Source organism: Montanilutibacter psychrotolerans (assembly GCF_003719825.1).
Taxonomy (GTDB): domain Bacteria; phylum Pseudomonadota; class Gammaproteobacteria; order Xanthomonadales; family Xanthomonadaceae; genus Montanilutibacter; species Montanilutibacter psychrotolerans.
Map to the genome: position 1 here is coordinate 56,432 of NZ_RIBS01000006.1, position 113,061 is coordinate 169,492.

Sequence of the window (113,061 nt, forward strand, 5' to 3'; positions counted from 1 at the left end):
CGGTGCTGGCGCCGTAGCCGCCGCCTTCGACGACCACCGCCAGCGCGATGGTCGGGGCCTCGGCCGGGGCAAAGCCGACGAACAGCGCGCGATGGCGCTGATGCAACGGCAGCTGGCGCGGGTTGAGGCTGACGTTGCCGCGCCGGCTGACCACCTGCGCGGTGCCGGTCTTGCCGGCGATGTGGTACGGGATACCCATGCCGATCTGGCGCGCGGTGCCGCCGGGACCGTGCACCGTCATCACCATGCCCTCGCGGACCACCGTCAGGTTGCCCGGGCTGTCGCTGATGTGACGTGGCGCCGGCTGCACCGTCGGCACCCAGGGCGTGCCAAATCCCTCGCGACGCTCGCGCACCAGGTGCGGGCGGCGCAACAGCCCGCCGTCGGCGATCGCCGCGGTGCCCTGCGCCAGCTGCAGCGGGGTGACGCGCCAGAATCCCTGGCCGATGCTGGTGATCACCGTGTCGCCCGGATACCACGGCCCCTGGGTGCGTGCGTTGGCTGCCTTCCACGCCGGTGACGGCAGGATGCCGCCGATCTCGCCCATCAGGTCGATGCCGGTCGGCTTGCCGAAGCCGTACGTGGCCAGGTAGCGATCGAGCAGGTCGATGCCCATGTCCAGCGACAGCTTGTAGTAATAGGTGTTGACCGAGTCGGCGATGGACTTGCGCGCGTCGGTCCAGCCGTGGCCGCCGCCGTGGGAGTCCCGGTAGCCGCGCCGGTGCCCGGGCAGGCGGAATTCACCGGTCGACAGCACACGGTCTTCGGGCCGGCGCTTGCCGCTGTCCATGCCGGCCAGCGCGAGCAACGGCTTGAGCGTCGAACCGGGCGCCACGCCGCCAAGCACCACGCGGTTGAACTGCGGCCGTGAGGGATTCTCGTTGAGCGCGCGGTAGTCGGCGCTGGAGATGCCGTTGACGAACAGGTTGCCGTCGTACGACGGCAGGCTGACCATCGCCAGCACCTCGCCGGTGCGCGGGTCCAGCGCAACCGCCGAACCCTCCAGCTCGCCAAACGCGGTCACCATGGCCTGCTGCAGGTCGGCGTCGAGACTGAGGCGCAAGTCCGCGCCCGGCGCGGCCGGCACGCGCCCCACCTGTCCCATCGAGCGGCCCTCGACGTTGGTTTCGATCTTCTCGTAGCCGATGCGCCCGCGCAGCGCCTGCTCGTAGTAGCGCTCCAGTCCCGTCTTGCCGACGTGGGTCAGCGCGGAATTGCCTTCACCCAGCGTCACCAGGTCCTTGGTGTCGACACGCCCGACGTAACCGACCACGTGAGTGAACAGGTCACCGTACGGGTAGCGGCGGTTGAGGTAGGACACCAGCTCGACGCCGGGGTAGCGCCAGCGATCGACCGCAAACCGCGCGGCTTCTTCTTCGGTGACGCGCAGCTTCAGGGTGATCGGCTTGAACGCACGCGAGGCCCGGCGCGTCTCCTGGAAACGCGCGATGTCCTCCGGCGACAGCGCCACCAGGCCCGCCAGCTGCGGCAGCCACTTGGCCGGGTCGCCGGCTTCCTGCGGGGTCACGTCGAGCCGGTAGGCCGGCACGTTGTCGGCCAGGATCCGGCCTTTGCGGTCGTAGATCAGGCCGCGCCCGGGCACGACCGGCAGCAGCTTGATGCGGTTGGCCTCCGAGCGTGTCGCATAGTCCTCGTGCTGCAGCACCTGCAGCCCGAAGTACCACAGCGACAGACCGACCAGCGCCAGCACCACGCCGGCGAAGGCGATCGCCGAGCGCCAGCGGAACTGCTCGGCTTCGGCGCCCGCGTTCTTGAGCACGCGCGGGCTGCGCCCGGACCACGAGCGCATGTCAGCGCCTCCGCCAGTTGCCCAGACGCAACGCGTCCAGCAACAGGAACACCAGTGGCCACAGCAGCATGCCGATCACCGGCGCCAGCCAGGCGGCGGCGGCGAGTTGCGGAACGCCGATCGCGACATGGATCGCCGCGGTCACGATGCGGTCGTTGAGCAGCAGGCCACCGATCGCCAGCGCTTGCTGCGACAGCGGGAAGAAGCGCAGGCGCGCCCGGAAGCGCTGCAGGATGAAGGCCATCACCACCAGCCGCAGGGCCTGTTCGCCGAACACGCCGGCAAACGTGATGTCGGCCAGCAGCCCGATGCAGAAGGCAAATCCGAGTCCGGCGCGTTCGGGCGCCTCGATGACCCAGTACGCCACCACCAGCGCCAGCCAGTACGGGCGCAGCGCCTGCAGGGTCGGCGGCAATGGCACCAGGCCCAGCAGCAATGCCATCAGGAGGCTGGCTGGCAGCACCCAGCTCGCGCGTTGGCGGCTCATCGGCTTGGCTCCGCCGCGGGGGGCGTGGTCGGTGGCGTGGTGCGTGGTTCGGACGAATTCGTGGCCGGAGGCGGCGCTTCGTCGGCACGCGAGCGCCGGGCCGCCGCGGGCCGCCGCGTCGACGCGGCAGTGCCGGTTGTGTTCGATGCGGTCTTGCCGGTCGCGGGCGAAGTCGCCGCCTGCCCGGAGGCTGGCGCGGCGTGCGTCGCCGGCACGGGAACCGCCACCGGGGGAGTCTGTGGCGCGCTGCGCAGCAACAGCACGTCACGGCCGCGATCGAACTGCGCGGCCGGGCGCACGTCACCGACCAGGAAGGCGCGGCTCTCGTCGGGCCGCAGCGCGGTCACCGTTCCGACCGGAAAGCCCGGCGGGAAGCGGCCGCCCAGGCCCGAGGTCACCAGCACGTCGCCGACCTTGACGTCGCTGGACAGCGGCACGCTTTCCAGTGCCAGGCTGTCGCTGCGACCGCGTCCGTACGCGACCAGGCGCACGCCGTTGCGCACCACCGCCACTGGCACGGCGTGCGCGGGGTCGGTCAGCAGCAGCACGGTGGCATGGGTGGGCTGCACCTGGATGACCTGGCCGACCAGGCCACCGGCGTCGATCACGCTCTGCCCGGCCAGCACGCCATTGCGCCGGCCGGCGTCGAGCACCAGGCGCTGGCTGGTCGGGTCCAGATCGATGTCCAGGATCGGGGCGAGTTGCGCGTCCAGGCGACCGCGCTGGGCCGCGTCCAGCAGGCCGCGCAGACGGGCGTTGTCGGACGCGACGGTCTGCAGCCGCGCCATGCGGGCCTGGTTGACCAGCGCCTCGGTGCGCAGCCGTCGGTTTTCCTCGGTGAGTTGCGCCATCGTGCCGGCGTCTTCGTAGAGCTTGCCCGCCACGCGCCCCGGCCAGCCGGCCACGGTCCACAGCGGCTGCACCAGCAGGCTGGCCTGCTGACGGGTCCGATTGACCCATCCCCCTCGATGGTCGAGCACGATCAGCACCACTGCGAACGCCAGGTACGCCATCAGCCGTAGCGTGTCGGCGACTTCACCGCTGCGGGCAGGCATGGAGGGACCGGCGTAGGAAGGCACGGAGGTGGCAGGCTCGGGCTGGGACTTCGGGCGGAACACAGCGCAGCGGGTGGCGGCTAGGCCGCCCGTCAGCAGGCGAGTCGGTGGCCGGGCCACCTGCAAGCGGGGGGCAACAACCAACGGCCTCCGTGCCTGCCCTCGCATCCTGCGACGACCGCCCACATGCAGCCCGCGCTGCGGGCGACTTACAGGCCGCGAACGCGGCCCAATGACGGGCCACGACGTGGCCGATCACTTATTCCGGTGCGAAGAACTCGTTGCCGTGCATGTCCACCAGCTCGAGCGCACGACCACCACCACGCGCGACGCAGGTCAGCGGATCGTCGGCGACCTGCACGTGCAGGCCGGTCTCCTCGCTGATCAGACGGTCGAGATCCTTGAGCAGCGCACCACCACCGGTCAGCACGATGCCGCGCTCGGCAACGTCGGCGCACAGCTCCGGCGGGGTCTGCTCGAGGGCCAGGCGGATCGCGGTCACGATGCCCGCCAGCGGTTCGCGCAGCGCGTCGAGGACTTCGTTGGCGTGCAGGCTGATCTGCTTGGGCACGCCTTCGGCGAGGTTGCGACCGGACACTTCGATCGAGCGCGGCTCGGTCTGCGGGTAGGCGCAACCGATCTCGAGCTTGATGCGCTCGGCGGTGGTCTCGCCGATCAGGGTGCCGTAGGCGCGGCGCACGTAACCGATGATGGACTCGTCGAAACGGTCGCCGCCGATGCGGACCGAGGCCGAGTAGACGATGCCGTTGAGCGCGATCACCGCCACCTCGGTGGTGCCGCCGCCCACGTCGACGACCATCGAGCCGCGCGCCTCGGTCACCGGCATGCCGGCACCGATCGCCGCCGCCATCGGCTCCTCGATCATGTAGACCTCGCGCGCGCCGGCCTCGATGGCCGACTCCTTGATCGCGCGGCGCTCCACCTGGGTCGAGCCGCAGGGCACGCAGACCAGCACGCGCGGGCTCGGGCGCAGGAAGCGCGACTTGTGGACCTTGCGGATGAAATGCTTGAGCATTTCCTCGGTGTAGGTGAAGTCGGCGATGACGCCGTCCTTCATCGGCCGGATCGTGGTGATGTTGCCGGGGGTTCGGCCGAGCATCTGCTTGGCCTCCGCACCGACCGCCGCGACCGACCGCGTACCGCCGACCAGGCGGTCCTGGCGCACCGCCACGACCGAAGGTTCGTTGAGCACGATCCCCTGTCCGCGCACGTAGATCAGCGTATTGGCCGTGCCCAGGTCAATGGACAGGTCGTTGGAGAACATGCCGCGAAACTTCTTGAACATCGGGGGAAAGGCCGTCAAATGTGGGCGCGAAGCGGGTTCGCTAGCCTAACAACGCCCCCCACCCCGGGCAAGGAATAATCCCGTGAAGACCGCGTCCCCGCTGGCCGCGGGCGTGTTCAGCCGCTACCCTACCCGCCGCGCGGCCGGTCGGCCGCCCAATTCACAGGGTGAAAGCTGATGTCTGCGTTGATCTGCGGCTCGCTGGCCTACGACACCATCATGGTGTTTCCGGACCAGTTCAAGAACCACATCCTCCCGGACAAGGTCCACATCCTGAATGTTTCCTTTCTGGTACCTCGGATGCGCCGCGAGTTTGGCGGCTGCGCCGGCAACATCGCCTACAACCTGAAGCTGCTGGGCGGCGAGCCGATCCCGATGGCGACGGTCGGCCAGGACTTCGGCCCGTACCGCGACTGGTTCGCCGAGCTGGGCATCCCGCTGGACCGCATCAAGGTGATCGACGAGCTGTTCACGCCGCAGGCGTTCATCACCACCGACCACGACAACAACCAGATCACCGCGTTCCATCCGGGCGCGATGATGCGTTCGTTCGAGAACCACGTGCGCGACGTTCCTGGCGTAACGTTCGGCATCGTCAGCCCCGATGGCCGCGAGGGCATGCTGCAGAACGCGGAAGAGTTCGCCGCGGCCGCCATCCCGTTCATCTTCGATCCCGGCCAGGCCATGCCGTTGTTCAACGGTGCCGAGCTGCGCGCCTTCATCGAGCAGGCCGACTACGTCACCGTCAACGACTACGAATCCAACCTGCTGCAGGAACGCACCGGCTGGAGCGAATCGGATATCGCCGGCAAGGTGAAGGCCTATATCGTCACGCGCGGCCCGCACGGCGCGATGATCCACGCCGACGGCAAGGTGCACGACATCCCGCCGGCGCACGAGCGCCGCGTGACCGATCCGACCGGTTGCGGCGATGCGTTCCGCGCCGGACTCATCTTCGGCATCGAGAAGGGCTACGACTGGCTCACCATCGGCCGCATCGGCAACCTGATGGGCGCGCTCAAGGTCGAGCACCCGGGCACCCAGAACCAGCGCTTCGACTACGAAGAATTCGCGGAGCAGTTCCGCCAGCAGTTCGGCTACGCACTCTGACCCAAGCGGTCGCGTGCACGCACCGACCCGAGACCCCGCCACTGGCGGGGTCTTTTCGTTTGCGGCGCGTCCGTCGCGGCAGGTGTGGCCCGCCGCGCCCGGCTCACATCACGTGCGCCAGCCACAGCAGCTCGGGCTCGGCGAGTTGCTCGAACTGGGCATACGGCATGCGCAGCGCATCGGTGTGCGAGCCGGCGTTGAAGGCGATCTCGTCCTGGTGCGCCAGGCGCGAGTCCACGTACACCGGCATGCCATAGAGGTGGCCGAACGGTGGCATCGCGCCGGGCTCGCAATCGGGGAACGCGTCCTTGAACTCGGACTCGCCGGCGAGCTCCACCAGCGGGCCGCCCAGCGCACGCGACAGGCGGGTGAGGTCGACGCGATAGGTCGCCGGCATCACCATCATCGCCAGGTTTCCGTCGACCTTGATCATCACGGTCTTGGCGAAATGTTCGCGCGCGACGTGCATCGCCGCGGCGGTCTGTTCGGCGGTGACGGTGCGGTCGTGCGACTGCGTGGCGTACGGCGCGTGGCGTTCGTCGAGAAAGTTGTGCAGGCGTGGAGAAAGCATGTTTCGCCTCCCGCGTGCGCGGGGCCTGCCTCCGTGCGGCACCGCCACAGGTGGATCGGACCGTGACACGACGCGTCCCGCATCGCGCCTGCGGGCCGGTGCGCATCGCCGCGCGGCCCTCGATGCGAATCTACGCCCGATCCGCTATCGGCGTGTGATGCCGCCCCTGCTCAGCGCCGGCACGGCGCGCGCGACCAGTCCGCGCGGTCGCCTTCGAACACGTTGAGATCGACGGGGCCGTCGATGCCATCGACCCGACCGCGGTTGTGGAACTGCCACAGGCACCAGGGAGCCGATGCGTCGGGGCCCCGCAGTATCGCGCGTCGCCACAGCGCGCGCGGCGGCAGCGCGCGCCCGTACCGCGCAAGGAACTCGGGCGTGACGTAGAGCAATGCCGGCCGGCCGTACACCGCTTCCACGGCGCGCAGGTAGGCGTCGAGCTCGCGCCGCATCGCGCGGTCATCCGGCACGCGCCCGCAGTTTCCGCCGAACTCCAGATCGACCGCCGGCGGCAACGCATCAGCCGCGCGCGGCACGACGGCAATGAAGTTGCGCGCCTGCTCGGCACCACTTCGGCAGAACGTGAAGAAGTGGTAGGCACCCACGCGCACGCCGGCCGCACGGGCCTGTCGCCAGTTGTCGATGAAGTGGCGATCGCGGTGGTCGCCGCCCTCGCTGGCCTTGAGGTAGGCGAAGGCGACATCGTCGGCGGCCACGCGCGCCCAGTCGATGGCGCCCTGGTGGTGCGAGACGTCGATGCCGCGCACCGGATAACGCGCTCGATCGGGCTGCCAGTGACGGAACCACCACAGCGCCACACCGGCGACCAGCAGCGCGGTCGCGGCCAGCCACGCCGCGTACCGCAGCCAGGCGCGTGGTCGACTGCGTCGTATCGGGTTGCCGGGATTTGCCGAGCGCCGACTGGCCGTCGTCACGGGGCCGCGCACGCGACGCACGATGCGCGCGGTCGCGACGACGCGCGGATCCGCGTGGGCGAGTCGCCGCCCATCAGTACACCCATCCGTAACCCCGGCGGAATGCCAGCCGCGATCACTTCCACGCCGGCAGTTTCGAGCGGTTCAACCCCGCCACCTCGAACACCGCGGTGCGGGTGCCGCCGGCCTTGACCGGAAACGTCACCGTGATGGTCTTTGCGCCGTCGGTCATACGCCACAACGCGCGCTCGTCCTCGATGAACATCGCGATCGCCTCGTCGGTGTCCGGACGACTGCCGGCCATCGTCTTCACCGGCAGCTCGTCGACCTGCACCTTCAGGCGGCAGCCGCGGTAGCAGTCGAAATCGCCCGCTTCCAGCACCAGATAACTGCTGCGGCCCCAATCGGGGTGGTCGCGGAAGATCAGCCGCACCGGCTTTGCGCCGCGGCCGTCGGTGTCGACATTGGCCTTGGCGTAGATGGCCGCGGAGAGCTGCTCGCCGCCCTTGACCGGCTTGCGGTCGTAGGACCACAGCGCCGTGGTGCGTCGCGTTTCGGCCGCCTCGGTGGCCTTGGCGCGAACTTCCTCGTGCAACGGTCGGATGCGCTGGGCGGCGTCGCTGTCGGGGTGTTCGGCCATCAGCACGTCGCCGTGCGCGCGCGCCAGTTCCCAGTTCTGGGCCGCGTACTGCGCGTCGAATGCCTTGGCCATCTCGGCCGCGGCCTGTTCCTGCCGGGCCTTCTGCGCCGCGGCGGCAACCTGTGGATCCGGCGCGGGCTGGCAGGCCGACAGCGCGATCGCAAACGTGGCAGCCAGCGCGGCCAACAACGGCAACGTCGTGGGAGAACGGGTCATCGAGAGGTTCCTTGTTCGATCAGGTCTTGCACGGCCCCGGCGACCGCGTCGGGGCGTTCCATCAACGACATGTGGCCGCAGCCTTCCAGCAGAACCCGGCGCGCCTGCGGCATGCGCTGCCAGTACAGGCCCATCGCACTGGCATCGATCACCGCGTCCTGGCGGCACCACAGCAGCAGCGCCGGCTGGCGGATCCTGCCGGCCTCGTCGCCGGGCAGGAAGCGCTCGTTGCCACGACCGATGCGATCGAGCACGGACTGCTCGAACGCGACGTCGGCACGTCGCCGCGCGATGTAGGCACCGTCGGCGGGCCACGGGATCCACGGCTTCGCCGCGGGGTCCTGGAAGAGGATGTCGAGGTAGCGCTGCAACGTGGCCGGGTCGGTGACCTCGAACGGGTTGCGCCCGGCCAGCACCTGCGTGCCGAAGCGGTTGTCGGCGAAACGCACGCCGGAGGCATTCAGCAGCCCGACGCGGTCGACGAGATCGGGGCGCCGCGCGGCCACCAGTGCCGCGATTCCGCCGCCCATCGAATGGCCAAGCAGCACGCGCTCGGTCCTTGCGCCCTTTCCACCCGCCGCAGGCACAGCAACCTCGATGAAGTCGGCGACGCGGGCGGCCTGGGCGGCGTAGCCGTAGTCGGCGCCGGGCCGGCGTTCGCTGGCGCCCCAGCCGGGCAGGTCAGGTATCAGCACGCGGTAGCGCCCATGCAGGCGGTGCGCCAGCGGATACCAGTTCTCCTTGCTGCCGGTAAAACCGTGCACCATCACCAGCACCGGCGCGTCGGCGGGTGCGTCGTTGCTGTAGGCGTAGGTCCAGCGGTGGTCACCCACCTGGATGCTGGCCTGTGACAATCCGACGGCCACGCGCTGGCGATGGAAGTCCACGCGCACCAGCACGTCGGGATCGCGCCACACCGTCACGCCGATCACCACGCCGGCCAACAACAACGCGGCCGCCACGAGGGCGGCCGCACGGGTCAGGCGACGAACACGAGACGACGCGACGCCCATGGCCGCGCTATCCGGCTGTCGCCGTCGCGGGCGGACGGCGCTGCCGCGCCGCGGCATCCGTGAGCAGGTCACGGACACCACGAGCATCACGCCGGCCGGCCGCGATCATCGTCACGGCGCCGGCTTGGTCCCGCCGGCCTTGGCCTTGGCGATGACCGCCTCGACCGTTCCGGTGGTGATCGGGTGGTAGCCCGGGCGTGCCTTGGCGAAAGTGTCCTCGGCCAGCTTCAGGCCTTCCGGGGTTTTCACCAGTTCCTCGTAGGTCGGCATGATGAGCTTGCGACGGCCGATCTTCTGCAGGAATGCGGCGATCGCGGCGTTGGCCGGCGTGTAGCCACTGCGCACGGTCAGCGGGTACCAGCGCTGGGCGATTTCGCCGTTCGGCGTGCCGGTGAACTTGTAGGCCGCATCCAACGCCGTCAGCTGCGTGGTTTCCAGCCGCTCGGGCAAGCCACCGACGAAATGCACCCATTCCTGGGTGGTCCAGCCGCTGGTCAGCGTGGCCGCCGGCAACGTGCCCGCGTCCAGCCAGGCCTTGCGCGCGGCATCCACCGCATCGAAGCGCGGCGACACGGTCTTGGGCGCGAAATCGGGGATGCCCGGCTCGTAGACCCACTGCTCGACCTGCGCGAGCGTGACCTTGCCCGGGTGCTTGTCCAGCAGGTTGGCCTTGAGGTAGTCGACGAACTTCGCGGTCGGGATGCTCTGGAACGCGAAGTGGTCGAAGTAGCCCTTCAGGAACGGATCGAACACCTCGCGCCCATAGCTCTGCTCGAGGAACTGCAGCAGCCACGCGCCCTTGGTGTAGACCGTGGCAGTGCTGGAATCGTCCGGGTCCTTCAGCACGCCCGGCTTGAGCGCCATGACCTGCATGGCCGCGGGGATCTCCGCGTACTCGGCCGCCAACTCGTTGCGACCGATCACGTTTTCCATGTCGGCGCGTTCCTTGCCGTACAGGTCCTCGATGATGCGATTCTCGACGTAGCTGGTGAACCCTTCGTTGAGCCACGCGTCCTTGGCGCTGGAGAAGGTGACCAGGTTGCCCGACCAGCTGTGTGCCAGCTCATGGGCGACCAGCGACACCAGCGACTTGTCGCCCACGATCACCGTCGGGGTGGCGAAGGTCAGGCGCGGGTTCTCCATGCCGCCGTACGGGAACGACGGCGGCAGCACCAGGATGTCGTAGCGGCCCCAGCGGTACGGGCCGTACAGCTTCTCGGTGGCCTGCATCATCTTTTCGGCGTCGGAGAACTCGGTGGCGGCCTTGCCGGCCATCGACGGCTCCGCCCACACGCCACTGCGTTCGCTGATCGGCTGGAACACCAGGTCGCCGGCCGCGATCGCGAGCAGGTACGAGGGGATCGGCTGCGGCATCTTGAACTCGTAGTCGCCGTCGCGCGCCGCCTTCGGGTCGTTGTCGGCGCTCATCAGCACCATCGCGTCCTTTGGCGAGGTCACCTTCGCGGTGTAGGTGAAGCGCACCCGCGGGGTGTCCTGCAGCGGCACCCACGAACGGGCGTGGATCTGCTGCGACTGGCTGAACATGAAGGGCGTCTTCTTGCCCTCGGTCATCGCCGGCGTCAGCCACTGCAGGCCCGACGCGGACGGCGACGTGCGGTAGGTGATGCGCACGCGCGGGTTGCGCTGCGGAACCTCGACCACCAGCTTGCTGCCAAGCAACGGGTCGGCTTCGGCGAGCGAGAACTTGAGGTCTTCCCAGATGCCGTCGCTGCGTTCGCCGACGACCTTCTCGATGGTCAGGTCACGGCTGTCGAGCACCAGCTGACTTGCCTTCGGGTCGAGCCAGTCCAGGCTCAACGTGGCGCTGCCGGACAGCTCCTTCTTGTCGAAGTCGACGTTGAGCCACAGCGCGAGGTCCTTGGTACGGACCTTGTCGGGCTCGGCGTAGGAGTGTTCGTCGGTCTCGGCAACGGCCTTCACTGCGGCGGGCTCCGTGGCTGCGGGTTTGCCGGCATCGCCCGTGGCGGTCGGTGGCGTGGCCTCTTTCGAGCAGCCCGCGACAAGCGCGGTGGCCAGGCACAGGGTCAGGATCGAAGGACGCGAGAACGGAAAACGCATGGCAGGCCCACAGCGGCGGATGATCGGCCGAGTTTAGCGCCCTTCACGCCAGCAGCGCGTGGGGAGGAGTGACGAACGCGCTGCCGCAGCACCCTCGCCTGCGGCCCGTCACTCGTGCCCCGCCATCAGGCCTTGTAGCCGGTGTGGATGGCCACGATGCCACCCGACAGGTTGCGGTAATCGCAGCGCGCGAAGCCGGCGTCGGCCATCATCGCCTTCAAGGGTTCCTGAGTCGGGTGCTTGCGGATGCTCTCGGCCAGGTACTGGTAACTGTCGGAGTCGCCGGCGAACAGCTTGCCCAACCGGGGCAGGACCTTGAACGAATGGAAATCGTAGATCGGCTTGAACCAGTCGGCCTTCACTTCCGAGAACTCCAGCACGCGCGCCTGTCCGCCCACCTTCAGCACGCGCTGCATCTCGCGCAGCGCGGCGTCCTTGTCGGTGACATTGCGCAGGCCGAACGCGATGGTGACCAGGTCGAAGCTGGCATCGGGGAACGGCAGCTTCTCGGCATTCATCTGCACGTACTCGAAGCCGGCGACCTTGCCCATGTCGGTCATGCGGTCGCGCCCGACGCGCAGCATCGCGCCGTTGATGTCGCCCAGCACGATGCTGCCGGTTTCGCCCACGCGATCGCGCAACAGCAGGGCGATGTCGCCGGTGCCGCCGGCAAGGTCCAGCACGCGGTCGCCGCGGCGGACCTGCGCGGTGGCCACGAAGTAGCGCTTCCAGACGCGATGGACGCCCATGCTCATGAGGTCGTTCATCAGGTCGTACTTGCTGGCCACCGAGGAGAACACCTCGGCCACGAGCTTCTGCTTGTCGCCGGTGGGGACGTCGCGGAAGCCGAAGTGGGTGGTGCCAGACTTGCCGTCGGCCGCGCCGTCGTCGTTGGGGGTGTGCTGGGTCATGGCGGCGATTATCGCACCGGCACCGGCACCGGTGGGCCGGCGGCAGGCACGAGGTAACTTGCGGCACCGGCGCGCAGCAGCGGTCGCAGGTCGGCAAACGGCACGGCCATGTGCGGTCCAAGGCAGACCCCCATGGCGTGGCCGACGCCGGAAACGGCGAACACCAGCCGGTCGGGCGCCGCGAAATGCAAGGCCAGGTACTGCGGCCACACCGTCGTGCAGTCAAGGTCGTCGCCATCGTCCTGGGCGACGCCCCGGTTGCCCAACGGGGGATCGCGGTAGGCGGAGTGGTTCCGGGCCCCCTCGATGAACGCCACCAGTGGCGCGCTTTCGGTGGGGTAGCCGTGCTCGCCTTCGACGTAGGCATCCAGGATGCGGTTGAAGTCGAGGTAGCCGCCGCGCACCAGGTCGAGCGTGTACGGCTCGTAGTGGTTGTTGGGATGCGCACCGCCGCAGTAGGTGCTGCCGGATTCGATCACGCTCAGCAGCGCGGTCGACAGGAACGCCACGGTGATCGATTCCGAATCGAAATCGCCCAGCGATCCCGCAGCCGAACCGTCGAACGTGTAGGCCGTCGAACGGCAGGCCAGCGCCTCCAGGCTCATGTGCCAATGGCGTTGTTCGAGCAAGCGGTTGGTGCTGGCGAGGATCCGCGGATCCGGGTGCCGGGTCAGCCGCGGGTAGGCGAACTTCGTGCGCGGATCGACCACCATCCGGAAACCCACCGGACCGAGCACGACCTCGTCATCGGCGCGCATCGGCCGGCCATCGAATTTCAGGAACTCATACGGCGCGCTGGCCATCGCGATATCGGCCTGTGACGACACGCCGCTGCTGGCCCCCTGCACGATGGCCAGCGTCACCGCCTCGCTCGCATCGGGCGCGAGCGCCTGCGGGTCGTAGCGGGCAACGCGGCGCAGGTCGAATGCGCGCCGCCGGCCGCTGTCCATGTCGCGCCACTGGCCACGGTAGTGGCCATCGACGATGCGGCCGTTCCAGGTCGCCGCCGGATTGTCGATGCGGATATCGGCATCGTCGGACTGCGATGCCCACTGCGGTGGCGCGTCATCGCGCGCGGCCAGCAGTCGCGGTTCGGCCAAGGCGTCAAGGCTGCCGGCCAGCGGGATGTCGACGCCGTGGGCCGGGTAGAAGTAGCGACCACGGTATCGCCCGGGCGCGGTGACCTGCAGCTCCATCACCACCTCGCCCGCGCCGTCGAGGCGACCGCGAAACACCTCGCGCCCGGTTGCCGACGCGCTCGCACTTGCCGCCAGGGACACCGCCAGCGCCAGTGCCCATCCCCACCACGTTTCCATCGCAGATTTCCTGATGCCGATACCGATGCCGGCCCGCGAAATCTTAGCCGGTCGCCACCGGGCGGTCGTGTCGCCATGAGCCGGCACAACGCACGCACTCCGACCGCACGGTTCGACCCGGTCTCCGCGTGCCCTGCCCTGCGCGTGCGGCGGGCTGTGCCCGGCATATGATGGCCACAGCTGGGCCAATGGAAGCGCCCTTCGCCCGGGTCGCGCGCGTCGATCGATCCACCGCAACCGGGCGATGTCCGCCGATGGCCCCCTGCAGTCCGGACGACGGCAAGGAGCAAGCAGCATGGTTCGTGCAGGCATTTTCATCGGCGTCGACCGCACCGGCACCTTGCGCGAGCTCAAGGACGCCGCTGCCGGCGCGAAGCGCATGCAGCAATGGGCCATCGGCAAGGGTCTGATCGCCGAAGACCAGGCCATCCTGATCAGCGATGCGGATGGCGGCAAGGTCACCCCGGACCAGATCTTCGACGCGATCGCCAGCATCGTCGACGGTGCCGGCGCTGACCAGTTGCTCCTCTACTTCGCCGGGCACGGCGTCAACATCAATCGCAGCGAGCACTGGCTGCTGTCGGACGCGCCGCGCAATCCCAACGCGGCCGTCAACGTCAGCGGCAGCGTGGAGTTGGCGCGCTACTGCGGGATCGGCCACGTCGCGATCTTCTCCGATGCGTGCCGCGTAGCGCCCGAGGGCATCCAGGCGCAGAACGTGCGCGGCCAGGACGTGTTCCCGAACAACGGTGGTGGAGATCGCGCCAAGCCCGTCGACCAGTTCTTCGCCTGCCTGCTGGGAAAGACGGCGGCGGAAATCAAGGACCCGCAAGCGGCCGCCGACAACTTCACCGCGCTGTACACGCAGGAGTTGATCGCGGCGCTGAGCGGCGACCGGCCGAACCTGCTGGACGCCTCGACGACGCCCGGCGAATCCGCGCGATTCGTTCGCCCCCGCGCCCTGGAGGCGCACCTGGAGCAGGCCATCCCGCAACTGGTGCTGGCACGCGGCCTGGCCGCCAAGGTCAACCAGAATCCCGACGCGATCATCACCTCCGACGGCCTGTGGCTCGCCCGCCTCGAGCAGGCGGTGCCGCCACCGCGCATGGGCGGTGGCGGCCGGCCGCGCGATGACCAGCCGACCTCGGCCGGCGCCGAACCGGTCGACGGCGACGCCAACGTGAACGACCCCACGACTCCGGACGATGTCCCCCCGACGGCGCCCGCGGCACCCGCCGCCCCCCCCGTCAGCCTGCGCGGGTTTTCGCGCTCGCTGTACCGTTCGGCCATCGCCGGCGATCACGGTGACCTGGGACGCCAGCTGCAGACAGCGTCGAGTGCGCCGCAGACCGGGGCCGGACAGCTGGCGCGTTCGGTGGAAACCATCGCCGCGCCGTTCGGTCCGGACCATTTCGAATCGCAGTGCGGCATCAAGTTGCGCGGCGCGCGCATCGCCGAAGTCGTCGCGCCACGCGCGAGCATCGATCGGTTCAGCGACAGCAACGACATCCTGCGCATCAGTGGCATCGACGGACCGGCGGCGAGCGTGCTGCTGCGCTTCGAAGGCGGGTACGGCACGGTCGTGCCGGTGCTGCCCGGTTTCATCGCCGCGCTTACCGTCGACGATGGCGAGCTGGTCGACGTCACCTACGAGCCATCGACCAACAGCGCGCGCTGGAGCGACTACAGCCAGCGCCTGCAGGAATTGCGCGCGCTACGCGCCGTGGCGGCGTCGGCGTCGCAGTTCGGGCGATTCCGGATCGACGGAAACGACGCCGAAAAGACCGCGCAGCAGATGCAGTACATGAAGAGCCTGGATCCCACGCTGGCCATCTACGCGGCCTACGCGTATCACAACCTGCAGGCCGTCGATCGCATTGGCCACATGTCGCAATGGCTGCAGGGCGACCTCGGCGCGACGTTCTTCGATCTGGTCCTGCTGTCGCGCCAGCTGATCGACCGGGCCGTCGCGCCCGACGACAGGATCGTTCCGTTCACGCCGCTGTTGTCGCAGGGCTGGGCACTGCTGCGCGCCAACCGCGTGAAGCTCCATCCCCGGCTCGAGGGAATCGAGCGCACGGTCCGCGAGTCGCTCTGGTCGCTGTACGACGACAAGGGGCTGGACCTGCTCGCCAGCGCAATGCAGACCAGGGAGGTCAGGTGATGAGACAGCTCGTGTTCGTGCACGGTCGTGCACAGGAAAACAAGGATTCGGTGGCGCTCAAGGCAGAGTGGATCGAGGCCTGGGAGGAGGGGTTGGCCAAGAGCGGGCTCACCCTGCCGATCGCCGAACACGATGTGCGCTTTCCGTATTACGGCGACACGCTCTTCGACCTGGCCGGCGGCACCTCGGCCGACCAGGCCGCGCAGATCATCGTGCGCGGCACCGAAACCGACGACGACGAGAAGCGGTTCGTCCGCGCGGTGATCGCGCAGATCCAGGAGAAGGTCGGCATCACCGATGCGCAACTCATTGCAATTGGCGGCGAGGAAGTCGTGCAGCGCGGACCGCTCAACTGGGAATGGCTGCAGACCTTCCTCAAGGCCGTCGATCGACACGTCCCGCACGGCAGCGGATCCAGCATCGCGCTGTTCACCCACGACGTGTACCAGTACCTCAAGAACACCGCGATCCGCGGGACCATCGACAACGGTGTCGCCGCCGCGATCAAGCCAGGCGTGGAGACGGTGGTGGTGTCGCATTCGCTGGGAACGGTGGTGGCCTACAACCTGCTGCGGCAGCTGGGCCAGGCGCGCGGTTGGAATATTCCCCTGTTCGTCACCCTGGGATCGCCGCTGGCGGTCACCGAGATCCGCAACACGCTCAAGCCCATCGCGCAGCCCACCTGCGTGCCGCGCTGGATCAATGCCATGGACAACCGCGACGTGGTGGCGCTGTACCCGCTCGACACCAGGCACTTTGCGATCAATCCGCCGGGTTTCGTCATCGAGAACCGGACCGACATCCGCAACCGGACGCGCAACCGCCACGGCATCGCCGGCTATCTGGACGATCCCTGGGTGGCCGCGCAGATCCACGCGGCGTTGACGGCCTGACGCCGCGCTGCGACGCGCACGTTGCCAAGGTGCTGCCAACCGGGAGCGGTGCGACCGCCCCTCCCGGCTGTGCCGGTACGCCTCGCCCGGCGACGCAACTGGCATGCTTGCGCCATGAGCGATGCCACCCCCACCCAACTGCGCTGGCAGGCGCGGCGTTTCCGCGAACTCGACCTGGACACCCTCTACGCACTGCTGAAGCTGCGATCGGAGGTGTTCGTGGTCGAGCAGCAATGCGCCTACCTCGATCCGGACGGCAAGGACCGCCACCCCGACGCGATCCACCTGTTCGGCATCGCCGACGACGGCGACGTCGCCGCCTACCTGCGCATCCTGCCGGCCGGCCTGAGCTATCCGCAGGCCAGCTTCGGACGCGTCCTGACCGCGCCGGCCTGGCGCGGAAAGAGGCTCGGCGACGCGATGCTGTGCGAGGCGCTGGCGGTGATCGAACGCGAGTGGCCCGGTGCCGACATCCAGATCGGCGCACAGGCGCACCTGCAGCGCTATTACGGCAAGTTCGGCTTCCTGCCATCGTCGGCGCCGTACGACGAAGACGGCATCCCCCACATCGACATGTTGCGCCGCGGCGATGCGCCTGCGGTCCCCGCGCACGCGTCGCCCTCCCCGGACAAGGACCCCGCATGATCAGCACTCCCGACTACCGCGCCCTGCTCGCCATCGCCGTCGCCGAAGCCCGCCAGGGGCTGGCCGAAGGCGGCATCCCGATCGGCGCGGCGCTGTACCACCAGGACGGGCGGATGCTCGGTTGCGGCCACAACCGCCGGGTGCAGGAAGGCGACCCGTCCGTGCACGGCGAAACCGATGCGTTTCGCAAGGCCGGCCGCCAACGCCGCTATCGCGACACCATCATGGTCACCACGCTCGCGCCGTGCTGGTACTGCAGCGGGCTGGTGCGCCAGTTCAACATCGGCACGGTGGTGGTGGGTGAGTCGGTGAACTTCGGCGGCGGTCTGGATTGGCTGCGCGAGAGCGGGGTCAACGTGATCGACCTCGCCGACGGCGAGTGCATCGAGATGCTCGGCGGCTGGATCGCCGCCAACCCGGAGATCTGGAACGAGGACATCGGCGAGGACTGAGTGCCCACGCAGGCGCGCCGGTACGCGCGCGCCCGTCGCGTGCGGGTCACTCGTCGGCCAGCTCGGCCCGCAGGCGATGCAGGCGCTGCAGCCGGGCGCGATTACGGTACGCACGCCAGCACGCCCAGCCAGCGTAACCGACCACCATGATCACGGCGCTGGTCAGCGCGCCGGCGTGCCGGTGCAGTTCGACCATCTGCTGGCGGGCGTCCGCTTCCGGCGTCGCCAGGTCCCACCACGCCATCGCGACCACGCCCAGCAGCATCACCGTCGACAGCCACGCGCTGACGCGCCGGTAACGCGTCCAGGTGTCGGCACGCGCGATCTCGAGTTCGACCTGTGCCGATGCGGTGAGCCCGCTGTCGCTCACCTGACGGCAGCGGATCCATAACGACCAACCCTGGAACGCCACCACGAACACGATCAGGCCCGCCGACAACGGCGTCGGGATGGCGGCCTTCGTCGGGTGCAGGAAGCTCCATGCGCACAGCGCGATCGCGATCACGGTCCAGCCCAGCTCCATCAGCATCGCGCGGCGCAGCCGGCGACGGCTGCGCGAGACCTCGTCGCGCAACGCGTCCAGATCGACGCCCGCGACCTGCTGCTCGCGCCAGTCCTCGCCCAACGCCGCCCAATCGGCGGCGGCATCGTGGTGGTCGTCCGCGGCATCGCGCGGCGGATCGCGGTGGTCGTTGTCGAACGGGCTCATGCCGGCGCTCCCATCTGTTCCCGCAGTTGCCGCCGGGCGCGGCTCAGTCGTTGCGCGATGGTGTTCTCCTCCAGCCCGAGGGCCTCGCCGATTTCGCGTTGCGAGAACCCTTCCAGGGCAAGCACAACCGCCTGGCGGTGGCCGAGCGGCAACTGCCGCACCGCATCAAGTAGCCCCTGCCTGCGTTGTTCCGCCTCGACATGGCGCAAGGGGTCGGCGACCGGGTCGGCGTGCTCTTCGTCGAGCTCATCCCCCACCGGTCGCTGCCGGGCCAGGAAATCGATCGCGCGGTTGTGCGCCACACGCGCCACGAACGTGCGCAGCGAGGCTTCGCCGCGCCACGTCGGTAGCGCCTTCCACAGCGCCAGGCTGATCTCCTGAAGCAGGTCGTCGCGGCGCGCGGTATCGCGCTCGTAGCTTCCCGCGATTCGCGCGAGCATCGACCCGTGCTCGCGCAGCACGGCCTCGATGGTGGTTTGACCACGATCGTCACCCACGAACCGGGCATCGGACGCCGACCCAACAGGTACCGCCCCGAGGACGTGGACGACGAAGAACATCAGGCTCATGCGGGCTTCATCACCATCAGCCAGAAGATCGCCAGCACGCCAAAGAAGCCCGGCCAACCCAGCGCGATCCACCAGCGCATCGTGCGGTGGTACGCCGGCGGCAACGGCGCGCAGGCATCGGCGGCAGCCTGCGCCAGCCTGCGCGCGCGCACCTGCAGCCACAGCACCGGCAACCAGCACGCGCCGACCACGAAGAACAGCAGCAGCGCCCACCGCACCCAGAACACCGAATACGGAATGCCCGACGCCTGCACCAGCCACAACCCGCTGAGCAGTTGCACGACCACCGCCGGCGCGGTGAAACAGGCATCAGCAAGCACCAGCGTGCGCGCGGTGGCGGCAATGTCGCGCGCGTCGCCCCGCAGATGGGCGACGAACATGTAGAACGCGATACCCAGCCCGGTGCCGAACAGCAGGGTCGACGACAGGATGTGCAGCCATTTCACCCACAGGTACGCCATGCCACCCCCCGCTTCCCGGCCGCAATTGTGACCGGTTCAGCCGCGGCGTTCGACCAGCACCCACAACACCGCCAATGCCGGCAGCAACGCCAGGTTCTTGGCCAGGCCACCCAACGGGTCCAGCCATTGCGCCGACAGGCCGAGCCCGAACCCCAGCGTGTAGCCCAGGACGCTCAGCAGCATCAGGGTCACCGCCCAGCGTGGCCGCCACGACGTGCACAGCCACAGCGCAAGAACCAGGTCGAGGCTGGCCGTCGCTCGCGCCATCACCACTGGCGCGAACCCGGCGAGCGCGCTGCCCTCGACCATCTGCTCGATGGTCTCCGGCGGCGTGATCCAGCCAACCAGTGCCGACAGCAGCCACAACGCGACGACGCCACCACGCAACAACGGACCCAGCACGTATAGGTGCGCGTGCCAGCGGTCTTGCACCTGCGCCGGGCGTTGCGCCAGCGCCTCGTGCAGCGTGCGAGGAACAACGCCGAAGTCATCGCGAAGACGCGCCAGCGCACCGTCGCCGGTGACGCAGCCGCGTTGCAGCAGGCGCCAGGTGGTCTGACCCACGGGGCCCGCGCCCAGCCACTGGCCCAGCCTGGCCTGCAGACCGACCACGCGCTCCGGGATGTGCCACTCGCGGTGCCCGCGATGGCCGAACCAGCGCCGCCAGTGCCACTGGTAGTCACGCAGGCTCATGCGCTGAGGGCCGCCAACCTCGTACATGCCGCGCGCGTCGCCGACGAGCGCCTGCGCGACCAGCTCGCCGATGTCTTCGGCCGCGATCGGGTCGAGCGGCCATCGGCCGTTGCCCGGCAATGGCAACGCCCACGGCAGCGCCGCCATCGCCCGCATCAGGCTGCTGCCGCCAAACGAACCCGCCGCCGAGTACACCAGTGAGGGACGCAGCACCACCGCGTGCAATGGCAATGCCAGCAACGCGTCGTCGAACCGGTGCTTGGACGCGATGAAGGCGGCGTCGGCGGGATCGCCAAGCGCCGACACCTGCACGTAGCGCGAAACGCCGGTTGCTACGCACGCCTGGGCCAACGCGAGCGGCGCGTCGACATGGATCGCCGCGAAGGTGTCGCGACCGCGCTCGCGCAGGATGCCGGCCACATTGACCACCGCGTGCACGCCGGCAAGCGCCTCGCGCCATGCCGCCGGATCGGTCATACCCGCAAGATCACCGTGGCATTCGTCCTGCCCGTGCATCGCGCCGCGCTGACGGACCAGCCGGCGAACCCGCCAGCCGTGCGCGCGCAGCGCGGCGACAACGAAGGCGCCGATGAAACCGTTGCCGCCGAGCACCAATGCGGTGCGCTGCATATCCGAGCTCATCGTCCCGGCGCCTGCCCCACGGCCAACTGTCGCCCGTCGCTCGCGATGGCCCGGTAGCAGGTCGCGACGGCGCGCGCGGTCACAGGATGTAGCGGCTCAGGTCGGGATCCTGCACCAACTCGCCCAGGTGCATGTCGACGTAGGCCCTGTCGATGGTGATGCTGTCACCGTCGCGGTCCGGGGCTTCGAAGCTCAGCGTGTCGAGCAACCGTTCGAGCACGGTGTGCAGGCGGCGCGCGCCGATGTTTTCCTGTCGATCGTTGACCTGCGCGGCGATCTCGGCGAGGCGGTCGACCGCGTCGGCGGCGAACGCCAGTTCGACGCCCTCGGTCTTCAGCAGCTCGATGTACTGGGTGATCAGCGCCGCCTTGGGCTCGGTCAGGATGCGCACGAAATCGTCCTTGCTGAGCGCGCCCAGTTCGACCCGGATCGGGAAACGGCCCTGCAGTTCGGGGATCAGGTCGCTGGGCTTGGCCAGGTGGAACGCGCCCGACGCGATGAACAGGATGTGGTCGGTCTTGACCGAGCCGTACTTGGTGCTGACCGTCGAGCCCTCCACCAGCGGCAGCAGGTCGCGCTGCACGCCTTCGCGCGACACATCGCCCCCGCCCACGTTCTCGCCGCGCTTGGCGACCTTGTCGATCTCGTCGATGAACACGATGCCGTGCTGCTCGCAGGCCTCGATCGCCGCTTCGCGGACGTCCTCTTCGTTGACCAGCTTGCCGGCCTCTTCCTCGACCAGCTGCGACCGTGCGGCGCGGATGGACAAGGTCTTCTTGTGGGTCTTGGCACCGGCCACCTGCGAGAACATCTGCCGCAGCTGCTGCCCCATTTCTTCCATGCCCGGCGGCGCCATGATGTCGACGCCGACGTTGACCGCGGTTTCGATCTCGATCTCGCGTTCGTCCAGCGCGCCGCTACGCAGCTGCCTGCGCAGCTTGTTGCGCGTCTCGTTGGCTTCGGCCGAATTGTGCTGCGCGGACGGCTCGTCCTTGATGTCCTCGGGGTTGAAGCCGAACACCGGACCGGTCTGGCGGCGCGGCAGCAGTGCGTCGAGGATGCGGTCTTCCGCGCGGTCCTCGGCCTGGGTGCGCACGCGCGCCTTGGCCTGCTCGCGATACAGCTTGACTGCGGTGTCGGCGAGGTCGCGGACGATCTGCTCGACGTCCTTGCCCACGTAGCCGACCTCGGTGAAGCGCGTGGCCTCGACCTTGACGAACGGCGCGTTGGCCAGCGTTGCCAGTCGGCGTGCGATCTCGGTCTTGCCGACACCGGTCGGGCCGATCATCAGGATGTTCTTGGGCATGACCTCGTTGCGCAGCTCGTCGTCCAACTGCATGCGGCGCCAGCGGTTGCGCAGGGCGATCGCGACCGCGCGCTTGGCCGCGTGCTGGCCGACGATGTGGCGGTCGAGCTCCTGCACGATCTCGCGCGGGGTCATGGTGGCGTGGCTGGTGTCGGGCTTGGTCATGGCGGAGTGGGTTCGCAGAAGGGGGGAGCGAAGGGATCGGCGCAATGCGGCGCCTGCCGCGGGTGGTCGGGCGATCGGGGGACGTCGCGCGGGAGGTCGGGCATCGACGGGGGAGCGGTGGGCAACCGGATGCGCCGCATCCGCTGCCACGCGCGCGCTCGACCGCGCGGTGCTACAGCTCCTCGACGACGACGTTGCGGTTGGTGTAGATGCACACGTCGCCGGCGATGTTGATCGCCTCGGTGGCGATGGTGCGTGCGTCGAGCTGGGTGTGCGCCATCAATGCGCGTGCGGCCGACAGCGCGTACATGCCGCCCGAGCCGATCGCCACGATGCCGTCCTCGGGCTCGATGACGTCACCGGTGCCGCTGATCACCAGCGAGGTTTCGCGATCGGCCACCGCCAGCAACGCCTCGAGCTTTCCGAAGCGGCGCTCGGTCCGCCAGTCCTTGGCCATCTCGACCGCGGCGCGGGTCAGCTGGCCGTGTTTCTCGAGCTTGGCCTCGAACAGCTCGAACAGCGTGAACGCGTCGGCTGCGGCACCGGCGAATCCGGCCAGCACCTGGCCGTCGCGGCCCAGCCGGCGCACCTTGCGCGCGTTGGACTTCATGACCGTGTGGCCAAGCGTCACCTGGCCGTCGCCGGCCACCGCGACGCGGCCGTCGCGACGCACCGATACGATGGTGGTTGCGTGGAAAACGGTGGGGTTCTTGCTCGGGTCCATGCGACCTCCGGGGTTCGAAATCCATGGATGGGGGCGCGACCACGCGGCGCAAGGGTGACCTTCGTCGGGGTTCACCGGCGGGCAACGTCGGGAGCCAATGCCGGGCCCGGCTGTGCGCGGCAAGCGGTGCCGGTTGCGGCGGCGTTACGACTTGCGCCTGGCGCGCGGATGGGCGGCGTCGTAGACGCGGGCCAGGTGCTGGAAATCCAGGTGGGTGTAGATCTGCGTGGTGGCGATGTCGGCGTGGCCGAGCAGTTCCTGCACGCCGCGCAGGTCGCCAGAGGATTCGAGGATGTGGCTGGCGAACGAGTGCCGCAGCAGGTGCGGGTGCACCCGCTTGAACAGGCCCTGGCGCTGCGCGAGCGTGCGCATGCGCAGCTGGATGGCGCGCGGCGTGATCGGCCCGCCGCCGCGCCCGGGGAACACCGGCAGCGCGTTGTCCGCGCCGGTGGACGCGCGAAACTCGGCCAGTGCCGCGCGTGCGTGCGAACCCAGCGGCACGCTGCGCTGCTTGCCTCCCTTGCCCAGCACCGTGACGAGGCCGTCGGCCAGGTCCAGGTCACGCCAGCGCAACGCGCACAGCTCGCTCAGGCGCACCCCGGAGGAATAGAACAACTCCAGCAGCGCGCGGTCGCGCAACCCCAGCGGCACATCGGTGGGAACCTCGACCAGCACCTTGGCCTCGTCCGGATCCAGCACCTGGGGCAGCTTGCGCGGCGCCTTCGGTGCGCGGATGGCCGCGGCCGGACTGGCGGCGACCCGGCCCATCTTGAGCAGCCAGGCGTACAGGCTGCGGCACGCCGACAGCCGTCGCTGCAGGCTCTTTGGCGACAACCCGCGGCGGTGCTCGGCGGCGATGAAGCCGCGCAGCTGCTCGGCGTGCAGCGCCAGCAGGTCGATGCCTTGCGCTGACGTCCACTCGGACAGCGCGGTGAGATCGCGGCGGTACGCGTCGAGCGTGTGCGCCGAGGCGCGCCGCTCGACGGCAAGGTGGGCCAGGAAATCCTCGATCGACGGCGGGATCACGCAATCACTCCCGGCTCAGGCCCGGATGTCGCCGGGCCGCTTCAGTGCCATCGTGCGCTCAGCGCGCATACCTGGCCAGCGCCGTCACCAGCGACTCGCCGATCATGCGCAGGAACAACGTGCCCATCCCCGGGAAGAAGCGATTGCCGTCGCGGCTGCCGATCGCCACCAGGCCCAGGCCGGGCAATGGCAGCAACGCGCTCGACTGCACGTCGGGCGCGTGCATGCCGTAGAGCAATTCGTGCTTGTCGGCGTTCAACCTGCCACACAGCGGCTCGCCGTCGACGAGGCAATCGCGGAAGGCCTGCAGGCGCGCATCGGCGGGGTCGATGATCTGCAGCCAGTCCGCATCGGCCAGGCCCGAGATCGGCGCGAACAGCACGACGCGCACCAGCTCGCCATTGAAGTCCTCGGCCAGGCTGGCCGCGAACGCGCGCACGGTGTCGGCGGCGGTGTTCTGGCGCATCAGCGCCAACGTCAGCTGGTGGATCCGCACCGACAGCCGCTCGTTCTCCTGGGCGTTGCCGAACAGGTCGTGCAGGCGGCGGTTGAGCTCGCGGTTTTTTTCTCGCAGCACTTCCAGCTGGTAGCTGGCAAGCGATGCTGCCGAGCCCTCGTCGCGCGGCACCACCAGCGTCATCGCCAGGTCCGGGAACTGCTGCAGGAAGCGCGGCGTGCGCCGCAACCAGGCGGCGACCTCGTGCGCACCCAGCGCGTCGGTTTTGTCGATCATGCCTGCCACTCTCCTTCAAAGACGAATGCCGCCGGCCCCGCCATCGCCACCTGGGCGTCGTCGCTGGGCCAGGAAATGCGCAGCTCGCCGCCCGGCAGGGCGACGGCCACCGCGCGATCAACCAGCCCGCGCCGGATCAGCACCGCAGCCGCCGCGCACGCACCGCTGCCGCAGGCCAGGGTTTCGCCGACGCCGCGTTCGTACACGCGCAGGCGGATGCGCCCACGCGACTGGATCTGCGCGAAACCGACGTTGACCGATTGCGGAAACGCGGCGTGCGACTGGAGACGTGCACCCAGCCCGACGACATCGGCGCTGTCGACGTCGTCGACGAGCACCAACGCGTGCGGATTGCCCATCGACACCGCACCGAATGCGACTGGACCGATGCCGTCCAGATCGAGCGTGTAGTCCGGCTGCGCCGTGTCGAAACCGTGCAGCGGGATGCGCCCGGGAACGAACTCCGGTACGCCCATCGCGACTTCGTAACGGCCATCGGCCAATCGCGTCACGGCGTGTGCGCCCACCGGGCTGTCCAGGACGAACGCGCCGTCGTCCGACGCGCCCTCCACCGCCGCGCCGTCGCGCACCAGCCAGGCGGCGACACAGCGCGCGCCGTTGCCACATTGCTGCGACGACGAACCGTCGGCATTCCAGATGCGGTAGCTGGCCACCGCACCGTGGCTGCGCGGGGCTTCGATGGTCAGGATCTGATCGCAGCCGACACCGAGGTGGCGGTCGGCCAGTGCCCGGCACAGCGCGGCATCGGGCGGAGCGACACCGCCGCGCAGGTCGAGCACGACGAAGTCGTTGCCTGCGCCGTGCATCTTGCTGAACGTCATCGGGGACATCGCCAGCCCGGCTGCCGCCGTGGTGCGGCGCGCCGGTTCAGTCATCCGCGCCGTCGTCCGCGGGCGGATCGACGTCGATGGGTGCGTCGGTGGCCGGCTCGTCCGTGGCAGGCTCGGCAACCGGAGCGCCGGGCGCGGGCGCCACCAACGGCGCGTCCGAGGGCGTGCCGGCCTCGACCGGGACTTCGCCGGCGCGGGTCGGGGCGCTCTCGGGCGGCGGCGGCTCGGTGGCCAGCATCAACGGGCCCTTGTTGCCGCAGGCGGCCAGCGCCAGCGACAACGCGATCATCAGCAATGCAGTGCGGGTCTTCATGCGCCGAAGTGTAGCCCGCGACGGCGGCCCTTCGCGACGCTCATCGCCCCGCGTTGGCCGGCCGCTCAGGCCGCGCCCACAGCCAGATCGCCACCAGCGTCATGATCGTGGTGCCGATGGCCGCCATCCACAGGCGTGGCGCGGTCAGGAACATCACCACCGCGCAGGCCGCCATCATCGTCGTGGCCAGCCATTTGGCCCGTCGGCTGACCGCACCGTGCGCCTGCCAGTCGCGCAGCATCGGACCGAACACGCGGTGCGCCATCAGCCAGTCGTGCAGGCGCCGCGAGCCGCGCGCGGCGGCGAATCCCGACAGCAGCACGAACGGCACGGTCGGCAGGCCCGGCACCACGATGCCGATGATGCCCAGGCCCAGGCTTGCGTAGGCCAGCAGCCACCAGGCCCATCGCAGGCGACTCGGGCGGGGTGGACGGGAAACGTCGGAAGGAGGCGCCATGCTGCGCAGTATGTCGTGGACGCCGATCGTGGGTGATCGCCCGGCGGGCGCGTGCCTGGCACGCAACCCGCCGATGCGTTGGCTTACTCGGCCGCGGGCGCCATGCCGGCAGCAGGTGTCACGCCGAGCTGATCGAGCGTGAACGCGTACATCTCGGCCAGCTCGCGGTAGCGGCGGAAGCGGCCCGACTTGCCGCCGTGGCCGGCCTCCATGTTGGTGCGGAACAGGACCGGGCGGCTGGAGGTGTTGAGGTCACGCAGGCGCGCGACGTACTTGGCCGGCTCGAAGTACTGCACCTGCGAATCCCACAGGCCGGTGCCCACGAACATCGCCGGATAATCCTGCGCGCGCAGGTTGTCGTACGGCGAGTAGGTCAGCATGTAGTCGTAGTACTTCTTTTCCTCCGGATTGCCCCACTCGTCGTACTCGTTGGTGGTCAGCGGGATGCTGGCATCGAGCATCGTGGTGACCACGTCGACGAACGGCACCTGCGACAGCACCACGCGGTACTTCTCGGGCGCCATGTTGCTGACCGCGCCCATCAGCAGTCCGCCGGCGCTGCCGCCGTACGCGGCAACGCGATCCTTGGCCGCGTAGCCCTGCTGCACCAGGTAGTCGGTGACGTCGATGAAGTCGGTGAAGGTGTTCTTCTTGTGCAGCAGCTTGCCGTCCTCGTACCAGCTGCGGCCCATCTCCTGGCCACCGCGGATGTGTGCGATGGCATAGACCATGCCGCGATCGAGCAGGCTCACCACTGGCAGGTTGAAGCCTGGGTCCATCGACGAGCCGTAGCTGCCGTACGCGTACTGCAGCAACGCGGCCTTGCCGTTCTTCTCGAAGCCCCGCTTGTAGACGATCGACACCGGCACACGGGTGCCGTCGCGCGCGGTCGCCCAGAGGCGTTCGGTCACGTACTGCGTGGTGTCGTAGCCGATCACCGGCTGCTGCTTGAGCAGGCGACGCTCGCCGGTGCGGGTGTCGAGCTCGTAGGTGGTGGCCGGGGTGGTCAACGAGGTGTAGCTGTAGCGCAGCCACTCGCTGTCGGGTTCGGAGTTGGTCTCCAGGCCCATGCTGTAGGCCGGCTCATCGGCCTTGACGTACTCGCTGGACGGGCTGGCCTGGCCCGGCGTGCCGCGCAGCAGGCTCAGGCGCTCCAGGCCGCCGGAACGTTCGCCGACCGCGGTGAAGCCGTCGAACAGCTCGAAGCCGTCGATGAAAACGTCGTCGCGGTGGCCGATCCACTCCTGCCACTGCTCGCGCGAGGTCGCATCGCTGGGTGCGGTCATCAGCTTGAAGTTGCGCGCGCCGCCGGCGTTGGTACGGATGACCCAACGGCCGTCGAGGTGGTCGGCGTCGTACTCGACATCGCGCTCGCGCGGCGCCAGCACGGTGAACTCGCCCGGGTTGGCGGCCGGCGTGCAACGCACCTCCGACGACACCGTGCTCTCGACGCCGATGCACACGAAGCGGTCGTCGCGCGTGCGCTCGATGCCCATGTAGAAGCTGTCGTCGTGCTCTTCGTAGACCAGCACGTCGTCGCTGGTGGGCGTGCCCAGGACGTGCTTCTTCACGCGCACGGTCAGCAGCGTCTCGGGGTCGTTCTCGACGTAGAACACGGTGCGGTTGTCGTCGGCCCAGACCAGGTTCGGCGACACGCCTTCGATGCGGTCGGCGTACACCTCGCCGGTGGCGATGTCCTTGAAACGCACGGTGTACTGGCGACGACCGACATCATCCTCGGCCCAGGCCAGCACGCGGTTGTCCTGGGTCACGGCCCAGTCGCCGACACTGAAGTAATCCTTGCCGGCGGCCATCGCATTGATGTCGAGCATCACCTGCTCGGCCGACTCCATGCTGCCCTCGCGGCGTGCGTAGATCGGGTAGTCCTGCCCGGTCTCGAAGCGCGAGTAGTACCACCAGCCGCGCTCGCGGTACGGCACCGAGCTGTCGTCCTGCTTGATGCGGCCGACGATCTCGTCGTACACGCGGTCCTCGAGCGGCTTGAGCGGCGCCATCTTCGCGTCGACGAAGGCGTTCTCTGCCTCGAGGTAGGCCAGCATCTCGGGGTTCTTGCGGGTGTCGTCGCGCAGCCAGTAGTACTCGTCGTTGCGATGCGCACCATGCGGCGCGCGGACCACATGCGGCTTCTTCGCAGCATCGGGCGGCGTGGCGGTGACGGCATCGGCGGCCGTGGCGGGGATCTGGCTGGAAAGGGTCATCAGGACGGCGGCAAGCAGGAGGGATGGCTTCATGAGTGGGGTCCGGCGGCACGTTGCACAACGGGCGGGGCATGGAATGTCTCACGCCGGCAGGGGATTCGGAATCCGGCGGCCTGCAGGGCGTCCGGCGACGCCTGGCGCGCGCAGTCCCGGCGCGGCCTCAGTCGACGCCCGTCGCCATCGCGGCGTGGGCGGCTGGCGCGACGTCCGCCTCCAGGCCCTCGGGCAGCAATGCGCGATAGCCCAGGGCGTCCAGGCGATCCAGCAGCATCGCCATCGCCTCGACGTTGCGCCCATGCGCGGCGCCCTCGTGCATCAGCACGATCGCCCCGGGCGCCAGGTCACGCTCGATCCGCGCGACAACCGTTGTCGGTTCGGCAGCCACCGCGTCGAAGGCGCGCGCCGACCACGCCACGCGCGCCAGCTGATGCGGCTTCAGCGCTGCGGCGACGAACGGGTTGGCCATGCCCACCACCGCCCGAAACCAGCGCGGCGGCTCGCCGGTTAGCCCGGCCAGCAGTTGCTGGGTGCGCGCCACCTCGTCGCGCATGCGGGCCGGACCCAGCATCCAGAACCGCCCCGACGGGTGCGACCAGCTGTGGTTGCCGATGCCGTGTCCACGCCGGGCGATCTCGCCCACCAGCTGCGGCCGCGCCGCGGCACGCTCGCCGACCACGAAGAAGGTGGCCTTCGCGCGGTGCGCATCCAGCAGGTCGAGCATCGCCAGGGTGTCATCGGATGGGCCGTCGTCGATGGTCAGCCACACCGCGCGTCCACGGGTCGGCAGGCGCGTAAGCACCGGGCTGAACAGGCGCGAGCCAGGCACCAACGTCGCCCACAGGAACGGCAAGTGCGAGGCCAGCATCGCCGGCAGGCCCCAACGCCAGCCCTGCCACCACCACAACGCCGCGACCGCCAGCTGCGAGGCGATGAAGAAACCGGCCCAGGCATGCGGGCGGCGCGGCGGACGGTGCAAGGCGGGGGCAGGCATGCCGCGATGATGCCACGCGCTAAACTGGGCCTCCCCCGGAAACCTGCGGACCATCGCCATGTCGCTCGACCCTGCCCTGCGCACGCGCATCGAAACCCTGCTCCAGTCCAATCGCGTGGTGCTGTTCATGAAGGGCGAGCCGGCCGCGCCGCAATGCGGCTTTTCCGCCAAGGCGGTCGGCGCGCTCGCCGGACTGGGCATCGACTACGCCCACGTGGATGTGCTGTCGGACCCGGAAATCCGTGAAGGCATCAAGGTCTACGGCGAGTGGCCGACGATCCCGCAGCTGTACATCGGCGGCGATCTCGTCGGCGGCAGCGACATCATCGAGCAGATGGCCAATTCCGGCGAGCTGCACACCGCGCTCGGCCTGCCCGCACCGGACCGCACGCCGCCGGCGATCACCGTCAGCGACGCCGCCGCGCAGATGCTGCGTGACGCGGTGGCCAACGCCGGAGACGGCTATGCCGTGCAGGTCGAAGTCGACGCGCGCCACAACACCAAGCTGCAACTCGCGCCGGTCGACGCCACCGCGATCGCGGTGGAGACCCAGGGCCTGCGCCTGCAGTTCGACCTCCCTGCCGCGCGTCGCGCCCAGGGCGTGTCGATCGACTGGGTCGACGATGAGCGCGGCCGTGGCCTGGTGATCGACAATCCGAACGCTCCGCCGAAGGTGCAGCCGTTGTCGCCCGCCGAAGCCAACGAACGCGTCGTCGCCGGCAGCCTGACCCTGGTCGACGTTCGCCCGTCCGAAGAGCGCCAGATCGCGTCGGTCAACCTGCCGTTCTCGACCCTCGACGGCGAAGCGTTGGCGCATCTCGAAGCCCTGCCCAAGGACACCGCGCTGGCGTTCCTGTGCCACCACGGCGGCCGCAGCGCGCGCGCCGCGGAGCACTTCCGCGGCCTGGGCTTCAGCCGCGTGTTCAACGTCGAAGGCGGCATCGACGCCTGGTCGCGCGACGTCGACGCGCACGTTCCGCAGTACTGAGTTGTGCTGCGGCGTCACGCGCCGCCTCCCTCTCCAAACCCGACACCTCCGGCCGCAGTCCGGCCGGAGGTTGCCGTTGCCTCAGCCGCATGGGCCTCGGCCGGCGTGGCCTCAGCCGTACTTGCGCCAGAGCCAGAACAGCCAGCCGACGACATTGCCGCCTTCGGCGCAGACCTCGACGGGCTCCTCGAGGTTGGCGATCAACGCGTCCAGCGATCCGGCCCGGTTGCAGTGCTTCATGGTCTTTCCTTTGTTGGGTCGCCTGCGCGCGCAGGCGGTGATGGTGGGTCGTGGTCGTGCGCGGTCCCGGCCTCAGCCAAAGAAACGCAGGTACCAGATCAGCCAGCCGGTGACATTGCCGCCCTCGCCGCTTACGGCGACGGGTTCGTCCAGGTCGGCGATCAGCGCGTCCAGCTGTCGGCTCCGCTTGTCGTGATGCATGTGTTGCTCCTTTGATGGTTGCCTGGCATGCAGGCATCGATGGTGGTTGCGGCCGGGGCACGGCTGCGGTGGTTCGGCGCATGGGGCCAACGCGGCGCCGCGTCGGCAACACGTTCGCGTCTTGCGCCCGCGGCCCTGCCCTCACGGGGCCGGTATCCGGGCGACGCCTCATCCAGCACGCCGTCGTCCGATCACGACGAGGGCGTGCCGCGATGGCCTGCCGTCCTAATTCAACTTGCTATCTCAACCAGATGAACACCCAGATCATTCCGTAGACATTGCCGCCGTCGCAGCAGACGCCGACGGCGTCGTCCAGGTCGGCGATCAGGGGATCGAGATTGCGGGCTGCATTGCGCATGGCTGGAAACCTCCTTGCAGGTTGGTGTGGCCTTCCCTGTATCGAATCGCGCCCCGTCCCTGGGCCGCGCATGCGGGCGTCGCCCGCAATCCGTCACCACGTGTCGGTATCGATCGCACGCGCGTCGTCGTGCGGCGGCTCGCGGTTCGGGCCACCGGTCAGCGACGCCAGCGCCTTGGCGAACGCCAGCCTGATCGCGCTGTCGGCTGCGCCATCGGCCACGTACTGCAGCCGCGCCGGCACGGCCGGCACGCCCAACGCATCGGCAAGACGCGAGGACATCGCCGGCTGCGGACCGCTGAGCACCCGACGGATGCGTGCACGGGTGGCAGGCGTCGTCGGGGTGTCGCCGGCCAGCTCGAATTCGAACTGGCGATTGGGTCTCGCCTTGGCCGACAGCACGTTCAGCGAGATCGAAAAGTCGTCGCACGGAAACTGCACGTGGATGTCGCGGCTGCCGCGGTAAAGCATCACGCGCCCCTGGGCCAACTGCTGCTGGCCCAGCGCGCGAACCGGTACGGTTTCGCCCACGAAACCGGCGGTACTGGCGTGGTCGTACTCGAACAACGCCGTGCGATAGCCCGGGCCGAGGTAGCCCACGGTCAGCAGGTCGAAGTTGTGGTCGTGCGCCTGTTCGTAGACGAAGATGCCATCGCTGCGGCGCTGCGCGGGCGGCATCCAGATGGCCGCGCGCACCGCGTAATGCGCTCCCACGTGCAGCATGAACACTTGCGGCGTGTAGGGATTCAGGCGTTCGAACGTGGGCATGTCCTGCAACTGCGCGTGCAGCGCTTCGACCAGGAAGCGGCGGTTGTTGCACAGCCGGCGCAGCACGTGCGCCGAGTGGTCGAGGTCCCGCTCCAGCACCTGCGTACCGAGCGCATCGAAGTGGCCGATCGCGTCGGCGAAGTCGATGGCGTCGTCGCAGTCGAACTCCCAGGTCAGCGCCATGTCGTGCCCTCCTGCGCCTGCGCCCGTTCGAGGTTGGCCAGGGTGGTGGCCGCGGCCCGACGCAACTGCGGGTGCGGATCGGCGAGCGCGCGTTGGAGGGCGGCCTGGCCACGCCCGTAGTCCAGGTGCAGCAAGGTCTGCACGGCCTTCCAGCGCACGAAGTGGAACCGGCTGGACGATTGCAGCGTCTCGACCGTCTCGGCCGCCTCGGAATGCCCGAAGCGCTTGAACAGGTCCAGCACGAACTCGATTCGGCTCGCGTGCATGTTCGCCGACGACGTGCCGCATCGCCGCAACGTGACCCGGTCGAAATGCTGCACCAGGGGGCCGTGCTCGCTTCGCACCACGCGCAGCAGCCACGTACCCGGATCGGCGGCGACGATCTCGACCGCCTCGCGGGATCCGATCGCGCTGAACATCTCCCCGGAACGGAGCGTGCGGCGCGCGCCGTCGCGGTGCAGCGCGGGCTGGCCGGATGGCTCGCTGGCGATGCGGTAGCAGTCGATGGTGACGCTGCCGCGTCCCAGCACGAGGTGGAGCATGTCGTTGGCGAACACGCTGATGTCGCCGGTCGCCACCGGCGTGCCGTGGACGGCGTCGACCGGCACTCGCACCGTCGGTGCGGCCTCCGACAGCAGCACCGTCTTGACGGCGTCGCGGCACAGCTCGAACCCACCTTCCGACTGCGCCAGCGTGCTGCCGCATTCGATCGCGCTGCGACAGTCGGCCGCCAGCAACAGCTCGGCCAGGGCGGTGAATTCGCCCGCGTCGCACGCGGCCGCGAGTTGAGCGGCGCAATCCGCGAGCGGGATGTCGTCGCTGCGCAGCAGGCGCTGCAGGTTCGCGATACGCCCGGCGCCTGCGTCGAGCACCTGCGCGACGGTACGGACCGCGGTGTCTGTTGCTGCGTTGGCGTTGGCGACGATGGCCGCATCGGGGCCTGGCCGGAGCGCAGGCGGAGGCGCGGAGGAAAAGGCGGGCGGAGTGGTGGGATGGGTCGTCATGCCATCCGGATACGAAGCCGGGGGCGAAAACCTGAAATCCCGATCGAAATCCGCGGCCCGCCGATGGGCTGACCGGCCGACCGGCACGGCAGCCGGCGGTCACCTCACGTCGCGAACCGGCCCGCCCGGCCGCGGTTGCGCCGGTGCACCGTCACGCATCGGACGGCACGTCAGCCGGAGAAGCCACCACCGTCGAGGAAGTCGCGCTCCTCGACACTGCTCTGTCGGCCGAGCGCCGCATTGCGGTGCGGAAAGCGGCCGAAGCGCTCGATGATCTGCAGGTGCAGGCGCGCCCAGCGGTCGGCCTCGTCGCCGACGAGGCCTTCGTGCAACTGCATCGAACGGCGCTGGTCCTCGAGCCGTTCGGAATGCTCGAACGGCAGGTAGAAGAACACCCGCAATGCCGGATCGACCTGCGTATCGAAGCCCGCATCCACCGCGCGTGCGGCGTAGTGCCTGGCCAGCGGATCGGTGGCGTACGAGTGGGCGCTGCCGCGGAACACGTTGCGCGGCACCTGGTCCAGCAGGACCAGCAGGGCCAACGCGCCCTGCGCATCGGCCATCCAATGCTCCAGCTCGCGCCGCGCCGCGCGCCAATGGCCGTCGAGCAGGTGCTCGCGGCAACGCGCGTCGAAAGCCGCGTCGCTGGAAAACCACAACGCAGGCCCTGCCTCGCGCCAGAAGGCCACCACGTCGGCCGGCAGCAGCGCATCCGCGGCCGGGGACGCGGGTGGGATGGAACGTTCAATGGACATCGTAGGACTCCTCGCTGTCGTCGTCGCTGCCATCGCCGCCGAGCTGGGTTTCCAGCTCCGCGATCCATGCCGCGGTCAGGCTTTCCAGCGTGACCGCGTGGATCAGGGGCCGGATCGCGCCACCGGAGTACGACTGCGAGATGAAGTGCGCATAGCGGTTGCGGAATTCAAGCCACGCCAGGTGCGCTTCCTGGAACATCGCCAGGTCGTCGCCACCGAGCTGCGCGCGCAGGTACCTGTAGACCTGCCGCAAGCGCGCATCGACACGGCGGAACTCGTCCTTGGCCTGCTGGTTCATCGCCGCCTGGTCGAGCGCATCGCCGCCCTGGCGCGAGACCACTTCGGCCTTGCTGAAGTAGTTGTCGGCGATGCGCGCGGCACTCTCGGCCTTGCCGAGCAGGCGGTGCTCGAAGCGGCGCAGATCGTCGAGGTTCACGTTCGCCTCCTCCAGCCCCTGCTTGAGCGCAAGCAGGCGTTGGTGGCGATCGATCATCTCGCCCGTGCGGCGGCGCTCGACACGACGCTGCACGAAATAGAAGGACCACGTCAGCACGGCGCCGACGCAGAGGTAAAGCAGCTGTTCCATGACCACTCCATCGGTTCCGGCACACAGTGTGCCGCGCCGTGATCGCAGGGACTGCGATCACCGGCGGGTCCATCGCGGCGCCACGACAGCGTGGCACCGCCTCGTTCAGCCAGCGCGCCGGGGCCCGTGGTCGCGGCGGGCGCCGGCGGCCAGCCCCGTCACAAGTGGCGCGTTTCAGCTGGCGCATTCCACCAGTTGTCGTGGCGGCCATCGGAGTACTTGACCGGGGCCTGCGCCAGCTCTTCGGCGGTGGCGTCGTCCAGGCTGGCCAACTGCACCGAGACGAACGCTCCACCGACCTGGGGAATGTCGCCCTGCCCGTACGTGCGCACCCCGCAGGTGGCGCAGAACGGCCAGTGCGTGGAGCCGGTGTTGAATTGGTAGTCGCGAGTCTCGGCCGGGTCGCTGAGCAGTCGGAATGCCTCGGGCTTGATGATCACGCCCCAGTTGCGGCTCTTGGTGCAGATCGTGCAGTTGCACTTGCCGGTGCCGGCGGCAAGGTCGATGTCGGCCTCGAAGCGCACCTTGCCGCAATGGCAACTGCCGGAATAGGTCTTGAGGGTCATGCTCGGACTCCGTGTCGAAAGAGGCCAAGCTTACCGACGGGAGTTGCCGCAGCGCGCGGGACGTCGATAGGCTGCCGGTTGCGGGCACGCACGTTCAGACAGGCACGTTCAGACCCGCACATTCCAGACCGCACAAGGATGCGCCATGAAGACACTGGATCACCCCGCCTTCGGCCAGGTCGAGATCGACCACGGGCCCGATGGCTACTGGGAAACCCGCCTGCTGCACGGCGGTCGCGAAATCGCGCTCGACCTCAACGGCGATGGCCTCGCGATCCACCACGACACGCTCGACAGGCTCGCGCCGTTCGCCACCGAGCTGTCGCGGTTCGATCGCGAAGCGCTGGCGGCGATGCATGCCCACTTTGCCGCCGACCCGAAAGCCGAACCGGTCGGCTTCTACCTCGATCACCACCTCGCGCAGGTCGACCCGGCCGAACTGGCCGCGCACCTGGGCGACGACGACGCAGAGCCGCGCATCGACGCCGCCCGGCTGCTGGGCGCCCTGCAGCTGCGGCGCGTGGGGCTGTATCCGCACGCGCCGGAACAATGTGCGGTGTTCGACTACACGATCGGCGAACAGCTGACCGACACCCTGCTGGTGGTGGGCTTCAACGCCCGCGGTGAGCTGGTCGGGATCAGCATGGAGAGCTGAGCCCGCGACCCCGCGCCGCTGGCGCCGCCGGTCGGGCGTTGCCAGCGGCGGGACACGGCCGGGCGGGTCCATCGGATCGATCGCCGCGACGCGAGGACCGCGTCGTACCGACCGCGGGGCCGGGCATCACTCGTCGAAGCGCAGGTGCCGTACCGACTTGCCGTGGCGGCGGATCAGCTTCAACGCCTCGATGCCGACCTGGATGTGGCGGTCGACGTAGTCGGCGCTGACCTTCGCGTCGGACGCCTCGGTCTTGATGCCCTCCGGGATCATCGGCTGGTCCGACACCAGCAGCAGCGCGCCGCACGGAATGCGGTTGGCGAAGCCGGCAGCGAAGATCGTCGCCGTCTCCATGTCGACGGCCATGCAGCGCATCACCCGCAGGCGCTCCTTGAAGGCCTCGTCGTGCTCCCAGACGCGCCGGTTGGTGGTGTAGACCGTGCCCGTCCAGTAGTCGTAGCTGAGGTCGCGGATCATCGTGGAGACCGCGCGCTGCAGCGCAAAGGCCGGCAACGCCGGAACTTCGGGCAGCAGGTAGTCGTTGCTGGTGCCTTCGCCACGGATCGCCGCGATCGGCAGCACCAGGTCGCCAAGCTGGTTCTTGCGCTTGAGGCCACCGCACTTGCCCAGGAACAGCACCGCCTTGGGGCTGATCGCGCTGAGCAGGTCCATCATCGTCGCCGCGTTCGGGCTGCCCATGCCGAAGTTGATCATGGTGATGCCGTCGAACGTCGCGCTTGGCATCGGTCGGTCCAGGCCGACCACGGTCGCGCCGGTCAGGCGCGCGAAACTGTGCAAGTATCCGCCGAAGTTGGTCAGCAGCACGTGCTCGCCGAACTGGTCCAGTGGCACGCCGGTGTATCGCGGCAGCCAGTTTTCGACGATCTCGTTCTTGTCCTTCATTGCGTGCTTGCCCTCCCGGCACTTGGACCGCCGGGCCATCCCGGCGGTGCCTTCACAGGCTAACGGTAGGCGCGCGGTTTGCGTAGCGGCAGGCGTCGCAGGCCTCCCCTCCGCCCGGCCCGTGACCATCGGCAGGCTTTGCAGCACCGTCCCGGGCCGCTACGGTTCGGAAGTCGCGCAATGCGGCCACCCGGGGAAACCAATGCTTCGAGCTCCTGTCGTCGCGGCCGCCGCCGCGTTCGCCACCGTCCTGCTGTGCGGTGCCGCCACCGCCCGCTCCAGTGCGGGCTCCAGTGCCGGCTCCAGTGCGCTGTCCAGTGCCGCCGCGTCCAGCGCCGCCGCCACGCGCGCGGTCCCCCGCTTCGCCCAGGACCCGTACCCGAGCACCTATCGGCCGATCGCCTCGCCGCCGGTGCTGATCGAGCACGCCACGGTGCTCGACGGGACCGGCCAGCGCCTCGAGAACGCCGACGTGCTGATGCAGGACGGCAAGGTGGTCGCGGTGGGTAACGGTTTGCAGGCGCCAGAGGGCACCATTCGTGTCGACGGCACCGGGAAGTGGGTGACGCCGGGCATCATCGACGTCCACTCGCACCTGGGCGTGTACCCCAGCCCCGGCGTCAACGCACACGCCGACGGCAACGAGATGGTCTCGCCCGTCACCCCCAACGTCTGGGCCGAGCACTCGGTGTGGCCGCAGGACCCGGGCTTCTCGACCGCGCTGGCCGGTGGCATCACCTCGCTGCAGGTGCTGCCCGGCTCGGGCAACCTGATCGGCGGGCGCGGGGTGACCCTCAAGAACGTGCCGGCCACCAGCTACCAGGCAATGAAATTCCCGGGCGCGCCCTGGGGCCTGAAGATGGCCTGCGGCGAGAATCCCAAGCGCGTGTACGGCGGCAAGAACGCGCCGCCGATGACCCGCATGGGCAACGTGGCCGGCTACCGCGCCGCGTTCATCGATGCCAGCGAGTACCTGCGCAAGAACACGCCCAAGCGCAGCGAGCCGCAGCGGCGCCGCTGGTGGCAGTCGTCCAACGGCACCGCCGACAGCGAGAAGGACACCGGCGGCAAGCGCGACCTCAAGCTGGACACGCTGGCCGGCGCGATCAACGGCGACATCCTGGTGCACATCCACTGCTACCGCGCCGACGAGATGACCACGATGCTGGACCTGGCCAAGGAATTCGGCTTCAAGGTCGCCGCGTTCCACCATGGCGTGGAGGCCTACAAGATCGCCGACCGCCTGGCCGCCGAGAACGTGTGCGGCGCACTGTGGGCCGACTGGTGGGGCTTCAAGATGGAAGCCTTCGACGGCATCCAGGAGAACATCGCCCTGGTCGACCGCCCCGAGAACGGCTGCGCGATCGTGCATTCGGATTCGGAGGAAGGCATCCAGCGCCTCAACCAGGAAGCGGCCAAGGTGATGGCGCACGCGCAGCTGGCCGGCATCGACATACCGCCCGAACGCGCCATCCGCTGGCTGACCGGCAATGCCGCCAAGTCGCTGGGCGTGCTCGATCGCACCGGCACGCTGGAGGCCGGCAAGATGGCCGACGTGGTGCTGTGGAACGGCAACCCGTTCAGCGTCTACGCCCGGGCCGAGCAGGTGTACATCGACGGTGCGCGCGTGTTCGATCGCAACGATCCCTCGCGCCAGCCCAGCTCGGACTTCCTGCTGGGCCACGGCGGTGCTTCCGGAGGTGTGCGATGAGCCGCCTTGTCCGCAGCACTTTGGCCGTCGCGACGCTCGCGCTGTGCGCGATGGGCGCACAGGCGCAGGACCTGCTGATCCGCAACGCCACGGTGCACACCGCCGGCACACAAGGCACGCTGCGCAACGCCGACGTGCTGGTCAGCGGCGGCAAGGTCAGCGCGGTCGGCACGGCGCTGGCGGCGCCGGCGGGCGCGCAGGTGATCCAGGCCAACGGCCGGCCGCTGACGCCGGCGTTGTTCGGCGGCATCACGGGCATCGGCCTGGAGGAGATCTCCGCCGAGGACGCCACCACCGACGCCTCGCTCGCCCTGGGCAGCGACAAGCACGAGATGACCGTGCGTCCCGAGTTCGACGTGACGCTGGCCTACAACCCCGAGTCGGTGCTGGTGCCGGTGGCGCGCATCGAAGGCATCGGCTGGACCCTGCTCGGCGCCGGGACAGCGCCGGGTGGCTCGATCATCGGCGGCCAGGGCGGCGCGGTGCGTCTGGACGGCGGGCCCGACCCGGTCGGCGCGCGGGTGCTGTTCGTCGACCTGGGAGCGGCGGCCGCCGGCCTCACCGGCGAATCGCGCGCGGCGCAATGGATGATCCTTGACCAACTGGTCGACGAAGCGCGCGGCCGCATCCCGGTCGACGCCAACGCCGCCCTGCTGACGCCTGCCGGACGGGCCACGCTGGCCCGCTACCTCGGCGGTGGCGGACGCGTGATGGTCTCGGTGCACCGCGCGGCCGACATCCGCCAGCTGTTGCGCTGGTCGGCGCGGCACGGCGTGCGCATTGCCATCGCCGGCGGCGCCGAGGCATGGAAACTCGCCCCGCAGCTGGCCGCGGCCCGGGTGCCGGTGTTCGTGAATCCGCTGGCCAACCTGCCGGCCGACTTCGACCAGCTCGGCGCTACCATGTCCAACGCCGCGCGGCTGCGCGCGGCCGGCGTCGAGGTCGGCTTCACCCAGGGCGGCGATGCCGCGCACAACGCGCGCAAGATGCGCCAGCTGGCCGGCAACGCGGTCGCCGCGGGCTTGCCATGGGAAGACGCCCTGGCCGGGCTGACGCGGGTGCCGGCGGAGGCACTCGGGCTGGGCGCGACGCTGGGCCGGATCGCTCCGGGACAACGCGCCGACCTGGTGCTGTGGAGCGGCGACCCGCTGGAGGTCAACACCGTGGCAACCCAGGTCTGGTTCGACGGCCGCGCGATCCCGATGCGCAGCCGTCAGACCGAACTGCGTGACCGTTACCTGCGCGCGCAACCCGCTCGCGAACAAGGCGGCCTGCCGCTGGCGTACCCGCACCCCGCGGTGCGCTGAGCGACCGGGACCTCCCTGGCCCTTGGCGATGACGGGCCGGACTTCGCGACCGGCCCGTTGCCTCACCCGGTGGGCCCGTCCACCACCACGACCCGGTTCCGACCGGCGTGCTTGGCCTCGTACATGGCCTCGTCGGCGCGACGGATCAGCGAGGCCGCGTCGTCACCTGCGCCGCAATCCACCACGCCGATGCTGAGCGTCAGCTCGACTGCCGCGCCGTCGACCTCGCGGCAACTCGTCTCGACCTCCAGGCGGATCGCCTCGGCGGTGTCGCGCGCATGGCGGCGGTGGTGCGCGGGCAGCAGCAACAGGAACTCCTCGCCGCCGATGCGGCCCAGCGGGTGGCCATCGGTATCGGCATTGCGGATCGCTGCGACCACCGCGCGCAGGCAGGCATCGCCGACGGCGTGGCCGAAGTTGTCGTTGATGCGCTTGAAGTGGTCCAGGTCGAGGAACAGCACCGACAGCGGCAGCCTCTGCCGCCGCGCCGTGACGATCACGGACCGGAGTTCGCGCTCGATGCCGGCGCGATTGAGAACGCCGGTCAGCGCGTCGTGCTGGGCATCGTTCTGGGCGACGTCGCGCTCGCGCCGGAACGCCAGCATCCTGTCGGCCAAACCGAGCACCAGCACCAGCGCGGCGAACGCCTCCATCACCGGCAAGCCGTACTCCAGCCACGGCGCCAACGGCACGCCGGATCCGAGCTGGACCGCACGCGCGGTGGACACCGTCACCAGCGGCACCCAGGCGATCAGGACGAAGCCCGCATGGCGCCCACCGCGCCACCACGCCACGGCCAGGCTGAGAATCGCCAGGGCGTTGGCCACCAGCAGCAGCAGGTTGCCCAGCGGCGGAAACCATGAGCGATCCGACGGACCCGGCCAAACCAGCGCAACCAGCAACAGGCCCGGCAGCCAGCCGCCCACCAGCAGCAGCGCCCGGCTGAGCCACGGAACGCGCGGTCGCAGCTGCGCGAACTCCAGCAGGAACAGCACCGTGAGGATGGTCGAGCTGGTGGCGACGAACCAGATGCCCTCCACCCCGAACCGGGCCAGCCAGTGCAGGCCCGGCAGTACGTAGGCATCGCCGTACGAGCACAGCACGTACAGCAACTGGCTGGTCAGGCTGGCGGCGAACAGCAGATAGACGCGCTCGCGCAGGCGCGACCAGAACATCAGCACGACCAACGCCACGCCGATCAGCAGGCCAAGCGCCAGCCACAGCACGCGCACGTGCGCGTGGTCCTCGACGGCGTACTCGCGCGGGCTGCGCAGCGCCACCTGCAGCGGATAGCGCGCGTCCTCCACCCCGATCCAGATCGGTCCAGGCGCGTCGATGTCGAACGCCAGCGCCCGCTGCGAATGGGCAATCCGGGCGGGCGGTTGGAAGATGCTGGCCCTGCGCGCACGGTAGTCGGGTGGCGCGAGCACCGTCAGACGCGCGCTGTAGGGGTGGTAGACCAGCAATACGCGGTCGTCCCCGGAGGGCACGGGGTGCAACCGCCACCAACCGCGGCCGCGCGCATCGGCCCCGGACAGTTGCGTTGCGGAAGGTGCAGGCTCGAAGGCCGTGGACGGAAGCGCGGCCAGGCGCGTGGCGTCGGCGCCGGCTTGTGCGGCCTGTTCGGGATCGATGCGGTCGATGCGTTGCAGGCCGTTCGCCGCGACCGGAAGGCACACGACCATCAGCAGGCAGGCGATCAGCCACGCGTACGGCCGGGCCGATGCCACGCGCGCGGCCGCCGACGCTGCCCGGCCGCCCCGTGACCATCGCCAACGCCGCAACGACGCCATCCTCCTCCCCCGGCGGTCACGCAACCCGCTGCGCGACTACCTGCCCGCCAACCGCGTCGGGCAACTTCCGGAAACCGTTCAACCGGGCATTCCCGCCCGGGCCCGTGCAACCCCTGTTCGTGCAGCCGCTTCAACGATGCGTGACGCCCCCACCGTCGGGCCACCAGAGCCCGAGTGTCCGCCGCGCCGCCGGTGGCGACAAGTCCGGCCGATCGCGCGGCGACGGCGCCGGGACCCCGCCTCGACCGCGCCGGAACAACAAACAGGCTCTAAGCTTCCGCCGTCGCGTGCGCGATCGCGCCGCCATCACCACGGAGTCTGCCGATGAACATGCCCCCGATCGACCTCAACTGGCTGGCCGTGATTGCCGCAGCCGTGTCGGCCTTCGTGCTCGGCGGCATCTGGTATGGGCCGTTGTTCAAGAAGGCCTGGTGCCGCGAAGCCGGCATCGACCCCACCAGCGCGCCCTCGCACGCGCCGCGGATCTTCGCCACCGCGTTCGGCTGCAGCCTGTTGTCGGCGCTGATGTTCGCCGTGTTCCTGGGCCACGACGCGAACGCCGGCCAGGGCTTCGGTGCGGGCTTCGTGGTTGGCGTGTTTTTCGTCGCGATGAGCTTCGGCATCAACTACGCCTTTGCCCAGCGCAGCCTCAAACTGTGGATGATCGATGCCGGTTACCACATCGCCCAGTTCTGCCTGTATGGCCTGATCCTGGGCGCCTGGCACTGAGCGCGACCTGCCCGGGAGGACGCAGACGATGACCGATGCCGCACCGCGCTGGTATTTCGACTTTCTCTCGCCGTTCGCCTACCTGCATTGGCAGAAGCTCAAGGCCTTGCCGGCCGACGAAGCGGTCCAGCCGGTGCCGATCGTGCTGGCGGCCATCCTGGATGCACACGGTCAGAAGGGCCCGGCCGAGATTCCCGGCAAGCGGCTTTTCACCTATCGCCACGTGTTGTGGATCGCACGCAACGAAGGGGTGACCTTGCGTTTCCCGCCGGCGCACCCGTTCAACCCGATCGCCGCGCTTCGGCTGTGCATCGCCGCCGGCGGCGATGCGCGCGCGGTCGACACGATCTTCGACTGGATCTGGAACCGTGGCCAGGCAGGCGACAGCCCGGCGGCGCTGGCCGACCCCGCCGCGCGCCTGGGAGTCGATGTCGCCACGATCGGCAGCCCGGCCAACAAGGCCACGTTGCGCGCCAACACCGACGCCGCACTGGCCGCCGGGGTTTACGGTGTGCCGACATTGGCGGTCCGCTCCGAGTTATTCTGGGGCAACGACGCGCACGGCCTCGCCATGGCCGCGCGGCGCGACCCGGGCCTGCTCGCCGACCTGCAGATGCAGCAGTTGGCCACCTTGCCGGTCGGGGCAGTGCGCGGGGGCTGAATCCCGATCGTGCCAGGGAGGGCGCACAAACGTGAAGAATGTGAAAACGTGACCAGCGTTACACTTCTTTACCGCTGGGGCCGAGTCGCGCGGAGGCCCCGGAGCAAGCCCTCCGCGCCTTTGGGGACAAATCATGCGCATAGGACTCGTCGTCGACTCGGCCTGCGATCTTCCGTACGACTATTTCAAGCAGCACGACATCGAGCTGCTGCCGATCACTGTCCGCATCGGTGATGCCATCCTCGCCGACCATCGCGACGAACGCGCCACACTGCAATTCCTGAACACCCACGTGGCCGCCCGCGGGCACGAAGCCGAAACCACGCCGTTCACGGTCGAACAGATCCACGACCTGTTCATCCGGCGCCTGGTGATCGACTACGACTACGTGTTCTGCATGACGATCACCAAGACCCGCAGCCCGATCCACGAGAACGCGCTCCAGGCCAGCTACTCGATCCTCAACGACTACAAGGCCGTGCGCGCCGCGGCCGGCAACAACACGCCGTTCGCCCTGCGCGTGATCGACACCCAGAACCTGTTCGCCGCCCAGGGCATCCTCGCGGTCGAGGCGGTGCGCCTGCGCGAAGCCGGTGAAGGCGCGCCGAAGATCCGCGCGCGGCTCGAGAACCTGGCGCTGTACACCCACGGCTACATGATCCCGCGCGACCTGCACTACCTGCGCGCGCGTACCCGCAGCCGCGGCGACCGTAGCGTCAGCCTGCTCAGCGCAACGCTGGGCAGCGCACTGGACATCAAGCCGGTGCTGCATTGCAACCGCGGCGAGACCGGCCCGGTGGCCAAGATCAAGGGTTGGGACGGCGCGGTGCAGAAGCTCTTCAACTTCACCATCAAGCGCATCGAGGCGGGCCTGATGACGCCGACGGTGTGCGTGAGCTACGGCGGCGACCTCGACGAACTGCGTGCGCTGCCGGGCTACGACCGCCTGCGCGCGGCGTGTGCGGACAACAACATCGAGATGTTCTCCTCGCTGATGAGCCTCACCGGCATGGTCAACGTGGGCAAGGGGTCGCTGGTGGTCGGGTTTGCCGCGGACGGGCCGGCGTTCGAAGCCTGAGCGCGGCACGGGGCAGGACTTTCTGCCTACAGCCGCGCAGGAATCACCGGGTTAGGCTGCGGACCTTCTGTCCCCGCCTGGCCCGACGATGACCCCGAACCAACGCCTGCTGTCCGTCGCGCTCGCCAGCGCGCTGTCCCTGTACGCCAGCGCCGCCGCGCTCGCGCAGCAACCCCCGCCGCAACCGGCACCGACGCCGGCCCCGGCGGAAAAGGACGAGCCGGTCGGGGACAAGCCCGCCGTGCAGCTCGAGCAGGATGCACTCGACCCGGCCGGCAACGACCCAGCGCGCGCGTCGGTGGAAACGGCCAAGGGCAAGGGCAAGCCCGGTGAGGACGGCAAGCCGCCGGCCTGGGACGTGACCGCCGCGCACGGTCCGGTACGCACGGTCCGGTTCGACACCGACGAAGGCACGTGGATGGACGTGGACGTGTCGCCCGATGGCCGCGAGCTGGTGTTCTCGCTGCTGGGCGATATCTACCGGCTGCCGGCCACCGGCGGCACCGCGCGCCGCGTGACCACCGGACCGGCCTGGGACGTGCAGCCGCGTTACTCTCCCGACGGCCGCGAGCTCGCGTTCACGTCCGATCGCGGCGGCGGCAACAACCTGTGGCGCATCGGCATCGACGGCGGCAACGCCAGCCAGGTCACCAAGGAGACCTTCCGTCTGCTCAACAACCCCGCCTGGACCCCGGACGGGCAATACATCATCGGCCGCAAGCACTTCACCGGCGAACGCTCGCTCGGCGCGGGCGAGCTGTGGATGTACCACGTGAGCGGCGGCGAAGGCCTGCAGCTGACCACGCAGAAGAACGACCAGCAGGACCTCGGCGAGCCCGCGGTGTCGCCCGACGGACGCTACGTGTACTTCTCCGAGGACGTCACGGCCGGGCCATTCTTCCAATACAACAAGAACCCGCACGACGTCATCTACGCCATCAAGCGCCTCGATCGCGAGACGGGCCGGATCGACGAGATCGTCAGCACGCCCGGTGGCGCGGTGCGGCCGCAGCCGTCGCCGGACGGCAAGTCGCTGGCATTCGTCAAACGGGTGCGCGAGAAGTCGGTCCTGCACGTGCTCGATCTGGCCAGCGGCGCCGTTCGCCCGGTGTGGGACGGGCTGTCGCACGACCAGCAGGAGGCGTGGGCGATCTTCGGCCCGTACACCAACTTCGACTGGACGCCCGATTCCGGATCGGTGGTGGTGTGGGCGCAGGGCAAGCTGTGGCGCATCGACATGGCCAGCGGCACGGCCCGCGACGACGTCGCCACCCAGATCCCGTTCACCGCTGGCGTCGAGCAGTCCGTGACGCAGCCGCTGCGCTTCGCCCAGACCATCGATGAGGGCACGTTCACCCCGAAGATGATCCGCGACGTGGCCACCTCGGCCGACGGCAGCACCCTGGTGTTTCACGCGGTCGGCCAGCTGTGGCGAAAGCGCCTGCCCGATGGCGCGCCCGAACGCCTCACCGGCAGCCAGGGCGCGTACGAATACCAGCCCAGCTTCAGCGCCGATGGGCGCAAGCTGCTCTACACCAGCTGGTCGGACGAGGCGATGGGCGCCATCCACGTGCGCGACGCCAACGGCAGCGGCGCCGGGCGTCGTCTGACCACCGAAAAAGGCTTCTACTACGGCCCACGCTTTTCGCCAGACGGCTCGCGCATCGTCTATTCGCGCACCGGCGGCGGTGGCCTCACCGGCAGCCTGTGGTCGGTCGATCGCGGCATCTACGTCATTCCCGCCAACGGCGGCACGCCGGTGCGCGTGGCCGAGGACGGCGCGGCGCCTCAGTTCAGTGCCGATGGCCAGCGCGTCTATTTCCTGACCGGCGACGGCCTGAAGAAGAAGCTGATGTCGGTCGGCCTCAACGGCGAATCGCCGCGGGAGGTGTTCGACCTCAAGTACGTCGACGGCGTCAGCATCAGCCCGGACGGCAAGTGGGTGGCGTTCACCGAACTGTTCAACGCCTACGTCGCGCCGATGATGACCACCGGCAAGGCGGTCGAACTGTCCAAGGACAGCAAGGCCATCCCGGTGACCCAGGTCAGCGCCGACATCGGCAGCTACCTGCACTGGGGCGCGGATTCGACGTCGCTGCACTGGATGGTCGGTGATCGCTACCACTCGCGCGACCTCAACCAGAGCTTCGCGTTCCTGCCCGGCGCGCCCAAGGTCCTGCCCAAGCCCGTCAACGGCGGCGGCATCGCCGTCGGCCTCAGCGTGCCAGTGGATCGGCCGAGCGAGGTGGTGGCATTCACGCACGCGCGCATCGTCACCATGCGCGATGCCGAGAATGGCGAGGAAGTGATCGAGGACGGCACGCTGGTGGTGCGCGGCGACGTAATCGAAGCGCTCGGCACCGGTATCGCCATCCCGGCCGGCGCACGCGTGATCGACGCCAGCGGCAAGACCATCGTGCCCGGCTATGTCGACGCGCATGCGCACGCCTCGCACTTCGGACGGGGCGTGGTGCCGCAGCAGAACTGGGCGTACTACACCAACCTCGCGTTTGGCGTGACCACGATGCACGATCCGTCGGCAACCACCGAGTTCGTGTTCTCCGAAGCCGAGTTGCAGAAGGCCGGTCGCATGGTCGGCCCGCGCGTGTTCTCGACCGGCACGATCCTGTATGGCGCCGACGGCGACTTCAAAGCGGTGGTCGATTCGCTCGACGATGCCCGCAGCCACCTTCGGCGCATGAAGGCCAACGGCGCGTTCAGCGTGAAGAGCTACAACCAGCCGCGTCGCGAGCAGCGCCAGCAGATCAACACCGCCGCGCGCGAGTTGGGCATGCTGGTGGTCGAGGAAGGCGGCAGCACCTTCCACCACAACATGACGATGGTCCTGGACGGCGTCACCAGCATCGAGCACAACCTGCCCGTCGCGCCGCTGTACAAGGATGTGATCGGCCTGTGGTCGCAGACCGACGTGCGCAACACGCCAACGCTGGTGGTCAGCTACGGCGGGCTGTCGGGTGAGTACTGGTGGTATGCGCGCGACAATGTGTGGGAGGACCGCAAGCTCAACCGCTTCTTCCCGCGCGAGACGCTCGATGCGCGCAGCATCCGTCGCGAAACCGCGCCGGACTGGGACTACTACCACGTCGAAGTGGCCAAGGCCGCCAAGACGCTGCGCGATGCGGGCGTCAAGATCCAGGTCGGCGGCCACGGTCAGTTGCAGGGGCTGTCGCCGAACTGGGAAATCTGGTCGCTGGTGCAGGGCGGTTTCAGCAACTTCGAGGCACTGCGCGCGGCCACCTTCGACGGCGCCGACATGCTGGGCCTGGGGCGCCAGATCGGTTCGCTCGAAGCAGGCAAGCAGGCCGACCTGGTGGTGCTCAACAGCAACCCGCTGGAGAACATCCGCGCCACCATCGACACCCGCTACGTGATGGTCGATGGCCGGCTGTTCGACGTCGATGCCGATATGGCCGAGCTGGGCAACCAGCGCACGCCCTCGCCGCAGTTCTACTGGCAGCGTCATCGCGATGGCCAGACGTTCGGCACCGAGTTCGGGCCGACCGCCGTCTGCCATTGTCCGAAAGGCCACGGCGCCCACGTACACCTCGATTGAGGGCCGCAGAAGCGCGGTGGTCGATGAACCGACGACGCCGGCGTGCCCGCCGGCGCATCGCCGTGGCTTTCACGACCGGTCAATCCTTGCGCGCCTAACCTGACAGCCACCCAGCAAAAGGAATTCCGCAATGCCAACCCGCTACTACATCAGCCTGCCGGATACCGCCCGCGCGCGCGGTTCCGATCCGCGCTTCGCATTTGCGGCGGTGGGCGCGGAAGGCTTTGCCGAGGAATTGCAGGCAGCACTGCGCAGCCCTGCCCTGTTCGAGCGCTGGCGCAAGCTGCAGGCCGAACCCGACGAAGTCGACCCGGCACTGGGCGCAACCGATCCCAACGCCACCGTGCACGGCGCGCAGCGCGACCTGCACGTCGACCTGGTGGTGACCACCTCGATTGCCGGCGCCGTGCTGAAGCAACGCCTGCGCCTGCTTGCCGGCAGCCATTGGGAACTGCGCGACGTCACCGCCGCCTGATCGCGGCGCGCCGGTCCACCCGTTGCCCGCGGGCGCACGCCTGGCCCGTTGCGGGTCGATCCCACCGGCGTCCTGCGCGGTCGATCGCCGCGCACGACCCAGGACCGCAGATCAGAGCAGGTCGCTGCTGCGCCGACCACTTGCGCGGCCGTCGCTGCGACCACGCCGCACGGCCGCCAGCAATGCCACCCGGCCGCTGATGCCGGCACGCTCGAACACATGATGCAGATGGCTCTTCACCGTTTCCGGGCTGATCCCGAGGCGTCGGCCGATCTGCTTGTTGCTGAGGCCCTGGGCGACCCAGCGGACGATCTCGTGCTGCCGGCCGGTGAGTTGCGGCCACGGCGATGCCAGCGCACCGGCGGGCGGTGGCGGCGCCACGGCGGCGGCCACCGCCCGATCGGGGACGATGGCATGCTGCAGCAGCGACGCGTCGACCACGAACAGCCCGGCGCCGACCGAGCGGATCGCATGGAGCACGATCTCGACGGACGCGTGTTTGGCCAGGCAACCGATGCCGCCGACCTGCACGCAGCGACGCAGCAACGGGGCGGTCGGACGCCGATAGAAGTACAGCCGGATGGGTTGTGGCCCGTCGAAGCGGGAACAGAATCGCTCGACCGCCGGATCGTCGCCGTCGAGCAGCCATAGCGACGAGGACTGCAACGGCTCGGCCGAATCGGCGGCAAACGAGCCACACCAGTTCACGTCACTGGCCAGCGTGACCATGCGTTCGAGCCGATACCGCCAGGCCCGATCGCTTCCAATGGCAATTACCGGCATACCCATGCGGCACCCCCACGGTTTCCCGGGTGCGACGCTCCTGTCAGGCCGGTATCCCACCCAACGCACCGCGCTTTGGGTGACGGCCAATCGGGTGTCACCCGTGCGAGCGCGCCGGCGTTCGGCAACCACCGGCGTCTGCCTTCAGCCGTGCAGGGCGTCGGCGTGGTACGCGATGTGCTCGCCGATGTAACTGGCGATGAAGTAGTAGCTGTGATCGTGCCCCGGGCGCAGACGCAGATCGAGCGGATGGCCCGCCCGCGCGCACGTCTCGCGCAGCAGCTCGGGTTTGAGCTGGGTGTCGATGAACTCGTCCGCTTCGCCCTGGTCGACCAGCAACGGCAGGCGTTCACCGGCATCGGCGATCAGCGCGCAGGCGTCCCACGGGCGCCACGCCGCGCGGTCGTCGCCCAGGTAATGCGAGAACGCCTTTTCGCCCCAGGGCACGAGGCTTGGAGCGACGATCGGCGCAAACGCCGACACGCTGCGATAGCGACCGGGGTTGCGCAGCGCAACCACCAGCGCACCGTGCCCACCCATCGAATGCCCGCTGATGGCACGCGCGGTGCTGGTCGGGAAGTGCGCGTCGACCAGCGCCGGCAGTTCGTCGACCACGTAGTCGTGCATACGGTAGTGCGTCGACCACGGCGCGCGCGTGGCGTTGACGTAGAAGCCGGCGCCCAGGCCGATGTCGTAACCCTCGGCATCGGCGACGCCGTCGCCGCGCGGACTGGTATCGGGCGCGACCAGGATTACACCGTGCTCGGCCGCGTAGCGCTGCGCACCGGACTTGGTGATGAAGTTCTGCTCGGAGCAGGTCAGGCCGGACAGCCAGTACAGCACTGGGCACGGGCGCTGCGTCGCCTGCGGCGGCAGGTACACGCCAAAGCGCATCGTGCAGCCAAGTGTGGTCGATGGGTGCTGCCAGACCTGCTGGCTGCCGCCGAAGCAGGCGTGTTGTTCGATGCAATGCATGCAGGTCTCCGTGGCAAATATCGACGGCCCGGCGCGCGTGGCGTGCCGGCGCCATCGGACGCGACGTCAGTAGCGGATCACCGTGCGGATCGACTTGCCTTCGTGCATCAGGTCGAACGCGTCGTTGATGCGTTCCAGCGGCAGCTCGTGGGTGATGAAGGGATCGAGGTCGATCTCGCCACGCATCGCCTGTTCGACCATTCCCGGCAATTGCGTGCGCCCCTTCACTCCGCCGAACGCCGAGCCGCGCCAGACGCGTCCGGTGACCAGCTGGAACGGTCGCGTGCTGATCTCCTGCCCGGCGCCGGCAACGCCGATGATCACCGACTCGCCCCAGCCCTTGTGGCAGCACTCCAACGCCGAACGCATCACGTTGACGTTGCCGATGCACTCGAAGCTGAAATCGACGCCGCCATCGGTAAGTTCGACGATCACGTCCTGGATGGGCCGGTCGTGATCCTTGGGGTTGATGCAGTCGGTGGCGCCCATGCTGCGCGCGAGTTCGAACTTGCCCGGGTTGGTATCGATCGCCAGGATGCGGCCGGCCTTGGCCTGCACGCCGCCCTGGATCACCGCCAGGCCGATGCCGCCCAGCCCGAACACGGCAATGCTGTCGCCCGGCTGCACCTTCGCGGTGTTGTGTACCGCGCCGATGCCGGTGGTGACGCCGCAGCCGAGCAGGCAGACCTTCTCCAGCTGCGCCTCGGGATTAACCACCGCCAGCGACACCTCGGCCACGACCGTGTACTCGCTGAAGGTGCTGCAGCCCATGTAGTGGTGGACCGGCTGCCCGTTGTAGGAAAACCGCGTGCTGCCATCGGGCATCAGGCCCTTGCCCTGCGTCGCGCGCACGGCCTGGCACAGGTTGGTCTTGCCGGACGCGCAGAACTTGCACTGGCCGCACTCGGCCGTGTACAGCGGGATCACGTGGTCGCCGGGCTTGACGCTGGTGACACCTTCGCCCACCTCGACCACGATGCCGCCGCCCTCGTGGCCCAGCACGACCGGGAACAGGCCCTCCGGATCGTCGCCACTGAGCGTGAACGCATCCGTGTGACACACGCCGGTCGCGACGATGCGCACCAGCACTTCGCCGGCGCGCGGCGGCGCGACATCCAGCTCGACGATCTGCAGGGGCTGGCCTGCTGCAAAGGCCACCGCGGCGCGTGATTTCATTGGAGCATCCGGTCTGGGTCGGGACGGCCATGATAGGCGCTGCGCCGGCGCGGTTTGTTTTCGCGATCGGACGCTTGGGCCTGGGCACCGCGCTTGCTGCTTGCGCCCGAATCACGACAGATGGGGGCGTCCTCAGCCCTTTCCGCTTGCGGCGCGCGCGCGGGCTTCGAAGTAGGCCAGCACCAGCGGCGTGGCGAACACCAGCGCCGCCAGCCCGAGGTAGCACGCCGCGGCGAATGCCTTGCCGGACACCGCCAGCGCGACGCCCGGAAGGGCGACCGGCAACAACCCCAGCGGCCGTCGCCGCGTCAGCACGAAGGCGCCGGCGGCAACGGCGAGCCACAAGGCCGAGACCGTCATCAGGTGGCCGGTCGAGAGAACCTGATGGCTCATCTTCGCGTGCATCGGACCGACCACCGGAGTCAGGATCGCCGCCAACACGGCGCCTGCCAGCAACAGCCGCGCCACGGCGTCCGACAGCGCAAACCAGATCCGGGTCAGGCGCATGCGCGCCGGCCGGCGATGTTCATGACATGGGCGTTCAAGATCGTTCTTTCCTCTCAACCGGTGTTCTGGATGCCGGCAGCGATGCCGTTGACGGTGGCCACCAGCGCCTGCAGCACGTCGTCGTCGGGTCGCCCTGCGGCACGCCAACGCGCCAGCAGGTCGACCTGGAGCACGCTGATCGGATCGACGTACGGATTGCGCAGGCGGATCGACAGGCGCAGGCGCGGATCGCCCGCCAGCAGTTCGTCCTCGCGCTTGATCGCCAGCACCGCCTTGCGCGTGCGTTCGAACTCGGCGGCGATGCCCGGGTACAGGCGCGCGTGCAGGTCGCCATCGGGCAGTGGTGCGGCCAGCAGCGAATAGCGCTCGAAGATCGCCATGTCGGACTTGGCCAGCACCATCTCGACATCGTCGATCAGCGTGCCGAAGAACGGCCAGTCGCGGGCCATCTCCGCCAGCGCCGCATCGCCGTGCTCGCGCAGCGCGGTTTCCAGCGCGCTGCCGACGCCGTACCACGCGGTCAGTCCGGCGCGGTTCTGCGACCATGCGAACACCCACGGAATGGCACGAAGCGATTCGACGCCACCCTGGCCGCCGCTGGCACGCTTGCTGGGCCGCGAGCCGATGCGCAGGCGTTCGATCACGTCGATCGGCGTGGCGGCGCGGAAGTAGGCCGGGAAGTCGGGATGTTCGTGGACCAGCGCGCGGTAGTGGCGCCGCGCATCGTCGGCGAGCTGCGCGGCGATCTCCCGCCATCGGCCCTCGCGCGGCTCTGGCGGGCGCGGACGCAAGGTCGCACGCAGCACCGCACCCGTGGCCTGTTCGAGATTGCGCAACGCCAGCGCGCGGATGCCGTACTTGCGGTGGATCACCTCGCCCTGCTCGGTCAGGCGCAGCTGGCCATCGACCGAACCACGCGGCGCGGCGATCACGGCGCGCTCGGTCTTGCCGCCGCCACGGCTCAGCGAACCGCCGCGGCCGTGGAAGAACGCGATGCGCACGCCGGAGTCGTGGGCGAGCGCGGTCAACGCGATCTGGGTCTGCTGGAGTGCCCAGCGCGAGGCGACGATGCCGCCGTCCTTGGCGCTGTCGGAGTAGCCGAGCATCACCACCTGCCGATTGCCGCGCGCCTGCAGGTGGCGGCGATAGACCGGATCGGCGAACAGCGCACGCAACGTGTCGGCTGCGGCGTCGAGGTCGTCGACGGTTTCGAACAGCGGCGCGACGTCGAGCGGTACGCGGCCCTCGCCGTCGACGCAGCCAGCGATACCCGCCAGCGCCAGCACCGCCAAGGCGTCGGCGGCGCTGCGGCTCATGCTGATGATGTACGGGCCGAACGCGCGCTCGCCATGGCGCGGCCTCAGGTCGGCGACCGCGCGGAACACCGCGAGCGTCGACGCGGCCGCAGCGGCATCGGGCTGCACCGCCTCGCGCGATCCGTCCAGCAATCCATGCAGCACCGCGACGCGCGCGTCCACGGTGTGTCGCGCCCAGTCGGGATCGTCGAGCAGCGCGGCCAAGGCGCCGTCGTGCATGGCCGAGTCCTGGCGAAGGTCCAGGCTGGCCAGGTGGAAGCCGAAGCATTCGGCGCGACGCCGCAGGCGCCGCACCGCGAAACCACCGGCGTGCTCGCCGGCATGTTCGCTCAGGCTGTGCTCGATCAACGCGATGTCCGCCAGGAACGCCGCGGCGTCGGGGTAGCCGGCGGCCTCGTCGTGACTGGTTGCCCACAGCCGCTCGGACATCAAGGCAAGCAGGCTGCGATAGGGCATGTCGGCATGACGCGGGTGCAGGCGCTCCTGCGCGCGTGGCATCAGCACGCTGTACTGCTCGATGCGCGCCAGCAACTCCGGCGACACACCGATGCGCGACACCGACTGGCTCAGCAACTCCGACAACGCGCCCAGATCGCTGCGGTACGCGCCCAGCACCAGCGCGCGCTGGCCGGACAGCGTGGCGGCGATCGTGTCGGCGCCGACGTTGGGGTTGCCGTCCATGTCGCCGCCCACCCAGGTGCCGAAGCCGAGCATCGCCGGCAGCACCGGCGCGTCCTCGCCGTAGTTGTCGCGCAGGGCTTCCTCGAACACCTCGTGGAACACCGGCAGCACCCGGTACAACACGTCGGACAGATAAAAGCTGATGTGTTCGAACTCGTCAGCCACGCTGGGCTTGACCGGCGGCGCCTCGGCCGTCTGCCAGCTCGCGGTCAGCGCCAGGCGGATGCGTTCGCGATCGGCGCGGCGCTCGCCCGGCGTGCGGCCCCGGTCGATGTCGGCCACCAGGCACGACACGATCAGCCGCTCCTTCTCGAGCAACGCACGCCGCACCGCCTCGGTGGGGTGCGCGGTGAACACCGGCTCGATGCGCAGGCGCGGCAGCAGTTCGGCCACTTCCGCGGCGGACACGCCCTCGGCGGCAAGCCGCGCCACCACATCGCGCAGGCCACCGGGCTGCGCGCCATCGCGGCTGCGTTCGTGCTCGCGGCGACGGCGGATGCGGTGCACGCGCTCGGCCAGGTTGACGGCCTGGAAGTAGCTCGCAAACGCGCGTACCAGGTCGGCGGCATGCGCGAACTCGACGCCGGCCAGCGTATCGGCCAGCTCGGCAACGGGCGCGGCACTCTCGCGGCGGCGGATCGCGGCCTGTCGCACGCGTTCCACCTCGGCCAGGAACGCCGGCCCGCGCTGCTCGGCCAGGATCTCTCCGACCAGCACGCCGAGTGCGTTGACGTCGTCGCGCAGCAGGGTGTCGGTGGGGGCAAAGTCGACGATGCGCAGCGGTGCGTCCGCCGCGTGGCTGTCGATGCTGGGATGGGCGGGATCGGGGCTGGGCATGCGCGGATGCTATAGCGCGGAACGATTCCACTGGAAATCACCATTGCGCGCGGGGACACTTGCCGCCCTTTCGCTTTTTGATCCGCCCATGCCTTACGTCGGCTTCGGCCTGCACTTCGTCATCGCGCTGTACTTCGCCGTCCACGCCGTCCGGAGCGGCCAGGATCGCTACTGGCTGATGGTCCTGTTCATGTTCCCGCTGCTGGGCAGCGTGGTCTACGCGGTCGCCATCTGGTTGCCCGCCGCGCGTCACGACCCACGCGGCCGCAAGTTGGTGCGCGGCGTGCGCGCGAAGCTCGACCCGCATCGCGAGCTGCGCCAGGCGCAGGACGCGTTCGATGGCAGCGCCAGCACCAGCAATCGACTGCGCCTGGCCGATGCACTGTTGGAGGCGGGCCGCGCCGGCGACGCGGTCGAGCACTTCCACGCGTCGCTGCGCGGCATCCACAGCGACGACGCCGACATCCAGGTGCGTCTCGCTCAGGCGCTGCTCGAATCCGGCCAGGCCGGTGCGGCGCGTGAACTGCTCGACGCGGTGATCCAGCGCAACCCGGACTTCCGTTCCGAACACGGGCACCTGGTCTACGCGCGCGCTGTGGACGCCGAGGGCAACCGCGCCAAGGCACGGGAGGAGTTCGAGACACTGGTGGGTTACAGCACCAGCTACGAGGTCAAGGCCGCGTACGCCGAGGCACTGCACGGTTGGGGCGAGCATGCCCGCGCCGTCGAACTGTGCGGCGAAGCACTGACGCAGGCACGTCGCCTGCCCGGCTATTCGCGCAAGCTCAACGCCGGCGCGATCGACCGCATCAAGCGGGTGTCGGCGCTGCTGGCCAAGGCGCGCTGAGGGCACGCGCGACCTCCCGCCCGGGCCATCCCCGGGCGCTTGGCCGCCGCGCCGAGGGCAACCCCGCGATCACCGACCGGCGGGGCCCAGTGCCTCAGTACGCGTACTCGTCGAACACGCGATCGATGTTGCCGCCCCAGGCGCCGTGGAAGCGCTCGAGCTTGCGTTCGGCCGGGGTGATGCCGGCATCGACGAACTCCAGCAGCGGGGCCAGGTAGATCGATTCGTCCGCGCCGTTGCGGTTGAGCTTCGCGCGGCGCGCCAGGCCGTGCGCAGAGATCTCCAGCGCGCGGCGCGCGAGGTCGAGCACGGTGCCGTTGCGGTTGCTGCCGATGCGGGCAGGCAGCTTGAAGGCATGCCGCGGCACGCCATCGCGCAGTGCGTGGCGCTCTTCCAGCGAGAAGTCGCGGACCAGGTCCCAGGCCGCGTCGAGCGCGGTCTGGTCGTACAGCAGGCCCACCCAGAACGCCGATAGCGCGCAGATGCGGTTCCACGGGCCCGAGTCGGCGCCACGCATCTCCAGGTACTTCTTCAGGCGCACCTCGGGGAACGCGGTGGTGCTGTGATCGGCCCAGTCCTTCAACGTCGGGCGCTGACCCGGGTACGCGGGCAGGCGCCCGTCGAGATAATCGCGGAATGACTGGCCCGAGGCGTCGATGTACTTGCCCTCGCGGTAGACGAAGTACATCGGCACGTCGAGCAGGTAGTCGACATAGCGTTCGTAGCCGAAGCCGTCCTCGAACACGAAATCGAGCAGGCCGGTGCGGCCGGCATCGGTATCGGTCCAGATGTGCGAGCGATAGCTCAGGTAACCGTTCGGCTTGCCCTCGGTGAACGGGGAGTCGGCGAACAGCGCGGTCGCGATGGGCTGCAGCGCCAGCGACACGCGGAACTTCTTGACCATGTCCGCTTCCGACGACACGTCGAGATTGACCTGCACGGTGCTGGTGCGGGTCATCATGTCCAGGCCGAGCGAGCCGACCTTGGGCATGTACTCGCGCATGATCTTGTATCGGCCCTTGGGCATCCACGGCATTTCGTCGCGGCGCCACTTCGGCTGGAAGCCCATGCCCAGGAACCCCAGGCCCATCGGCTCGGCGACCGTGCGCACTTCCTTGAGGTGCTTGGCGGCTTCGCAACAGGTGTCGTGCAGGGTGGCCAGCTGGCCGCCCGAGAGTTCCAGCTGGCCGGCAGGCTCCAGCGACACGGACGCATCGTCACGGGTCAGGGCGATGACGCGGCCGTTCTCCTCGACCGCCGCCCAGCCGAACTGCATCAGCCCCTTGAGCAGCGCCTCGATGCCGCGCTCGCCATCGAACGTCGGCGGGCGCAGGTCGTCGGTGCGGAAGCCGAACTTCTCGTGCTCGGTGCCGATCTTCCAGTCCGCCTCCGGGCGCACGCCGGAAGCGAGATAGTCGATCAGCTGCGCGCGCCCTTCGGCGCCTGCGGCGATGGGTACATCCTTTACCTGACTCGGACCGGACACGGGAAACACCTCGTTCGACAAGACTGGGTTAATGCGGCCGCACAGCGGCAATCACAAGACGAGGCGCACAGGAAATCGCCGCTTCCCAGTCTAGCTCCCGCGGGCCTAGCACCAGCGTCCCGGCAGTGGTGTCACTGCGTTGCGGGAGCGCGCTTGCGTCGCCATCGGCCGACGTGGCCAATGGCGCGCACGCGGTGTGCCATCGGGCATCGCGGGCGCGCGCGGCCCCCTACAATCGCACCATGCCCAATACCGCATGCGTGCTGCGAACCGCCTTCCTGCTGATGCTGTGCTGCCTGCCGGCAACGGTGGCGGCGCAGTTGTCGACACGACTCGAACGCGGCAACGGCCCGGAGCCCAGCACGCTGGACGCACACCGTTGCCAGGAAGTGGCCTGCGGCAACGTGCTGCGCGATCTCTACGAAGGCCTGGTCACGGAAGATGCGCGCGGCCGGCTGGTGCCGGGCATCGCCGAACGCTGGTCGGTGTCGGCCGACGGTCGCCGCTGGACCTTCGTGCTGCGCGACGGCCTGCGCTGGAGCAACGGCGAGCCGCTCGATGCCGCGCAGGTGGTGGCCAGTTTCCGGCGCGCGTTCTCGCCGACGACCGCCGCGCCGTTCGGCGAGCTGTTCGACGCGCTCCATAACGCACGCAAGGTGCAGGCCGGCGAGTTGCCCTCGGCGGCGCTCGGCGTCACGGCGAACGATGCACGCACACTGGAGTTCGCGCTCGACCGTAGCGCGCCGTTGCCGGCATTGCTGACATTGCCAATCGCGTTTCCCGTGTACCTGCCGGCGGTCGCACGCCACGGCGCCGAGCACACGCGGCCTGGCAACCTGGTATCCAACGGGGCGTACCGGCTCACGTCCTGGACACCGCAGGCCAACCTCGTGGTCGAACGGAATCCGCGTTTCCACGGCGCCACCGGCGTGGCGATCGAGCGGGTGCGCTTCCATGTCACCGAGGACGCCGCCGCCGAACTGCAACGCTTTGCCGCCGGCGACCTGCACCTGACCGAAGTCGTGCCGCCGCAACCGCTGGCATCGTTGCGCGCGCGCTTCGGCGACCAGTTGCGGATCTCGCCCTACATCGGCGCGTTCTGGCTCGGCATGAACCTCACCCGTGAGCCGCTCGAAGGCCAGCCCGGGTTGCGCGAGGCGCTGTCGCTCGCGGTCGATCGCGACATCCTGACCCGTCACGTGACCGGACTGGGCGAGACCCCGGCGTTCGGCATCGTGCCGCCCGGCATTGCCGGCTACACGCCGGCGATGACGATCTGGTCGACATCGACGCAGGCGCAGCGTGAAGCGCGGGCGCGCGCGCTGTACCGCGCCGCGGGCTACTCGGTCGACAAGCCGCTGGTGATCGAACTGCGCTACAACACCTCCACCCCGCACCGCCGCCTCGCGCTGGCGGTCGCGGCGATGTGGCGCAAGGTGCTCGGCGTGCAGGTGCGACTGCGCAACGAGGAATGGAAGGTGTTCGTCGGCAACCGCAAACAGCGCGTGATCACCCAGGTGTTCCGCGGTGGCTGGATCGCCGACCTGCCGGACGCACGCAACTTCCTCGCCGCATTCGGAAGCGACGGTCCGCTGAACTGGACGGGCTTTGATGACGCCGGCTTCCGCGAGCGCCTGGCGAAGGCCGACGCGGCGGCATCGGAAGCCGCGCGCAACGCCTGGCTGCATGCCGCCGAAGTCCGCCTGCTCCAGGCCAACGCGGTGGTGCCGCTGTACTTCTACAGTTCCAAGCACCTGGTGTCGCCGCGCGTACGCGGCTTCGAGGCCAATGCGCTGGACCGTCATGCAAGCCGTTGGCTGCGGCTCCAGGATGCCCCGCGATGAAGCGTTTCGCCGCCCGATTGTTCGAAGCCTTCATCACGCTGTGGCTGCTTGCCACGCTGTGTTTCGTGCTGCTGCGCGCCGCACCCGGCGGCCCGTTCGACACCGAGAAGGCCGCGCCGCCGGAAGTGCAGGCGGCGCTCGCGGCGCAGTACCGGCTCGACCGTCCGCTGCCCGCGCAGTACGTGGCGTGGTTGGGCGATGTCGCACGCGGCGACCTCGGCCCGTCGTTCCAATACCCGGACTACACGGTCAACCGGCTGGTGGCCACCGCGTTGCCGGTGTCGGCGCTCAACGGCGGGGTGGCGTTGCTGCTCGCGCTCGCGCTGGGCATACCCGTGGGCGTGTGGGCGGCGCGACGCGCCGGCCGCTGGTCGGACCGTCTGCTGATGTTCGGCGCCGGGCTGGGCCTGGCGGTGCCCAAGTTCGTCGCCGCACCGCTCCTGGTGCTGCTGTTTGCGGTCACGCTGCACTGGCTGCCGGCCGGCGGCTGGGGCGGCACGCCGCTCGAAAGCCTGCGCAACATGGTGTTGCCGGTGATCGCGCTGGCCTTGCCCAACATCGCGTACTGCGCGCGCCTGACCCGCGCGTCGATGCTGGAAACGCTCTCGGCCGACTACCTGCGCGCCGCGCGCGCGCGCGGCCTGTCGGAAGCGCGATTGCTGTTCGCCCATGCGCTGCGGCCCGGCCTGTTGCCAGTGGCAGCGTGGTTGTCGCCGGCGCTGATCAATGTCGTCACCGGCTCGGCGGTGGTCGAACAGGTCTTCGGCATTCCCGGCATGGGGCGGTACTTCGTGCAGGGCGCGCTCAACCGCGACTACACGCTGGTGCTGGGCGTGGTGCTGGTGGTCGGCGCGGTGATCGTGCTGATCAACCTGCTGGTGGATGCGCTGCGCGGCTGGATGGACCCGCGGCTGCAGGACGCCACGTGATGGCGGGCGTCGCCTGCGCGGCAATGCCGGCGACGCCTTGGCATCGGGCAGCGGCATTGCCGGGGCGATGCCCGAACTGCGACGCCACGCCTGACGGCAGCGCAGGCCGCGCCACCGCGGTGACACGACCCGCGATCGGCACGACTAGAGCTCCAGCCAGCCGCCGATGACCTTGCGTGCTTCTTCGACACCCTGCTTGGACTCGCCGGAGAACACCTGCACGCTGACCGCGTCGCGGTACTCGGCCTGCATCTCCTTGCGCACTGCCAGCATCGCGTTGCCCTGCGCGCCGCGGCCGAGCTTGTCGGCCTTGGTCAGGATCGCGTGCGCGGGCAGGCCGCGGCTGACCGCGTAACCCAGCATCTGGCGGTCGTATTCCTTCAGCGGATGGCGGATGTCCATCACCACCACCAGGCCCTTGAGGGCCTCCCGGGTGCGGAAGTACTGGTCGATGAAAGCCTGCCAGTGGGCCTGCAGGTCCTTGGGGACCTTGGCGTAGCCGTAGCCGGGCAGGTCGACCAGGTACTTGTCGGTGTGCGGGGGAATATCGAAGAACACCAGCTGCTGGGTGCGGCCGGGGGTCTTGGAGACGCGGGCCAGGGCGTTCTGGTGGCAGATGGCGTTGAGTGCGGTCGACTTGCCGGCATTGGAGCGGCCGGCGAACGCAACCTCGAAGCCGCCATCGGCGGGAAGCTGCTTGGCGTTGTGGGCCGCCAGCAGGTATTTGGCGCGAGCAAGGGGATTGGACATGCCACTAGGATCGCACGCCCGGGCCGGACAGGCGGCGCGCGCCGCGCTCGGCGCCCCCGGAAGGACCCCGACGGCCCGCCCAATCGGCCCGTCCGACGCCCTGTCGCCAAGGCCGGATGTACGCCGCGTTGACCCGATTGCGGGCCGCGACGATAATTCCGCGGTTCCGGCGGCCGCGTGGCGGTCTGCCGCCCCAGTGTTTCGGAGCCCAGCTAATGCGCCAAGCCCGCGTCCTCGGCCTTGTCGGCCTCGCCGCCCTCGCGGCTGCCGCCGTCGCCGTTGCCCAGACCACGGTCACCCCGATCCCGGACAAGGCTCCGGTCGAAACCGCCCCGCTCACCACGGCGCCGGAGAAGACCGTGTGGGGCGACGCCAAGGCCGGCGCGACCAAGGCCGGCACCTGCGCGGCTTGCCACGGCCTCGACGGCAACCCGACCGACCCGCAGTACCCGCGTCTGGCCGGCCAGAGCGAGCGCTACGTCGCCCACCAGATTGCCCTGTTCAAGAATGGCCAGCGCAACACCGGCATGGCAGCTGCCATGAAGCCGTTCGCCGACGCGCTCAGCGCCCAGGATGCGCGCGACATCGGCGCCTACTTCGCGACCCAGAAGCCGGGCGCGGGCGTTGCCGACGATGCCGTCATCACCAGCGGCCCGTACAAGGACATGAAGTTCTTCGAGGTTGGCCAGAAGCTGTTCCTGGCCGGTGACCAGGCGCGCGGCATCCCGGCCTGCATGGCCTGCCACGGCCCAGGCGGCGCCGGCAACCCCGGCCCGGCCTACCCGGCCATCGCCGGCCAGCAGGCGGCCTACACCCAGCGCCGTCTCGAGGAATACCGCGTCGGCACGACCACCCAGGCCGATCCGCAGCTGTTCAACGTGATGGCCACCGTCACCAAGCAGCTCAGCGACGAGGAAATCCGCGCGTTGTCGAGCTACCTGCAGGGTCTGCACCCGCGCGCCGACGACGTCGCCAGCACCGGCGCCAAGCCGGCGCCGGCCGCCCCGGCAGCGGCGCCTGCCCCGGCGGCGACCCCGGCCGCTCCGGCCCCGGAAGCCGCGCCCGAGGCTGCTGCCAAGGACGCGTGAACTTCCGCCGCTCGCGGCGGTCACAACCTGAACTCCTGTGTTCATTCACGCCGGCCGCACGCATTACGGCCGGCGTTTCTTTTTTCAGCACCGGCGTCCCGTGCCCCGGGCCGTCGACCGGAGCCACATTCCGCCCGGCCCGTCGCATGATGTCGCCGCCCCCCAACGCCCCACGTCTTCCGCTCCTGTCGAGGTCGCCCCGATGAAGTCGCGCCTGTTGCCGTTGTTCGCCGTCCTGCTGTCCGCCCTGTTGCCGCTGGCCGCGTTCGCGGCAGCACCGGCCGGCCCACCGCCCGTGGAAGGCGTGGACTACGTCGTGATCGAGGGCGGCACGCCTTACGCCCCGGTACGCGGCAAGGTCGAGGTGGTCGAGGTGTTCGGCTACACCTGTCCGCATTGCGCCCATTTCGAACCGCTGATCAGCGCGTGGAAGGCGCGTCAGCCGGCCAGCGTCAATGTCGTCGCGGTGGCGGCGCCGTTTGGCGGCTACTGGACCCCGTACGCCAAGGCGTTTTTCGCCGCGCAACATCACCGCGTTCTCGCCCGCAGTCACGTCGCGATGTTCGCGGCCCTGCACGATCAGCGCTCGCTGCCGATCCAGAACGCGTCCACCGAGCAGATCGCCGGGTTCTATGCCGCCTACGGCGTCCCGGCCAAGCGTTTCGCGGCGACGATGGAATCCCCCGCCACCGCCGCGGCCCTGCAACGCGCTCGCGACTTCATCACCGCCAGCGGCGTCGAAGGCACGCCGACGCTGATCGTCAACGGCAAGTACCGCGTGATCGGCAAAGGCCCCGAAGACACGCTACGCATCGCCGATCACCTGGTCGCGCGCGAACGCGCTGCACGATGAACCACGGCGCGCGAGCGCCGGTATCCTTGATCCGATTCGTCGCGTCCGTGCCCATCGCGTGACGCTGCCCCCATCGCCCTTGCGGAGATCCACCCATGACCTCGCGTCTGTCCGTCCTGCTCCTCGCCCTGCTGACCCTGTCCGCCTGCACCCAGCAGAGCGGCACGCCCGTCGCCGACGGCACCTCGCCGGCACCGACCGCTGAAACCGCTCCGGCCGCTGGCACCGAGGCCGCCCCGCCCGTGGCCGCCGAGCCCGAAGCCGCCCGGACGCCGGGTCCGATCGTCCCGCCGACCGGTCCCGAGCCGGTGGTCGGCACCGATTTCGTCGAAGTGGCCGGCGGCCAGCCGTTCCAGCCTGGCTCGGGCCAGATCGAAGTGGTCGAGGTGTTCGGCTACACCTGCCCGCATTGCGCCACGTTCGAGCCGATGATCGACGCGTGGCAGGCCAAGCTGCCGGCTGACGTCAAGTTCACCCCCATCGCCGCGCCCTTCGGCGGCTACTGGCTGCCCTACGCGAAGGCGTTCTACACCGCCGAATCGATGGGCCTGCTCCGCAAGACCCACACCCCGATGTTCAACGCCGTGCACATCGACCGCACGCTGCCGATCCAGGGCGTCACCGACGAGCAGATCGCCAGCTTCTACGCCAAGTACGGCGCCGACGCGAAGCAGTTCCAGAGCACCATGTCGAGCTTTGCCGTCGACGCCAAGCTCAAGCGCGCCGCGCAGTTCCTGCAGCGCACCGGTGTCGAGGCCACGCCGACGATCATCATCAACGGCAAGTACCGCGTGATCGGCAAGGGTCCGGATGACGCCCTGCGCATCGCCGAGCACCTGATCGCCCGCGAGCGCGCCGCAAACGCGACGACCGCACCGGCACCGGCCGCCGCCCCCGCCGACACGGCCTCCAGCGCCGCGGCGCCCGCCAACGGCGGCTGAGCCACTCCCGGTCCGGCCTGGATGACCACGACGGCGTTCGCGGCACAGCGGCTACGGCTGCTGAGCGCCAACATCCAGGCCGGCTCGAGCACGCGCGGTTACCACGACTACGTCGCGCGCAGCTGGTCGCACGTGTTGCCCGCCGGAAACAAGCGCGGCAGCCTCGACACGATCGCCCAGCTGGCTGGCGACTTCGACATTGTCGGCCTCAACGAAAGCGACCCGGGCAGTCTGCGCTCGGGCTTCACCAACCAGACCCACTACCTGGCCCAGCGCGGCGGCTTCGACTACTGGAGCCACCAGCCCAACCGCAGTGTCGGCGGGTTCGCCTCCAGCGCGAACGGACTGCTCAGCCGGCTCGAGCCGCGCGAGGTCATCGACCATTCCCTGCCCGGCCGCATCAGCGGTCGCGGCGTGCTGATCGCGCGCTTTGGCGATGGCGACGACGCGCTGACCGTGGCCATCGCGCACCTCTCGCTGGGCGCGGCCTCGCGCACCTCGCAACTGGCCTTCATCGCCGAACTGCTGCACGACCACCCGCACGCGGTGCTGATGGGCGATTTCAATTGCTCGGTCGACCGGCCCGAGATGCAGGCATTGTTCCGCCAGACGCGCCTGCAGCCCCCCGAATGCGCGGTGCCGACATTCCCCAGCTGGCGTCCGCAGCGCGCGATCGACCACATCCTGGTGGGCGACGGCCTGCGCTGCTCGAACGCGCGCGCGCTGCCGGCCGCCTTCTCCGACCACCTCGCGCTGTCGCTCGACCTGGACGTCCCGGAAGCAGCACTGCGCTGACCCCGGCGCGCGCCGCAACCGGCGAGGTCGTCTCGTCGGGAGCAGACGAGGTACCGCTTCGCACAGCCCACGGCTCGCGACCCGCGACCCGCGACACCTTCCCCCACGTCCCTCCACCCGCGCTTCGCCAGGCGACGCTTTCGGCTGCCCACGCTGTGCGGCTTACCTCGTCCTGCTCGTCCCACAAACAACAACGGCCGAGGGATGCCCCCGGCCGTTGTCGATGACGCATTGCCTGGCGCGGCAGCAACACCGCGTCGGTCACGACGGCCCCGGAGCCCGGGGCCATCGCCATCACACCATCGGGCACATTCTTAGAAGCGCAGGTCCGCGCGCACGTAGAAGTAGCGGCCGCCCGGGATGTCGTAGGTCGACGCGTCGTAGCCGTTGAGCGAGCACGACAGGCAGATCGGCGGGTCCTTGTCGAAGATGTTGTTGGCACCGGCGGTCAGCTGCAGGCCCTTGAGCCAGTCGAACTTGTAGCCCACCTGGAGGTCGTGGTACGTGATCGCCTCCAGCGTGTTGGTGCCCTCGGCGGGGTTGCTGCACACCGGGAACGCCGCCGCATCGCCGCACTGCTCCTCAAGCTCGGAGATGTGACGCATCGTCCAGCCCGCGGTCCAGGGGCCGTGCTTCCAGTCGATCGAGGTGTTGGAGGTCCACTCCGGGATCGCGCTGTCGGTGACTTCCACGCCCACCGTGCGCGGCTGGACCTGGCCGGCCGCGCCGATCGCTTCGTACTTGGTGACGAAGGTGTTCTGCCAGCTGACCTTGAACTGGCCGATCGAGCTTTCCGGCAGCGTCCAGAACACGTCCGCGTCCCAGCCATCGGTGCGGATGGTGCCGAGGTTGACCAGGCGGTTGTTGAAGCTGTTGATGCCGCCGACCGACGAACGGGTGATGCCGTTGCAGTAGGTGGGGTCGAGCGTCTGCACGCACAGGTTGAGCTGGGTCTGCGCGTCGATGGCCTGCACCGCGCCTTCGATCTCGTGCTTGTAGAACGTCAGCTCGAGGTCGAGGCGATCCGACCAGGACACATCGTTGGCGAAGCCCGGGCTGAACACCATGCCGGCGGTGAAGCTCTTGGCCGTTTCCGGATCGAGGTCGGGGTTGCCGCCCGTGGTCACGGAGATCTGCGCGTTGGTCTGCTCGGCACCCACCGGCACGCCCAGCGCCGCGCAGTTGGCAGCGTTGCCGGTCGCCGGCGAGCCGTCCAGGCCGATCAGGCAGGGATCGTCGATCTGCAGGTCGGCGCGGCTGGCCGAACCGAACAACTCGCCGATCGACGGCGCACGGAAGCCCTCGGCGTAGGTGGCGCGCAGCAGGAACTCATCGGCCACCTGCCAGCGCAGGCCGTACTTGGGCGTGAACTGGCCACCGAAGGTCGAGTAGTCCGAGTAGCGGCCGGCCAGGCTCAGGTCGAGGCTCTTGCCGAAGGCGCCATCGCGCATCAGCGGCACGTTGAACTCGACGTAGGCTTCGTTGACGTCGTACTCGCCCGAGGTCGGCAGCGACGGCACGCCGTTGTAGTGGTTGACCGGCGGGTTTCCGACGTAGTTGATCGGGTCGGGCGTGTACGAACCTTCGTACTTGCGGTACTCGTAGCCGGCCGCGAACGACAGCGGGCCGGCCCACATGTCGAACAGGTCGCCAGAGATGTTGGCCGTGACCTGGTGCAGCTTCTGTTCGCTGCGATCGCGCACGATCGGCTGGATCCACGCCAGCATGTCCGGGGTGATCGAGCCGCGGCCGCCGAACAGGTTCAACGGGACGCAACCGGGCGTGGCCGCGCAGATGGCCGGATCGCCGAGCGCCAAGGCGATGTTGAAGATGTTGTAGCTGCCGTAGTTGGTCTGCTCGGCTTCGTTGCGGCTGCTGGAGATGTTGGCATCCCACGACCAGCCGTTGCCGAAGCTGCCTTCGATGCCGGCGCCGATGTACTGGGTGTCGACCTTCTGCTCGAAGCGACGGGGGCCGCCTTCGACCGGACGGCGGGCCAGCAGGACCAGCGTGGTTTCGTTCTGCGGGGTGTTGGGATCGTCAACCGAGACCAGGTCGAAGCCGAACGGGTTGTACGGGTTCAGGGCCGAGATCGTGATGTTGTCGGCGAACGGATTGCCGGTGCCCGCGTCGGCGCCCAGGAAGATCGGCTCGGGTGCGGCCTGGTTCGTCGATTCGCGACGGTTGACCAGGGCCTTCACGTAGCCCTGCAGGTTGTCGTTGAAGAAGTAGCGGAACTGGCCGAACACGCCCATGCGCTTGGACGGCGTCAGCAGCAGGTTGAACTCGGAGAACGCAAACCGGTCGGCCGTGGTGAAGCAGTGGTAGCTGTCGGTGCGTGCGCAACCGGTCTGCGACGGGTCGTAGGTCGGGTCACTGTCGCCGGCGTTGGGCGCCAGGCTCAGCGTCTGCCCGGTGTTGGGGTCGGTGATGACGAAGCGGCCGTCCGGGGTCGCCGAGCTGCCGAAGGTCAGGCCAGTGCCCGGAATCGGAAAGCGCGACTGCTCGCGGGTCCTGGATTCGATCTTCTTCTGCTCGACGTAGCTGGCACCGACGAAGAAGTTGCTGTTCTCGCCGTTCTTGCCCCAGCCCAGGTCGACGCCGGTCAGGGTGCCGTCGCCTTCGCCGTACTCGCCGAGGTTGAGCGAAATCTGACCGCCTTCGAAGTTGCGACGGGTGATGATGTTGACCACGCCGGCGATCGCGTCCGAGCCGTACAGCGAGGACGCGCCGTCTTCGAGGATCTCGATGCGCTCGACCAGCGCCAGCGGGATGGTGTTGAGGTCGGTCGCCGCGCCCACGCCCGAGGCGGAGGATTCGTTGACCCAGCGCATGCCGTCGACCAGCACGAGGACGCGCTTGGGACCGAGGTTGCGCAGGTCGACCTGGGCCGAGCCGGCGCCGACACCGTCGCCGTTGGGCGAGAAGCCGAAGTTGCCCGAGGAGTTGAACTTGGTGTTGAGCGCCGAGCCCGAACCCGTCAGTTCCTGGACGATGTCGCCGATGGAGGTCAGGCCGGTCTTCTCGATGTCCGCACGACTCAGGGTCTGAACCGGGGTCTGGCTTTCGATCTCGGCCTTCTTGATGCGCGTACCCGTGACCTGGATGGTGTCCAGCGTCTTGGTATCACTGGTTGCGGGTGTTGCTTCCTGCGCGGCTACCAGGCCGGGCAAGGTGAGCAACAGGGACAACTGGATGGCCTTGGCCAATGTCTGGCGGCGCAGCGCTTTCATCGACTTCTCTCTCCCTGAACGTTCGAAATGGCGTTTGTCGACCGTACCCCCCGGGCCACGGCGTCACGAGGTTGTAAACAATTCGTGAAGCCGCCACAAGCGGCAAAGTCACCAAGGCCGTCGGCTATTGACGGACGGCATGCCCGGCAAGTACCCACCGCCGGGTAGCGAAACCCCCGGGAGAGACGGGGCTGGCTGGCCAGTCGAGGGCTTTGGGATCAGGCGCCCATCAGCAGGCTGGCGCCAACGCTGACCAGGAACAGCGCGAAGACCCGCTTGAGCGTGTCGCCCGACAGGTGGTGGGCCAGGCGCGTGCCGTACGGCGCGGCCACGACCGAGGCCAAGGCCACACCGATCGCGGCGGGCAGGTAGACGTAGCCGATCGCGTGCGAGGGCAGCGCCCCGGGCGGTGCATGGAGGGCATAGCCGAACGCGCTGGCCAGGCCGATCGCGATGCCGCACGCCGACGAGGTGCCCACCGCCCGCACCGGCACCACGCCGCGCCAGACCAGCAACGGCACCGTCATGCTGCCGCCGCCGATTCCGACGACGGCCGACAGTGCGCCGATGCCGAGCCCGGCCGTGGTCATCAGCGGCCCTTGCGGCGTGGGCTGCACGCCATCGAGCGATGGCCGCGACTTGCTGAAGGTCAATTGCGCGGCCGCCACCAGGCAATAGCCGGCGACGATGTAACGCAGCACGTCGTCGTCGACCTTCACCGCCACGCCGCTGCCAAGCCACCCACCCAGCAGGAGGCCCGGCACCATCCACGCCACGGTCGGCCATAGCACGCTGCCGCGTCCGGCATGCGCGCGCGCCGATGCCGCCGCGGTCATCACGATGCTGGCCAGCGAGCTGGCGAGCGCGGCGTGCATGGCCGCCTCCTGCGGCACACCCAGCAGTGGCAGCAGCCACGCCAGCGCCGCCACCAGCACCAACCCACCACCGACGCCCAGCAGGCCTGCGAGCACGCCGGCGATGGCACCGAGCACGGGGAAGAGCAACCAGGTCAGGGGCATGGGTGGCCGTCGGGACGAGTGATGGAAGGGTGAGACGGGTGCGTCGATGTCGCTTCGATTGTGCCTGAGCGCGCCGAGGCATCGATCGGGATGCGTTCGCAACGCCAGTTCCTGCGCTCGGTCGCCATCCGTAAATTCGCTGCGCGCTATAGTCCGCCGATGCTTCCGCCCCCCCTTCGCATCGCCATCGCGGCACTCATCACCCTGTTCGGCACCAGCGCCTGCGCCGATGTCGGATCGACGTCGTCGATGGCCACCGCCGCGGCCGCCGCTCCAGCCGCCACGCGATCGGCGCCGCCTGCGCGCGTGGACGCGCTGTTGCCGCGCGTGCGGCTTGCGCTCGACGCCGCCGAACGCGGCGACTACGACGCCGCCCAGTACGCCGACATCGTCCGCCACCCGCTGCAGGGCTGGGTCGAGTACGCCGCCCTGCGGCACAACATCGACGCCGTCCCGGCCAGCCAGGCACAGGCCTTCCTCAGCCGTTATGCCGGCCAGCCGGTGGCCGCGGTGTTCCGCGATGCCTGGCTGGCGGCGTTGGCGCGGCGGGAGGACTGGACGACCTTCGCCACCGCGTGGCAAGCGCCGGCCGAGGCCAGCAGCGCCAACCTCGGCCTGCGCTGCGCCGAACTCACCGCCCGCCAGGTCCTGGGCCGCGCCGACGCGCGGTGGACGAGCGACGTGCAGGCGATCTGGCGCGGCAACGGCCAATCGCTCCCGGACGGCTGCGACGCGCCGATCGCGGTACTGGCCGCACAGGGAGGGCTGACGCCGGAGCTGCGCTGGGAACGTTTCGACCGCGCCGCGCAGGCCCTGCAACCGGCGGTCATGCGCAGTGTCGCGCGCGGCCTGCCCAGCGCCGATCAGGCCCTGGCCGAGGACTACGCCGCCTTCATCGCCGCGCCGCATCCGCGGGCGCTGAACTGGCCCAAGACAGCGCGAAGCCGACTGGTCGCCTCGCACGGCCTGGCGAAGCTGGCCAAGGATTCACCGGCCAGCGCCGAGGCACAGTTGCCCCGTTACGCCGATGCACTGGGTTTCGACGAAGCCGATCGCGGCCGTGTGCTGTACCCCATCGCACTGTGGACGGTGGCTTCGTACGAGCCAGACTCCGCTCGCCGCCTCAATGCGGTGCCTGCGGCCAGCTACGACGACAAACTCCACGAGTGGCGCGCACGCGAAGCGATGGCGCGTTCGGACTGGGCCGCCGCGCTCACGGCCATCCGCGCCATGCCCGAGCCGCAGCGCAGCGATTCGCGCTGGCAGTACTTCGAGGCGCGCCTGGCCGAGAAGACCGGCGACCAGGCCACCGCCACGCGCCTGTACCGCCTGGCGGCAACCAAACCCGAGTTCCACGGCTTTCTCGCCGCCGACCGCGTGCGCGCCGACTACGCGCTGTGCCCGCTCGATACCGATGCCGGCAGCACGGTGATTGCCGCCGTGGCGCGCGATCCCTCGCTCGATCGCGCGATCGCGCTGCACCAGCTTGGTCGCAACAGCTGGGCGGTACGCGAATGGAGCGACATGATCTCGCGCCTGGACGCCAATCAACGGCGTGTCGCGGTCGACATCGCCCAGGCCAGCGGCTGGTTCGATCGCGCCGTGTTCGGACTGGGCAAGGCACCCGAGGACCTTCGCCACTACCGTCTGCGTTTTCCGCTGCACCACGACGCCACCATCCGCCGTGAAGCGGCGACCAACCGCCTCGACCCGGCCTGGGTCGCCGCGGAGATCCGCGCCGAAAGCGTGTTCGATCCGAACGCGCGCTCGGGCGCCAACGCGATGGGCCTGATGCAGGTGGTGCCGGCCACCGGCGCCGCGGTTGCCGCCCGTCTCGGCCTGCCGTGGGGCGGCGCGGCCAGCCTGTACGACGCCGACACCAACATCGTGCTCGGCACGGCCTACCTGCGACAGTTGCTCGACCAGTACGGCGGCCAGCCTTACCAGGTGCTCGCCGGCTACAACGCCGGACCCGCACCGCTGGCACGCTGGCAGTCGCAGCGTCCCGGCATGGACCCGGATTTCTGGATCGAGACGATCAGCTACAAGGAGACTCGCGACTACGTCGCCCGCGTGCTGGCATTCAGCGTGGTCTACGACTGGCGCCTCAATGGCGATGCGCTGACGCTGAGCGAGCGCATGCGCGGGCGCCTGGACGCACCGCGCAAACGCTTCATCTGCCCCGCCACCGCGGCCAACTGAGCGAGGACACGCGCATGCACGCAGGTCACGTCGTGGTCCTGGGCGGCACCGGGTTCGTCGGTCGCCATCTCGTCCCGCACCTGCTCGCCGCAGGCCATCGCGTCACCGTGCTCAGCCGCGGCGGTGACCCCGCCAAGCGTGCGGCGATGTCGCGCGCGGCCAGCCTGCGCGAGGGCGATCCGCTCGATGTGGGCTTCCTGCGCGGTGCGTTCGACGACGCCGACGCCGTGGTCAACCTGACCGGCATCCTCAACGAGCGCGGCGACAACGGGCGCGGATTCGAACAGGTGTTCGTCGGCATCACCGAAGCGGTGATCGCCGCCATGCGCGCCGCCGGCGTACGGCGCTTGCTGCAGATGAGCGCGCTCAACGCAGGTCCCGCCGAGAGCCACTACCTGCGTGCGCGCGGCGAGGCCGAGCAACGCGTGCGCAGCAGCGCACTGGACTGGACGCTGTTCCGACCCTCGGTGATCGCCGGCCCCGGCGACGGCCTGTTCTGCCGGTTCGACGCCTTGCTCAGGCACTTGCCGGTACTGCCGATCGGCCGCGCCGACGCACGCTTCCAGCCGGTCTGGGTCGACGACGTCGCGGCGGCCTTCGTGCGCGCCCTCGCCGACGACACCACGATCGGCAAGCGCTACGACCTGGTGGGTCCGCAGGTGATGAGCCTGTCGGACATCGTCAAGGCGACCGCGCGCGCACGCGGCCGCACGCGGCTGGTGCTGGCGCTGCCAAACGCGCTCGGCCGGCTGCAGGCGAACATCGGCGAGTTCCTGCCCGGAAAACCGATCAGCCGCGACAACTGGCGCGCGCTGCAGCTCGATTCGGTCAGCGCCGACAACGGCCTGCCGCGGTTGAAGATCACACCGACCGACGTGCTGGCGCGCCTGGGCGAGATCCTTCCGGAGCGATAGCGCCGCCCCACGCACGGCGGGCCCGCGCGGGCACCGACGCAGGTCCGGCGCGCATGGGCGACAATCGACAGCGACGGTCGCCACGCGATCGGCACTCGATGACCAAGGAGATTGCGATGGGCCTGCTCGACACACTGCTCGGCCACGCCGGCGAAAAATCCACCGACAAGGTCGGCGACGACTTCGCCCCGCTGCTCGCGCCTGGCGAGACGGTGCAGCGCGCGTTCGGCGAGATCCGCGACCTGATCGTGTTCACCGACCGACGCCTGATCCTGGTCGACAAACAGGGCGTGACCGGTCGCAAGACCGAGTTCCTGAGCCTGCCCTACCGCAGCATCGTGATGTTCTCGCTGGAGACCGCCGGGCATTTCGACCTGGAGTCCGAACTGCGCGTGTGGGTGTCGGGCCAGCCCGCGCCGATCACCCGGCACCTGGGCCGCAGTTCCGGCGCGGAAGACATCATCGCGCTGCTGGCGCAGAACTCGCCGCGCTGACGGCGGTCGGTGGCGGGTCACGGCAACCGTGCACGACCCGCGATCCCGGGCGGCCGGCACACAGGCCGTCGCCGCACACCCTGTTCCCGCTTTGCACGCCCTGCCATTCACCTGCCGCCGTCCACCATCGATGCCATGAAGACCTACCTCGTCGGCGGTGCCGTCCGCGATTCCCTGCTTGGCCGAGAACCCGGCGATCGCGACTACGTCGTGGTCGGGCAGGACCCGGCCGCGATGGAGGCAGCGGGGTTCAAGCCCGTTGGTCGCGACTTCCCCGTGTTCTTGCATCCGGACACGGGCGAGGAGTACGCACTGGCGCGAACCGAGCGCAAGTCCGGACGAGGCTATCGCGGCTTCGTCGTCGACGCCGATCCGTCGGTGACGCTCGAGGAAGATCTCGGCCGCCGCGATTTCACGATCAACGCGATCGCCCGGGAACTCCACGACGACGGCAGCCCCGGCGTGCTGGTCGATCCGCACGGCGGCGTGCGCGACCTGGAAGCGCGGCTTCTGCGCCACGTCGGCCCGGCGTTCGAGGAGGATCCGTTGCGTGTGCTGCGCGCGGCCCGCTTCATGGCGCGTTTTGCGCCGATGGGTTTTCGTGTCGCCGACGAGACGATGGCACTCATGCGGCGCATGGCCGCGTCGGGCGAGCTGTCGGAGCTGGTGCCCGAGCGCGTGTGGCAGGAGCTGCGCCGCGCGCTCGCCAGTGAGCGGCCCTCCGCCTTCCTGCGCACCCTGCACGACGCCCACGCGCTTGGCCCGGTGTTGCCCGAGCTGGAGGCGCTGTACGGCGTGCCGCAACGCGCCGAATTCCATCCTGAGGTCGATACCGGCGTGCACGTCGAGATGGTCTGCGACATGGCCGCGCAACTCGCGCCCGGCGACGATCTGATCGGCTTCGCCGCACTCACTCACGACCTGGGCAAGGCGCTGACGCCCGAGCACGTACTGCCCGGACACATCGGCCACGAGCAGGCAGGCATTGCGCCGCTGCAGGCGCTGTGCACGCGCCTGCGCGTTCCAGTCGAACACCACCAACTCGCGCGGATCGCCTGCATCGAGCACCTCAACGTGCACCGCTTCGATCAGCTTCGCGCGTCGACCGTGGTCGATCTGATCGGTCGCTGCGACGGCTTCCGCAAGCCCGAGCGGATCGCGCAGCTGGCACGCGTGTGCGAAGCCGACAAGCGCGGACGCGGCGGTAATGACACAGCCGACTACCCGCAGGCGCGCGCCTTGCTGGCTGCGCACGCGGCGGCGATGCGCGTTCGCGCCAGCGATCTGTCGCCGAATCTCACCGGCGCGGCAATCGGCGAAGGCATGCGTCGCGCGCGGATCGCCGCCGTGACGGCCAATCGCGCCAACGACGTGGACGCGTAAGGCGCAACGATCGCCTTCGCCTGCCGGCGTGCGACCGGCGCGGACACTGCAGACGCATTCGATGATCGGACGCCGGCCTTCGCGCGCCGACACCGCAACCGTGCGTCGCCTCGCTGGCCGTCAGCAGCGATCACCGACGTCTAACAGGATGGGCCCTCGACCACGAACGCATGCAGCGCGATGGCATGCGGCCCGCCGCCGGGATCGCGCCCGCACACCCTGTACCCACGCAAGCGCGTCGCGCTGGCGCAGGCGCGCGCCATGGAGAACGACATGAAACGGATGTTGAATCGGATGTTGATTCGGATGTTGATGATCGCAGCGCTGCTGGTTTCCGCGAATACGCTGGCCACACCGCCGGGCTGGTCGGACACGAGCACCGCTGCGGCGACCGGCTACTGCCTGGCCAAGCACCCCTACCTCAGCCTCGCCACCGGCGCCTTCACCAGTGATGGCTACGAAGTCGTGGCACCGCCCGGCGTGGTCGGCGCGGTGCGGCGAAACTACATGTACAGCCGCACGTCGACCACCGCCGACGAAGGGCGTTTCAACAGCTGCGCGGCGGCGTGCAAGCAGTTCGGGCGGCAGTACGCTCCGACCTACAGCGGCGTGCCGCTGCGCCAGCAGGTGCGTTGGGGCACCGGCGTCACGCTGATCACCAGCGGCATCGGCGACATCGGCGCGCTGGCAATGCGCGATCGCGACTTCTACCTGGGCCACGATGTGGTGGCCGGCTTCTGGTCGCGCGGCAACACCTGGCACGAGAGCGATGTCGCGCAGGCGGATTACTGCTGCTGCCAGGCACGTTGATCCCGTCGTCGACGCACACGGCCGCCTGAGCCCAGGCGAACGAACGCCGGCAGCATCGCGCGGCGTCGCCGGCGCCCTGTTCGTTGACCACAAAAAACCGGGCGGCCTCGCGGCCGCCCGGTGTCGTTTCATGCCGCTGCGATGACGATCAGAAGCGGTGGTCGAACTTCACGTACCAGCTGCCGCCGTTCATGCCGAACGGCATGGTTTCCCAGCCGTACTTGAAGCCCAGCTGCGGGAACGGTGCACCGCCGACTTCATCCCACTTGTCGGGATAGGTATCGAAGATGTTGTTGCCGCCGACGGTGACACTGGTGCTCTCGTTGAATGCATAACGAATGCCCAGGTCGAACAGCGTCTTGCCGCCCCAGGTCTGCTTGATGCCCGGCGTGAAGCCCTCGCCGGTGACCGAGCCGTAGTAGTTGCCCCGGCCGGTGATCTGCCACTTGCCCGCCTCGTACACCGCCTGCAGCACGTGGTGCGAGCGCGGCTGGCCGCGCTCGACCAGCGTGATCTGGGTGTCGTCGAACAGCTGCGTCGGCGACAGGATGGCCGACTGCGACCGGCGCTCCTTGACCTCGGTCTTGTTGAAGTGCACCAGCGCGGTGAGGTTGAGCTTGTTGCCGCTGGCGAAGGTGGTGTTGTGGTTGGCGACGATGTCCAGGCCGGTGGTGCGCGTGTCGATCGCGTTGGTGAAGAACTGCGCCTGGCCGACGTTGAACGGCGCCAGCGCCGCGCGGATCGGGCAGTTGCTGTTGGTCGCGTTGCAGGCCAGGCCATCCGTGCCGACGGTCTCCGGGGCGATGTTGCCCGAGAAGATGATGCGATCGTCGATGTCGATGCGGAACAGGTCGGCGGTCAGCGAGAAGTTCTCGTTGGGCTTGATGACGAAGCCGACCGAGCCGCTCTTGGAGGTTTCTTCCTGCAGCGGACGGATGCCCAGTGCGCGTGTGACGGCGCTGTCCTGGCGCGCGGTCAGGGTGTCGGTCAGCACGCCGGTGCCCGGGCTCAGGTTGGTCGACACCTGGCTGTAGAACTGCTGCTGCACGCCCGGCGCGCGGAAGCCGGTGGACGCCGTCGCGCGGATGGCGAACTTCTCGGTCGCGTCAAAGCGCGCCGACAGCTTGCCGATGGTGGTGTTGCCGAAGTCCGAGTAGTCCTCGAAGCGCACTGCGGCGCCGAGCAGGAGCTTCTGGGTCAGGTTGGTTTCCACGTCGAAGTACGTGGCCCAGCTCGTGCGGTTCTCGTCGACTTCGGTGCCCGGAGTGAAACCGGGGAAGCCCTGCATGCCCGGCGCGGCGACGCCGCCGTTCTGGCCGACGATGATGATCGACGGATCGTTGTTGCGGCCGTAGGTGTACGACACCGGGTCGCCGGCGATGATCTGGTACGCATCGCGGCGCCATTCCAGACCGGTCGCGAGGTACAGCGGGTTGCCGTTGAAGCCGTCGACGCTGCCGCTGAAATCCAGGTTGAACGTGGTCTGCTCGAACTTCAGCGTGCCGGTGTCGGCCGAGGTCGGCGACGCACCGTGGATGCCGGCGGCCGGGTTGGCCGGATCGATCGGCTCGTACCACCAGCTGACGTTGACCGAGTTGCTCTCGAAGAAGCCGAACTTGCTGCGACCGTGGTTCAAGGACACGTCCCAGTCCCACGTATCGTTGATTGCGCCCTTGAAGCCGACGGCCAGCGAGGCGTCGTCGACCGTCGTCTCGATGGTCGGCAGGAACCCGTTGGGATACAGCGCCGGCACCGTGCGGTCGTCGCCAGCGCTGCGGAAGAAGCCCGAGGAGTTGCCCTCGCGACGCGACAGGCCGCCGAACCAGTACAGCTCGCCGTTGCCCAGCGGGATGCCGCCGTTGAGCCAGAGGTAGGCGTCGGTGGCGTCGGCATCGCCCAGGCGCTGGGTCACGCGCGGCGGATCGACGCGCAGGCTGTCGGGGCCGGCGCGATTGGTCTCGCCGCGGTCGCGGTACTCGGCGGTGAGGTTGAGGTAGCCCTCGGCGCCCAGCTGGAAGCCGGTGTTGACCGAGCCGTGCAGCAGCTCGCCGTCGCCAGCGTAGGCCTCGCCCACCTCGAACGACACATCGGTGTGGTCGGTCTGCTTCTTGAGGATGATGTTGATCACGCCGGCGATCGCGTCCGAACCGTACTGCGCGGCAGCACCGTCGCGCAGCACTTCGATGCGCTCGATCGACGAGACCGGGATCGCGTTGATGTCGGTGCCGGCCGAGCCGCGGCCGATGGTCTGCTGGACGTTGACCAGCGCCTGCTGGTGGCGGCGCTTGCCGTTGACCAGCACCAGCACCTGGTCGGGACCGAGCGAGCGCAGCGTGGCCGGGCGCAGGATGTCGGTGCCGTCGGAGACGAACGTGCGCGAGAAATTGAACGAGGGCTCCAGCATCTGGAGGATCTGGCCGACCTCGAGCGCGCCGGTGGCGTTGAGCTCTTCGCGGCCGATCACGTCGACCGGTGCGGCGGTGTCTTCGGCGGTGCGGCCGCGCACGCGCGAGCCGACGACTTCAATGCGTCCCAGCGTGGTGGGCTCGGCACCGGCCTGGGTACCAGTTTGCTGCGCCTGGGCGGGAACGGAGACGGCGGCGACCAGCGCGGCGGACACCGCGAGCGCCAACCGGGTACGGACTGCTGCGGACATGTGCGGTTTCCTTGCGAAGAGGGTTTGGGCGGACTTCCCCTGTCAAAGTCCGACGCCGAGCTTCACAATTTATTAACCCTTGCGCAAGTCGGTCGATCACATTGCCGAATCTGGCGAGAGCGCGGCGCGAGCCATGACCGACGGGCGGTCGGTCGCCGCGTCTTAGCCCAGTCGCCCGTCGAGCCGCTGCAACCAGCGCGCAGCCGGGGTTGCGGCGAACAGCAGGCCAATCAGCACGCCCACCGTGTTGGCCACCATGTCGGCCGGATCGGCCATGCGCGTGGTGGTGAGCGCGGCCTGCGCGAATTCGATGCCGATCCCGTAGCCAACCAGGCCGGCGGCGGCCAGCGCGCGCGGCCGCAGGCGCACGAACAACATCGCGGCATACCCCGACAGCAGCGCATAACCCACCACGTGCTCGAGCTTGTCGACGCCGTGGAAGGGCGGGGACGGCAAGTGGGAAGCAGACATCAGCGAACCCACCGCGACCAACGCGATCATCGCCACCCAGCCTCCCACCCACAGCCACGGACGCCGGAACCGATGCAGCGATGGCGCTTTCGCGTGCGGCGTCGAACGGGCCGTCGCGACGGCATTCAAGGCGGCATCACCGACCACGGCATCGCCTGCCGCACCGCCCACCGCAGCGGCGTCAGTAGCGCCGTCGGCAAGCAGCGGCGCACCTGCGCTGGCGTCGGACACCTCGGTCACAACCGGAAACTCAGGTCGCCGGCGAGGAAGGCGGTGCCGAAGGCCACGTCCTTCTCGAAGCCCATCACCTGGAAGCGCTCGCCCATGCCGCTGGGCAGGGTCAACTTCTTGACCTCTTCCGTGCGGCGCAGGCGCTCGCCGTCGTCGGCGATGCGCTCGATGCGCTCGAGCACGCCGGCCATGCCGTTGCCGAGCAGGAAGCTGGCCTGCGAGCAATAGCCGGCGAAATCGAAACCAGCGGCAACCCCCGCCTCGGCCAGCGCGGTGAAATCCACCGACGCGGTGATGTCCTGCAGCCCCGGCCAAAGCAGCGGCTGGGCATGCATGCGGTGGCGGTAGAACGCGCGCAGGGTGCCGTCGCTGCGATCGGGCAGGTAGTACTCGCCACGCGGGTGGCCGTAGTCGACGAACAGCATCGCGCCACGCCGCATGCCACCGGACACGGCCTGGATCCAGTACGGCAGTTGCGGCAGCAACTCGGAGCGGTAGCCCTCGGCGAAACGGTGCCCGATGCGCTGCTCGACCTGGCGCACGGTGTTGCCCAGGAAGTCGTCCGCCGGGCGCAGCACCGTCACGAAACGGCCGTCCTGGACCGCGACGTGCTCCTCGTGCACCTCGTCGTTGGCGATCGCAAAGCGCGGCGTCGGCAGGGCGTCGATCACTTCGTTGGCGAACAGCACGCCGTCCCAATCGTGCGGCAGCGGTCCGTCGGGCCAGTCCAGCAACGCGAACAGCGGCGCGGACAGGCGCTCGCGCAGGCGTTCACGCTGGCGCTCGCGCAACTGGGCGCTGGGTTCGAGGATCAGGTAACGGTCCGGCAGCGCATCCAGTTCGAGCAGGCGCTTGAGCGCGACCTCGGCGAAGGCGCCGGTGCCGCCACCCAGTTCGAGGAACAACGCGGACGGGCCAATCTGCTGCAGCACCGGCGCGATGCCTTCTGCGACGCACGCGGCGAAGATCGGACCGATCTCGGGCGCGGTCACGAAGTCGCCCTCCTCGCCGAACTTGCTGGCCCCGGCGCTGTAGTAGCCCAGGCCCGGCGCGTACAGGGCGAGCTCCATGAAGCGCGAGAACGGAATGGCACCGGCGTCGCTGGCGGCGATCTCGGCGCGGATGGCCGCGGCGAGGCGTTCGCTGTGCGCGAGCGCGTCGGGATCGGGGGTCGGCAAAGTGTCCACGAAAACTCCGGCTGTACTGGCGTGCAGGATACCCGTCGGGCCCGGAATGCCGGGAATCGGCCGCCACTGGCGAGATCCGCGGGACGCCGCGGGCCCGTCGTGAGGGCATCGCGTGGCAGGGCCCACGGTGACCAGACGTCACGGTCGACGCCGGCCCGACGCGCGCACGGCTTCCCCCTTTTCGCGCTTCCGGCCCATCATCGGCACACCGATCCGTCGCGATGGAGCCCCAAGATGCCGCCAGCCACCCGCCCCGTCGCCCTTGTCACCGGCAGCGCACGCCGCATCGGCGCGGCCATCGCGCGCCGCCTGCATGCCGCCGGGTACGACCTCGCCCTGCATTTCCGCAACTCGCAGGCAGCGGCGGAAGCGCTCGCCGGCGAGCTCGAACGCGCGCGTCCGTCCAGCACCCTGCTGCTGCAGGGCGACCTGGCCCAATTCGATCGGCTGCCCGAGCTGGTGGCACACAGCGTCGGCCATTTCGGCCGGCTCGATGCCTTGGTCAACAACGCGTCCGACTTCCGTCCGACCGCGTTCGGCAGCACCACGCCGCAGGAGTGGGATGCGCTGTTCGCGAGCAATGCGCGCGCGCCGTTCTTCCTCGCCCAGGCCGCGGCGCCGCACCTGCGCGCCCGCGGCGGCGCGATCGTCAACCTCACCGACATCTACGCCGAGCGGCCCCTGCCGGGCCACGGCGTGTACTGCATGGCCAAGGCCGCACTGTTGATGATGACGCGCGCGCTGGCGCTGGAACTGGGCCCCGAGGTCCGCGTCAATGCGGTGTCGCCCGGCGCGATCCTGTGGCCCGAAAGCGGCGGCGACGCGGCCGCCCAGCGCCGAATGCTCGAACGCACGCCGCTGGGCCGCACCGGCACTCCCGAAGAGGTGGCCGACGCGGTTCGCTGGCTGTTGCAGGACGCCAGCTACAGCAGCGGCCAGGTGTTGCACCTGGACGGCGGCCGGATGCTCGCCGGCTAGGTGTCTGCGGCGCCGGGAATGCACTCCCCGGCGCCTGCGCGTGCCGCGTGCTTACTTCGGCGCGAACGCCGATTCCAGATTCAACGCCTCGAAACCCACCGGCGTCTCGCCGTGGGTCGCGAACTGGTACAGCGCTGCTGAGTACACGCCGCTGAGCGCGGCCTGCACCACGCCCAAGGCCATCAGCGCGAGGATCGCCAGCACCACCACCACGCCACCCAGCCAGATGGAAAGCTGGAACGCGACGAACGCCAGCAGCCCGCCAAGCAGGATCACGCCGAAGCTGGCCAAGCCGAACACCATGCCGATGCCGACGGTGCCGATCGCGTTTTCGCCCCAGGTGCGCTTGAGCAGGCTGGCGCTCTTCTTCAGCGCCACGACCGGGCCCACGTCGTGGGAGACCAGCACGGGCACCACCATGAAGGTGGCCAGCGTCCACGCCACGCCGGCGCCGCTGCCGATCAGGCGCACCAGCACGTTGTCCTGATCCTTGAGCCACTTCAGCGCGATGCCGACCGTGGCCGCGATCGCCGCGTAGCCCAGGATCGGCACGATGCGGTCCTTGGCGATGTTGAAACCGTCGCGCAGGCTGGGATCGCCGCCGTCGAGCCGGATCATCGCCGCGCCGACCAAGGCGCTGTTGAAGAAGATGATCACCGTGTACTGGCAGAAGTAGAACAGGAAGCCCCAGACGACACCCGACGCGCCGAAGCCGTTCTCGAACACCCGCCAGCCGATCACCGGCACGGCGAAGCTCACCAGCACCAGCAGGGTGGCGATCGCGGAGATCATCGGGAACAGCATGAGTTCCTTGTCCGAACGCAAGACCGTCGCGCTGGCCTTCACCAGCCCCCAACTACGCGAAAACTTCTCGAACATCGTGGCGTCCCCATGGAAAGTCCCGCGGAGTCTCGGTCCGATCCGGCCGCGCCACAAGTCGGCGCGGCGCGTATCCGTGATCTGCGGCACGGCCGGCTAGGTCGTCGGCGGTCCGGATCGGGCCGTGCCCGGATGGGTGCGCTAGTACTGGCCGTCCAGCGCGAAGATCCGCTGGCGGTCCTTCCAGCGGCCCTGGCTGAAATCGGGAAACGCCACGGTCTGGTTGCCGGCGGCGATCGACTGCTCCGACAGCGGGGTGATGGCGCTCCAGGCAACCGCGTCGTAGATGTCGATCGGCATCGGTGCGCCGCGCTTGAGCGCTTCGATGAAGGCGTGCACCACGAAGAAGTCCATTCCGCCGTGGCCGGCGCCGGCGGCCTGTGCGCCATGACGCTGCCACAGCGGGTGGTCGTGGCGATCCAGCCACGGCTGCGCCGGCTCCCATTGGTGCGGCTGCGGGCTCTTGCCTTCGATGTACAGCGATTTGTTGACGTCCATCCACAACCCTTCGGTGCCCTGCACGCGGAAGCCCAGCGAGTAGGGCCGCGGCAACGAGGTGTCGTGGGTCAGCACGATCGTCTGGCCGTTCTCGCAGGCGATCTGGGTGGTGACGACATCGCCCAGCGCGAACCGGACCTGCGCATTGGGATGGCCGGCACCCGCGTTGTCGACCACGTAGTCGTGCAGGCCGCGCGCGTTGCTGGCATAGCTGGTCAGCCGCGTGAAACGGTTGCCGCGATGGATGTCCAGCCACATCGCGCAGGGCCCGATGCCGTGGCTGGGATACAGCTCGCCGTTGCGGCGCACGGAGTGCGCGGTGCGCCAGCGCGCCTCCGACCAGCCCTGCTCGCCGAACTCGACGCCGCCACCGGTGGCCTTGCCCGGCTCGCCGGAATTGAACTTGACCGCGCGCAGATCGTGCTCGTAACCGCCCTGGACATGCACCAGCTCACCGAACAGGCCCTGCCGGACCATGCCCAGCACCGCGAGCACGTCGCGGCGATAGCACACGTTCTCCAGCAGCATGTACGGCGTGCCGGTCTGCTCCTGGGTACGCAGCACCTGCCAGTGGTCGTCCAGCGTGATGCCCGCGACGACCTCGCACCCGACCGCGACCTTGGCCTGCATCGCCGCGATCGCCATCGGCGCATGCAATTCCCAGGGCGTGGCGATGATCACCGCGTCGATCCCGCCCTTTGCCAGCATGCCGCGCCAGGCGTCGTCGCTGCCGGTGTGGACCTGCGGGCGAGGTTTGCCGGCCGCATCGACCTGCGCCAGCGCGCGCTCGAGCATGAAAGCCTCGATGTCGCAGATCGCCGCCAGCTCGACGTCGTCGCGTCGCAGCAATTCGCGCAACAGCACCTGGCCGCGCATGCCGGTGCCGATCACGGCCACCCGCAGTCGCGTTTTCGCGCCGCGGCCAAGCCCGGGCAACGGCAGTGAAAGGGCGGCGCCGGCGGCAGCGGCACTGAGGAAGTCACGGCGTTTCATTGGCGGGCTCCGGGTTTCGGGCCCCCGATCATGCCGCGTCGCGCGCGGCAACCGAAGCCAATACCGTCAGAGTTCGACCAAGGTCGCAGGCTGTCCGAACTCCGGATGCGCCGCCCACAGCACCGCCAGCGTGCGGCCATCGCCGGGCACCGGCGTGTCCGGGGCGATGTCGGCCAACGGCCTGAGCACGAACGCGTGCTTGAGCTCCGGTCGCGGGATCCGCAGGTTGCCGCTGCCGGAAAGAATGCAGTCGTCGAACAGCACGATGTCGATGTCGAGGCTGCGATCGCCGTAGCGCGGGCCACTGCGGTCGCGCCCATGCGCGTCCTCCAGCGCGTGCAGCCAGTCGTTCAATGCCTGGGGTGGCAAGTCGGTGTCGATCACCGCCGCGGCATTGAGGAAATCGTTGCCGTCGAAGCCGACGGCACGGGTGCGGTAGACCGGGGACAACCGCAGCGGTCCGAAACGGTCGCGCAACGCGGCAATCGCGCTGCGCAGGTTCGCTTCGGCGTCGAGATTGCTGCCCAGGCTCAGATACGCGCGGCTCATCGCGGCAACCGGCTCAGACACGCGAGCGCTCGATCATCACGCCCACCGCGCGCGCGCCGCGCACCGCGCCGGGCTTGCTGAGCTTGAGTTTCACGTGCTGCACGCCGAACTCGTCGATGATGACCGCCGCGACGCGCTCGGCCAGCGTCTCGACCAGGCCGAACCCCGATTGCGACACGACCTCGATGACGCGCTTGCTGACCGCCTTGTAGTTCAGCGTGTCCTCGATCGCATCGGTTGCGGCCGGAATGCGATTGTCGAATGCCATCTCGATGTCGAACACCAGGGTCTGGCGGATACGCCGCTCCCAGTCGTAGATGCCGATCAGGGCATCGATCTGGAGCGCTTCGATGAAGACTTTGTCCATGGGCGGCCAGTCGGTGGGGGGTTGGGCGGCGGACGAGTGTTCCGGAGTGGGAGGTGGGTGACAAGCGCGCGGTGCCGCGCGCTTGTCACGCGCGCGCCTCACGCAGGCTTCCGAGGCGCACGCCTCACACCTGCCCACCCACCTCCGGCAACGTCGCCATGTCCCAGCGCGGCGTCACGCGTACCGCGGCGTCTTCGTGCTGACCGGCCAGCAGGCGCAGCGCGCCGGCGAAGGCGATCATCGCGCCGTTGTCGGTGCAGAACGCCGGGCGTGGGAAGCACACGCGGCCACCGCGTCGCTGGGCCATGTCGGCCAGCTTGGCGCGCAGGCGCTTGTTGGCGCCAACACCGCCGGCAACCACCAGCGTCTCGCAACCGGCCTCGTCGAGCGCGCGCTCGCATTTGATGGCCAGCGTGTCCACCACCGCGTCCTCGAAGCCGCGCGCGATGTCGGCGCGGGCTTCATCGGACTGCTCGCTGTCGCGCCAGGCCAGCAGCACCTGGGTCTTCAGGCCACTGAAGCTGAAGTCCAAGCCCGGCCGGTTGGTCATCGGCCGAGGAAACCGGTACGTGCCCGGCCGGCCCTGCTCGGCCAGTGCCGCCAGTTGCGGGCCGCCGGGGTACGGCAGGCCCATCAGCTTGGCGGTCTTGTCGAATGCTTCGCCGGCGGCGTCGTCGAGGGTCTCGCCCAGCAGCCGGTAGCGGCCGATCGCGTCGACCGCGACCAGTTGGGTGTGACCGCCGGACACCAGCAGCGCCACGAACGGGGGCTGCGGCCGGCCCTGCGGGTCATCCTCGATCAGCGGCGCCAGCAGGTGGCCTTCCATGTGGTGCACCGCGACCGCCGGTACGTCCAGCGCCCACGCCAGCGACCGCGCGACACCCGCCCCGACCAGCAGCGCGCCCACCAGGCCGGGCCCGGCGGTGTAGGCGACGCCGTCGATCTCGTCGACCGTCATGCCCGACTCGGCCAGGGTTTGCCGCACCAGCGGCAGCAGCTTGCGCACGTGGTCGCGACTGGCCAGCTCGGGCACCACGCCGCCGTACTGCGCGTGCAGCGCGATCTGGCTGTACAGCGCATGCGCGCGCAGGCCGAGGTCGGTGTCGTAGACCGCCACGCCGGTTTCGTCGCAACTGGTTTCGATGCCGAGGACTTTCACGGAATTCGCGGATCGGGAACGGGGGAGAGAAGGTTACGCGCCGGGGCCCCGGTGTGCGCAAAACCGCGATCACGCCGTGTCACCCGGTGGTGGGGCACCATGGCGATGCGGCAAGATGGCGCCTCGTCCAAGCGCAGATGCCGTGGCAACGAATCGCCACCGGACGGTGACCGGGCCAATCCTGATCTGCCGCGAAACCCTGACGCCATGGGCTTTCGCGGCCCCGTCGGAGGCCCACGCCCGGCAGGCATTCCGCCCGGACTTGCACCACGCCCGTGGACCCCACTATCATACGCGGCTCGCCCGATTCGTCCGGGCCAGCCCCCGAACCGAGATAACGTATGCCCAGCGTCAAAGTCCGTGAAAACGAGCCGTTTGAGTTTGCGCTGCGTCGCTTCAAGCGCACCTGCGAGAAAGCCGGCGTCCTCGCCGAGACCCGCAAGCGCGAGTTCTATGAGAAGCCGACCCAGGAGCGCAAGCGCAAGGCCGCCGCTGCGGTCAAGCGTCAGTCCCGCCGCGCCTCGCGCGACGTGACCAAGCGTCAGCGCCTGTACTGATCGACCTCGTGCCGGTCGGCCTGCCGACCGTCGCACCGATCCAGCGCTGCTGATCCGCAGTCCGTGACGGCCGCACCACCGGTGCCGGCTTCGCGGAAGGCAAGCAATAAGCCGGCCGCGCCGATGCGTCGCCGGCTTTTTGTGTTTCCCGATTTTGCAATTCGCGCCTCCCGGTACTGTCGAAACGGCGCCCGCGCCGCAGGCAACACCGGCTCCGCGCCGCGATAGCACCCCCGCCCCCCCGCAAGGACCCGCCATGAGCCTCAAGCAACGACTCACCGAAGACATGAAGGCCGCGATGAAGGGCGGCGACAAGCACGGCCTGGGCGTGATCCGCCTGATCCTGGCTGCGATCAAGCAGCGCGAAGTCGACGAGCGCATCGAGCTCGACGATCCCGCGGTGCTGTCCGTGCTGGACAAGATGGTCAAGCAGCGCCGCGATTCGGTCAGTCAGTTCGAAGCCGCCGCCCGTGAAGACCTGGCCGCGATCGAACGCGGCGAGATCGTGGTGATCGAGCGCTACCTGCCGGCGAAGATGGACGAGGCGGCGATCCTGTCCGCCATCGACGCGGCGATGGCCGAGACCGGCGCCACCGGTGCTGCCGACATCGGCAAGCTGATGGGCGTGCTCAAGCCGGCGCTGGCTGGCCAGGCCGACATGGGCCTGGTGTCCAAGCTGGTGAAGCAGAAGCTGGCCGGCTGATCCGCGCATGGCCGCGGTGCAGCTGCGTTTTGCCACCCGCGCCGACTGCGCGCAGGTGCTCGCCCTGATCCGCGAACTGGCCGACTACGAGCATCTGGCCGATCAGGTCAGCACCGACGAAACCACGCTTGCCGACAGCCTGTTCGGCGAGCGTCCCGGCGCCGAGGTGGTGCTGGCCGAAGTCGATGGCCAAGTCGCCGGGTTCGCGCTGTTCTTCCACAACTTCTCGACCTTCCTCGGCCGGCGTGGGCTGTACCTGGAAGACCTGTTCGTGCGTCCGGCCTTCCGCAGCCTGGGCCTTGGCGCACTGCTGATGCGCTGCCTGGCGCAGGTCGCGCTGGAGCGCGGTTGCGGCCGTTTCGAGTGGTCGGTGCTGGACTGGAACGAACCGGCGATCGGCTTCTACCGCCGCCTGGGTGCGGTCGGGATGGACGAGTGGACGGTCCAGCGCGTCACCGGCCCGGCCCTGCAGGCGCTCGCCGAGGGATTCGACCCGTCGTTGATCGCCGACCACGGTGCGGGCCACGGCTGACCCGCGCCGATGGCATCCTGACGACACGATGGCCCGCATCCCAGACGCCTTCATCGACGACCTGCTCGCACGATCCGATATCGTCGAGCTGATCGGCGCGCGCGTGCCGCTCAAGCGCCAGGGCAAGGAGTACTCGGCGCGCTGCCCGTTCCACGACGAGCGATCGCCCAGCTTCACGGTGTCGCCGACCAAGCAGTTCTATCACTGCTTCGGCTGCGGCGCGCACGGCACCGCGCTGAACTTCCTGATGAACTACGACCGGCTCGAGTTCCTCGATGCGGTCGAGGAGCTGGCCAAGCGCGTCGGCATGGAAGTGCCACGCGACACCCAGCAACGCAACGCCAACCCCGACAGCCAGGACCTCTACTCGCTGCTCGATGCCTCGGCGCGCTTCTATCGCCAGCAATTGGCCGGCAACGGCCGCGCGCTGGCCTATCTGGATGGCCGCGACGTCAGCGACCAGGTGCGCGAACAGTTCGCGATCGGCTACGCGCCCGACGGCTTCAACGCGCTGCGCGATGCGCTGGGGACCGATCCGCGCCGCATGCAATTGCTCGAGCGCGGCGGAATGATGTCGAAGAACGACAGCGGCCGCGTCTACGACAAGTTCCGCGACCGGGTGATGTTCCCGATCCTCGATCGCCGCGGGCGCACGATCGCCTTCGGCGGGCGCGTGCTCGACAAGGACGCCAGCCCGAAGTACCTCAACTCGCCCGAGACCGAGCTGTTCCACAAGGGTCGCGAGCTGTACGGCCTGTGGCAGGTGCGCCAGGCGCACAACCAGATTCCCCGGCTGATCGTGGTCGAGGGCTACATGGACGTGGTCGCGCTGTTCCAACACGGCGTCGACACCGCAGTGGCCACGCTCGGCACCGCGACCACGGCCGACCACGCCGAGCTGCTGTTCCGCAACGCGCCCGACGTGTACTTCTGTTTCGACGGCGACCGCGCGGGCCGCGGTGCCGCGCTCAAGGCGATGGAGTCGGTGCTGCCGCGCATGAAGGACGGCCGTCAGGCGTTCTTCCTGTTCCTGCCCGACGGCGAAGACCCGGATTCGCTGGTGCGCAAGGAAGGCCGCGAGGGTTTCGATGCGCGCCTGCGCGACGCCACGCCGCTGTCGCAGTTCCTGTTCGATTCGTTGTCCCATGACGTCAACCTGGGCACGCTGGAAGGCAAGGGCCGGCTGGCCGAACGCGCCAAGCCGCTACTCGCGCAGATTCCCGACGGCGCATTCGGCGACCTCATGAAGCAGCGCCTGACCGAGCTCACCGGCGTCGGCGCGCGCGCAAGTTCGCCCGAGACCCACGTCCCCGCGCAACGCGCCCGTGCCGGTGCGGCCGCACCCTCGGGCAAGCGCAGCCTCGTGCGCGGCGCGATCGCGTTGCTGCTGCAGAAGCCTTCGCTCGCGTTGGAGCTGCTGCCGCCGTTCCGATTCGCCCCGCTGCGCCAGCCCGGCATCCCGCTGCTGCTGGAACTGTTGCAGCTGGTCGACGCCAGGCCCGACATCAGCACCGGCTCGCTGATCGCGCATTTCGAAGGCCGCGATGAGCATGCCGCGCTGCAGAAGCTCGCCGCACAGACACTGCCGGGCGACGAGGCCAGCTGGCTGACCGAGTTCCTCGACGCGATCGCGCAGCTCGAAAAACAGGTGCGCCTGCAGCGCATCGACGAGCTGCAGATGCGCAAGCGCGAACGCGACCTCAGCCCGGACGAAAAGAACGAACTGCGTTCGCTGCTGACAGCGCGCTTCAGCTGAGCCGCAGCACGTTCTGCCGTCGCGTCGCCGGAACCGACGGCTGCCCGGCGACACGCCCGGGCAGCGCGTTCCTGCTCAGCCCCAGACCTCTCCCATCACCCGCGCGAAATTGCCGCCCAGCACCTTGTGGATGCGCGCCTCCGAGTGCCCGCGCGCGGCCAGCCGCGCACCGATCGTCTCGAAGCGGCGTGCGTGGTTGAGGTCGGGCAGGAACGTGTAAAGCCCGTCCGGTGAGCGCCCGGCTTCGAGCACGCCGTCCTCGACGAGGATCTGCATGAACTCCCGGTTGTCCTTCTCGTACTCCGGCGTGCGCGGCACGGGCGAAACGGTGTTGTCGGTGCCGATGCCGACATGGTCTTCGCCGCACACCTGGATGGCGTGCTCGATGTGCGCGACCAGATCGTCCACGCTGGGCTGGCCCTGGCGGCGCAAAAAGGGCCAGAACAGGATGCCGACGACGCCGCCGCGATCGGCCATGGCGCGCAGCAGGTCGTCGGGCGTGTTGCGCGGTACGTCCGCCAGTGCCGCGCAACCGGTGTGGCTGATCAGCACCGGCGCCTTCGACGCGGCGATCGCCTCACGCGTGGTGCGGCGCCCGCCGTGGGCGACGTCCACCAGGATGCGCTTGGCGTTGAGCTGGTCGACGACCATCCGGCCGAAGTCGCTAAGACCGGCGTCGGCCGTCTCCCCGCAGCCGTCGCCGATCAGGTTGCGGCGGTTGTGGGTGAGCTGGATCACGCGCATGCCGAGCTTCTGGAACAGGTCGACGCGGTCGATGTCGTCGCCGATGGGCGAGCTTTCCTGGAAACCGTAGATCAGGCCAACCGTGCCGTCGCGCTTGGCGCGTTGCAGGTCGGCGCCGTTGCGCACCGCGCTGAAGACCTGCGGGTGCGCGGCGATCATGCCGTCCCAGTGCGCGATGGCCTTCACCGCGCTTTCGAAGGCGGCGTCGCCAAAGCGCAGGCGGCCGCTCGGCGCCAGCGTCAGCAGCGCCGCACTGAGTCCGGAGGCACGCGCATCGGCAAGGTCCAGTGGCCCCAGCGATCCATCCTCGGTGCCGGGTGGGCGGCCGAAACCGCCGGAGGCATCGATTGCCAGCGATTGCGCGTACGGCGGCCAGGCCGTGACAGCGTTGATGCCGTCGCCTGGTGTCGCCATGGCCGCGGCCAGCGCACGCGGTGCCACTGCCAGGGTACCCAGCGCCGTAGCGCTTGCCACCACGAATTGCCGCCGACTCACCATCGCCTGCCTCCTTTCGTTGTCTGACGCATCCGTGCGTGCTTGATCGCTGGCCGTGCGTCGCTGCATTCCGGTCATGGCACCGCGGCGGGCCACGTCCGATGGCCCACGGCACCGCTCCCGATCCCGCGCGTCGCGCCAGATCGGCCCACGGACTTTACGCCAGACCCGGCACAGACGGTCCCGCGCCCGATCGGCCCGGTCGAAGCTAAGCTCGGCATTCGATTCCGGGGACCACACACATGACGCTCCGCCTTCCGCCCTCGTTCACCACGCCGTCGCTTGCCACCATCGCACTGGCGTCCATCGCGCTGGCCTGCACGTTCGCCTGCGCAACGGCGGCGTCGGCCACCGAGTCGGCCGGCCTGCCACGCCAGGAGGTGCTGCGCGAGACACAGGGCAACCGCATCAGCGAGAACCTGCCCCCGATTCCGACGGCTTTGATGGACCAGCTCAACCGGTACCAGAACACCCGCGGCGCCGGGTTCGCCGGCTGGCTGGGTGACGAGTGCCTGCTGATCACCACCCGCTTCGCCGAGACCAGCCAGGCGCACCGCGTGTGCGCACCGCTGGGCATGCGCGAGCAGCTCACGTTCCAGCCCGAGCCGCTGGGCAGCATCGACGTCGCCCCGGCCGGCGCCGCGAACGCCGGCTTCGTGTTCGCGCGCGATGTCGGCGGCAACGAGTTCTCGCAGTTGTACTGGTTCGACCTGGCCACGCGCTCGATCGACCTGCTGACCGACGGCAAGCGCACCCAGAACAACGGCGCCGTGTTCTCGCACGACGGCCGCCAGTTGGCGTGGAGCAGCACCTCGCGCAACGGCAGCGATACCGATGTGTGGGTGCGGGACGTCGCCACCGGCCAGCCTCGCCTGGTGGTGAGCGCGGGCGGGCAATGGAGCGCCATGGACTTCTCGCCGGACGGCAAGCGCCTGCTGGTGGTGAAGTACGTGTCGATCAACGAGACCTACCCCGGCGAGGTCGACCTGGCCACCGGCACGCTGCGGCTGTTTCCCGTCGACGGTGGCAAGGCCGCGGTGCATGGCTTCCGCTACGCGGCCGATGGTCGGTCGGTCTACTACCTGTCCGACGAGGACGTCGCCGGCGCCACCAGCGAGTTCACCACGCTGCGCTTCCATGATCCGGCCGGCGGCGCACCGGTGCAGCTCAGCAGCGCGATTGCGTGGGACGTCGAAAGCGTCGAACTGTCCGACGACGGGCGCCACCTGGCCTTTGTCACCAACGAGGACGGCATCGGCAAGCTGCACGTGCTCGCCCTGCCGGGCCACACCGAGATCGCGCTGCCGCCGTTGCCGGTCGGCGTCATCGGCGGCATGGGATTCTCGCCGGACGGGCGCCGCCTGGCGATCACCCTCAACACGGCGACCTCGCCCAGCGACGTGCACGTGATCGACCTGGCCAGCGCCAGCCTGACGCGCTGGACGCGCAGCGAGGTGGGCGGCCTGGACCCTGCGACGTTCGTCGCGCCGACGCTGGTGCGCTACCCGACCTTCGACCGGGTCGACGGCAAGCCGCGCACGATCCCGGCGTTCTACTACCGGCCTGCCAACCTTCCGCCGGGTCGAAAGCTGCCGGTGGTGATCCAGATCCACGGCGGGCCGGAAAGCCAGTCGCTGCCCTCGTTCAACCCGACCGCGCAGTTCCTGGCCAATGAGCTGGGCGTGGCACTACTGGTGCCGAACGTGCGCGGCTCCTCGGGCTACGGCAAGAGCTACCTGCGCCTGGACAACGGCCCGCTACGCGAGGATTCGGTCAAGGACATCGGCGCGCTGCTCGACTGGATCGCGCAGCAGCCCGAGCTCGATGCCGACCGCGTGGGCGTGTACGGCGGCAGCTACGGCGGCTACATGGTGCTGGCGGCGCTGAGCCACTACCCGGACCGCATCCGTGCCGGCGTGGACGTCGTGGGCATCTCGCATTTCGGCACGTTCCTCAAGAACACCGAGTCGTACCGCCGCGACCTGCGCCGCGCCGAGTACGGCGACGAGCGCGATCCGGCGATGAGCGCCGTGTTCGATCGCATTTCGCCGCTCAACAACGCGGCACGCATCACCTCGCCGCTGTTCGTCGCACAGGGCCGCAACGACCCGCGCGTGCCCTACACCGAGGCCGAGCAGATCGTGAAGGCCGTGCGGGGCAACCAGCAGCCGGTCTGGTACCTGCTGTTCAACGACGAAGGTCACGGCTTCAAGAAGAAGGCCAACGCCGACCTGTTTGGTGCCGCGACGATGCTGTTCTGGCAGCAACACCTGATCGGCGAAACGCGCTGACGCTGCCTGTCCGGAGGCGGCGTGGAGCGCTTTCAGCGCCGAACGCCGCCATCGGGCGCTCCGACGATCAACCCTCGCGCCAGCCTCGCGCGCCAAGGAAGATCACCCGCAGCTGGCGCACGAAGTTGTCGACCAGCTCGCGCTCCTGGCGCGGCTGGCCCTGCGGCAGGTCGAGGATGTCCGACGCGGCGTTGAGCATGGTGGTGACCACCAGCCCGCAGATCATCTGCAGCGTCGCGCTGGACAGATCCGGCAGCGTTCCCAGCGCGCGCAGGTCCTGCGCCATCTCGGAGGCGAAGTGGCTCTCCTCGGTTCGGATGGCCTGGCGGATCACCGGTGAGCCGCCGCTGCGTTCGCCGGCGATGAAGCGGAACACCAGCCGCCGTTCCTCGACGAAGCGCTTGTAGATCAGCACCGAGCCGCGAAGCATGTCGGTCGGCGGAATGCCGTCGCGGCGCGCTTCGCGCAGCAGGCGGCGCAGGGTCACGCCGCCCATCTCGACCAGCGCCAGGCCAAGCTCATCGAGATCGCGGAAATGCCGATAGAACGCAGCCGGTACGACGCCGGCCTCGCGGGTGATCTCGCGCAGGCCCAGCGACGTAAAACCGCGCCCCTGGCCGATCAGCGCCAGGGCGCCCTCGATCAGGCGTTGTCGGGTGCGCTCCTTCTGCTCGCCGCGCGTCGCCGCCGGTTCCGCTTCGCCGCGTGTCGAGGCGGTCTTGATCGACGACAAAGGCGTTCTCCATGCGGGTGATCCGGCGCATTCACCGGATTCCCAGTATAGGCAAGGCGACGGCCACCCCGGCCCCCCGCGCGCAACCCGAGCACGGCTGTGCACTCGATTGAGCGACGTCACGGGGCCATTCAGCCCCGTACGGAAAGGCGATAACCCGGGATTACCGCGCCGCCCGGGCTGACGTCGTGACATTCCGGTCTTCTTGGGTGAACATATGTTCACCCAATTACCGACACCTGCTCGTGGCCGCACACCCCGCTCCCGCCCACCCCCTGCTCCGCGTCTGGCGGCACCCGTTGCTGGAGCCGTTCAACCGCGCCTCGTCCTGGGACCGGCTGCTGGGCCTGGCCAACCCCGCGTGGTCGCTTTCCGAGCCGCGCGCGCGGGTCGTCGACACGGTCGACGAGGCCCCCGGCGTGAAGAGCGTGTGGCTGAAGCCGAACGCGCGCTTCCGCGGCTTTCGCGCGGGCCAGCACACCCTGCTCGAGCTGGAGGTCGACGGCGCCCGGCACGCGCGCTGCTTCAGCTTCTCGCACGCCCCGCGTCGTGATGGCCTGCTGCGACTGACCATCCGCCACAAGCCCGAGGGCCCGGTGTCGACGGCCGCGCACGCATTGCACAAGGGGGCCGTGGTGCGCCTGGGCCAGGCGCAGGGCGACTTCGCGCTGCCGGCTGGCGAGCAACCGCTGTTGATGCTGTCCGCCGGCAGCGGCATCACGCCGATGCTGCCGATGTTGCAGCTGCTGGCCGATGCGCATCAGGCCACCGGTGTCGGACGCGACGTAGTGCTGGTCCACAGCGGCCGCAACGAGGCCGAGACCGTCTTCGCCAACGAACTGCGCGAACTCGCGCGCCGTCTGCCGTCGCTGCGCCTGCACCTGCACGAGAGCGCGCGTGCTGGCCGACTCGATGCGGGCGCCATCGCGCAGCACGTTCCCGACTGGGCCCGGCGCGAGATCCTGCTGTGCGGTCCGGACGGCTTCATGCGCGCGGTCGAGGCGATGCACACACAGGCCGGTGCCGGCACGCGACTGCAGGTCGAAAGCTTCGGTCGTCGCCAGCACGTGGCCCGGCCCGACGCCGAACGCCACGCGGTGGAATGGGAAGTGGGCGCCCAGGCGCGGACGTTCACGGTCGAAAGCGGCCAGAACCTGCTCGATGCCGCCGAGGCCGCGGGGTTGCAACCCCGTTTCGGTTGCCGTCGCGGCATCTGCCACACGTGCCAGTGCCGCAAGCGCAGCGGCATCGTCCACAACCAACTCACCGGACGACTTTCCGGCCCAGGCGAGGAGTGGATCCAGCTGTGCATCTCCACGCCGCTGAGCGACATCGAGCTCGCGCCATGAACCCCCTCACCGACGATCGCACACCCCACCCCGCCAGGACATCCGGAGCCACCATGAGCCCTCGCAAGATCCGCCTCGAAGGCGACACGCTGGCCGCGTTTGAACGCGAGCTCGACGCCGTGCGCCTGCAGGTGCTGGCCGACATCGGCCAGCGCGATGCGCGCCACATCCGACGCATGCGCGGCATCGTGCAGGGTGCGGCCATCGGCGGGCGCGGACTGCTGATGTTCGGCGTTGGCCCCGTCAGCTGGGCGGCCGGTGTGGTCGGCCTGGCACTGGCCAAGATCCTGGAGAACATGGAGATCGGCCACAACGTCCTGCACGGTCAGTACGACTGGATGAACGATCCGTCGCTGAACTCGCAGACCTACGACTGGGATATCGTCTGCGCCGGCGAGCACTGGCGCAACTCGCACAACGTCGAGCACCACGACCACACCAACATCATCGGCCTGGACCACGACTTCGGCTACGGCATGCTGCGCCTGAGCGACCAGCAGCGCTGGTCGCCGGCGTGCCTGCTGCAGCCGTTCTCGTACCTGCTGCTGGCGATCAACTTCCAGTGGGGCGTGGCGGTGCACGACATCAAGATCGGCCGCTTCGTCAAAGGCCGGATGCCGTTTGTCGAGTTCCGCGAGCGCATGCGTCCGTTCCTGCGCAAGGCCGGCCGTCAGCTGTTCAAGGACTACGTGCTGTTTCCCGCACTGGCGTTCTGGCAGTGGCCGCGCGTGCTGCTGGGCAACCTGGCGGCCAACCTGATCCGCAACGTGTGGACCAACGCGATCATCTTCTGCGGCCACTTCACCGAGCACGTGCACACCTACACGCGCAAGGAAGTGGTCGGCGAGACGCGTGGCCAGTGGTACCTGCGGCAGATCCAGGGATCGAGCAACCTCGAAGGCGGGCGGACCTTCCATCTGCTGACCGGCCACCTCAGCCACCAGATCGAGCACCACCTGTTCCCCGACCTTCCGGCGCCGCGCTACACGCAGATCGCACCGCAGGTCCGCGAGATCTGCGCCCGCTACGGCGTGCACTACAACACCGGCGGATTCTGGAAGCAGTACGGCGGCGTGCTCGCACGGATCGTGCGTTACGCGTTTCCGGGCAAGCGCCGCGCGGCGGCAGCAGCGGCCTGAGCACACGCTGCCGCGTGCTGGATCCGGACAGGCACCCGCGCGTCGCGGGTGCCCGGGGCTATGCGACGGGCTGCAGCTCGAATGCCGCGCCCGGTTGCAACAGCGGCAGCAGCCAGTGATCGACCAGCAGGAACGCGAACAGCGCCATCAGGTAGACGATCGAGTAACCGAACACCTTCATCGCGTACAGCTCGTCGGGCGGATTCATGAGCTTCCATGCGTAGCCCAGGAACACCAAGCCCAGCACCATCGCGCCGCCCAGGTAGAACAGCCCGCTCATGCCGGTGGCCCACGGCAGCACCGTCACCGCCACCAGCAGCACCGTGTAGAACAGGATCTGCCAGCGCGTGTATTCGACGCCATGGGTGACCGGCAGCATCGGCACCATCGCGCGCGCGTAGTCCTCGCGCCGGAAGATCGCCAACGCCCAGAAATGCGGCGGCGTCCACACGAAGATGATCAGCACCAGCAGCAGCGCGTGTGGATCGAGCGTGCCGGTGATCGAGGCCCAGCCCAGCGCCGGCGGCGCCGCGCCGGCGATGCCGCCGATCACGATGTTCTGTGGCGTCGCGCGCTTGAGGAACACGGTGTAGATCACCGCATAGCCGATCAGCGAGGCGAACGTCAGCAGCGCGGTCATCACGTTGACCCACACCACCAGCACCACCATCGACAGCGTGGCCAGCACCAGCGCGAAGATCAGCGCCTTGGCCGGGGTGATCTGGCCAACCACGATCGGGCGCCACGAAGTGCGCGCCATCTTCGCGTCGATGCGCGTGTCGAGCAGCTGGTTGATCGCCGCCGCGCTCGAGGCCGCCAGCCAGATGCCGAGGAAGCCCAGCAGGCCGCGTCGGGTCTCGTCGGCGTCGGGCAGACCGTCGACGGCCAGGAACATGCCGACCAGCGCGGTGAACACGATCAGCGCGACCACGCGCGGCTTGGTCAGGTCGAAATACTGGCGCGCCGTTTCGCGCAGCGAGCTGGCCATCACGCCTCCGGCTCGCGCAGGCGCGCCAGCAGCGACACCAGCGTGAACAGCAACAGCACCGCGCCGGCGTTGTGCAGCACCGCCACCGTCAGGGGCAACCCCAGCTTCACGTTGGCGATACCCAGCGCGACCTGGGCCAGCGTCAACACGCCCAGCAGCGTCGCCCAGCCGCGCATCCCCGGCGTGCGCAGCAGCTTGGCCGCGAACCCCAACAGGTAGACGAACACCAACACCGCCATGATGCGGTGCGAGAGCTGGATCGCGATGCGCGCCTCGCCGTCGAGCACGCCGCCTTCGTAGTCGACGCCGATGCCGCGCCACAGCACGAACGCCTCGCGGAAATCGTGCGCGGGCCACCACTGGCCAACGCAGGTCGGGAACGAGTTGCCGCAGGCCAGCGCCGCGTAGTTCGCGCTGGTCCAGCCGCCCAGGGCGATCTGTACGCCCAGCAGGATCAGCCCGCCGATCACCAGCCGCCGCAGCACCGTGGTATCGGCCAGGCGGATGGGCAGGTCGGTGGCGCGCCAGGCCATCCACAGCAGCAACGAGAACGTCAGCAGGCCGCCCAGCAGGTGACCCATCACGACAACAGGCTTGAGCAGCCAGGTCACTGTCCACATCCCAAGCAGCGCCTGGAACACGATGACCAGCAGGGTCAGGGTCGCCGTGCGCGACAGGTCGCTGTCGTTCCAGCGCAACGCGGCGACCAGCAGGATCAACTCACCGGCAATGGCCAGCGCCGACGCGGCCGGATGGTGGCCGCGCATGTACAACGGTATCGCCAGCGCCACCAGCACCGCCGCGACGATCACCTGCAGGGTGCCCCAGCGGCGTCGGCGCACGGCCAACAGCGCCAGCACCAGCACCAGCACGCCCAGCGCGCCGGCAATCATGCGGTGGAACTGCTCGCGCCAGGCCTTGTGCATCTCGACCGGACGGATGGCGGTGGCGGCGTGCTCGGCGATCGGGTTGGCCGCCGTTGGCCATGCGGCCCGGCCGTAGCACGTCGGCCAGTCCGGGCAGCTGAGGCCGGCGTTGGACAGCCGCACGAACGCACCGAACACGATCACGCACAGCGCCAGGCCGACCGCCAGCCAGGCGATGCGATGGAAGTGCCGGTAGACGGCGGGTTTGGCGACAGGGCTGTGCAACGTAGCGGTCATGCGTGACTCGTGCGGGACGGATCCGGGCGCCGGGAAGCGCGTCGGTTGGAAGTCTGGTGGGGTGCTGTCTGGCAGGCGCGCGCGTGGCGCCGCGGTGCCATCACATCACGCCAGTTTCAGCAATTTGGCGAGGTCGGCACGCAGGCCGGCCGGATCGAAGCCGGGAGCGTAACGCAGAATCACGAAGCCATTCGGGTCGATGACGTAGACCGGCAGGCCCTTGGGATCGTCCAGGCGCGGCAGGGACGCACTCAGGCGAGGATCGGGCCGCACCTGTTTCAGGGTGCGCGGGCGCTGCACCGACGCGGGCGGCATGCAGGCCGGGCCATCGCACAGCCACAGCACGTGGACGCGGTCGGCGTCCTTGCCGAACAGGCGCCAGACCGTGTCCAGGTCATGGGCCAGCTTCGCGCAGGCGGCGTCGCATTCGGCGGGCGCGGCGACCACGATGCGCCAGGTGCGCGCGTCGCGATTCCAGGCGTAGTCGCCACCGCCGACCAGTGCGGGCGAGAGTTCGCGAATGTCGCTCGGCGGCTGCAGCATCTCGCCGAAGTTCTTGCGGCCTTCCGGCATCCAGCCGGTGAAGCGCAGCACGCCGGCAACCAGCATGCTGCCGAAGAACATCATGAAGATCGCGATCAGCAACCCGCGGTTGCGGTTGCGCGTCTTGGAGTCCAGCGGGCGGGTTTCGACGTCCATCAGGCAGCGGCCTTGTGGGTTCCGCGCGGTCGGCGGAAGGTGAGGATCAGGGCGGTGACGAGCACCGCCAGCGCGAGCCCGCCCCACTGCAGCGCGTATCCGCGGTGCTTGTCGGGCGGCAGGGTATTGGCGAGCAGTTCCAGGTCCCGGTCATAGCCCAGCGGCAGGGCCGGATCGAGCCGCAGCACGCGCGGTGCCAGCGGCCTGTCGAACGGAAGGGCGGCATCGATCGCGGCCGGATCGACCCGCGTCATCAGCCAGCCGTCGCCGCTGGACGCCAGCGCCGGACCGAGCGCCAGCCCGATCGACGGCGGCGGCGCGAGCATGCCGCGCAGGCGTTGCGGCCCGGTGGGCAGATCGATGGCCGGCAGCTTGCGATCGCCCGCCAGTGGCAGCCACCCCAGATCGACCAGCAGCGGCGCGCCGCCCTCGGGCCGGAACAGGCGGTAGGCGCGCACGCCGGCGCGACCGTGACGCTGCTGGTTGTCCAGCCACAGCGGGCCGGCGACAACGAACTCGCCGTCGCCCTCGCTCCAGGCGAACTCGTGCGCACGGGCCGGATCGGCCGACGCGCCAAGCGGTACGGGTTGACGCTGCGCCAGCACCTGCGCGGCGGCGTCGAGCATCGCCTGCTTCTCGTGAGCGCGGCGCAGCTGCCAGGCCGAAAGATTGCCGAACAGCGCGATCGCGGCCAACGCCAGCATCCAGCCGCCAATCAGGGTACGCCGGCGGCTCATGCCCGCATCGCCATCGGCTGCGATAATGCCGGCGTCCAGAAGGCCGCCGGTGCGGCCGCCACCAGGGAACCCGGGAGCTCCGCCATGAAAACCCTGCTGATCGTCGGCTTCCTGATTCTCATACTCTGGAACCTCGGTGCCGGCCTCTACTACATGCTGGTGGACAAGGGCAGCAGCAAGCGCACCGTGAATGCACTCACCCGCCGCATCGCATTGTCCGTCGCGCTGATCGTGATGGTGGTCATCGCCGCCAAGATGGGCTGGATCGAGTTCCACGGCGTCGGCTCGGCGCCGTAACCGGAACCGGCTGGCGTAACCACCGGGGCGGCGGCATCGCCGATTCCCGCACGTCAGGTGGCTCCCGCTACCCGCCCACGTATCGCCGATGCCTCCGCGGGAGCTGCGGCACACCATCTGCCGCCACACCTGCTTTCCGGCTGCACGGCAGCCGGACCCGCTCGCGGCGCCCCGAAGGGCGCCCGGCGATCAGAGCACGTAGACGAACATGAACAGGCCGAGCCAGACCACGTCGACGAAGTGCCAGTACCAAGCCACGGCTTCGAAGGCGAAATGATTGTCGCGGTCGAAATGGCCCTTGGCGCAGCGGAACCAGATGATCGCCAGCATCAGCGTGCCCAGCGTCACGTGCATGCCGTGGAAGCCGGTCAGCATGAAGAACGTCGAGCCGTAGATGCCCGAACCCAGGGTCAGGTTGAGCTCGCGATAGGCGTGGATGTATTCCTCGGCCTGGAAGTACAGGAACGCCGAACCCAGCAGCACGGTCGCGCCCAGCCAGACCAGCAGTGCCTTGCGGTGACCGGCCTTGAGGGCGTGGTGCGCGATGGTGACCGTCACACCGGAGGTCAGCAGGATCAGCGTGTTGAGCAGCGGCAGGCCCCAGGCCGGAATGGTCTGGAAGCCGCCACCGACGGCGCCCGGGCCGTTGCTCGGCCAGCCGGCGATGAAGCCTTCCCAGAGCACGGCATTGGTGGCCATGCCGTCACCGTCGCCGCTGAGCCACGGCAACGCGAACTGGCGCGCGTAGAACAGGGCACCGAAGAACGCACCGAAGAACATCACTTCGGAGAAGATGAACCAGATCATGCCCATCCGGAACGAGACGTCGACCTGGCGGTTGTAGCTGCCACGCACCGACTCGCGGATCACGTCGCCAAACCAGCCGAACAGCACGCCGCACATCAGCGCCATGCCGATCAGGCAGGTCGCCTGGCCCCAGCTCGTTTCGTTGAGCCAGGCGCCGGCGCCGACCATGGTCGTGAACAGCGCGATCGAGCCGAGGAACGGCCAGCGGCTGCTGTGCGGCACGAAGTAGATGTTGGCGTCTGGCGAGTGGGCGTGGGCCATGGCGGCTGTTCCGGTAGCTGGTTCGGTTGCGGTTGCGATCAAGGCGCGGCGTGCGGCGCGCCAGCGTTGCCCGTGGAGGGCGCCGCGTGGGCCTGCCGCGCGGTGAGCGCTTCGTTCTTGAAGAAGGTGTACGACAGGGTCAGCGTCTTGACGTCGGCCGGCAGCGCCGGGTCGACGATGAAGCGCACCGGCATGTCGCGGGCCTCACCGGCGGCAAGGGTCTGCGCGGTGAAGCAGAAGCATTCGGTCTTGCTGAAGTAACCCGACGCCCGCGCCGGCGCGATCGATGGCGTGGCGCTGCCGACGATGCTGCGGTCGCTGGTGTTGCGGGCGAAGTACGTGGTCTCGTACGGCTGGCCCGGACGCACCCGCATCGATGCCTGGCTGGGCCGGAACTGCCACGGCAGCTTGGAGTTGACGCCGCCGTCGAACTGCACGGTGATCCAGCGTTCGTCCTTGCTGGCCTTGACGGCCGTCGTCTCGTCCGCGGCACCGCGTTCGAGGCGGACGCCGAGCAACCGCTCGCACGCGATGCGGTAGAGCGGTATCAGGCTGAAGGTGAACGCGAACGCGGCCAGCGCGACACCCACCATCAGCCCGACGCCCTTGGCGCCGGCGGCCTTGCCCGCAGCGGGCTTGCCCACGTCGCTCATCGCCCGAGCACTCCGCTGAGCAGGAACGCGACATACACGCCGATCGCGACCACCGCCACCCACAGCGCGGTGCGACGCGCCGCCTTGCGGCGGGCATCGACGTTGCTGCGGTCGGGGTCGGTCGGGGTCATCGCGCTATCGCTCGGGCGATCAGTGGCTGATGTCGCCGTGGGCGAGGTCGCCGTCGCGGATCACCGGCGGCGTGGTGAAGGTGTGGTGCGGCGCCGGGCTCGGCAGGGTCCATTCCAGACCCTTCGCGCCTTCCCAGGCACGCGCCTCGGCCTTGGCACCGTACTTCTTCGAGTGGATCAGGATCGCGGCCATCATGAAGGGCGTCAGGAACATGCCGAACGCACCGATCGAGCTGACCAGGTTCCAGTCCGCGAACACGACGTTGTAGTCCGGGATGCGGCGCGGCATGCCGGCCAGGCCCAGGAAGTGCTGCGGGAAGAACAGCAGGTTGACGAACAGCATCGTCCACCAGAAATGGAACTTGGCCCAGGTCTCGTTGTACATGCGGCCGGTCCACTTCGGCCACCAGTAGTAGACCGAGGCGATGATGCCGAACAGTGCGCCGGTCACCAGCACGTAGTGGAAGTGGGCCACCACGAAGTAGGTGTCGTGGTACTGGAAGTCGGCCGGCACGATGGCGAGCATCAGGCCCGAGAATCCGCCGATGGTGAACAGGATCACGAACGCGATCGCCCACAGCATCGGCGATTCGAACGTGATCGAGCCGCGCCACATCGTGGTGACCCAGTTGAAGACCTTCACGCCCGTCGGGATCGAGATCAGCATCGTCGCGAACATGAAGTAGATCTCGCCACCAAGCGGCATGCCGACGGTGAACATGTGGTGTGCCCACACGATGAACGAGAGGAACGCGATCGCGGCGGTCGCGTACACCATGGCCTGGTAGCCGAACAGCGGCTTGCGGCTGAAGGTCGGGATGATCTCCGACACGATGCCGAACGCCGGCAGGATCATGATGTAGACCTCGGGATGCCCGAAGAACCAGAAGATGTGCTGGTACATCACCGGGTCGCCACCGCCGGCGGCATTGAAGAACGAGGTCGCGAAGAACTTGTCGGTCAGCAGCATGGTGACCGCGCCGGCGAGGACCGGCATCACCGCGATCAGCAGGAATGCGGTGATCAGCCAGGTCCAGCAGAAGATCGGCATCTTCAGCAGGTCGATGCCCGGCGCGCGCATGTTGAGGATCGTGGCGATCACGTTGATCGCGCCCATGATCGAGCTGATGCCCATCATGTGGATGGCGAAGATCGTGAAGGCGACGTTGCTGCCGCCCTGCAGCGACAGCGGCGGGTACAGCGTCCAGCCACCGGCCGGGCCGCCGCCGGGCAGGAACAGCGTCACCAGCAGCAGGCTGAAGGCGAACGGCAGGATCCAGAACGACCAGTTGTTCATGCGCGGCAGCGCCATGTCCGGCGCGCCGATCTGCAGCGGAATCATCCAGTTGGCCAGGCCGACGAACGCCGGCATCACGCCACCGAAGATCATCACCAGCGCGTGCATCGACGTCATCTGGTTGAAGAACTCGGGGCTGACGTGCTGCAGGCCCGGATGCGCCAGCTCGGTCCGGATGATCACCGACATGCCGGCGCCGATCACGAACATGACGAAGCTGAAGATCAGGTACAGCGTGCCGATGTCTTTGTGGTTGGTAGAGAAGAACCAACGCTCGATGAAGCCCTGCTTGTGGGCGTGGTCATCGTGGTAGTGGTCTGCTGCGGGGGAGACGGCCATGGCCTAACCTCTGGATGCTGGATCAGCCGGCGACCGCAACAGCGGCCGGGGCGTCGGTGTTCGGGGCGCTGCCTTCGGCGGGCGCGGCGTCGGCCGGGGCCGGCGTGGCCTCGACCGGGGCGGCGGCCGGAGCGGCGTCCTTCGCCTTCTGGGCGGCAAGCCACTGCTGGTATTCGGCCTTCGGCACGGCCTTGACCACGATCGGCATGAAGCCGTGATCCTTGCCGCACAGCTCGGCGCACTGGCCGCGGTAGATGCCCGGCTTGGCGATGTCGGTCCAGGCCTCGTTGACGATGCCCGGGATCGCGTCCTGCTTCCAGCCCAGCGCCGGCACCCACCAAGCGTGGATCACGTCATCGGCGGTGATCACGAAACGGATCTTGGTGTTGGTGGGCAGCACCAGCACGTTGTCGACGTCGAGCAGGTAGTGCTCGTGGTCGGTCGCGGACGGCGTCACGCCGCTCTGGCGGATCTGGTCGCTCTTGCGGTCCAGACGGCTGGTCAGGCTGACGCCTTCGCCCAGGTAGTCGTACTTCCACATCCACTGGAAGCCGGTGACCTTGACGGTCATCTGCGAATCGCGGGTGTCGTACATCGCGATCAGCTTGCTGGTTGCCGGGAAGGCCATCAGCACCAGCAGCACGACCGGGATCACGGTCCACAGGATCTCGAGCTTGGTGCTGTGCACGAAGTCCTTGTCGGGCACGGCGCCCTTGGACTTGCGGAACTTGAACATCGCGTAGGCCATCGCGCCGAACACGAGCACGCCGATGGCGACGCAGATCCACAACGCCATCATGTGCGCCGAGTAGGCGTTCATCGATTGCGCGGTCACGCCGCGGCCCATGTTGAGCTGCCATCGCGCGGGATCGGCGTCCTGCGCGAATGCAAGGACTGGCGCCGCCATCGCGGCGACCCCCATTGCCCACTGCTTGGAACGACCGGCTTTCATCAGTTCGAGCCCCAGAAAATCACTTGGTGGTCAGTTGGTTGCATTTGTTTTCGACCCGCGGGCTGCCCCTGGGACGGTGACCCGACGCCCGAAGGGCGTGCGGGAGAAACCGTCCGGAAGGAGGTGGCTGGCAGACCCCGTGGGGGCCCATCACGCCGAGATCGGCGCTACGGATAACCGCGAAATGGTAGCCGCGAGGCCGCCTTGCGGCAACCCGGAGGCGCTCCACGCGGGCTTGCGGCTGGCCCTGCGAGGCGTTCGCGCCGGCGTCGCCACTGCCTCGCAGGCGGGCAAAGGACACCTTGCGCAAAGCGCCGCGGCGGGTACCGGCCCGCCCCTGGCGGGCCGGTACCCGCCGAAGCGTCGGCCCGGCCCCGGCGCACACCGTACGCCACTGGATCGTATACAGATCAACGCAGCGCCTGGATGGGAAGCTCTACACTAGGAGGCTTCCCGACTGCCTCCAGGCGCGATGTCCACCCAGACCCTCCCCATCGGCCCCGGCGATGCCGGCGCGCTGATCAGTCCCGAACTTCCTGCCGCCCCGGGCGGCCCGCGCGCGGCGCTCACCGCCGCCTGGGTCCGCGACGAGGCCGTCCACGTGCGCGGCCTGCTCGAGCAGGCGCGCCTGCCCGATGCCGACCGCGTGGCCGCGCAAGCCACCGCCGCCGACCTGGTCAAACGCGTGCGTGCCCGTGCGCGCAACCAGGGCGCGATCGAGGCCTTCATGCGCCAGTACGACCTGGGCAGCGAGGAGGGCGTGTTGCTGATGTGCGTGGCCGAAGCGCTGTTGCGCATCCCCGACCAGGAAACCGCCGACAAGCTGATCCGCGACAAGCTCGGCGAAGCGGACTGGAAGAAGCACATGGGCCAGTCCGACTCGGTGCTGGTCAACGCCTCGACGTGGGGCCTGATGCTGACCGGCCAACTGGTCGACCTGGCCGACGACACCAAGCGCAACGTGCACAACGCGTTCAAGCGCCTGATCGGCCGAGTGGGCGAGCCGGTGATCCGCCTGGCCGTGCGCCAGGCGATGAAGATCATGGGCCACCAGTTCGTCATGGGCCGCACGATCGGCGAAGCACTGGCGCGTTCGACCAAGGGCGACAACGCGAACTACCGTTATTCGTTCGACATGCTCGGCGAAGGCGCACTCACCACCAAGGACGCGCTTCGCTACCAGCAGGCCTACCGCGATGCGATCCACGCGATCGGCAAAAGCGGCCCCGGCGGAAACTTCCTCGGCCACGACGTGTTCGGCGTACCGTCGATCTCGGTGAAGCTGTCCGCGCTGCACCCGCGCTACGAGCACGCCAAGCGTGCGCGCGTGTTCGCCGAGCTGACCCCGCGCGTGCTGGAGCTGGCCCAGCTGGCGAAGTCCTACGGCATTGGCTTCACCATCGACGCCGAAGAGTCCGACCGGCTGGAGATGTCGCTCGACGTGATCGCCGGCGCCTACGCCGACGCATCGCTCGACGGTTGGGAAGGCTACGGCCTGGCCATCCAGGCGTACCAGAAGCGCGCGCCGGAGGCGATCGACTTCATCGCCGATCTCGCCCGCCGCACGGGCCGACGCATTCCGGTGCGACTGGTCAAGGGCGCGTACTGGGACAGCGAGGTGAAGCGCGCGCAGGTCGATGGCCAGGCGGGCTATCCGGTGTTCACGCGCAAGCCCAACACCGACGTGTCCTACCTCGCCAACGCGCGACGCATGCTCGAAGCCAGCGACGCCATCTATCCGATGTTCGCCACCCACAACGCGCAGACGATCACGACGATCCACCAGCGCGCGAAGTCGATGGGCCGTGAGCGGCATTTCGAGTTCCAGAAGCTGCACGGCATGGGCGACGACCTGTATGCCGAGGTCATTCCCGCCGACCGCCTCGACGTGCCGTGCCGCGTGTACGCACCGGTGGGCTCGCACGAGGACCTGCTGCCGTACCTGGTGCGCCGCCTTCTCGAAAACGGCGCCAACTCCAGCTTCGTCAATCGCATCACCGACGAGGACGTCTCCATCGACGACCTCATCCGCGACCCGGTCGAAACCGTGTCCGCGTTCGACACCATCCCCCATCCGCGTATCCCGCAGCCGGTCGACCTGTACCGCAGCTACGGCAATGAGAGGAGCAATTCCATGGGCGTCAACCTCGCCAACGACGATCAGCTGCGTGTGCTCGCCGACCAGATCAACGCCGTTGCCGGCAACGACTGGCGCGCCACGCCGCTGGTGCCCGGCGCGACGGTGGGCGGGCCCAGCATCACGGTGACCAACCCGGCCGACCGACGCGAAACCGTGGGCCACTGGCAGGCCGCCGACAGCGCGACCGTCGAACGGGCGCTGGCCAATGCCGTTGCCGCGCAGGACGATTGGAACGCCACGCCGGCCGCCAGCCGCGCGGCGATCCTCGAACACGCCGCCGACCTGCTCGAACAGCGCATGGCGCAGTACATCGCGCTGTGCACCAAGGAAGCCGGCAAGACCATCCCCGATGGCGTGGCCGAAGTGCGCGAGGCGGTCGACTTCCTGCGCTACTACGGCCAGCAGGCGCGCAAGCTGTTCACCGTCGAGGCCCTGCCCGGCCCGACCGGCGAATCCAACACGCTGCAGCTGTCCGGTCGTGGCGTGTTCGTGTGCATCAGCCCCTGGAACTTCCCGTTGGCGATCTTCATCGGCCAGGTCGCCGCGGCGCTGGCCGCCGGCAACAGCGTGATCGCCAAGCCCGCCGAACAGACCAACCTGATCGGCTTTGCCGCCGTGAAGCTGCTGCACGAAGCCGGCGTGCCCGAAGCGGTGGTGCAGTTCCTGCCGGGCGACGGCGCGACCGTCGGCGCGGCGCTGACGCGCGATCCGCGCGTGGCCGGCGTGGCCTTCACCGGTTCGACCGACACCGCCCGCGCGATCAATCGCGCACTGGCCGCGCGCGATGCCGCGATCGGCGTCCTGATTGCCGAAACCGGTGGCCAGAACGCGCTGATCGCCGACTCCTCGTCGCTGCCCGAGCAGGTGGTCAAGGATGCGATCGGCTCGGCATTCACCTCGGCCGGCCAACGCTGCTCGGCCGCGCGCGTGTTGTTCGTTCAGGACGACATCGCCGACAAGGTCACCCACATGCTGGCCGGCGCCATGGCCGAGCTCAAGGTCGGCAATCCCGGCCTGCTGTCGACCGACGTCGGCCCGGTGATCGACGAGGACGCGCTGAAGATGCTGCGCGACCACGCTGAGCGCATGGAGCGCGAGGCCACCCGGATCGCGTCGCTGGAACTCGATGCCGATACCGCGCACGGCAGCTTCTTCGCCCCCAGTGCGTACGCGCTGGCATCGCTGGACCAGCTGCACAAGGAAGTGTTCGGCCCGGTGTTGCACGTGATCCGCTGGAAGGCCGATCAGCTGGATGCCGTCATCGACGCGATCAACGCCACCGGCTACGGCTTGACGCTGGGCATCCATTCGCGCATCGACGAGACCGTCGAGAAGATCAGCGCGCGCGTGAAGGTGGGCAACTGCTACGTCAACCGCAACCAGATCGGCGCGGTGGTCGGCGTGCAGCCCTTCGGCGGCCAGAACCTGTCGGGCACCGGCCCCAAGGCCGGCGGTCCGCATTACCTGCCCCGCTTCACCACCGAGAAGACCATCACCATCAACACCACCGCCGCGGGCGGTAACGCGTCGCTGCTGACGCTGGGCGAGTAGCGCGCACGCTGGGCAGCCCGCGCACGACAGCGCGCGGGCGAACGCCGGGGTATCGGGGGTGACGCGCGCACCTGCGCACGACAGTCCCGCATCGGCGCTTCGCGCATGACAACGCACGCGACACCGTGCATGAAAAAGCCCCGCCGGAGCGGGGCTTTTTTTTTGCGGTGACGCCAGGATCGAATGCCGGATTCAACCGCCGGAATCGAACGCGTCAGTCAGACACATCGATCAGACGCGTCGACCCCGGACGTCGAATCAGAAGCGGTACTGCGCGGCGACGCCGAAGACGTTGGCGTAACCGTCGAACTCACCGACCAGACGCGAGCGGCTCGAGGACAGCACGTTGACCTTGGTCTCTTCGATTTCGATGCGCATGAAGGCCGCGTCGACGCTGAGTTGCTCGGACACGTTCCAGGTCATGCCCAGCGAGAAGATGTTGCGGTCCTGGTCGGGCAGACGCGGGGTGCGGGCGAGATCGTTGGTCGGGGTCTCGTCCAGCGCCACGCCGGCACGCACGGTGAAGCTGTCGTTGATGTCGTACTCGCCGCCGAGCGAGTAGAGCATCGTGTCTTCCCAGTCGAACGCCTCGTGACCGAGCGAGCTGCCGTCGGGGCGGTAGATGTTGACCGCTTCCAGCGAATGCCAGTCGGTGGCCTGGACGTCGGCCATCAGACGGAAGCTGTCGTTGATGTCGTACTGCGCGCTGAAGGTGGTCACGCTGGGCGTGGTCAGCGGCGCGCTGATCTTGCCGTCACGCAGGCCCGGGTTGGTGGCCAGGATCACCTGCGCCGCGGCATTGCTGCTGCTGAAATCGGCATCGCCTTCGAGGTCGTGGTCGATTTCCGAGCGGTGCGAGAAGCCCAGCGACAGCGAATCGGTCGGACGCCACTGCGCGCCGATGATCCAGCCGATGCCGTTGTCGTCGCCGCTCACTTCGACCAGCGCGTCATTCGCCTGCGGACGGTACGGGAAGGCCGGGTTGAAGCAGTTGGCCGGGTTGCCCGAACCGACGCACGCCTGCGTGCCGATGTCGATGGCGTTGGTCAGGGTCACCTCGGCGCGCTGGTACATCAGGCCGATGCCGACCGAGAAGCGCTCGGTCACTTCGACCGCGGCCGACAGGGTCAGGTTGATCGTCTTCACGTCCGATTCGATGGCGTTGTAGCGACCGACCCAGTTGGAGTCGTATTCGGTCTTCAGGCCGAACGGCGCGCTGACGCTGGCGCCCACGGTCATACGCTCCAGCGAGCCGCTGAGCGGGATCACCACGGCCATCGCCGGGACGGCCGAGGCGTCGCCCGGATCGCCACCGTCGCCGCCATTGAGCGGGGTGCCCAGGGCGGTGGTGCCGCCGCCTTCGAAGTCAGCGGTCAGGTCGATCACCGAGGCATCGGCCTGGACGGTGACACGGTCGATGTTGACCATCGCCGCCGGGTTGTTGGCAACGACCGACGCATCGTTCTGCGCCACCGTAGAGCCGGAGAAGGCACGGCCGAGGTTCTTGACGCTGTTCTCGCGGATCTGGAAGCCGGAAGCGTGCGCCTGGCCGATCGCCAATGCGCCGGTGATGCCAAGCGCAAGAGCGGTCAGGCGCGTGATGCGGGAAGCATGTTGCATGCGTGTAATCTCCATTGGAGTTTCTAATAGTCAGCTTCGGCCGTCTAAGCGGCACCGTTTTTTGAGCGGTCACCGACGCGTGCCGGAACCCTCTCCCGACATACGACGCCGTATGCACTATAACGCGCCCATTAACCAGATGGTAACAACTCGGACGTGGCCGCTGGACGTGCCTTTTGGGACGGTTCCGAATAAAGAAATGCTGCACTGCAAGGTAAATCCATAACCGATGTTCGTGGCGATTCCACCACGCGAGAAAACCCCGCCACGCTGGGCGACACCGTTGTTGTTCGCCATCTTGTGGCTGTGCTTCACGGTTATCGCCCTGATGCCCGAGAGCGGGCAACGGCGATTGCTGCTCGACTGGGGCGCCCTGTCGGGCACGCTGGTGTCGGCGGCGGACTGGTGGCAATCCCTGCGCAATGGCGACGCGCTGCGGCTTTTCAGCGCGTTGTTCCTGCACGCCGACTGGGCGCACCTGCTGGGCAACCTGGTATTCCTCCTCATTTTCGGACTGCCGGCCGAACGAGCGATGGGTTCGCGCCGGGTGCTGGTGCTGTTCCTGCTGGGCGGCGCATTCGCCAACCTCGCGGCGGTGATCGCCATCGGCACGCCCGACCGTCTGGTCATCGGTGCCAGTGGCGCGGTGTCGGCGATGATCGGTGCGTACCTCGCGTTGTTTCCCGGCGCAAAACTTGGCGTGGTGGTACCGCTGGGCCTGTTTTTGCAGTTCGTGAAAGTGCCCGCGCCGCTGCTGATCGGCGTGTGGGCGCTGCTGCAGCTGGTATTTACCTTCATCGGCCCGTCGTTTGGCGCGGTGGCGTGGTCGGCCCATCTGGCGGGCTTTGCCTTCGGCGGCGCATTCGCCCTGGTGGCGCGCGCGGGCATCGCCCGCAGGTTGCGCAGGAAACGGGGCTACTGAGCGCCCCCACACGGCCGGCCGGTTAACCCGACTCCCGGCCGGTTTGCGCCTTCGCCCATCCCGTAGAATCCGCGCATGGCCAAAACGCTCTACAAAGTCACCTTTCTGAATGCGGGAAAGGTCTACGAACTGTATGCGCGGCAAGTCGCGTCGGGCGCGCTGTGGGGGTTCACCGAGATTCGCGACCTGGTGTTCGACGTGCACGACGGCGTTTTGATCGACCCCACCGAGGAACGCCTGCGCGACGAGTTCGGTGACACACGCGTGCTGCACCTGCCGATGCAGGGCATCGTTCGGATCGAGGAAGTCGAGCGCAAGGGCCAGTCGGCGATCCGCGATGCCGCGACCGGCGAAAGAGTGGTCACCGCGTTTCCGCAGCCGGGCAAGCCGCGCTGATTGAATCGGCAATGTTTCAGGCCGTACCCGCCAAGCGGCACTGTCCGTCCGGACGGTAGCGGAATGGCCGGGGGCGGCAGGCGCTTTCACGACTGAGAAACAGGCACGGCGCAAGCATCGGCGACTGGACGGAAGGCTTTCATCTTCCCGGCCCCACGCGGTCGTCACCGAGGGTCTGCGCCATGAAGCGCCCCCCTGTCTTGTCGCCCGCCTTCGTAGCGGGCGTGTTGTGCTGCCTGCCCACGCCGTCCGCGGCGGAGACGGTGTACGTCCAGCTTCGCAGCACCGAAGAAGTACCGTCGATTTCTTCCACCGCGCGCGGCGCGTTCAGTGCCCGCATCTCGAACGGCGGCGGACAGCTGACCTATGTGCTGCGCTATTCCGGCCTGCAAAGCGAGGCCCGGCAGGCACACATCCATTTCGGTCAACGCGGCGTCAATGGTGGAGTCAGCGTGTTCCTGTGCCAGACCGCGGCCAACCCCGACCCCGCGGGCCTTGCTCCGACGTGCCCGGCCTCGGGCAGCGTGAGCGGCCTGCTGACATCGTCCAATGTCATCGGCCCCGCCGGCCAAGGGCTCTCGCCGGGTGAGTTTGCGGAACTGGTCGCGGCCATTCGTGCCGGCGTGGCCTACGTCAACGTGCACTCGACGACCTTCCCCGGCGGCGAGCTGCGCGGGCAGCTCAACGCGTTCCGGAACTTCTTCGTGCACTGAGCGGCGCCCGGTGCTTCGGCGGATGAGCGCCGCCGAGGCGGCCGCCCTTCAGCGAGGTCTGGCGTGAGCGGGCGGATTGCGCCCCGAACGCGGGGCGCACCGCCTGGCCTCAGCGCTTTGCACCGCCGACATCCGGCACGGGGGCGACGGCCACCGGCTTCTTCAGCTCGGCCAGGGCCGCGGTGATGAATTCGTCGCCTTCGAGCACTTCGCCGGCATTGTCGCCAGGGCGATCGCCCTCGTCGGCGACTGCGGCGCCGGGCACCGCGGTGGCGGGCTCTTCGTCACCGCGCAGGTGCCCGCGCAGAGTGGCCTCGGTGACGTCCGCGCGACCGCCGTTCTGCGCGTCCTTGGCCGGATGCAGCTGGACGTCCGGCACGATGCCCAGGGCCTGGATCGAACGACCGCTGGGGGTGAAGTAACGCGCCGTGGTGAGCTTTACCGAGTCCCCGTTATCGAGCGGCAGCACCGTCTGCACCGAGCCCTTGCCGAAGGTGCGGCTGCCGACCACGCGCGCACGGCCGTTGTCGCGCAGCGCGCCCGCCAGCACCTCCGACGCACTGGCCGAGCCGGCGTCGACCAGCACCACCACCGGCGCACCGGCGAGGCGATCGCCCGGCGTGGCGCCGAACTCGGCGTCGCTGAGCGCGATGCGGCCACGGGTGCTGACGATCTTGCCGCTTTCGAGCAGGTCGTCTGCGATCTGCACCGCCGAGGTCAACAGCCCGCCGGGGTTGCTGCGCAGATCGATGACCAGACCACGCAACTTGCCGCCGGCCTGTTCCTGCAACTTGCCGAGCTGGGTTTCGAAATCGGCTGCGGTATCGGCCTGGAACGCGGCGATGCGCAGGTAGCCGTAGCCGGGTTCGAGCATCCGGTTGCGCACGCTGGTGATGCGCACGGTGTCGCGCACCACCTTGATCTCAAGCAGCTTGTCGGCGCCTTCGCGAACCACCGTCAACACGACCGCGCTGCCCGGCTCGCCGCGCAACGGCCCGGAGCTGTCGTCGTCACCCGGACCGAGCTGGCGACCGTCGATCGCGACGATCAGGTCGCCGGACTTGATGCCCGCACGCGCGGCCGGGGTGTCGTCGATCGGCGCGATCACCCGCAAGGTGCCGTCGGGCTGGCGGTAGAGCTCCACGCCGATGCCGTCGTAGGCGCCGCGCGACTGTTCGTCGAACTGGTCGGCATCGGCCTTCTGGAAGTAGACGCTGTGCGGGTCCAGGTCCAGCAGCAGACCGCGCACCGCCGACTGCATGAGCCGCGAATCGGCGACGGGCTCGACGTAGGCCTGCTTGATCGCGGTGTAGACGGCGACATAGCGGCGGATCTCATCGAGCGGAACCTTGGCGTTGGCATCGTCGGCACTGGTGTCGTCCAGCCCTTCCGGGCTTTCGCCGCGCTCGGGCTGCCCGGCCTGCTGCGCATGCACCGGCGTCAGCGCGGGCAGCGCGGCAAGGGCGAACACGATCGGGGCGAGATGACGCAGTTGCATACGCAGGGCTCCAGACGGGACTCGGTTGGACCGCGGGCAGCGGCGCCGGTTCGCCCGATTATGGGCGCGGCGGCACTGAACGTAACCACGTACCGACGCCGGGCGCGCGCCGACGGTCGCCCGGCGCCGTCAGCGCCGCAGGAACGTGTTGGGATTGACCGGCTCGCCGTTGCGGCGCAGTTCGAAATACAGCGCCGGCCGCCCCGCGCCGCCCGAACTGCCGACGGTGGCGACGGCGTCGCCACGGCTCACCCGGTCGCCGCTGTCGCGCAGCAGGGCGTCGTTATGCGCGTACAGACTCATCGTGCCGCCGCCGTGATCGATGATCAGCAACAAGCCGTAGCCGGTCATCCATTGCGCGTAAACGACCCGGCCGTCGGCGACGGCCTTGACCGCCGTACCGGCGCTGGCCGCGATCAGCAGGCCATCGCTGCTGCGCCCGTCGGGCATGGTGGCGCCGAATCCGGCCAGCAGGCTGCCCGACAGCGGCCAACCCAGGCCACCCACCTGCGGCGCGACGGCACTGGCCACGACCGACGCGCGTCGCGGCGTGGTGCGTCCCGATCCGGTCGCGGTCGCGGCCTTGTCGCGCGCGGCATTGCGTGCGGCCGCGGCGCGGCGTTCGGAGGCCGCGCGCGCGGCCGTGGCACGCAGTTGCGTGAGCAGGCGCTCCAGGCCGGCCGCATCGCGACCCAGCGCGCGCTCGCGGCTGCTGCGGTCCTGGTAGCGCTCGTCGATCTGCGCAACCAGTGCGGCGCGCGCCTGGCGATCCCGCTCCAGTTGAGACAACCGGTCGCGTTGCTGCACGCGGGCGGCGGCCAGACTTGCGCGACTGGCCACGATGTCGCGCTCGAGCGAATCGATCTCGCGCGTCTGTGCCGACAGCGTCGCGATGCGTCGCGCGCGCGCCTGCTGCAGGTAACGGTGGTAGACCAGCACGCGACCGGCATCGGCCACGCGGTCCTGTGCCAGCAGCAGTTTCAGCGGCGCGTCGCCGCGCTCGGCATAGGCCGCGCGCAGCAGGCTGGCCAATTCGGTGCGGCGCGCGGCAATCGACACCTGAAGCTCGCCGCGACGCGCCTGCAGACTGGCCAGCTCAGACGCGCTATTGGCCAGCCGCTGCTCTGTATCGCGCAGGCTGCGGCTGGATTGCCCCACCTGCTCATCGGCCGCACGCAGTTCACGCGAAGCGCCGCCGCGCTGATCTTCGAGCTTGCGCCGCTCAACGGCCACGGCCTTGAGTTCGCGCTTGACGCGATCGAGGCGGCGCTCGGCGTCGCGACTGCTCTGCGCGCCGGCCGGCCGCAGCGCCGGCAACGCCAGCACCGAGGCGATGACGAGCGCAACGGCCAGCGCGCGGCGCGACATCAACCGACGCCGCTTCCGTCGCCGACCGCCGCCAGCAGGCTGGCACCGGTCATGTCCGACGGCGCCGGCACGCCGAGCAGTTCGAGCACGGTCGGCGCCACGTCACGCAGCGCGCCGCCGGCCCGCAGGCGCGCAGCGCGCGGCCCGCAGTATGCGAACGGCACCGGGCCGACGGTGTGCGAGGTATGTGGCTGCCCGGTTTCCGGATCGCGCATCATCTCGACGTTGCCATGGTCGGCGGTGACCAGCAGCGCGCCGCCGCGTTCGCGCACGGCCTCGCGCACCGCGCCGATGGCCACGTCGACCGCCTCGGCGGCCTGGATCGCCGCGGCCAGGATGCCGCTGTGGCCCACCATGTCGGGGTTGGCGATGTTGCAGATCGCGACATCGATGTCGCCCGAG

The 113,061-nt window shown here is 69.1% G+C and carries 104 protein-coding genes (2 of these 104 only partly in view); 39 read left to right on the top strand and 65 right to left on the bottom strand.

The genetic code is table 11. The features are described from left to right. From mrdA to EER27_RS13050, 4 genes are all read right to left on the bottom strand, one after another. Positions 1-1,810 carry the 5' portion of a penicillin-binding protein 2 gene (gene mrdA, locus EER27_RS13035; RefSeq protein ID WP_123088563.1) on the bottom strand. It extends 242 nt beyond the left edge of the window, so 1,810 of the gene's 2,052 nt are visible here — the first part of the coding sequence; it begins with the start codon at positions 1,808-1,810; its stop codon lies beyond the left edge, outside the window. Between the two features lies 1 nt (position 1,811). Further along, entirely contained in the window at positions 1,812-2,297 is a 486-nt protein-coding gene (gene mreD, locus EER27_RS13040; RefSeq protein ID WP_123088564.1) for a rod shape-determining protein MreD, read from the bottom strand. Then, a complete protein-coding gene (gene mreC, locus EER27_RS13045) occupies positions 2,294-3,352 on the bottom strand; it encodes a rod shape-determining protein MreC (RefSeq protein ID WP_425480845.1) in 1,059 nt (352 codons plus the stop codon). The genes mreD and mreC overlap by 4 nt, the downstream gene beginning before the upstream one ends. Positions 3,353-3,611: 259 nt before the next feature. Further along, positions 3,612-4,658 (bottom strand): rod shape-determining protein, encoded by a 1,047-nt coding sequence (locus tag EER27_RS13050; RefSeq protein WP_123088566.1) that lies wholly within the window; start codon positions 4,656-4,658, stop codon positions 3,612-3,614. 177 nt (positions 4,659-4,835) lie between these two features. Here EER27_RS13050 and EER27_RS13055 point away from each other — a divergent pair, with 177 nt between their 5' ends. Next, positions 4,836-5,768 carry a carbohydrate kinase family protein gene (locus EER27_RS13055; RefSeq protein WP_123088567.1) on the top strand — a complete coding sequence of 311 codons (933 nt, stop codon included), beginning with the start codon at positions 4,836-4,838 and terminating at the stop codon, positions 5,766-5,768. Positions 5,769-5,871: 103 nt separating this feature from the next. On the opposite strand, the gene EER27_RS13060 is transcribed toward EER27_RS13055, so the two are convergent. The 7 genes from EER27_RS13060 to EER27_RS13090 form a co-directional block, all read right to left on the bottom strand. Further along, on the bottom strand, positions 5,872-6,339 hold the full coding sequence (locus EER27_RS13060) for an aminoacyl-tRNA deacylase (protein ID WP_123088568.1): 468 nt from the start codon (positions 6,337-6,339) through the stop codon (positions 5,872-5,874). A 170-nt stretch (positions 6,340-6,509) separates the two neighbouring features. Then, complete coding sequence (locus tag EER27_RS13065) at positions 6,510-7,274, bottom strand: glycoside hydrolase family 25 protein (RefSeq protein WP_223807328.1); 765 nt, start codon at positions 7,272-7,274, stop codon at positions 6,510-6,512. A 115-nt stretch (positions 7,275-7,389) separates the two neighbouring features. Further along, positions 7,390-8,130: a hypothetical protein gene (locus tag EER27_RS13070; protein ID WP_190285792.1), complete on the bottom strand. Its 741-nt coding sequence runs from the start codon at positions 8,128-8,130 to the stop codon at positions 7,390-7,392. Next, positions 8,127-9,143 (bottom strand): alpha/beta fold hydrolase, encoded by a 1,017-nt coding sequence (locus EER27_RS13075; RefSeq protein ID WP_123088659.1) that lies wholly within the window; start codon positions 9,141-9,143, stop codon positions 8,127-8,129. Before EER27_RS13075 ends, EER27_RS13070 begins: the two co-directional genes overlap by 4 nt. 111 nt (positions 9,144-9,254) lie before the next feature. Then, positions 9,255-11,222 carry a M1 family metallopeptidase gene (locus tag EER27_RS13080; RefSeq protein WP_123088570.1) on the bottom strand — a complete coding sequence of 656 codons (1,968 nt, stop codon included), beginning with the start codon at positions 11,220-11,222 and terminating at the stop codon, positions 9,255-9,257. Positions 11,223-11,347: 125 nt separating this feature from the next. Beyond that, complete coding sequence (gene ubiE / locus EER27_RS13085) at positions 11,348-12,133, bottom strand: bifunctional demethylmenaquinone methyltransferase/2-methoxy-6-polyprenyl-1,4-benzoquinol methylase UbiE (protein ID WP_123088571.1); 786 nt, start codon at positions 12,131-12,133, stop codon at positions 11,348-11,350. 8 nt (positions 12,134-12,141) lie between these two features. Next, on the bottom strand, positions 12,142-13,449 hold the full coding sequence (locus tag EER27_RS13090) for a hypothetical protein (protein ID WP_123088572.1): 1,308 nt from the start codon (positions 13,447-13,449) through the stop codon (positions 12,142-12,144). Positions 13,450-13,744: 295 nt separating this feature from the next. Here EER27_RS13090 and EER27_RS13095 point away from each other — a divergent pair, with 295 nt between their 5' ends. From EER27_RS13095 to EER27_RS13110, 4 genes are all read left to right on the top strand, one after another. Continuing rightward, positions 13,745-15,613, top strand: a complete 1,869-nt coding sequence (locus EER27_RS13095) for a caspase family protein (protein ID WP_123088573.1) — start codon at positions 13,745-13,747, stop codon at positions 15,611-15,613. Continuing rightward, entirely contained in the window at positions 15,613-16,506 is an 894-nt protein-coding gene (locus EER27_RS13100) for an alpha/beta hydrolase (RefSeq protein WP_123088574.1), read from the top strand. Before EER27_RS13095 ends, EER27_RS13100 begins: the two co-directional genes overlap by 1 nt. Before the next feature lie 114 nt (positions 16,507-16,620). Beyond that, positions 16,621-17,151, top strand: a complete 531-nt coding sequence (locus tag EER27_RS13105) for a GNAT family N-acetyltransferase (protein ID WP_123088575.1) — start codon at positions 16,621-16,623, stop codon at positions 17,149-17,151. Beyond that, positions 17,148-17,603, top strand: a complete 456-nt coding sequence (locus EER27_RS13110) for a nucleoside deaminase (RefSeq protein ID WP_123088576.1) — start codon at positions 17,148-17,150, stop codon at positions 17,601-17,603. Before EER27_RS13105 ends, EER27_RS13110 begins: the two co-directional genes overlap by 4 nt. Before the next feature lie 46 nt (positions 17,604-17,649). Here EER27_RS13110 and EER27_RS13115 read toward each other — a convergent pair whose 3' ends face one another. The 13 genes from EER27_RS13115 to EER27_RS13175 form a co-directional block, all read right to left on the bottom strand. After that, positions 17,650-18,312 carry a hypothetical protein gene (locus tag EER27_RS13115; protein ID WP_123088577.1) on the bottom strand — a complete coding sequence of 221 codons (663 nt, stop codon included), beginning with the start codon at positions 18,310-18,312 and terminating at the stop codon, positions 17,650-17,652. After that, entirely contained in the window at positions 18,309-18,881 is a 573-nt protein-coding gene (locus tag EER27_RS13120) for an RNA polymerase sigma factor (RefSeq protein WP_223807329.1), read from the bottom strand. The genes EER27_RS13115 and EER27_RS13120 overlap by 4 nt, the downstream gene beginning before the upstream one ends. After that, positions 18,878-19,342 (bottom strand): DUF2269 family protein, encoded by a 465-nt coding sequence (locus tag EER27_RS13125; protein ID WP_123088578.1) that lies wholly within the window; start codon positions 19,340-19,342, stop codon positions 18,878-18,880. The genes EER27_RS13120 and EER27_RS13125 overlap by 4 nt, the downstream gene beginning before the upstream one ends. Positions 19,343-19,378: 36 nt before the next feature. After that, positions 19,379-20,677: an SDR family oxidoreductase gene (locus tag EER27_RS13130; RefSeq protein WP_223807330.1), complete on the bottom strand. Its 1,299-nt coding sequence runs from the start codon at positions 20,675-20,677 to the stop codon at positions 19,379-19,381. 79 nt (positions 20,678-20,756) lie between these two features. Continuing rightward, a complete protein-coding gene (gene hslU / locus EER27_RS13135; RefSeq protein ID WP_123088580.1) occupies positions 20,757-22,148 on the bottom strand; it encodes an ATP-dependent protease ATPase subunit HslU in 1,392 nt (463 codons plus the stop codon). A 172-nt stretch (positions 22,149-22,320) separates the two neighbouring features. Beyond that, the gene (gene hslV, locus EER27_RS13140; protein ID WP_123088581.1) at positions 22,321-22,872 is read right to left on the bottom strand and encodes an ATP-dependent protease subunit HslV; all 552 of its coding nucleotides are present in this window, start codon (positions 22,870-22,872) and stop codon (positions 22,321-22,323) included. Between the two features lie 144 nt (positions 22,873-23,016). Beyond that, positions 23,017-23,898: a tyrosine recombinase XerC gene (gene xerC / locus EER27_RS13145; RefSeq protein WP_123088582.1), complete on the bottom strand. Its 882-nt coding sequence runs from the start codon at positions 23,896-23,898 to the stop codon at positions 23,017-23,019. A 58-nt stretch (positions 23,899-23,956) separates the two neighbouring features. Then, positions 23,957-24,631: a DUF484 family protein gene (locus tag EER27_RS13150; protein ID WP_123088583.1), complete on the bottom strand. Its 675-nt coding sequence runs from the start codon at positions 24,629-24,631 to the stop codon at positions 23,957-23,959. After that, a complete protein-coding gene (gene dapF / locus EER27_RS13155) occupies positions 24,628-25,527 on the bottom strand; it encodes a diaminopimelate epimerase (protein WP_190285793.1) in 900 nt (299 codons plus the stop codon). The genes EER27_RS13150 and dapF overlap by 4 nt, the downstream gene beginning before the upstream one ends. Continuing rightward, on the bottom strand, positions 25,520-25,795 hold the full coding sequence (lptM, locus tag EER27_RS13160) for an LPS translocon maturation chaperone LptM (protein ID WP_123088584.1): 276 nt from the start codon (positions 25,793-25,795) through the stop codon (positions 25,520-25,522). The genes dapF and lptM overlap by 8 nt, the downstream gene beginning before the upstream one ends. Positions 25,796-25,835: 40 nt before the next feature. Then, positions 25,836-26,252, bottom strand: coding sequence for a YbaN family protein (locus EER27_RS13165; RefSeq protein ID WP_123088585.1), 417 nt, complete (start codon positions 26,250-26,252; stop codon positions 25,836-25,838). A gap of 83 nt (positions 26,253-26,335) precedes the next feature. Continuing rightward, positions 26,336-28,504 carry a S9 family peptidase gene (locus EER27_RS13170; protein ID WP_190285794.1) on the bottom strand — a complete coding sequence of 723 codons (2,169 nt, stop codon included), beginning with the start codon at positions 28,502-28,504 and terminating at the stop codon, positions 26,336-26,338. A gap of 127 nt (positions 28,505-28,631) precedes the next feature. Beyond that, complete coding sequence (locus EER27_RS13175) at positions 28,632-29,462, bottom strand: polysaccharide deacetylase family protein (RefSeq protein WP_123088587.1); 831 nt, start codon at positions 29,460-29,462, stop codon at positions 28,632-28,634. A 58-nt stretch (positions 29,463-29,520) separates the two neighbouring features. Between EER27_RS13175 and grxD the strand changes: the two genes are divergently transcribed. Beyond that, entirely contained in the window at positions 29,521-30,450 is a 930-nt protein-coding gene (gene grxD / locus EER27_RS13180; RefSeq protein WP_123088588.1) for a Grx4 family monothiol glutaredoxin, read from the top strand. Between the two features lie 111 nt (positions 30,451-30,561). Here grxD and EER27_RS17455 read toward each other — a convergent pair whose 3' ends face one another. From EER27_RS17455 to EER27_RS13205, 7 genes are all read right to left on the bottom strand, one after another. Continuing rightward, complete coding sequence (locus tag EER27_RS17455) at positions 30,562-30,690, bottom strand: hypothetical protein (protein WP_263316938.1); 129 nt, start codon at positions 30,688-30,690, stop codon at positions 30,562-30,564. Positions 30,691-30,762: 72 nt separating this feature from the next. Continuing rightward, entirely contained in the window at positions 30,763-30,891 is a 129-nt protein-coding gene (locus EER27_RS17460) for a hypothetical protein (protein WP_263316939.1), read from the bottom strand. A gap of 451 nt (positions 30,892-31,342) precedes the next feature. After that, positions 31,343-32,200 carry a hypothetical protein gene (locus EER27_RS13185; RefSeq protein ID WP_123088589.1) on the bottom strand — a complete coding sequence of 286 codons (858 nt, stop codon included), beginning with the start codon at positions 32,198-32,200 and terminating at the stop codon, positions 31,343-31,345. After that, a complete protein-coding gene (locus EER27_RS13190) occupies positions 32,191-33,204 on the bottom strand; it encodes a HEAT repeat domain-containing protein (RefSeq protein WP_123088590.1) in 1,014 nt (337 codons plus the stop codon). The genes EER27_RS13185 and EER27_RS13190 overlap by 10 nt, the downstream gene beginning before the upstream one ends. A 170-nt stretch (positions 33,205-33,374) precedes the next feature. Then, positions 33,375-33,959 carry a DUF924 family protein gene (locus EER27_RS13195; protein WP_123088591.1) on the bottom strand — a complete coding sequence of 195 codons (585 nt, stop codon included), beginning with the start codon at positions 33,957-33,959 and terminating at the stop codon, positions 33,375-33,377. Beyond that, positions 33,949-34,545, bottom strand: a complete 597-nt coding sequence (locus EER27_RS13200; RefSeq protein ID WP_123088592.1) for a lysozyme inhibitor LprI family protein — start codon at positions 34,543-34,545, stop codon at positions 33,949-33,951. The genes EER27_RS13195 and EER27_RS13200 overlap by 11 nt, the downstream gene beginning before the upstream one ends. A gap of 158 nt (positions 34,546-34,703) precedes the next feature. Further along, on the bottom strand, positions 34,704-35,111 hold the full coding sequence (locus EER27_RS13205; protein ID WP_123088593.1) for a GFA family protein: 408 nt from the start codon (positions 35,109-35,111) through the stop codon (positions 34,704-34,706). A 145-nt stretch (positions 35,112-35,256) separates the two neighbouring features. Here EER27_RS13205 and EER27_RS13210 point away from each other — a divergent pair, with 145 nt between their 5' ends. Then, positions 35,257-35,766: a DUF2004 domain-containing protein gene (locus EER27_RS13210; protein ID WP_123088594.1), complete on the top strand. Its 510-nt coding sequence runs from the start codon at positions 35,257-35,259 to the stop codon at positions 35,764-35,766. A gap of 126 nt (positions 35,767-35,892) precedes the next feature. On the opposite strand, the gene EER27_RS13215 is transcribed toward EER27_RS13210, so the two are convergent. Continuing rightward, positions 35,893-36,669: an AMP nucleosidase gene (locus tag EER27_RS13215; RefSeq protein ID WP_123088595.1), complete on the bottom strand. Its 777-nt coding sequence runs from the start codon at positions 36,667-36,669 to the stop codon at positions 35,893-35,895. 202 nt (positions 36,670-36,871) lie between these two features. On the opposite strand from EER27_RS13215, the gene EER27_RS13220 reads away from it, so the two are divergent. Together EER27_RS13220 and EER27_RS13225 are read left to right on the top strand one after the other, a co-directional pair. After that, on the top strand, positions 36,872-38,380 hold the full coding sequence (locus EER27_RS13220) for an amidohydrolase (protein ID WP_123088596.1): 1,509 nt from the start codon (positions 36,872-36,874) through the stop codon (positions 38,378-38,380). Further along, positions 38,377-39,687 carry an amidohydrolase family protein gene (locus tag EER27_RS13225; RefSeq protein WP_123088597.1) on the top strand — a complete coding sequence of 437 codons (1,311 nt, stop codon included), beginning with the start codon at positions 38,377-38,379 and terminating at the stop codon, positions 39,685-39,687. The genes EER27_RS13220 and EER27_RS13225 overlap by 4 nt, the downstream gene beginning before the upstream one ends. A gap of 62 nt (positions 39,688-39,749) precedes the next feature. Here EER27_RS13225 and EER27_RS13230 read toward each other — a convergent pair whose 3' ends face one another. Continuing rightward, positions 39,750-41,417: a sensor domain-containing diguanylate cyclase gene (locus EER27_RS13230; RefSeq protein ID WP_190285795.1), complete on the bottom strand. Its 1,668-nt coding sequence runs from the start codon at positions 41,415-41,417 to the stop codon at positions 39,750-39,752. A 387-nt stretch (positions 41,418-41,804) separates the two neighbouring features. Here EER27_RS13230 and EER27_RS13235 point away from each other — a divergent pair, with 387 nt between their 5' ends. The 5 genes from EER27_RS13235 (at position 41,805) to EER27_RS13255 (ending at position 47,997) form a co-directional block, all read left to right on the top strand. Then, complete coding sequence (locus EER27_RS13235; RefSeq protein ID WP_123088599.1) at positions 41,805-42,209, top strand: DUF1761 domain-containing protein; 405 nt, start codon at positions 41,805-41,807, stop codon at positions 42,207-42,209. A 28-nt stretch (positions 42,210-42,237) separates the two neighbouring features. Further along, entirely contained in the window at positions 42,238-42,870 is a 633-nt protein-coding gene (locus EER27_RS13240) for a 2-hydroxychromene-2-carboxylate isomerase (RefSeq protein WP_123088600.1), read from the top strand. Positions 42,871-43,003: 133 nt separating this feature from the next. Beyond that, on the top strand, positions 43,004-43,948 hold the full coding sequence (locus EER27_RS13245) for a DegV family protein (protein ID WP_123088601.1): 945 nt from the start codon (positions 43,004-43,006) through the stop codon (positions 43,946-43,948). 88 nt (positions 43,949-44,036) lie between these two features. Beyond that, complete coding sequence (locus EER27_RS13250) at positions 44,037-47,522, top strand: amidohydrolase family protein (RefSeq protein WP_123088602.1); 3,486 nt, start codon at positions 44,037-44,039, stop codon at positions 47,520-47,522. 130 nt (positions 47,523-47,652) lie between these two features. Next, the gene (locus tag EER27_RS13255) at positions 47,653-47,997 is read left to right on the top strand and encodes a hypothetical protein (protein ID WP_123088603.1); all 345 of its coding nucleotides are present in this window, start codon (positions 47,653-47,655) and stop codon (positions 47,995-47,997) included. 111 nt (positions 47,998-48,108) lie between these two features. Here the strand turns inward: EER27_RS13255 and EER27_RS13260 are convergent, their stop codons facing one another. From EER27_RS13260 to ppc, 5 genes are all read right to left on the bottom strand, one after another. Beyond that, positions 48,109-48,786, bottom strand: coding sequence for a helix-turn-helix transcriptional regulator (locus EER27_RS13260; protein ID WP_123088604.1), 678 nt, complete (start codon positions 48,784-48,786; stop codon positions 48,109-48,111). 138 nt (positions 48,787-48,924) lie between these two features. Next, on the bottom strand, positions 48,925-49,755 hold the full coding sequence (fghA, locus tag EER27_RS13265; RefSeq protein ID WP_123088605.1) for an S-formylglutathione hydrolase: 831 nt from the start codon (positions 49,753-49,755) through the stop codon (positions 48,925-48,927). 66 nt (positions 49,756-49,821) lie between these two features. Further along, complete coding sequence (locus EER27_RS13270) at positions 49,822-50,931, bottom strand: S-(hydroxymethyl)glutathione dehydrogenase/class III alcohol dehydrogenase (RefSeq protein WP_123088606.1); 1,110 nt, start codon at positions 50,929-50,931, stop codon at positions 49,822-49,824. Positions 50,932-51,063: 132 nt separating this feature from the next. Beyond that, positions 51,064-51,438 (bottom strand): hypothetical protein, encoded by a 375-nt coding sequence (locus EER27_RS13275; RefSeq protein WP_123088607.1) that lies wholly within the window; start codon positions 51,436-51,438, stop codon positions 51,064-51,066. A 53-nt stretch (positions 51,439-51,491) separates the two neighbouring features. After that, entirely contained in the window at positions 51,492-54,272 is a 2,781-nt protein-coding gene (gene ppc, locus EER27_RS13280; RefSeq protein WP_123088608.1) for a phosphoenolpyruvate carboxylase, read from the bottom strand. A gap of 88 nt (positions 54,273-54,360) precedes the next feature. Between ppc and EER27_RS13285 the strand changes: the two genes are divergently transcribed. Next, on the top strand, positions 54,361-55,119 hold the full coding sequence (locus EER27_RS13285; protein ID WP_190285796.1) for a tetratricopeptide repeat protein: 759 nt from the start codon (positions 54,361-54,363) through the stop codon (positions 55,117-55,119). 94 nt (positions 55,120-55,213) lie between these two features. On the opposite strand, the gene EER27_RS13290 is transcribed toward EER27_RS13285, so the two are convergent. Beyond that, positions 55,214-56,605, bottom strand: a complete 1,392-nt coding sequence (locus tag EER27_RS13290; protein WP_190285797.1) for a glutamate--cysteine ligase — start codon at positions 56,603-56,605, stop codon at positions 55,214-55,216. Between the two features lie 242 nt (positions 56,606-56,847). On the opposite strand from EER27_RS13290, the gene EER27_RS13295 reads away from it, so the two are divergent. Next, positions 56,848-58,449 (top strand): peptide ABC transporter substrate-binding protein, encoded by a 1,602-nt coding sequence (locus tag EER27_RS13295; protein ID WP_123088609.1) that lies wholly within the window; start codon positions 56,848-56,850, stop codon positions 58,447-58,449. Then, positions 58,446-59,378: an ABC transporter permease gene (locus tag EER27_RS13300; RefSeq protein ID WP_123088610.1), complete on the top strand. Its 933-nt coding sequence runs from the start codon at positions 58,446-58,448 to the stop codon at positions 59,376-59,378. The genes EER27_RS13295 and EER27_RS13300 overlap by 4 nt, the downstream gene beginning before the upstream one ends. A gap of 144 nt (positions 59,379-59,522) precedes the next feature. On the opposite strand, the gene yihA is transcribed toward EER27_RS13300, so the two are convergent. Next, positions 59,523-60,128: a ribosome biogenesis GTP-binding protein YihA/YsxC gene (yihA, locus tag EER27_RS13305; RefSeq protein ID WP_123088611.1), complete on the bottom strand. Its 606-nt coding sequence runs from the start codon at positions 60,126-60,128 to the stop codon at positions 59,523-59,525. Positions 60,129-60,343: 215 nt separating this feature from the next. On the opposite strand from yihA, the gene EER27_RS13310 reads away from it, so the two are divergent. The 4 genes from EER27_RS13310 to EER27_RS13325 all read left to right on the top strand — a co-directional run bounded on the left by EER27_RS13310 (position 60,344) and on the right by EER27_RS13325 (position 63,805). Then, entirely contained in the window at positions 60,344-61,216 is an 873-nt protein-coding gene (locus tag EER27_RS13310) for a c-type cytochrome (RefSeq protein WP_123088612.1), read from the top strand. A gap of 202 nt (positions 61,217-61,418) precedes the next feature. Then, positions 61,419-62,069, top strand: a complete 651-nt coding sequence (locus EER27_RS13315; RefSeq protein WP_123088613.1) for a thiol:disulfide interchange protein DsbA/DsbL — start codon at positions 61,419-61,421, stop codon at positions 62,067-62,069. Between the two features lie 95 nt (positions 62,070-62,164). After that, a complete protein-coding gene (locus EER27_RS13320) occupies positions 62,165-63,010 on the top strand; it encodes a thiol:disulfide interchange protein DsbA/DsbL (protein ID WP_123088614.1) in 846 nt (281 codons plus the stop codon). 21 nt (positions 63,011-63,031) lie between these two features. Then, positions 63,032-63,805, top strand: a complete 774-nt coding sequence (locus EER27_RS13325; RefSeq protein ID WP_123088615.1) for an endonuclease/exonuclease/phosphatase family protein — start codon at positions 63,032-63,034, stop codon at positions 63,803-63,805. Positions 63,806-64,119: 314 nt separating this feature from the next. Here EER27_RS13325 and EER27_RS13330 read toward each other — a convergent pair whose 3' ends face one another. Together EER27_RS13330 and EER27_RS13335 are read right to left on the bottom strand one after the other, a co-directional pair. Next, the gene (locus EER27_RS13330; protein ID WP_123088616.1) at positions 64,120-67,038 is read right to left on the bottom strand and encodes a TonB-dependent receptor; all 2,919 of its coding nucleotides are present in this window, start codon (positions 67,036-67,038) and stop codon (positions 64,120-64,122) included. Between the two features lie 218 nt (positions 67,039-67,256). After that, on the bottom strand, positions 67,257-68,057 hold the full coding sequence (locus tag EER27_RS13335) for a sulfite exporter TauE/SafE family protein (protein WP_123088617.1): 801 nt from the start codon (positions 68,055-68,057) through the stop codon (positions 67,257-67,259). A 249-nt stretch (positions 68,058-68,306) separates the two neighbouring features. Between EER27_RS13335 and EER27_RS13340 the strand changes: the two genes are divergently transcribed. From EER27_RS13340 to EER27_RS13360, 5 genes are all read left to right on the top strand, one after another. Continuing rightward, complete coding sequence (locus EER27_RS13340; protein WP_123088663.1) at positions 68,307-70,259, top strand: lytic transglycosylase domain-containing protein; 1,953 nt, start codon at positions 68,307-68,309, stop codon at positions 70,257-70,259. Between the two features lie 14 nt (positions 70,260-70,273). Continuing rightward, positions 70,274-71,173 carry a complex I NDUFA9 subunit family protein gene (locus EER27_RS13345; RefSeq protein ID WP_123088618.1) on the top strand — a complete coding sequence of 300 codons (900 nt, stop codon included), beginning with the start codon at positions 70,274-70,276 and terminating at the stop codon, positions 71,171-71,173. 98 nt (positions 71,174-71,271) lie between these two features. After that, a complete protein-coding gene (locus EER27_RS13350; RefSeq protein ID WP_223807331.1) occupies positions 71,272-71,667 on the top strand; it encodes a PH domain-containing protein in 396 nt (131 codons plus the stop codon). A gap of 135 nt (positions 71,668-71,802) precedes the next feature. Continuing rightward, the gene (locus EER27_RS13355; RefSeq protein WP_123088619.1) at positions 71,803-73,050 is read left to right on the top strand and encodes a multifunctional CCA addition/repair protein; all 1,248 of its coding nucleotides are present in this window, start codon (positions 71,803-71,805) and stop codon (positions 73,048-73,050) included. A gap of 273 nt (positions 73,051-73,323) precedes the next feature. Further along, positions 73,324-73,860, top strand: coding sequence for a hypothetical protein (locus EER27_RS13360; RefSeq protein WP_148041030.1), 537 nt, complete (start codon positions 73,324-73,326; stop codon positions 73,858-73,860). A gap of 148 nt (positions 73,861-74,008) precedes the next feature. On the opposite strand, the gene EER27_RS13365 is transcribed toward EER27_RS13360, so the two are convergent. The 3 genes from EER27_RS13365 to EER27_RS13375 form a co-directional block, all read right to left on the bottom strand. Continuing rightward, positions 74,009-76,516 carry a TonB-dependent receptor plug domain-containing protein gene (locus EER27_RS13365; protein ID WP_123088621.1) on the bottom strand — a complete coding sequence of 836 codons (2,508 nt, stop codon included), beginning with the start codon at positions 76,514-76,516 and terminating at the stop codon, positions 74,009-74,011. 162 nt (positions 76,517-76,678) lie between these two features. Continuing rightward, positions 76,679-77,227: a VanZ family protein gene (locus EER27_RS13370; RefSeq protein WP_223807332.1), complete on the bottom strand. Its 549-nt coding sequence runs from the start codon at positions 77,225-77,227 to the stop codon at positions 76,679-76,681. Further along, positions 77,224-78,435 (bottom strand): class I SAM-dependent methyltransferase, encoded by a 1,212-nt coding sequence (locus EER27_RS13375; protein ID WP_425480846.1) that lies wholly within the window; start codon positions 78,433-78,435, stop codon positions 77,224-77,226. The genes EER27_RS13370 and EER27_RS13375 overlap by 4 nt, the downstream gene beginning before the upstream one ends. Positions 78,436-78,639: 204 nt before the next feature. Here EER27_RS13375 and EER27_RS13380 point away from each other — a divergent pair, with 204 nt between their 5' ends. Beyond that, the gene (locus EER27_RS13380; RefSeq protein WP_123088622.1) at positions 78,640-79,383 is read left to right on the top strand and encodes a pteridine reductase; all 744 of its coding nucleotides are present in this window, start codon (positions 78,640-78,642) and stop codon (positions 79,381-79,383) included. A gap of 51 nt (positions 79,384-79,434) precedes the next feature. Here EER27_RS13380 and EER27_RS13385 read toward each other — a convergent pair whose 3' ends face one another. The 5 genes from EER27_RS13385 to tsaD all read right to left on the bottom strand — a co-directional run bounded on the left by EER27_RS13385 (position 79,435) and on the right by tsaD (position 83,828). Then, positions 79,435-80,262: a DUF6159 family protein gene (locus EER27_RS13385; RefSeq protein ID WP_123088623.1), complete on the bottom strand. Its 828-nt coding sequence runs from the start codon at positions 80,260-80,262 to the stop codon at positions 79,435-79,437. A 141-nt stretch (positions 80,263-80,403) separates the two neighbouring features. Beyond that, positions 80,404-81,753: a Gfo/Idh/MocA family protein gene (locus tag EER27_RS13390; protein WP_123088624.1), complete on the bottom strand. Its 1,350-nt coding sequence runs from the start codon at positions 81,751-81,753 to the stop codon at positions 80,404-80,406. A gap of 66 nt (positions 81,754-81,819) precedes the next feature. After that, on the bottom strand, positions 81,820-82,302 hold the full coding sequence (gene folK, locus EER27_RS13395; RefSeq protein WP_123088625.1) for a 2-amino-4-hydroxy-6-hydroxymethyldihydropteridine diphosphokinase: 483 nt from the start codon (positions 82,300-82,302) through the stop codon (positions 81,820-81,822). A 13-nt stretch (positions 82,303-82,315) separates the two neighbouring features. Then, complete coding sequence (gene folB / locus EER27_RS13400) at positions 82,316-82,669, bottom strand: dihydroneopterin aldolase (protein WP_123088626.1); 354 nt, start codon at positions 82,667-82,669, stop codon at positions 82,316-82,318. A gap of 124 nt (positions 82,670-82,793) precedes the next feature. Next, positions 82,794-83,828, bottom strand: a complete 1,035-nt coding sequence (gene tsaD, locus EER27_RS13405) for a tRNA (adenosine(37)-N6)-threonylcarbamoyltransferase complex transferase subunit TsaD (protein ID WP_123088627.1) — start codon at positions 83,826-83,828, stop codon at positions 82,794-82,796. Between the two features lie 341 nt (positions 83,829-84,169). Between tsaD and rpsU the strand changes: the two genes are divergently transcribed. The 4 genes from rpsU (at position 84,170) to dnaG (ending at position 87,376) form a co-directional block, all read left to right on the top strand. Continuing rightward, positions 84,170-84,385, top strand: a complete 216-nt coding sequence (rpsU, locus tag EER27_RS13410; protein ID WP_036137208.1) for a 30S ribosomal protein S21 — start codon at positions 84,170-84,172, stop codon at positions 84,383-84,385. A gap of 256 nt (positions 84,386-84,641) precedes the next feature. After that, entirely contained in the window at positions 84,642-85,088 is a 447-nt protein-coding gene (locus tag EER27_RS13415) for a GatB/YqeY domain-containing protein (RefSeq protein WP_123088628.1), read from the top strand. Between the two features lie 7 nt (positions 85,089-85,095). Beyond that, a complete protein-coding gene (locus EER27_RS13420) occupies positions 85,096-85,620 on the top strand; it encodes a GNAT family N-acetyltransferase (protein ID WP_123088629.1) in 525 nt (174 codons plus the stop codon). A gap of 28 nt (positions 85,621-85,648) precedes the next feature. Further along, the gene (dnaG, locus tag EER27_RS13425) at positions 85,649-87,376 is read left to right on the top strand and encodes a DNA primase (RefSeq protein WP_123088630.1); all 1,728 of its coding nucleotides are present in this window, start codon (positions 85,649-85,651) and stop codon (positions 87,374-87,376) included. A gap of 75 nt (positions 87,377-87,451) precedes the next feature. On the opposite strand, the gene EER27_RS13430 is transcribed toward dnaG, so the two are convergent. Then, positions 87,452-88,615, bottom strand: a complete 1,164-nt coding sequence (locus tag EER27_RS13430; protein WP_190285798.1) for a dipeptidase — start codon at positions 88,613-88,615, stop codon at positions 87,452-87,454. 242 nt (positions 88,616-88,857) lie between these two features. On the opposite strand from EER27_RS13430, the gene EER27_RS13435 reads away from it, so the two are divergent. Then, positions 88,858-90,906, top strand: coding sequence for a S9 family peptidase (locus EER27_RS13435; protein ID WP_223807334.1), 2,049 nt, complete (start codon positions 88,858-88,860; stop codon positions 90,904-90,906). A 67-nt stretch (positions 90,907-90,973) separates the two neighbouring features. Here the strand turns inward: EER27_RS13435 and fabR are convergent, their stop codons facing one another. After that, a complete protein-coding gene (gene fabR / locus EER27_RS13440) occupies positions 90,974-91,639 on the bottom strand; it encodes an HTH-type transcriptional repressor FabR (RefSeq protein ID WP_223807335.1) in 666 nt (221 codons plus the stop codon). A gap of 245 nt (positions 91,640-91,884) precedes the next feature. On the opposite strand from fabR, the gene EER27_RS13445 reads away from it, so the two are divergent. Both EER27_RS13445 and EER27_RS13450 read left to right on the top strand, forming a co-directional pair. Next, on the top strand, positions 91,885-92,988 hold the full coding sequence (locus tag EER27_RS13445; protein WP_148041031.1) for a ferredoxin reductase: 1,104 nt from the start codon (positions 91,885-91,887) through the stop codon (positions 92,986-92,988). Positions 92,989-93,041: 53 nt separating this feature from the next. Further along, on the top strand, positions 93,042-94,127 hold the full coding sequence (locus tag EER27_RS13450; protein ID WP_123088634.1) for a fatty acid desaturase family protein: 1,086 nt from the start codon (positions 93,042-93,044) through the stop codon (positions 94,125-94,127). Between the two features lie 58 nt (positions 94,128-94,185). Here EER27_RS13450 and cyoE read toward each other — a convergent pair whose 3' ends face one another. The 4 genes from cyoE to EER27_RS13470 all read right to left on the bottom strand — a co-directional run bounded on the left by cyoE (position 94,186) and on the right by EER27_RS13470 (position 97,714). Continuing rightward, positions 94,186-95,115, bottom strand: coding sequence for a heme o synthase (cyoE, locus tag EER27_RS13455; protein ID WP_123088635.1), 930 nt, complete (start codon positions 95,113-95,115; stop codon positions 94,186-94,188). After that, entirely contained in the window at positions 95,115-96,278 is a 1,164-nt protein-coding gene (locus EER27_RS13460; protein WP_123088636.1) for a COX15/CtaA family protein, read from the bottom strand. Before EER27_RS13460 ends, cyoE begins: the two co-directional genes overlap by 1 nt. A gap of 105 nt (positions 96,279-96,383) precedes the next feature. Next, positions 96,384-96,977, bottom strand: coding sequence for a hypothetical protein (locus tag EER27_RS13465; RefSeq protein ID WP_123088637.1), 594 nt, complete (start codon positions 96,975-96,977; stop codon positions 96,384-96,386). After that, positions 96,977-97,714 carry an SURF1 family protein gene (locus EER27_RS13470; protein ID WP_123088638.1) on the bottom strand — a complete coding sequence of 246 codons (738 nt, stop codon included), beginning with the start codon at positions 97,712-97,714 and terminating at the stop codon, positions 96,977-96,979. The genes EER27_RS13465 and EER27_RS13470 overlap by 1 nt, the downstream gene beginning before the upstream one ends. 84 nt (positions 97,715-97,798) lie before the next feature. Here EER27_RS13470 and EER27_RS13475 point away from each other — a divergent pair, with 84 nt between their 5' ends. Continuing rightward, complete coding sequence (locus EER27_RS13475) at positions 97,799-98,011, top strand: twin transmembrane helix small protein (RefSeq protein ID WP_123088639.1); 213 nt, start codon at positions 97,799-97,801, stop codon at positions 98,009-98,011. 189 nt (positions 98,012-98,200) lie between these two features. Here EER27_RS13475 and EER27_RS13480 read toward each other — a convergent pair whose 3' ends face one another. Genes EER27_RS13480 through coxB form a run of 5 tightly spaced genes read right to left on the bottom strand, consistent with a single transcriptional unit; the run spans position 98,201 to position 102,421 of the window. Next, positions 98,201-99,079 carry a cytochrome c oxidase subunit 3 gene (locus EER27_RS13480; RefSeq protein ID WP_123088640.1) on the bottom strand — a complete coding sequence of 293 codons (879 nt, stop codon included), beginning with the start codon at positions 99,077-99,079 and terminating at the stop codon, positions 98,201-98,203. A 38-nt stretch (positions 99,080-99,117) separates the two neighbouring features. Beyond that, complete coding sequence (locus tag EER27_RS13485) at positions 99,118-99,732, bottom strand: cytochrome c oxidase assembly protein (RefSeq protein WP_123088641.1); 615 nt, start codon at positions 99,730-99,732, stop codon at positions 99,118-99,120. After that, the gene (locus tag EER27_RS17465; protein WP_263316940.1) at positions 99,729-99,863 is read right to left on the bottom strand and encodes a hypothetical protein; all 135 of its coding nucleotides are present in this window, start codon (positions 99,861-99,863) and stop codon (positions 99,729-99,731) included. The genes EER27_RS13485 and EER27_RS17465 overlap by 4 nt, the downstream gene beginning before the upstream one ends. Before the next feature lie 19 nt (positions 99,864-99,882). Continuing rightward, entirely contained in the window at positions 99,883-101,499 is a 1,617-nt protein-coding gene (ctaD, locus tag EER27_RS13490) for a cytochrome c oxidase subunit I (RefSeq protein WP_123088642.1), read from the bottom strand. Between the two features lie 22 nt (positions 101,500-101,521). Then, positions 101,522-102,421 (bottom strand): cytochrome c oxidase subunit II, encoded by a 900-nt coding sequence (coxB, locus tag EER27_RS13495; protein WP_123088643.1) that lies wholly within the window; start codon positions 102,419-102,421, stop codon positions 101,522-101,524. A 502-nt stretch (positions 102,422-102,923) separates the two neighbouring features. On the opposite strand from coxB, the gene putA reads away from it, so the two are divergent. Continuing rightward, positions 102,924-106,142 carry a bifunctional proline dehydrogenase/L-glutamate gamma-semialdehyde dehydrogenase PutA gene (putA, locus tag EER27_RS13500; protein WP_123088644.1) on the top strand — a complete coding sequence of 1,073 codons (3,219 nt, stop codon included), beginning with the start codon at positions 102,924-102,926 and terminating at the stop codon, positions 106,140-106,142. A gap of 258 nt (positions 106,143-106,400) precedes the next feature. On the opposite strand, the gene EER27_RS13505 is transcribed toward putA, so the two are convergent. Next, positions 106,401-107,762, bottom strand: coding sequence for an OmpP1/FadL family transporter (locus EER27_RS13505; protein WP_190285799.1), 1,362 nt, complete (start codon positions 107,760-107,762; stop codon positions 106,401-106,403). A gap of 229 nt (positions 107,763-107,991) precedes the next feature. Here EER27_RS13505 and EER27_RS13510 point away from each other — a divergent pair, with 229 nt between their 5' ends. The 3 genes from EER27_RS13510 to EER27_RS13520 all read left to right on the top strand — a co-directional run bounded on the left by EER27_RS13510 (position 107,992) and on the right by EER27_RS13520 (position 109,793). Further along, complete coding sequence (locus tag EER27_RS13510; protein WP_123088646.1) at positions 107,992-108,684, top strand: rhomboid family intramembrane serine protease; 693 nt, start codon at positions 107,992-107,994, stop codon at positions 108,682-108,684. A 75-nt stretch (positions 108,685-108,759) separates the two neighbouring features. Then, complete coding sequence (locus EER27_RS13515) at positions 108,760-109,080, top strand: DUF1820 family protein (RefSeq protein WP_123088647.1); 321 nt, start codon at positions 108,760-108,762, stop codon at positions 109,078-109,080. A 200-nt stretch (positions 109,081-109,280) separates the two neighbouring features. Then, complete coding sequence (locus tag EER27_RS13520) at positions 109,281-109,793, top strand: CHRD domain-containing protein (protein WP_190285800.1); 513 nt, start codon at positions 109,281-109,283, stop codon at positions 109,791-109,793. A gap of 109 nt (positions 109,794-109,902) precedes the next feature. Here EER27_RS13520 and EER27_RS13525 read toward each other — a convergent pair whose 3' ends face one another. The 3 genes from EER27_RS13525 to gpmI all read right to left on the bottom strand — a co-directional run. Next, positions 109,903-111,291, bottom strand: a complete 1,389-nt coding sequence (locus EER27_RS13525; RefSeq protein ID WP_123088649.1) for a S41 family peptidase — start codon at positions 111,289-111,291, stop codon at positions 109,903-109,905. Positions 111,292-111,420: 129 nt separating this feature from the next. After that, positions 111,421-112,659 (bottom strand): murein hydrolase activator EnvC family protein, encoded by a 1,239-nt coding sequence (locus EER27_RS13530; RefSeq protein ID WP_123088650.1) that lies wholly within the window; start codon positions 112,657-112,659, stop codon positions 111,421-111,423. After that, on the bottom strand, positions 112,659-113,061 hold the end of the coding sequence (gene gpmI / locus EER27_RS13535) for a 2,3-bisphosphoglycerate-independent phosphoglycerate mutase (protein ID WP_317843129.1). 1,130 nt of this gene lie beyond the right edge of the window; 403 of the gene's 1,533 nt are visible here — the last part of the coding sequence; its start codon lies beyond the right edge, outside the window; its stop codon occupies positions 112,659-112,661. The genes EER27_RS13530 and gpmI overlap by 1 nt, the downstream gene beginning before the upstream one ends.

What these genes read in the sequence shown, in the direction of transcription:
- mreD (WP_123088564.1), bottom strand. Translation starts at nt 2,297, where the DNA reads ATGAGCCGCCAACGCGCGAGCTGGGTGCTGCCAGCCAGCCTCCTGATG.
- mreC (WP_425480845.1), bottom strand. Translation starts at nt 3,352, where the DNA reads ATGCCTGCCCGCAGCGGTGAAGTCGCCGACACGCTACGGCTGATGGCG.
- EER27_RS13050 (WP_123088566.1), bottom strand. Translation starts at nt 4,658, where the DNA reads ATGTTCAAGAAGTTTCGCGGCATGTTCTCCAACGACCTGTCCATTGAC.
- EER27_RS13055 (WP_123088567.1), top strand. Translation starts at nt 4,836, where the DNA reads ATGTCTGCGTTGATCTGCGGCTCGCTGGCCTACGACACCATCATGGTG.
- EER27_RS13060 (WP_123088568.1), bottom strand. Translation starts at nt 6,339, where the DNA reads ATGCTTTCTCCACGCCTGCACAACTTTCTCGACGAACGCCACGCGCCG.
- EER27_RS13070 (WP_190285792.1), bottom strand. Translation starts at nt 8,130, where the DNA reads ATGACCCGTTCTCCCACGACGTTGCCGTTGTTGGCCGCGCTGGCTGCC.
- EER27_RS13075 (WP_123088659.1), bottom strand. Translation starts at nt 9,143, where the DNA reads ATGGGCGTCGCGTCGTCTCGTGTTCGTCGCCTGACCCGTGCGGCCGCC.
- EER27_RS13080 (WP_123088570.1), bottom strand. Translation starts at nt 11,222, where the DNA reads ATGCGTTTTCCGTTCTCGCGTCCTTCGATCCTGACCCTGTGCCTGGCC.
- ubiE (WP_123088571.1), bottom strand. Translation starts at nt 12,133, where the DNA reads ATGACCCAGCACACCCCCAACGACGACGGCGCGGCCGACGGCAAGTCT.
- EER27_RS13090 (WP_123088572.1), bottom strand. Translation starts at nt 13,449, where the DNA reads ATGGAAACGTGGTGGGGATGGGCACTGGCGCTGGCGGTGTCCCTGGCG.
- EER27_RS13095 (WP_123088573.1), top strand. Translation starts at nt 13,745, where the DNA reads ATGGTTCGTGCAGGCATTTTCATCGGCGTCGACCGCACCGGCACCTTG.
- EER27_RS13100 (WP_123088574.1), top strand. Translation starts at nt 15,613, where the DNA reads ATGAGACAGCTCGTGTTCGTGCACGGTCGTGCACAGGAAAACAAGGAT.
- EER27_RS13105 (WP_123088575.1), top strand. Translation starts at nt 16,621, where the DNA reads ATGAGCGATGCCACCCCCACCCAACTGCGCTGGCAGGCGCGGCGTTTC.
- EER27_RS13110 (WP_123088576.1), top strand. Translation starts at nt 17,148, where the DNA reads ATGATCAGCACTCCCGACTACCGCGCCCTGCTCGCCATCGCCGTCGCC.
- EER27_RS13115 (WP_123088577.1), bottom strand. Translation starts at nt 18,312, where the DNA reads ATGAGCCCGTTCGACAACGACCACCGCGATCCGCCGCGCGATGCCGCG.
- EER27_RS13120 (WP_223807329.1), bottom strand. Translation starts at nt 18,881, where the DNA reads ATGAGCCTGATGTTCTTCGTCGTCCACGTCCTCGGGGCGGTACCTGTT.
- EER27_RS13125 (WP_123088578.1), bottom strand. Translation starts at nt 19,342, where the DNA reads ATGGCGTACCTGTGGGTGAAATGGCTGCACATCCTGTCGTCGACCCTG.
- EER27_RS13130 (WP_223807330.1), bottom strand. Translation starts at nt 20,677, where the DNA reads ATGAGCTCGGATATGCAGCGCACCGCATTGGTGCTCGGCGGCAACGGT.
- hslU (WP_123088580.1), bottom strand. Translation starts at nt 22,148, where the DNA reads ATGACCAAGCCCGACACCAGCCACGCCACCATGACCCCGCGCGAGATC.
- hslV (WP_123088581.1), bottom strand. Translation starts at nt 22,872, where the DNA reads ATGGACCCGAGCAAGAACCCCACCGTTTTCCACGCAACCACCATCGTA.
- EER27_RS13150 (WP_123088583.1), bottom strand. Translation starts at nt 24,631, where the DNA reads ATGATCGACAAAACCGACGCGCTGGGTGCGCACGAGGTCGCCGCCTGG.
- dapF (WP_190285793.1), bottom strand. Translation starts at nt 25,527, where the DNA reads ATGACTGAACCGGCGCGCCGCACCACGGCGGCAGCCGGGCTGGCGATG.
- lptM (WP_123088584.1), bottom strand. Translation starts at nt 25,795, where the DNA reads ATGAAGACCCGCACTGCATTGCTGATGATCGCGTTGTCGCTGGCGCTG.
- EER27_RS13165 (WP_123088585.1), bottom strand. Translation starts at nt 26,252, where the DNA reads ATGGCGCCTCCTTCCGACGTTTCCCGTCCACCCCGCCCGAGTCGCCTG.
- EER27_RS13170 (WP_190285794.1), bottom strand. Translation starts at nt 28,504, where the DNA reads ATGAAGCCATCCCTCCTGCTTGCCGCCGTCCTGATGACCCTTTCCAGC.
- EER27_RS13175 (WP_123088587.1), bottom strand. Translation starts at nt 29,462, where the DNA reads ATGCCTGCCCCCGCCTTGCACCGTCCGCCGCGCCGCCCGCATGCCTGG.
- grxD (WP_123088588.1), top strand. Translation starts at nt 29,521, where the DNA reads ATGTCGCTCGACCCTGCCCTGCGCACGCGCATCGAAACCCTGCTCCAG.
- EER27_RS17455 (WP_263316938.1), bottom strand. Translation starts at nt 30,690, where the DNA reads ATGAAGCACTGCAACCGGGCCGGATCGCTGGACGCGTTGATCGCCAAC.
- EER27_RS17460 (WP_263316939.1), bottom strand. Translation starts at nt 30,891, where the DNA reads ATGCATCACGACAAGCGGAGCCGACAGCTGGACGCGCTGATCGCCGAC.
- EER27_RS13185 (WP_123088589.1), bottom strand. Translation starts at nt 32,200, where the DNA reads ATGGCGCTGACCTGGGAGTTCGACTGCGACGACGCCATCGACTTCGCC.
- EER27_RS13190 (WP_123088590.1), bottom strand. Translation starts at nt 33,204, where the DNA reads ATGACGACCCATCCCACCACTCCGCCCGCCTTTTCCTCCGCGCCTCCG.
- EER27_RS13195 (WP_123088591.1), bottom strand. Translation starts at nt 33,959, where the DNA reads ATGTCCATTGAACGTTCCATCCCACCCGCGTCCCCGGCCGCGGATGCG.
- EER27_RS13200 (WP_123088592.1), bottom strand. Translation starts at nt 34,545, where the DNA reads ATGGAACAGCTGCTTTACCTCTGCGTCGGCGCCGTGCTGACGTGGTCC.
- EER27_RS13205 (WP_123088593.1), bottom strand. Translation starts at nt 35,111, where the DNA reads ATGACCCTCAAGACCTATTCCGGCAGTTGCCATTGCGGCAAGGTGCGC.
- EER27_RS13210 (WP_123088594.1), top strand. Translation starts at nt 35,257, where the DNA reads ATGAAGACACTGGATCACCCCGCCTTCGGCCAGGTCGAGATCGACCAC.
- EER27_RS13215 (WP_123088595.1), bottom strand. Translation starts at nt 36,669, where the DNA reads ATGAAGGACAAGAACGAGATCGTCGAAAACTGGCTGCCGCGATACACC.
- EER27_RS13220 (WP_123088596.1), top strand. Translation starts at nt 36,872, where the DNA reads ATGCTTCGAGCTCCTGTCGTCGCGGCCGCCGCCGCGTTCGCCACCGTC.
- EER27_RS13225 (WP_123088597.1), top strand. Translation starts at nt 38,377, where the DNA reads ATGAGCCGCCTTGTCCGCAGCACTTTGGCCGTCGCGACGCTCGCGCTG.
- EER27_RS13235 (WP_123088599.1), top strand. Translation starts at nt 41,805, where the DNA reads ATGAACATGCCCCCGATCGACCTCAACTGGCTGGCCGTGATTGCCGCA.
- EER27_RS13240 (WP_123088600.1), top strand. Translation starts at nt 42,238, where the DNA reads ATGACCGATGCCGCACCGCGCTGGTATTTCGACTTTCTCTCGCCGTTC.
- EER27_RS13245 (WP_123088601.1), top strand. Translation starts at nt 43,004, where the DNA reads ATGCGCATAGGACTCGTCGTCGACTCGGCCTGCGATCTTCCGTACGAC.
- EER27_RS13250 (WP_123088602.1), top strand. Translation starts at nt 44,037, where the DNA reads ATGACCCCGAACCAACGCCTGCTGTCCGTCGCGCTCGCCAGCGCGCTG.
- EER27_RS13255 (WP_123088603.1), top strand. Translation starts at nt 47,653, where the DNA reads ATGCCAACCCGCTACTACATCAGCCTGCCGGATACCGCCCGCGCGCGC.
- EER27_RS13260 (WP_123088604.1), bottom strand. Translation starts at nt 48,786, where the DNA reads ATGGGTATGCCGGTAATTGCCATTGGAAGCGATCGGGCCTGGCGGTAT.
- fghA (WP_123088605.1), bottom strand. Translation starts at nt 49,755, where the DNA reads ATGCATTGCATCGAACAACACGCCTGCTTCGGCGGCAGCCAGCAGGTC.
- EER27_RS13270 (WP_123088606.1), bottom strand. Translation starts at nt 50,931, where the DNA reads ATGAAATCACGCGCCGCGGTGGCCTTTGCAGCAGGCCAGCCCCTGCAG.
- EER27_RS13275 (WP_123088607.1), bottom strand. Translation starts at nt 51,438, where the DNA reads ATGCGCCTGACCCGGATCTGGTTTGCGCTGTCGGACGCCGTGGCGCGG.
- ppc (WP_123088608.1), bottom strand. Translation starts at nt 54,272, where the DNA reads ATGCCCAGCCCCGATCCCGCCCATCCCAGCATCGACAGCCACGCGGCG.
- EER27_RS13285 (WP_190285796.1), top strand. Translation starts at nt 54,361, where the DNA reads ATGCCTTACGTCGGCTTCGGCCTGCACTTCGTCATCGCGCTGTACTTC.
- EER27_RS13295 (WP_123088609.1), top strand. Translation starts at nt 56,848, where the DNA reads ATGCCCAATACCGCATGCGTGCTGCGAACCGCCTTCCTGCTGATGCTG.
- EER27_RS13300 (WP_123088610.1), top strand. Translation starts at nt 58,446, where the DNA reads ATGAAGCGTTTCGCCGCCCGATTGTTCGAAGCCTTCATCACGCTGTGG.
- yihA (WP_123088611.1), bottom strand. Translation starts at nt 60,128, where the DNA reads ATGTCCAATCCCCTTGCTCGCGCCAAATACCTGCTGGCGGCCCACAAC.
- EER27_RS13310 (WP_123088612.1), top strand. Translation starts at nt 60,344, where the DNA reads ATGCGCCAAGCCCGCGTCCTCGGCCTTGTCGGCCTCGCCGCCCTCGCG.
- EER27_RS13315 (WP_123088613.1), top strand. Translation starts at nt 61,419, where the DNA reads ATGAAGTCGCGCCTGTTGCCGTTGTTCGCCGTCCTGCTGTCCGCCCTG.
- EER27_RS13320 (WP_123088614.1), top strand. Translation starts at nt 62,165, where the DNA reads ATGACCTCGCGTCTGTCCGTCCTGCTCCTCGCCCTGCTGACCCTGTCC.
- EER27_RS13325 (WP_123088615.1), top strand. Translation starts at nt 63,032, where the DNA reads ATGACCACGACGGCGTTCGCGGCACAGCGGCTACGGCTGCTGAGCGCC.
- EER27_RS13330 (WP_123088616.1), bottom strand. Translation starts at nt 67,038, where the DNA reads ATGAAAGCGCTGCGCCGCCAGACATTGGCCAAGGCCATCCAGTTGTCC.
- EER27_RS13335 (WP_123088617.1), bottom strand. Translation starts at nt 68,057, where the DNA reads ATGCCCCTGACCTGGTTGCTCTTCCCCGTGCTCGGTGCCATCGCCGGC.
- EER27_RS13340 (WP_123088663.1), top strand. Translation starts at nt 68,307, where the DNA reads ATGGCCACCGCCGCGGCCGCCGCTCCAGCCGCCACGCGATCGGCGCCG.
- EER27_RS13345 (WP_123088618.1), top strand. Translation starts at nt 70,274, where the DNA reads ATGCACGCAGGTCACGTCGTGGTCCTGGGCGGCACCGGGTTCGTCGGT.
- EER27_RS13350 (WP_223807331.1), top strand. Translation starts at nt 71,272, where the DNA reads ATGACCAAGGAGATTGCGATGGGCCTGCTCGACACACTGCTCGGCCAC.
- EER27_RS13355 (WP_123088619.1), top strand. Translation starts at nt 71,803, where the DNA reads ATGAAGACCTACCTCGTCGGCGGTGCCGTCCGCGATTCCCTGCTTGGC.
- EER27_RS13360 (WP_148041030.1), top strand. Translation starts at nt 73,324, where the DNA reads ATGAAACGGATGTTGAATCGGATGTTGATTCGGATGTTGATGATCGCA.
- EER27_RS13365 (WP_123088621.1), bottom strand. Translation starts at nt 76,516, where the DNA reads ATGTCCGCAGCAGTCCGTACCCGGTTGGCGCTCGCGGTGTCCGCCGCG.
- EER27_RS13380 (WP_123088622.1), top strand. Translation starts at nt 78,640, where the DNA reads ATGCCGCCAGCCACCCGCCCCGTCGCCCTTGTCACCGGCAGCGCACGC.
- EER27_RS13385 (WP_123088623.1), bottom strand. Translation starts at nt 80,262, where the DNA reads ATGTTCGAGAAGTTTTCGCGTAGTTGGGGGCTGGTGAAGGCCAGCGCG.
- EER27_RS13390 (WP_123088624.1), bottom strand. Translation starts at nt 81,753, where the DNA reads ATGAAACGCCGTGACTTCCTCAGTGCCGCTGCCGCCGGCGCCGCCCTT.
- folK (WP_123088625.1), bottom strand. Translation starts at nt 82,302, where the DNA reads ATGAGCCGCGCGTATCTGAGCCTGGGCAGCAATCTCGACGCCGAAGCG.
- folB (WP_123088626.1), bottom strand. Translation starts at nt 82,669, where the DNA reads ATGGACAAAGTCTTCATCGAAGCGCTCCAGATCGATGCCCTGATCGGC.
- rpsU (WP_036137208.1), top strand. Translation starts at nt 84,170, where the DNA reads ATGCCCAGCGTCAAAGTCCGTGAAAACGAGCCGTTTGAGTTTGCGCTG.
- EER27_RS13415 (WP_123088628.1), top strand. Translation starts at nt 84,642, where the DNA reads ATGAGCCTCAAGCAACGACTCACCGAAGACATGAAGGCCGCGATGAAG.
- EER27_RS13420 (WP_123088629.1), top strand. Translation starts at nt 85,096, where the DNA reads ATGGCCGCGGTGCAGCTGCGTTTTGCCACCCGCGCCGACTGCGCGCAG.
- dnaG (WP_123088630.1), top strand. Translation starts at nt 85,649, where the DNA reads ATGGCCCGCATCCCAGACGCCTTCATCGACGACCTGCTCGCACGATCC.
- EER27_RS13435 (WP_223807334.1), top strand. Translation starts at nt 88,858, where the DNA reads ATGACGCTCCGCCTTCCGCCCTCGTTCACCACGCCGTCGCTTGCCACC.
- EER27_RS13450 (WP_123088634.1), top strand. Translation starts at nt 93,042, where the DNA reads ATGAGCCCTCGCAAGATCCGCCTCGAAGGCGACACGCTGGCCGCGTTT.
- cyoE (WP_123088635.1), bottom strand. Translation starts at nt 95,115, where the DNA reads ATGGCCAGCTCGCTGCGCGAAACGGCGCGCCAGTATTTCGACCTGACC.
- EER27_RS13460 (WP_123088636.1), bottom strand. Translation starts at nt 96,278, where the DNA reads ATGACCGCTACGTTGCACAGCCCTGTCGCCAAACCCGCCGTCTACCGG.
- EER27_RS13465 (WP_123088637.1), bottom strand. Translation starts at nt 96,977, where the DNA reads ATGGACGTCGAAACCCGCCCGCTGGACTCCAAGACGCGCAACCGCAAC.
- EER27_RS13470 (WP_123088638.1), bottom strand. Translation starts at nt 97,714, where the DNA reads ATGAGCCGCCGGCGTACCCTGATTGGCGGCTGGATGCTGGCGTTGGCC.
- EER27_RS13475 (WP_123088639.1), top strand. Translation starts at nt 97,799, where the DNA reads ATGAAAACCCTGCTGATCGTCGGCTTCCTGATTCTCATACTCTGGAAC.
- EER27_RS13480 (WP_123088640.1), bottom strand. Translation starts at nt 99,079, where the DNA reads ATGGCCCACGCCCACTCGCCAGACGCCAACATCTACTTCGTGCCGCAC.
- EER27_RS13485 (WP_123088641.1), bottom strand. Translation starts at nt 99,732, where the DNA reads ATGAGCGACGTGGGCAAGCCCGCTGCGGGCAAGGCCGCCGGCGCCAAG.
- EER27_RS17465 (WP_263316940.1), bottom strand. Translation starts at nt 99,863, where the DNA reads ATGACCCCGACCGACCCCGACCGCAGCAACGTCGATGCCCGCCGCAAG.
- ctaD (WP_123088642.1), bottom strand. Translation starts at nt 101,499, where the DNA reads ATGGCCGTCTCCCCCGCAGCAGACCACTACCACGATGACCACGCCCAC.
- coxB (WP_123088643.1), bottom strand. Translation starts at nt 102,421, where the DNA reads ATGGGGGTCGCCGCGATGGCGGCGCCAGTCCTTGCATTCGCGCAGGAC.
- putA (WP_123088644.1), top strand. Translation starts at nt 102,924, where the DNA reads ATGTCCACCCAGACCCTCCCCATCGGCCCCGGCGATGCCGGCGCGCTG.
- EER27_RS13505 (WP_190285799.1), bottom strand. Translation starts at nt 107,762, where the DNA reads ATGCAACATGCTTCCCGCATCACGCGCCTGACCGCTCTTGCGCTTGGC.
- EER27_RS13510 (WP_123088646.1), top strand. Translation starts at nt 107,992, where the DNA reads ATGTTCGTGGCGATTCCACCACGCGAGAAAACCCCGCCACGCTGGGCG.
- EER27_RS13515 (WP_123088647.1), top strand. Translation starts at nt 108,760, where the DNA reads ATGGCCAAAACGCTCTACAAAGTCACCTTTCTGAATGCGGGAAAGGTC.
- EER27_RS13525 (WP_123088649.1), bottom strand. Translation starts at nt 111,291, where the DNA reads ATGCAACTGCGTCATCTCGCCCCGATCGTGTTCGCCCTTGCCGCGCTG.
- EER27_RS13530 (WP_123088650.1), bottom strand. Translation starts at nt 112,659, where the DNA reads ATGTCGCGCCGCGCGCTGGCCGTTGCGCTCGTCATCGCCTCGGTGCTG.